Source organism: Mailhella massiliensis (assembly GCF_900155525.1).
In the GTDB taxonomy this organism is placed as follows: Bacteria; Desulfobacterota; Desulfovibrionia; order Desulfovibrionales; family Desulfovibrionaceae; genus Mailhella; species Mailhella massiliensis.
In genome coordinates this window covers 966,275-1,081,617 of record NZ_LT706952.1, presented here as the reverse complement: position 1 = coordinate 1,081,617, position 115,343 = coordinate 966,275, and the positions used below count along the sequence as shown (strand labels likewise).

Annotated in this window: 91 protein-coding genes, 1 tRNA gene, 1 pseudogene and 1 riboswitch (2 of these 94 running past the window's edge); of the genes and pseudogenes, 47 read left to right on the top strand and 46 right to left on the bottom strand. The window is 58.6% G+C overall.

The annotated features are described in order from the left end of the window. Positions 1-1,118: the 5' portion of a sigma-54-dependent Fis family transcriptional regulator gene (locus CZ345_RS15190; RefSeq protein ID WP_239446709.1), read on the bottom strand. Its footprint begins 808 nt before the window's first position; 1,118 of the gene's 1,926 nt are visible here — the first part of the coding sequence; its start codon is at positions 1,116-1,118; the stop codon falls past the left edge of the window. 599 nt (positions 1,119-1,717) lie between these two features. On the opposite strand from CZ345_RS15190, the gene CZ345_RS15185 reads away from it, so the two are divergent. From CZ345_RS15185 to CZ345_RS15150, 9 genes are all read left to right on the top strand, one after another. Next, the gene (locus CZ345_RS15185; protein WP_077073899.1) at positions 1,718-3,613 is read left to right on the top strand and encodes a TRAP transporter permease; all 1,896 of its coding nucleotides are present in this window, start codon (positions 1,718-1,720) and stop codon (positions 3,611-3,613) included. A gap of 11 nt (positions 3,614-3,624) precedes the next feature. Then, positions 3,625-4,602, top strand: a complete 978-nt coding sequence (locus tag CZ345_RS15180) for a TAXI family TRAP transporter solute-binding subunit (protein WP_077073898.1) — start codon at positions 3,625-3,627, stop codon at positions 4,600-4,602. Positions 4,603-4,691: 89 nt separating this feature from the next. After that, the gene (locus tag CZ345_RS15175) at positions 4,692-6,695 is read left to right on the top strand and encodes an oxidoreductase (protein ID WP_337957260.1); all 2,004 of its coding nucleotides are present in this window, start codon (positions 4,692-4,694) and stop codon (positions 6,693-6,695) included. 72 nt (positions 6,696-6,767) lie between these two features. Further along, positions 6,768-7,616, top strand: a complete 849-nt coding sequence (locus tag CZ345_RS15170) for an amidohydrolase family protein (protein WP_077073897.1) — start codon at positions 6,768-6,770, stop codon at positions 7,614-7,616. A gap of 89 nt (positions 7,617-7,705) precedes the next feature. Further along, a complete protein-coding gene (locus tag CZ345_RS17515) occupies positions 7,706-8,617 on the top strand; it encodes an NADH:flavin oxidoreductase (protein WP_239446707.1) in 912 nt (303 codons plus the stop codon). Next, positions 8,590-9,654: an FAD-dependent oxidoreductase gene (locus tag CZ345_RS17510; RefSeq protein WP_239446706.1), complete on the top strand. Its 1,065-nt coding sequence runs from the start codon at positions 8,590-8,592 to the stop codon at positions 9,652-9,654. The genes CZ345_RS17515 and CZ345_RS17510 overlap by 28 nt, the downstream gene beginning before the upstream one ends. Before the next feature lie 73 nt (positions 9,655-9,727). Continuing rightward, positions 9,728-10,912 (top strand): pyridoxal phosphate-dependent aminotransferase, encoded by a 1,185-nt coding sequence (locus tag CZ345_RS15160; protein WP_077073896.1) that lies wholly within the window; start codon positions 9,728-9,730, stop codon positions 10,910-10,912. Continuing rightward, positions 10,909-11,667: an HpcH/HpaI aldolase family protein gene (locus tag CZ345_RS15155; RefSeq protein WP_077073895.1), complete on the top strand. Its 759-nt coding sequence runs from the start codon at positions 10,909-10,911 to the stop codon at positions 11,665-11,667. The genes CZ345_RS15160 and CZ345_RS15155 overlap by 4 nt, the downstream gene beginning before the upstream one ends. A 163-nt stretch (positions 11,668-11,830) precedes the next feature. Next, positions 11,831-12,757, top strand: coding sequence for a DMT family transporter (locus CZ345_RS15150; protein WP_077073894.1), 927 nt, complete (start codon positions 11,831-11,833; stop codon positions 12,755-12,757). A gap of 95 nt (positions 12,758-12,852) precedes the next feature. On the opposite strand, the gene CZ345_RS15145 is transcribed toward CZ345_RS15150, so the two are convergent. From CZ345_RS15145 to CZ345_RS16375, 3 genes and pseudogenes are all read right to left on the bottom strand, one after another. After that, the gene (locus CZ345_RS15145; protein WP_077073893.1) at positions 12,853-14,619 is read right to left on the bottom strand and encodes a formate--tetrahydrofolate ligase; all 1,767 of its coding nucleotides are present in this window, start codon (positions 14,617-14,619) and stop codon (positions 12,853-12,855) included. A 163-nt stretch (positions 14,620-14,782) separates the two neighbouring features. Next, a pseudogene (locus CZ345_RS15140) lies at positions 14,783-14,998 on the bottom strand (transposase); the annotation flags it as partial. A gap of 12 nt (positions 14,999-15,010) precedes the next feature. After that, a protein-coding gene (locus tag CZ345_RS16375) for an IS5 family transposase (RefSeq protein ID WP_239446597.1) occupies positions 15,011-15,765 on the bottom strand; the annotation gives its coding sequence in 2 pieces (ribosomal slippage) (positions 15,011-15,432 and positions 15,432-15,765; 756 coding nt in all). A gap of 142 nt (positions 15,766-15,907) precedes the next feature. Here CZ345_RS16375 and CZ345_RS15125 point away from each other — a divergent pair. From CZ345_RS15125 to dctP, 3 genes are all read left to right on the top strand, one after another. Then, positions 15,908-16,774 carry an amidohydrolase family protein gene (locus CZ345_RS15125; RefSeq protein WP_077073891.1) on the top strand — a complete coding sequence of 289 codons (867 nt, stop codon included), beginning with the start codon at positions 15,908-15,910 and terminating at the stop codon, positions 16,772-16,774. A 235-nt stretch (positions 16,775-17,009) separates the two neighbouring features. Further along, positions 17,010-18,908 carry a TRAP transporter large permease gene (locus tag CZ345_RS15115; RefSeq protein ID WP_162274990.1) on the top strand — a complete coding sequence of 633 codons (1,899 nt, stop codon included), beginning with the start codon at positions 17,010-17,012 and terminating at the stop codon, positions 18,906-18,908. A gap of 45 nt (positions 18,909-18,953) precedes the next feature. Next, positions 18,954-20,003, top strand: coding sequence for a TRAP transporter substrate-binding protein DctP (dctP, locus tag CZ345_RS15110; protein ID WP_077073890.1), 1,050 nt, complete (start codon positions 18,954-18,956; stop codon positions 20,001-20,003). A gap of 174 nt (positions 20,004-20,177) precedes the next feature. On the opposite strand, the gene CZ345_RS15105 is transcribed toward dctP, so the two are convergent. After that, positions 20,178-21,110, bottom strand: a complete 933-nt coding sequence (locus CZ345_RS15105; protein ID WP_077073889.1) for a LysR family transcriptional regulator — start codon at positions 21,108-21,110, stop codon at positions 20,178-20,180. 169 nt (positions 21,111-21,279) lie between these two features. Here CZ345_RS15105 and CZ345_RS15100 point away from each other — a divergent pair, with 169 nt between their 5' ends. The 4 genes from CZ345_RS15100 to CZ345_RS15080 all read left to right on the top strand — a co-directional run bounded on the left by CZ345_RS15100 (position 21,280) and on the right by CZ345_RS15080 (position 25,765). Next, positions 21,280-23,280 (top strand): FAD-dependent oxidoreductase, encoded by a 2,001-nt coding sequence (locus CZ345_RS15100; protein WP_077073888.1) that lies wholly within the window; start codon positions 21,280-21,282, stop codon positions 23,278-23,280. 280 nt (positions 23,281-23,560) lie between these two features. Further along, positions 23,561-24,424 carry a VIT1/CCC1 transporter family protein gene (locus tag CZ345_RS15090; protein ID WP_077073886.1) on the top strand — a complete coding sequence of 288 codons (864 nt, stop codon included), beginning with the start codon at positions 23,561-23,563 and terminating at the stop codon, positions 24,422-24,424. Positions 24,425-24,806: 382 nt separating this feature from the next. Then, positions 24,807-25,073: a BTB/POZ domain-containing protein KCTD2 gene (locus CZ345_RS15085; RefSeq protein WP_077073885.1), complete on the top strand. Its 267-nt coding sequence runs from the start codon at positions 24,807-24,809 to the stop codon at positions 25,071-25,073. Positions 25,074-25,201: 128 nt separating this feature from the next. Continuing rightward, a complete protein-coding gene (locus CZ345_RS15080) occupies positions 25,202-25,765 on the top strand; it encodes a helix-turn-helix domain-containing protein (RefSeq protein ID WP_083717523.1) in 564 nt (187 codons plus the stop codon). Positions 25,766-25,886: 121 nt separating this feature from the next. Here the strand turns inward: CZ345_RS15080 and CZ345_RS15075 are convergent, their stop codons facing one another. Then, positions 25,887-27,128 carry a BPL-N domain-containing protein gene (locus tag CZ345_RS15075; RefSeq protein WP_077074137.1) on the bottom strand — a complete coding sequence of 414 codons (1,242 nt, stop codon included), beginning with the start codon at positions 27,126-27,128 and terminating at the stop codon, positions 25,887-25,889. A gap of 173 nt (positions 27,129-27,301) precedes the next feature. On the opposite strand from CZ345_RS15075, the gene CZ345_RS15070 reads away from it, so the two are divergent. Beyond that, entirely contained in the window at positions 27,302-29,953 is a 2,652-nt protein-coding gene (locus CZ345_RS15070) for a valine--tRNA ligase (RefSeq protein ID WP_077073883.1), read from the top strand. A 129-nt stretch (positions 29,954-30,082) separates the two neighbouring features. Here the strand turns inward: CZ345_RS15070 and CZ345_RS15065 are convergent, their stop codons facing one another. After that, on the bottom strand, positions 30,083-31,429 hold the full coding sequence (locus CZ345_RS15065; RefSeq protein WP_077073882.1) for an alanine/glycine:cation symporter family protein: 1,347 nt from the start codon (positions 31,427-31,429) through the stop codon (positions 30,083-30,085). 138 nt (positions 31,430-31,567) lie between these two features. Next, a riboswitch (glycine riboswitch) is annotated at positions 31,568-31,653 on the bottom strand. Positions 31,654-32,125: 472 nt separating this feature from the next. Here CZ345_RS15065 and CZ345_RS15055 point away from each other — a divergent pair. After that, positions 32,126-32,644 carry a rhodanese family protein gene (locus CZ345_RS15055; RefSeq protein ID WP_077073880.1) on the top strand — a complete coding sequence of 173 codons (519 nt, stop codon included), beginning with the start codon at positions 32,126-32,128 and terminating at the stop codon, positions 32,642-32,644. A 138-nt stretch (positions 32,645-32,782) separates the two neighbouring features. Here the strand turns inward: CZ345_RS15055 and lpdA are convergent, their stop codons facing one another. From lpdA to CZ345_RS15010, 9 genes are all read right to left on the bottom strand, one after another. Beyond that, positions 32,783-34,201, bottom strand: coding sequence for a dihydrolipoyl dehydrogenase (gene lpdA / locus CZ345_RS15050; RefSeq protein ID WP_077073879.1), 1,419 nt, complete (start codon positions 34,199-34,201; stop codon positions 32,783-32,785). 83 nt (positions 34,202-34,284) lie between these two features. After that, complete coding sequence (locus tag CZ345_RS15045) at positions 34,285-34,716, bottom strand: OsmC family protein (protein WP_077072098.1); 432 nt, start codon at positions 34,714-34,716, stop codon at positions 34,285-34,287. Positions 34,717-34,809: 93 nt separating this feature from the next. Further along, positions 34,810-35,415, bottom strand: coding sequence for a hypothetical protein (locus CZ345_RS15040; RefSeq protein WP_077073878.1), 606 nt, complete (start codon positions 35,413-35,415; stop codon positions 34,810-34,812). 10 nt (positions 35,416-35,425) lie between these two features. After that, positions 35,426-35,614, bottom strand: a complete 189-nt coding sequence (locus CZ345_RS15035; protein ID WP_162274989.1) for a hypothetical protein — start codon at positions 35,612-35,614, stop codon at positions 35,426-35,428. A 93-nt stretch (positions 35,615-35,707) separates the two neighbouring features. Beyond that, positions 35,708-36,946 (bottom strand): MFS transporter, encoded by a 1,239-nt coding sequence (locus CZ345_RS15030; RefSeq protein ID WP_077073876.1) that lies wholly within the window; start codon positions 36,944-36,946, stop codon positions 35,708-35,710. A gap of 10 nt (positions 36,947-36,956) precedes the next feature. Then, positions 36,957-38,465, bottom strand: a complete 1,509-nt coding sequence (locus tag CZ345_RS15025) for a tripartite tricarboxylate transporter permease (protein WP_077073875.1) — start codon at positions 38,463-38,465, stop codon at positions 36,957-36,959. Between the two features lie 24 nt (positions 38,466-38,489). After that, complete coding sequence (locus tag CZ345_RS15020) at positions 38,490-38,939, bottom strand: tripartite tricarboxylate transporter TctB family protein (protein ID WP_077073874.1); 450 nt, start codon at positions 38,937-38,939, stop codon at positions 38,490-38,492. 186 nt (positions 38,940-39,125) lie between these two features. After that, the gene (locus CZ345_RS15015) at positions 39,126-40,067 is read right to left on the bottom strand and encodes a tripartite tricarboxylate transporter substrate binding protein (RefSeq protein WP_162274988.1); all 942 of its coding nucleotides are present in this window, start codon (positions 40,065-40,067) and stop codon (positions 39,126-39,128) included. 59 nt (positions 40,068-40,126) lie between these two features. After that, complete coding sequence (locus tag CZ345_RS15010) at positions 40,127-42,091, bottom strand: alkaline phosphatase family protein (RefSeq protein ID WP_077073872.1); 1,965 nt, start codon at positions 42,089-42,091, stop codon at positions 40,127-40,129. A gap of 174 nt (positions 42,092-42,265) precedes the next feature. Between CZ345_RS15010 and CZ345_RS15005 the strand changes: the two genes are divergently transcribed. Continuing rightward, positions 42,266-43,846 (top strand): sigma-54 interaction domain-containing protein, encoded by a 1,581-nt coding sequence (locus CZ345_RS15005; protein WP_077073871.1) that lies wholly within the window; start codon positions 42,266-42,268, stop codon positions 43,844-43,846. A 144-nt stretch (positions 43,847-43,990) separates the two neighbouring features. Here the strand turns inward: CZ345_RS15005 and metK are convergent, their stop codons facing one another. Beyond that, a complete protein-coding gene (metK, locus tag CZ345_RS15000) occupies positions 43,991-45,166 on the bottom strand; it encodes a methionine adenosyltransferase (protein ID WP_077073870.1) in 1,176 nt (391 codons plus the stop codon). Positions 45,167-45,428: 262 nt separating this feature from the next. Here metK and CZ345_RS14995 point away from each other — a divergent pair, with 262 nt between their 5' ends. From CZ345_RS14995 to CZ345_RS14945, 12 genes are all read left to right on the top strand, one after another. Continuing rightward, positions 45,429-46,010: a hypothetical protein gene (locus CZ345_RS14995; RefSeq protein WP_077073869.1), complete on the top strand. Its 582-nt coding sequence runs from the start codon at positions 45,429-45,431 to the stop codon at positions 46,008-46,010. A gap of 152 nt (positions 46,011-46,162) precedes the next feature. Then, positions 46,163-47,743, top strand: a complete 1,581-nt coding sequence (gene murJ, locus CZ345_RS14990; RefSeq protein WP_077073868.1) for a murein biosynthesis integral membrane protein MurJ — start codon at positions 46,163-46,165, stop codon at positions 47,741-47,743. Positions 47,744-47,753: 10 nt separating this feature from the next. Further along, on the top strand, positions 47,754-48,614 hold the full coding sequence (ispH, locus tag CZ345_RS14985) for a 4-hydroxy-3-methylbut-2-enyl diphosphate reductase (RefSeq protein WP_077073867.1): 861 nt from the start codon (positions 47,754-47,756) through the stop codon (positions 48,612-48,614). Positions 48,615-48,765: 151 nt separating this feature from the next. Then, positions 48,766-49,542 (top strand): response regulator, encoded by a 777-nt coding sequence (locus CZ345_RS14980; RefSeq protein ID WP_077073866.1) that lies wholly within the window; start codon positions 48,766-48,768, stop codon positions 49,540-49,542. 2 nt (positions 49,543-49,544) lie between these two features. Next, positions 49,545-51,095 (top strand): ATP-binding protein, encoded by a 1,551-nt coding sequence (locus tag CZ345_RS14975; protein ID WP_077073865.1) that lies wholly within the window; start codon positions 49,545-49,547, stop codon positions 51,093-51,095. A gap of 12 nt (positions 51,096-51,107) precedes the next feature. Next, complete coding sequence (locus CZ345_RS16930) at positions 51,108-51,263, top strand: hypothetical protein (RefSeq protein ID WP_154674818.1); 156 nt, start codon at positions 51,108-51,110, stop codon at positions 51,261-51,263. A 692-nt stretch (positions 51,264-51,955) separates the two neighbouring features. Continuing rightward, positions 51,956-53,284: a trypsin-like peptidase domain-containing protein gene (locus tag CZ345_RS14970; RefSeq protein ID WP_077073864.1), complete on the top strand. Its 1,329-nt coding sequence runs from the start codon at positions 51,956-51,958 to the stop codon at positions 53,282-53,284. 70 nt (positions 53,285-53,354) lie between these two features. Further along, the gene (locus CZ345_RS14965) at positions 53,355-53,942 is read left to right on the top strand and encodes a YajG family lipoprotein (protein ID WP_077073863.1); all 588 of its coding nucleotides are present in this window, start codon (positions 53,355-53,357) and stop codon (positions 53,940-53,942) included. A 98-nt stretch (positions 53,943-54,040) separates the two neighbouring features. Continuing rightward, the gene (locus tag CZ345_RS14960) at positions 54,041-54,373 is read left to right on the top strand and encodes a hypothetical protein (protein WP_077073862.1); all 333 of its coding nucleotides are present in this window, start codon (positions 54,041-54,043) and stop codon (positions 54,371-54,373) included. 533 nt (positions 54,374-54,906) lie between these two features. Next, positions 54,907-56,112 (top strand): ammonium transporter, encoded by a 1,206-nt coding sequence (locus tag CZ345_RS14955; RefSeq protein WP_077074136.1) that lies wholly within the window; start codon positions 54,907-54,909, stop codon positions 56,110-56,112. A gap of 44 nt (positions 56,113-56,156) precedes the next feature. Further along, positions 56,157-56,495, top strand: coding sequence for a P-II family nitrogen regulator (locus tag CZ345_RS14950; protein ID WP_077073861.1), 339 nt, complete (start codon positions 56,157-56,159; stop codon positions 56,493-56,495). Between the two features lie 471 nt (positions 56,496-56,966). Further along, positions 56,967-57,452 (top strand): type III secretion system chaperone, encoded by a 486-nt coding sequence (locus CZ345_RS14945; protein ID WP_077073860.1) that lies wholly within the window; start codon positions 56,967-56,969, stop codon positions 57,450-57,452. Positions 57,453-57,732: 280 nt separating this feature from the next. Here the strand turns inward: CZ345_RS14945 and CZ345_RS14940 are convergent, their stop codons facing one another. From CZ345_RS14940 to CZ345_RS14915, 5 genes are all read right to left on the bottom strand, one after another. Beyond that, positions 57,733-58,191, bottom strand: coding sequence for a type III secretion system chaperone (locus CZ345_RS14940; RefSeq protein WP_077073859.1), 459 nt, complete (start codon positions 58,189-58,191; stop codon positions 57,733-57,735). Positions 58,192-58,215: 24 nt separating this feature from the next. Continuing rightward, the gene (locus CZ345_RS14935) at positions 58,216-62,538 is read right to left on the bottom strand and encodes a hypothetical protein (RefSeq protein ID WP_077073858.1); all 4,323 of its coding nucleotides are present in this window, start codon (positions 62,536-62,538) and stop codon (positions 58,216-58,218) included. 601 nt (positions 62,539-63,139) lie between these two features. After that, on the bottom strand, positions 63,140-64,795 hold the full coding sequence (locus CZ345_RS14925; RefSeq protein WP_077073856.1) for an FAD-binding protein: 1,656 nt from the start codon (positions 64,793-64,795) through the stop codon (positions 63,140-63,142). Continuing rightward, the gene (locus CZ345_RS14920; protein WP_077073855.1) at positions 64,792-66,720 is read right to left on the bottom strand and encodes a TRAP transporter permease; all 1,929 of its coding nucleotides are present in this window, start codon (positions 66,718-66,720) and stop codon (positions 64,792-64,794) included. Before CZ345_RS14920 ends, CZ345_RS14925 begins: the two co-directional genes overlap by 4 nt. A gap of 109 nt (positions 66,721-66,829) precedes the next feature. After that, positions 66,830-67,828, bottom strand: a complete 999-nt coding sequence (locus tag CZ345_RS14915) for a TAXI family TRAP transporter solute-binding subunit (protein ID WP_077073854.1) — start codon at positions 67,826-67,828, stop codon at positions 66,830-66,832. Positions 67,829-68,076: 248 nt separating this feature from the next. On the opposite strand from CZ345_RS14915, the gene CZ345_RS14910 reads away from it, so the two are divergent. The 3 genes from CZ345_RS14910 to CZ345_RS14900 all read left to right on the top strand — a co-directional run bounded on the left by CZ345_RS14910 (position 68,077) and on the right by CZ345_RS14900 (position 72,080). Beyond that, positions 68,077-69,036 carry a LysR family transcriptional regulator gene (locus CZ345_RS14910; protein ID WP_077073853.1) on the top strand — a complete coding sequence of 320 codons (960 nt, stop codon included), beginning with the start codon at positions 68,077-68,079 and terminating at the stop codon, positions 69,034-69,036. Positions 69,037-69,213: 177 nt separating this feature from the next. Further along, positions 69,214-70,620, top strand: a complete 1,407-nt coding sequence (trkA, locus tag CZ345_RS14905) for a Trk system potassium transporter TrkA (RefSeq protein ID WP_077073852.1) — start codon at positions 69,214-69,216, stop codon at positions 70,618-70,620. Beyond that, the gene (locus CZ345_RS14900; RefSeq protein WP_077074135.1) at positions 70,620-72,080 is read left to right on the top strand and encodes a TrkH family potassium uptake protein; all 1,461 of its coding nucleotides are present in this window, start codon (positions 70,620-70,622) and stop codon (positions 72,078-72,080) included. The genes trkA and CZ345_RS14900 overlap by 1 nt, the downstream gene beginning before the upstream one ends. 161 nt (positions 72,081-72,241) lie before the next feature. On the opposite strand, the gene CZ345_RS14895 is transcribed toward CZ345_RS14900, so the two are convergent. From CZ345_RS14895 to CZ345_RS14845, 11 genes are all read right to left on the bottom strand, one after another. Continuing rightward, positions 72,242-72,514 (bottom strand): hypothetical protein, encoded by a 273-nt coding sequence (locus tag CZ345_RS14895; RefSeq protein ID WP_144277386.1) that lies wholly within the window; start codon positions 72,512-72,514, stop codon positions 72,242-72,244. 318 nt (positions 72,515-72,832) lie between these two features. Then, positions 72,833-72,908, bottom strand: a tRNA-Val gene (locus CZ345_RS14890). Positions 72,909-72,986: 78 nt separating this feature from the next. Next, positions 72,987-74,135 (bottom strand): iron-containing alcohol dehydrogenase, encoded by a 1,149-nt coding sequence (locus CZ345_RS14885; RefSeq protein ID WP_077073850.1) that lies wholly within the window; start codon positions 74,133-74,135, stop codon positions 72,987-72,989. Between the two features lie 111 nt (positions 74,136-74,246). Further along, on the bottom strand, positions 74,247-75,170 hold the full coding sequence (locus CZ345_RS14880; protein WP_077073849.1) for a glycyl-radical enzyme activating protein: 924 nt from the start codon (positions 75,168-75,170) through the stop codon (positions 74,247-74,249). Positions 75,171-75,254: 84 nt separating this feature from the next. Continuing rightward, the gene (hpsG, locus tag CZ345_RS14875) at positions 75,255-77,747 is read right to left on the bottom strand and encodes a (2S)-3-sulfopropanediol dehydratase (protein ID WP_077073848.1); all 2,493 of its coding nucleotides are present in this window, start codon (positions 77,745-77,747) and stop codon (positions 75,255-75,257) included. Between the two features lie 94 nt (positions 77,748-77,841). Continuing rightward, positions 77,842-79,713 (bottom strand): TRAP transporter large permease, encoded by a 1,872-nt coding sequence (locus CZ345_RS14870; RefSeq protein WP_077073847.1) that lies wholly within the window; start codon positions 79,711-79,713, stop codon positions 77,842-77,844. Positions 79,714-79,884: 171 nt separating this feature from the next. Further along, positions 79,885-80,898, bottom strand: a complete 1,014-nt coding sequence (locus CZ345_RS14865) for a TRAP transporter substrate-binding protein (RefSeq protein ID WP_077073846.1) — start codon at positions 80,896-80,898, stop codon at positions 79,885-79,887. 145 nt (positions 80,899-81,043) lie between these two features. Continuing rightward, entirely contained in the window at positions 81,044-81,874 is an 831-nt protein-coding gene (locus CZ345_RS14860; protein WP_077073845.1) for an amidohydrolase family protein, read from the bottom strand. A 30-nt stretch (positions 81,875-81,904) separates the two neighbouring features. After that, positions 81,905-83,089, bottom strand: a complete 1,185-nt coding sequence (locus CZ345_RS14855; protein WP_077073844.1) for an aldehyde ferredoxin oxidoreductase N-terminal domain-containing protein — start codon at positions 83,087-83,089, stop codon at positions 81,905-81,907. Between the two features lie 194 nt (positions 83,090-83,283). Next, the gene (locus CZ345_RS14850; protein WP_077073843.1) at positions 83,284-85,242 is read right to left on the bottom strand and encodes a sigma-54-dependent Fis family transcriptional regulator; all 1,959 of its coding nucleotides are present in this window, start codon (positions 85,240-85,242) and stop codon (positions 83,284-83,286) included. 335 nt (positions 85,243-85,577) lie between these two features. After that, positions 85,578-85,973, bottom strand: coding sequence for a GlcG/HbpS family heme-binding protein (locus tag CZ345_RS14845; RefSeq protein ID WP_077073842.1), 396 nt, complete (start codon positions 85,971-85,973; stop codon positions 85,578-85,580). A 511-nt stretch (positions 85,974-86,484) separates the two neighbouring features. Between CZ345_RS14845 and hutW the strand changes: the two genes are divergently transcribed. The 10 genes from hutW to CZ345_RS14795 all read left to right on the top strand — a co-directional run bounded on the left by hutW (position 86,485) and on the right by CZ345_RS14795 (position 96,189). Continuing rightward, entirely contained in the window at positions 86,485-87,915 is a 1,431-nt protein-coding gene (hutW, locus tag CZ345_RS14840) for a heme anaerobic degradation radical SAM methyltransferase ChuW/HutW (protein ID WP_083717507.1), read from the top strand. A gap of 117 nt (positions 87,916-88,032) precedes the next feature. Further along, entirely contained in the window at positions 88,033-90,246 is a 2,214-nt protein-coding gene (locus CZ345_RS14835) for a TonB-dependent receptor plug domain-containing protein (RefSeq protein WP_077073841.1), read from the top strand. A gap of 84 nt (positions 90,247-90,330) precedes the next feature. Then, the gene (locus CZ345_RS14830) at positions 90,331-90,873 is read left to right on the top strand and encodes an MptD family putative ECF transporter S component (RefSeq protein ID WP_077073840.1); all 543 of its coding nucleotides are present in this window, start codon (positions 90,331-90,333) and stop codon (positions 90,871-90,873) included. A 28-nt stretch (positions 90,874-90,901) separates the two neighbouring features. Further along, positions 90,902-91,636, top strand: a complete 735-nt coding sequence (locus tag CZ345_RS14825) for an energy-coupling factor transporter transmembrane component T family protein (RefSeq protein WP_239446705.1) — start codon at positions 90,902-90,904, stop codon at positions 91,634-91,636. 24 nt (positions 91,637-91,660) lie between these two features. Next, entirely contained in the window at positions 91,661-93,157 is a 1,497-nt protein-coding gene (locus CZ345_RS14820) for an ABC transporter ATP-binding protein (RefSeq protein ID WP_077073838.1), read from the top strand. Next, positions 93,138-93,653: a heme utilization cystosolic carrier protein HutX gene (hutX, locus tag CZ345_RS14815; protein ID WP_083717505.1), complete on the top strand. Its 516-nt coding sequence runs from the start codon at positions 93,138-93,140 to the stop codon at positions 93,651-93,653. The genes CZ345_RS14820 and hutX overlap by 20 nt, the downstream gene beginning before the upstream one ends. Before the next feature lie 68 nt (positions 93,654-93,721). After that, on the top strand, positions 93,722-94,237 hold the full coding sequence (locus CZ345_RS14810; protein ID WP_077073837.1) for a flavodoxin family protein: 516 nt from the start codon (positions 93,722-93,724) through the stop codon (positions 94,235-94,237). A gap of 111 nt (positions 94,238-94,348) precedes the next feature. Beyond that, positions 94,349-94,978, top strand: coding sequence for a MotA/TolQ/ExbB proton channel family protein (locus tag CZ345_RS14805; RefSeq protein ID WP_077073836.1), 630 nt, complete (start codon positions 94,349-94,351; stop codon positions 94,976-94,978). Then, the gene (locus CZ345_RS14800; protein WP_077073835.1) at positions 94,971-95,363 is read left to right on the top strand and encodes an ExbD/TolR family protein; all 393 of its coding nucleotides are present in this window, start codon (positions 94,971-94,973) and stop codon (positions 95,361-95,363) included. Before CZ345_RS14805 ends, CZ345_RS14800 begins: the two co-directional genes overlap by 8 nt. A 58-nt stretch (positions 95,364-95,421) precedes the next feature. Then, on the top strand, positions 95,422-96,189 hold the full coding sequence (locus tag CZ345_RS14795; protein ID WP_144277383.1) for an energy transducer TonB: 768 nt from the start codon (positions 95,422-95,424) through the stop codon (positions 96,187-96,189). 116 nt (positions 96,190-96,305) lie between these two features. On the opposite strand, the gene CZ345_RS14790 is transcribed toward CZ345_RS14795, so the two are convergent. From CZ345_RS14790 to CZ345_RS14775, 4 genes are all read right to left on the bottom strand, one after another. Continuing rightward, on the bottom strand, positions 96,306-96,863 hold the full coding sequence (locus tag CZ345_RS14790; RefSeq protein WP_239446704.1) for a metal-dependent transcriptional regulator: 558 nt from the start codon (positions 96,861-96,863) through the stop codon (positions 96,306-96,308). 15 nt (positions 96,864-96,878) lie between these two features. Next, positions 96,879-98,285, bottom strand: coding sequence for an MATE family efflux transporter (locus CZ345_RS14785; protein WP_077073833.1), 1,407 nt, complete (start codon positions 98,283-98,285; stop codon positions 96,879-96,881). Positions 98,286-98,462: 177 nt separating this feature from the next. Next, positions 98,463-99,788, bottom strand: coding sequence for a replication-associated recombination protein A (locus CZ345_RS14780; protein ID WP_077073832.1), 1,326 nt, complete (start codon positions 99,786-99,788; stop codon positions 98,463-98,465). Positions 99,789-100,033: 245 nt separating this feature from the next. Continuing rightward, positions 100,034-100,270 carry a helix-turn-helix domain-containing protein gene (locus tag CZ345_RS14775; RefSeq protein ID WP_162274987.1) on the bottom strand — a complete coding sequence of 79 codons (237 nt, stop codon included), beginning with the start codon at positions 100,268-100,270 and terminating at the stop codon, positions 100,034-100,036. Positions 100,271-100,891: 621 nt separating this feature from the next. Here CZ345_RS14775 and CZ345_RS14770 point away from each other — a divergent pair. Then, a complete protein-coding gene (locus CZ345_RS14770; RefSeq protein ID WP_077073831.1) occupies positions 100,892-101,329 on the top strand; it encodes a hypothetical protein in 438 nt (145 codons plus the stop codon). A 253-nt stretch (positions 101,330-101,582) separates the two neighbouring features. Here the strand turns inward: CZ345_RS14770 and CZ345_RS14765 are convergent, their stop codons facing one another. The 8 genes from CZ345_RS14765 to CZ345_RS14725 all read right to left on the bottom strand — a co-directional run bounded on the left by CZ345_RS14765 (position 101,583) and on the right by CZ345_RS14725 (position 112,620). Then, on the bottom strand, positions 101,583-103,271 hold the full coding sequence (locus CZ345_RS14765; protein ID WP_077073830.1) for an L-lactate permease: 1,689 nt from the start codon (positions 103,269-103,271) through the stop codon (positions 101,583-101,585). A gap of 253 nt (positions 103,272-103,524) precedes the next feature. After that, complete coding sequence (gene ldhH / locus CZ345_RS14760; protein WP_077073829.1) at positions 103,525-105,675, bottom strand: L-lactate dehydrogenase (quinone) large subunit LdhH; 2,151 nt, start codon at positions 105,673-105,675, stop codon at positions 103,525-103,527. A gap of 3 nt (positions 105,676-105,678) precedes the next feature. Next, positions 105,679-106,305 (bottom strand): lactate utilization protein, encoded by a 627-nt coding sequence (locus CZ345_RS14755; protein ID WP_077073828.1) that lies wholly within the window; start codon positions 106,303-106,305, stop codon positions 105,679-105,681. Between the two features lie 82 nt (positions 106,306-106,387). Further along, a complete protein-coding gene (locus tag CZ345_RS14750; RefSeq protein WP_077073827.1) occupies positions 106,388-107,698 on the bottom strand; it encodes a (Fe-S)-binding protein in 1,311 nt (436 codons plus the stop codon). A gap of 2 nt (positions 107,699-107,700) precedes the next feature. Then, entirely contained in the window at positions 107,701-109,086 is a 1,386-nt protein-coding gene (locus tag CZ345_RS14745; protein WP_077073826.1) for an FAD-binding oxidoreductase, read from the bottom strand. 657 nt (positions 109,087-109,743) lie between these two features. Further along, positions 109,744-110,226 (bottom strand): hypothetical protein, encoded by a 483-nt coding sequence (locus CZ345_RS14735; protein ID WP_077074131.1) that lies wholly within the window; start codon positions 110,224-110,226, stop codon positions 109,744-109,746. Positions 110,227-110,655: 429 nt separating this feature from the next. Beyond that, complete coding sequence (locus CZ345_RS14730; RefSeq protein ID WP_077073824.1) at positions 110,656-111,012, bottom strand: cytochrome c3 family protein; 357 nt, start codon at positions 111,010-111,012, stop codon at positions 110,656-110,658. Between the two features lie 78 nt (positions 111,013-111,090). After that, positions 111,091-112,620 carry an FAD-dependent oxidoreductase gene (locus tag CZ345_RS14725; protein ID WP_077073823.1) on the bottom strand — a complete coding sequence of 510 codons (1,530 nt, stop codon included), beginning with the start codon at positions 112,618-112,620 and terminating at the stop codon, positions 111,091-111,093. 337 nt (positions 112,621-112,957) lie between these two features. On the opposite strand from CZ345_RS14725, the gene CZ345_RS14720 reads away from it, so the two are divergent. Next, a complete protein-coding gene (locus tag CZ345_RS14720; protein ID WP_162274986.1) occupies positions 112,958-113,590 on the top strand; it encodes a Crp/Fnr family transcriptional regulator in 633 nt (210 codons plus the stop codon). A gap of 37 nt (positions 113,591-113,627) precedes the next feature. After that, the gene (locus tag CZ345_RS14715) at positions 113,628-114,362 is read left to right on the top strand and encodes a Crp/Fnr family transcriptional regulator (protein WP_077073821.1); all 735 of its coding nucleotides are present in this window, start codon (positions 113,628-113,630) and stop codon (positions 114,360-114,362) included. Positions 114,363-114,459: 97 nt separating this feature from the next. Here the strand turns inward: CZ345_RS14715 and CZ345_RS14710 are convergent, their stop codons facing one another. After that, positions 114,460-115,343, bottom strand: partial view of an amidohydrolase gene (locus CZ345_RS14710; protein WP_077073820.1) — the 3' portion only. The gene runs 412 nt beyond the window's last position; only the last 884 of its 1,296 coding nucleotides appear in the window; its start codon lies off the right edge, out of view — the gene reads right to left on this strand; its stop codon occupies positions 114,460-114,462.

The following is a 115,343-nucleotide window of genomic DNA, read 5'->3' as shown; positions in this document are numbered from 1 at the left end:
AACAGTTCCTTGCCCGTGCCGGAATCTCCCAGAATGAGCGTGGTGATGTCGCTCTGCGCGGCGTTTTTCCCCATGCGTATGGCCTGCTGTATGGCCCTGGATTCCCCCAGAATACGGTCGAAGGTATACACGGCCTTCGCGCCTATGGCGCGGGAGGCCAGTTCCCGTATCTGTCGGTTCTCCTGAAGGGTGAGCACGCTTCCCCTGCCGGGAATGGGCGAAAAGGAAAGCAGACAGGAAATGCTTCGTATGCCGTTGAGAAAGGTGACTTCCCTGTGATGGAAGGGCGTGTTCTGGGCAAGTTCCGAGAACAGATTGTCCTGCGTATGGAAAATGCGGCGGAAGTTCTGTCCCTCCGGGGCGCTGGTGAGCTTGAGCAGGGAACAGGCCTTCCTGTTGATGGATTTGATGACGCCGTCGGCGTTCAGCACCACCACGCCTTCATCCAGCGCGTCCATGATGGCCACCTGCTCGCTGAGAAGATCGCTCAGGAATATCTGTTCCGTAATGGCGTGGGCCACGGCCTCCACCAGTCCGCTCGTCTGATAGTAGTGGTGGCTCTCACAGGGAATGGAGATGTTGAACACCCCGATGACGTTGGCCCTGTCGTCGTACACCGGCGCGGCGGAACAGTACCAGGCGTGTTCCTCCAGACTGTAGTGTTCCGCTCCCACAAGCTCCACGGAGGAGCCTTCGGCAAGGCAGGTGCCGATGCCGTTGGTACCGCAGACCTGTTCGGAAAGAATGTCGCCCACCACATGGGAAGGAGCGATGTCGTGGCGGTTCTGATAGCAGGAATACAGGACCACGCCGTTCTTGTCCGCCAGCGTGATGGTGCCGTTCAGCATGTCGATGGACTTGAACAGCCGGCTCATGATGGTGGAGGCGCTGTTGATGAATTCACTATTGTTTTCAAGAAGTTCCTGGAGCTGCTGGGGCGGGACGAACTCCCTTTTCTTATGATAGGGGTCCACATGGTACTGCCTTGAACGCACCCAGGAATCGTACACGCCCCTGCTGATGACGGAAAAGTCGACGTCCTTTCCCTGCTGAAAGGCTTCCCACTGCTTTTTTATGCTGTTTTTGTCAACCATGGAGGGAGGAAAGGTTTTGTTCACGGCAGGCACCCGGGAATGATCGCCGGAAAAATCCCGGCGGATGAGGGAGGGGAAAACGCTGGGGGAAGGCGGGGAATTTCCCTGATATTCTGGCAGAATACCGGAAGAGATGTATGATATCAATACATATTTGCCGGGATTTTTCCTGAAATGTTTTGTTTTGGGGCGAAATGGGAGCAGGTTTGCACATCTTTTCGAGAAGAAATTTTTTCCGATGTCCGGCAATTTGCGGAAACGGCGGAGAAAATGGAGTTGAACTTATCGGTATTTTTGTAAAAAATGGGAAAATTTTTTAGTGTATGAAAATCAAACATGTTGTATCGGACATGTTTGATTAGCGTGCATATCAGGAGCCGCAGGAGAAGCGGAAAAGGAGGCAGGATACCGGAATATCAGCCTGTTAGAGACAATGTGCTTAAAAGTACATTTTGGCATGATTTTTGCAAAAACGTAAACGGGTTTTCAGTACGTCGTTTTCGATGAGGTCATGAGAAAAAGGCGTGCGGCCCGGTTGAGCTGCTCCCCCTGCCCCGCAGTGTGGTGAGTAAAATCGTACCGCCCGGGGTCCATGCGGAAAGGCCGGGCTTGATGAGGAACGTATGATCTCACGAGAAACATTGAAACCCGTCGCCACGGTTCTGGCCATAGGGCTGGCCATTTTTCAGATTTATTTTACCGCCGGTTTCGGAGTGATGGATTCCCAGATGCTTCGTGTCATTCACCTTGGCACGGTGCTGACGCTGGTATTCATGTACTTCCCTCCGAAGAAGGTGGCGGAGGGGCAGAAGGAGAACCCCCTGTGGCTGCTGCTGGACCTTGTGCTCATCTGCGGGGCGTTCTGGTCGGCGTATTTTCTGGTTTCCGACATCGACTACTACCTTGAGCGCATCCGCTACATCGATCCCGTGACCGATGTGGAGGCCGTGGCCTCCACGGTGGCCGTGGTTCTGGTGCTGGAAGCCACCCGCCGCGTGGCGGGCGTGCCCCTTGTGGTGGTGTCCGGCTGCTTTCTGGCCTACGGCATGTGGGGCCAGTACCTGCCCGGCATACTGCGGCACGACGGCGTTTCCTACAAGATGCTCTGCGAGCAGCTCTACCTGGTGACGGAAGGCCTGTACGGCATTCCGCTTGCCGTGTCCTCCACCATGATCTTCGCCTTCGTCATGTTCGGCTGCTTTCTTCAGAACGCCGGACTGGGGCAGGTATTCCTCGATCTCGCCTGTGTGGCCACCCGCCGTTCCAAGGGCGGCCCGGCCAAGGTGTCCATCTTCGCTTCCGCGCTTTTCGGTTCCATTTCCGGTTCCGCCGTGGCCAACGTGTACAGCACCGGCACCTTCACCATTCCGCTCATGAAGCGTGTGGGCTACAGCCCCTCCTTTGCAGGCGCGGTGGAAGCTGTAGCCTCCACGGGCGGCCAGCTCATGCCTCCGGTCATGGGCGCAACGGCCTTCGTCATGGCCGACGTGACGGGCGCCGGTTACAACGCCGTGGCTGTGGCTGCGCTGCTGCCTTCCCTTCTGTACTATTTCTCTTTGTACATGATGATTCATTTCGAGGCCATCAGATATAATCTCGGTGTCATGCCAGAAGATGAAGTACCCGATGTGAAGAGCGTGTACAAGCGCTTGTATCACATTCTGCCCATCTTTGTTCTCATTTTCCTGCTTATTTCTGGGCGCAGTGTTATTTCCTCGGCCTATCTCGCCACCCTGTCGGTGCTGATCCTCGCATGCTTCAGCAAGTCCACCCAGTTTACGTTGCGCAAGCTCCTCGAAACGCTTGAAGCCTCTTCCAAGAGTGCGCTTATGATTTCCACATGCAGCGCCTGTGCCGGTATCATCGTCGCCATGGTCTCCATCACGGGCATCGGCTACAAATTCATCAGCCTTATCACTGACCTCGGCAGCATTAACATCCTGTTTCTGCTTGTACTGCTTATGGTTACCTGCTTTGTGCTCGGCATGGGGGTTCCTGCCACCCCGGCCTACATCATCGTGGCCACTCTCGGCGCTCCCGCCCTCATGAAGCTCGGCATCCCTACCCTGGCCGCCCACCTCTTCGTGCTCTACTACGCCATTCTTTCCGAGATCACACCTCCTGTGTGTCTATCGGCCTATGCAGGAGCTTCCATAGCAAAAGCAAACGCTATGGTCACAGGTCTCCGAGCCTTTCGGCTCGGGATTGTGGCGTACATCATTCCGTTCATGTTCGTGTTTGAACCGGCTCTGCTTCTTAACGGTTCCATTCCTGAAGTCGTCCAAGCTGTCATCACGGCCGTCATAGGTGTCATTTCTCTGGCAGGCGGCATGCAGGGCTATCTCTTGACGCTCTGTAAGCCTCTGGAACGTTTTCTTCTTATATCAGGCGGTATCTTGCTTTTGTATCCTGGGATTAAGACCGACCTGTGTGGTCTGATTTTCATCCTCGTAGTTTATGTTTTGCAGTATTTCCGTCGCAAGGCCGATAATGCTGCAGCGTATCCCCCCTTATCTTAAGGAGTATGTGTATGAACTGGATTCTTAAAAAAGTTCTGCTGACAGTAACGCTGATTGTTGCAGCATCGTTGTCTGCCCAGGCTTCGGAATCGCTCCGCATCGTTTCCGCCGCCAACCCCAGCGGTACCTGGTACATCGGGATGGGAGCCATAGGCAAGGTGTACACCACCATGAATCCCGGAACGGACGTGACCATGCTGCCCGGCGGCGGCGCGACCAATCCTCCGCGCGTGGCCTCCCGCGCCGCCGACCTCGGCGTTGCGGAAAACAGCATCCTGACGGCATTCAGGAACGGTACCGATCCCTATCGCGCCCCGGGTAAGGGACTTGCCACCATCATCAATCTTCAGGACCGCATCAACTACCAGATCGTGACGCCTGTTGATTCTCCCGTAAAGAGTCTCAGAGATCTTAAGACAATGAAGAACCTGACCATCGGCGTGGGGTCTACCGGCGGTTCTACCGATAAGATTTTCCGTCAGATTCTGAAGGAATATGGCATCACCTATGACGACATCCGATCCAACGGCGGTATGATTGTGACCAACAGCTTCGACGACATCGCCAACATGGTCAAGGACGGGCAGGTGGACGTGTTTGCGTGGATCGGACCCGGTGAAGCCTGGTTCATTGTGGATATTTCCGGTAGCACACCTCTTAAGTTCCTGTCAGTCGAACCTGAAATAGCCAATAGGGTTGCGGCCAATATGGGTATTCATGTCGGTACACTTCCGGCCAACTTTTATAAAGGGGCGGTCGGTGAGAACATAACCACTTTTTGGGACACCAATGTTATCTTCGTCCGTGACAATATGAGTGAAGACACGGCTTACAATCTGACCAAGGCCATCGTAGAAGGCAAGGAAGACATTGCCCGCGCCAACCCCTCCTGGGTGTCCATCGATCCCGCCATCGCTTGGAAGGACAACGTCTTCCCCCTGCATCCCGGTGCTGAAAAGTACTATCGCGAAAAGGGCTTTTTGAAGTAGACCGGAAGGTTGCGCGTGTTTTTACCCGGGGGCTCAGGCCCCCGGCCTTCCCTCCTGACGGGAAATTCCCGACAGGAGGAAGGGCCGGAATGTACGGGTATTCCGGTCTTCTTTTTTCCTTTTTTCCTATTATTGAGGGTAGTTCCATGAATGTCTCGCCTTTGTTTCAGCCCGTTGACATAGGGCCGCTTACACTGAAGAACCGTTTCGTCATGGCCCCTATGTCCGTTCATATGACGGAAGACGGCGGCGTGACGGACAAGGAGGTCGCCTTCATCGAAAGGCGTGCGGCCGGCGGCGTGGCGATGATCATCGTCGGTTCCGTATGCGTTCGCCCCGACGGGAATTTCGGCGGTCAGCTCTTCATTGAAAACGACGACCGCATCGCGGGTCTTCGCCGTCTCACCGAGGCCATGCACAGGCACGGCTGCCTTGCGGCCGCGCAGATTCATCACTCCGGGCGCGAAACCAACAGGCGCACGTCCGGCTATCAGCCCGTAGCCCCCTCGCCGTTCGAGCCCGAGGCCGTGGCCGGGTTCCAGGCCGAATACGACGTGCCTCACGTCATGAGCACCGAAGAAGTGCGGGAAATGGTGGAATGCTACGCCCAGGGCGTACGCCGCGCGAAGGAAGCCGGTTTCGACATGTGCGAACTGCACTGCGCCCACGGGTATCTCATCAGCTCCTTCATGTCGCCCCTGACCAACAGGCGCACGGACGAATACGGCGGCTCCTTCCTCGGGCGTATGCGCTTCGTGACGGAAATCATCCGCCGCAGCCGCGAACTCGTGGGAGACAAGTACCCCATTACCTGCCGCATCGTGGGCGACGAGCTGCGCGAAGGCGGCATAGACATGGCCCTTGCCGTGGAAATCGCCCGCTATCTGGAAAAACTCGGCGTGGCGGCTCTGAGCGTTTCGGCGGGCATGTTCCCCTTCGTGCGCACGGTTTCCAACATGTATCACCGGCACGGCGTCAATCTTTACCTTGCGGAAAACATCCGCGACGCGGTACATATTCCCGTTTTCGCCGCAGGCCAGCTGGACCGTCCGGAAATCCAGCTTTCCGTGCTGGAAAAGGGCAAGGCCGATGTGGTGTGCATAGGCCGGACCCTCATCGCCGACCCCGATTATCCCAACAAGCTGCGCGAGAACCGGGTGGACGACATCATCTGGTGCATCGCCTGCAACAAGGGCTGCCACGACCGTTCCTCCGGCGACCGCAGCGTGAAGTGCGCGCTCAACGTCATGACCGGGCGCGAGCAGGACGAACATTTTGCCCTGAAGGCGGCGGAAACGCCGCGCCGCGTCATGGTCATCGGCGGCGGCCCTGCGGGTATGCAGGCGGCGGCCGACGCCGCACGCCGCGGTCATACGGTTTCCCTGTGGGATGAGCGCGACAGGCTCGGCGGGCGTCTTCGTCTGGCGGCCGTTCCCCCGCACAAGGACCGCTACGGGGAAGCCTGCGACTATCTGGAAAGGGAAGTACGCAAGCTTCCCGTGGAAGTACGTCTCGCCCATACGGTAACCGTGGAGGACGTGAAGGCCTGGAAGCCCGACGCCGTGGTGCTCGCCACGGGCAGCGTCCCCTTCGTGCCTCCTGTGGAGGGGGTGAATCAGGATTTCGTGGTGCCTGTGGATGAAGTGCTGGAAGGAAAGGCCTGCGTGGGGCGCAGAGTCGCCGTCATCGGCGGCGGTTCCGTGGGCGCGGAAACCGCGCATCTTCTTCTGGAACAGCAGCAGCGCGAAGTCTACATTCTGGAAATGCGCGACGGCATCGGACTCGATCTGCCGCAGGATTCCCGTATCTGCCTGCTGCATATTTTCGGCGATTCCCTGGATATGCACTGCCTTGCCGGCAGCCGGGTGACCTCCGTCGGCGATCACTGCGTCCGCTTCGTCCGCAACGGCGCGGAAGAGGTGCTGGAAAACATCGACACCGTGGTCATGGCCGTGGGCGCACGCCCGAACCGGAGCCTTGCCGCCGCGCTGGAAGAGCTCGGCGTGCCGGTGCTCATCGTGGGCGACGCCGACGCTCCCAGCGACTATGTGAAGGCCATACGCCAGGGGGCGGAAGCCGGTCGTACGCTCTGATCCGGCACCGTGCGGAATTTTTCTTGCAACGCAAACGCGGCCTCTGCGGCCGCCCATGATTCAGGAGTCTTTATGAAAATCATCGACGCGCGCCTTCGTCCTCCGCTTAAGGACTATCTTCGCTGCAACCTTTACCGCGACCCGAAGAAAACCCAGGCCTGGAGCGACAACTTCCTCATGAAGCTTTCGCCCGCCGCCGAACAGCGCGATGCCGGGCTGCTGTATAAGGAAATGGACGAAGCGGGCGTGACGCTGGGCGTGATGACCGGCCGCCAGAGCCCCGACATGGGTCACGTTTCCAACGACGACCTCATGGCCATCGTGAAGGAACAGCCCGGCCGCTTCGTCGGCGTGGCCGGTGTGGACGGCAGCAATCCCGCCGCCGCCCTGGCGGAAATAGAGCGCACCGTGGTCAACGGCAATCTCCGCGGCGCGGGCATGGAACCCGGATGCGGCGACATCCCCATGTATGTGGACGATGCGCGCCTCTATCCCATCTATCAGTACTGCATGGAACACGGCATTCCCATGTTCCTCATGGGCGGGGGCGGCAACGGCCCGGACCTCTCCTTCAGCAACCCCGAGCATATCGACAGAGTGTGCCGCGATTTTCCGCACCTCACCATCGTGAACATGCACGGTTCCTATCCCTGGATTCCTCAGGTGCTGTTCAGCTGCATGTGCCATCCCAACATGTACCTTGCCCCCGACATGTACATGTACAACATGCCCGGCGTGCAGGATTACGTCGTGGCCGCCAACGGTTTTCTGAAGAACAGATTCCTGTTCGGCAGCGGCTATCCCTACATTCCGCTCAAGCAGGCGGTGGATCTCTTCCTGGAGATGCCGTTCCGTGAAGACGTGCTGCCCAACGTCCTGTACCGGAACATGGCCGGGGTCCTCGGGCTCGACATGGACTGATCCGACGGGGCCGTCCGAAGGGCGGCCCCCTTTTCCCTTCACCGCGCGCATTCGCCTGAGAGGCGCGCCTTTTCCAGACCGAGGTATCCATGCTGTTTTCGCCTGTCACCATCAACAAGACGGAATTCAAAAACCGCATCATCTTTCCGTCCATGCTGACGCGTTTTGCCGCCAGCGGTGGAGAAATGAGCGATCAGCTCATGAACTACCATGTCGCCCGCGCCCGCGGCGGCGTGGGGCTGAACATGCTTGAAGCGACCTGCGTTCATCCTTCGGGCATCTGCTTCGAAGCCGGGCTCAGCCTGTACGACGACCGTTACATCCGGGGACTTGCGAGGTTCGCATCCGCCATACATGCGGCCGGAGGCAAGGCGGGCGTACAGCTCAACCACGGCGGCCTGCACACCGTTCCCGCCGTTTCGGGCGGGCCGGTGCCGCTTGTTTCCTTTGTTCCCGGCATGACGCCGGCATCCGATTCCCGCGTGCTCGACGAGGAAGAGATTCATGAGCTTGTGGTCGCCTGGGGCGAAGCCGCAAGAAGAGCCGTGGAGGCCGGGTTCGACATCGTGGAAATACACGGCGCGCACGGCTATCTCATCGGGCAGTTCCTTTCTCCGCTGACCAACCGGCGTGAAGACGCCTACGGCGGGGATTTCGAACGCCGTATGCGCTTCCCTCTGGAAGTCATCCGTTCCGTCCGCAAGGCCGTGGGACCGGATTTCCCCGTCTCCTTCCGCTGCAGCGTGGAGGAATTTCTTCCCGGCGGCGTCACTCTGGATCTCGGCTGCCGCATAGCGAAGGAAATATGCGCGGCGGGCGTGGATCTTTTCAACGTGAGCAGCGGTACCTGCACCAATACCTGGTACATCGAGTCTCCTGCCGCGCTCCCCGCGGGATTCAACGGGGACCGTGCCCGCGCCGTGCGCAGCGTGGTGGGGCCGGACATGCGTCGCGCAGCGTGGTGGGGCCGGACATGCGTCTGGCCGTGGCCGCCCGCATAGGACGGCGCGATGTGGCGGAGGCTCTGCTCGCCCCCGGCGGCGTGGACATGGTGTGCATGGGCCGCGCCCTCATTGCCGACCCCGGACTTCCCCGCAAGCTGATGGAAGGCAGGGATGAAACCGTGCGCCCCTGCATCTACTGCTGCGAAGGCTGCTGCAAGCAGCCCCTCATGAGCTGCGCGCTCAATCCCGAAGTGGGCAGGGAAGGCTTTCCGAAGCCCGTCGCCGCGTCGAAAAAGAAGGTCGCCGTGGTGGGAAGCGGGCCTGCCGGCATGGAATTTGCCCGCACGGCATCTTCCCTCGGCCATGCCGTCACCCTTTACGAACAGCACGGCACGCTTTCCGGCAAGCTGACTCCGGCCTCTCTGCCTCCGGGCAAGTCCCTGATCGCCGATGCCGCGAAGTGGTTTGAAGGGAGCCTTGCCGCCTGCGGCGTGACCGTGAAGACCGGCGTGCGCGCCACGGCGGACATGCTGAAGGCCGAAGGGTACGATGTGGTGTTCGTGGCCACGGGCGGCAGCCCCATTTTCCCCGGCTTCCTGAAGGATGCCCCCCGGGAGGGAAAGGGCCGTCTGATACATGCCGAGGCCGTGCTTGAGGGCGCCGATGCCGGGCATCGCGTGCTGGTTCTCGGCGGCGGTCTCGTAGGCTGCGAATGCGCCGCGTTTCTGGCGGAAAAGGGCTGCGAGGTGAGCATTGTCGAACTTCGGGACGCCCTTGCCCCCGATATGGAAAAGCACGGCCGCTTCTTCCTGCTGGAAGAACTGAAGAAATGCGGCGTGAAGGCCCTGACGGACCATGCCCTTGCCGGAGTGTCCGCCGACGGCGTCGTCAGCGTGAAGGACGGCTACGGCAATGTGTTCGAACTGCCCGCCTTCGATTCCGTGGTGCTCGCCGTGGGCTACAACCCCGACAAGGAGCTGTGCGCGCAGCTTGCCCGGGAGGGGATGACCTTCCTTGCCGCGGGCGACTGCACGAAGACGGGCAAGATCTTCGATGCCGTGCACGACGCGTACGACGCCGCGCTGAGCCTCTGATCCCGACGGATGAATTCTGCAACGGCGGGACGGAGCGAGGGTTCCGTCCCGCCCGAATCATAAGGAAGTGCATATGTCTCTTATTCCCCAGGCACATAGAATGGAGCACGCTCCTCTTTCCAAGATCCGCGAGATCATCGCCTATGCGGGCAGCCTCGAAGCCGCGGGCAAACGCATCATTCATCTGGAAATAGGAGAGCCTGACGTCGACACTCCGCCCCACATCGTGGAAGCCTGCAAGAAGGCTCTGGACGAGGGCAAGGTGCATTACGGCCCGGTGACGGGCATTGCCGATCTGCGCGCGGCCGTGGCCCGCCGCTACAACCGGCTGTACGGCTCTGCCTACGAGGCCGACGAAGTCATGATCACGGTGGGTGTGGAGCAGGGCGTTTTCCTTGCCATGAACGCCTACCTCAACCCGGGCGACGAGATACTCGTGCCTGATCCCGGGTATCTCTGCTACTTCACGCTTCCCAACATCACGGGCGCGAAGGCCGTTTCCTACGAACTCAGGGAATCGGGCGATTTTCAGATCGAGGCCGAGGCCATGGAGGCCCTGGTTACGCCGAACACCAAGGCCATACTGCTCAATTCTCCCTCCAATCCCTGCGGTTCCGTGCTGAATGAGAAATCCCTCAGGGTCGTGGCCGACATCGCCCGCCGTCACAACCTGCTGGTGATTTCCGACGAGGTGTACGCCGACATGGTGTACGGCGGCAAGAAATACTGCAGCGCCGCCTCCCTGCCCGAGCTGAAGGAACGCCTCATCGTGCTGCACGGCTTCTCCAAGTATTTCGCCATGACCGGCTGGCGCATAGGCTACATGCTCTGCGACCGTTCCCTCATGGATCCCATGATGCGTCTGAACTTCTACAACCTTTCCTGCCCCTGCACGTTCATCCAGTATGCGGCGCTCACCGCGCTTCTGGAAGACGACGCGCCTTCCCGCGCCATGGTGGAAGAGTACGAGAAACGCAGAAACTACATGGTGGATGCGCTCAACACCCTGCCCGGCTGTTCCTGCCTGCGGCCCGACGGCGCGTTCTATATCTTCGTGAACATCACGGGAACGGGCATGAGCGGCGATGAATTCTGCCGCGTCATGATCGACGAGGCCGGCGTTTCCATGACTCCCGGTCATGTGTTCGGCCCCATGGGCAGGGATTTCGTGCGCGTGTCCTACGCCAATTCCATGGACAACCTCAAGCTCGCCGTCTCGCTCATGCGCGAGGTGCTGGAAAAGAGGGTGAAGGCATGAGCGCTTTCGATGAAAAACTGAACGCCGGGCAGGGAGTGGTCGGCACCTTCTGCCATCTGGGCGGGGCCATCGTGGCCGAGTGTCTCGGCCTTTCCGGGCTTGATTACGTCATCATCGATACGGAGCACGGTCCCTTTTCCGAGGAAAGCGCCGGAGAGATGATCCGCGCTCTGCAGCTGCACGGCGCGGAACCCTTCGTGCGCGTGCGCGACAGCTCCCGCGCGGCGGTGCTCCATGCCCTGGATCTGGGTGCGCGGGGCATCATCATTCCCGATGTGCGCTCGGTGGAGGAAGTGCGCGATCTCGTGCGCTACGCCAAGTACTTCCCCATGGGCGAACGCGGCTTCGCCTTTTCCCGCAGCGCGAAGTACGGTTTTTCGCCGGAGCTCAAGAACCTCGGCGGCTATTTTGAGACCGTGAACCGCCGCGCCCTGCTTATGCCTCAGTGCGAAACGGCGGGAGCGCTGGAACATATCGAAGAAATCGCGGCTCTGGAGGGCGTGGACGGCATTTTCGTGGGGCCGTACGATCTTTCCGTGGCGCTCGGCGCTCCGGCAAAGTTCTCCACCACCGAGTTCCGCGCAGCTCTTGAGAGAATACTTGCGGCCTGCCGCGAACACGGCAAGCTGGCCTTCATTTACGCCAACACCATGGCCGAAGCCAGGGACTGCTTCGCCCGCGGGTATCAGGGCGCGGCCGTAGGCACGGATACCGCGTTCCTGGTCAAGGCGGTGCGGGACATGCTGCAGTCCTGATCTGCGGCCCGGCGAAAGAACCAGGCGCGGTCGGTCCGCCCCACGCCATACTGCTCCGGCGTCGGGCGGGCCGTACCTACGGGCCCCGGACATTCCGCCGTATCGCGGAATCCGGGGCTTTTTTCCCTTCTGAAAGCCCGCACCTTCGTTCAAGGAGGACGCCATGCAGGGAAAACAGGTTTCCCGCCTCAAGGCCTGCCTTTGCCTCGCCTTGCTGTATCTTTCCTGGGGAGGAAGCTTTCTGGGCATGAAGTTCGCCCTTACCGGCTTTCCTCCCGTCGCGCAGAACGGCATACGCCTGTGCGGCGCAGGCCTTCTCATGCTCGCGCTGCTTCCCCTCACGAAGCACGGCCGCCCCACGGGTTTCATGGAAATTGTCCATTACTTCGTGCTGGCGTTTTTCGTCATGTTCATGAACAACGTATGTCAGGCCGTAGGGCAGCAGAGCGTGCCTTCCGGCATGACGGCGCTGCTCTACGGCGCCGTTCCTCTGTTCATGGTGCTGGGCGACTGGCTCGTGCTCAGGGGGCCGCGGCCGGGCAGAGGGCAGACCTTCGCCATAGGCGGGGCCATGCTGGGCATGGCTGTGCTTACCTTCTCGGGCGGGGCGGGCGTTGCCTGTCCGCTTTCCGGGATGCTCGTCATCCTGCTCGGCGTCGTGTGCTTTGTGGCGGGTTCCCTGTACGCAAAGCGTTTTCTGGCCGACGCGGGCATGTCGCTCTACGGAGGCATGGCGCTGACCATGCTGTTCGGGGGACTGCTTTCCCTGCCCGCCGCATGGCTCATGGGGGAGAGCTTCGATGTTTCCGGTTTCACGGCCGCTTCTCTGGGCGGCATGATGTTTCTCACGTTTTTCACCAGCGTGCTCGGTTACCTCTGCTATTACTGGCTGCTGGCGCATACGCGCGTCATGGTTGCGGTGTCTTTTGCCTATATCGATCCGGTCATCGCGGTGATTCTGGGCGCGCTGTTCGGGTCGGAGGCTCTTTCCCCGGGAGTGCTTGCCTCGTGCGTGCTCATCGTCGGTTCGGTGATGGGCGGGCTTTACGCAGGTTCTTCCGGGAAGCGGCGTTCCGTACGGGAGAGATGACGGCTCGCCGCGAAAAAAAGGGCGGGTGCGGCATACGCCGCGCCCGCCCTTCGCGTTGCGCCCGGCCCGAGCCGGGCGCATGAGCGATGAAAGCATCAGAAAATGCCGTGCACCTGACCGGTTTCGGTATCCACATCCACACGGCGGAATGCCGGGTTGGAACCGGTGCCGGGCATGAGCGATATCTTGCCGGAAACGGGAACCACCAGACCCGCGCCGCCGTAGAGCAGCACGTCGCGGATGTTCAGCTTCCAGCCGGAAGGTTCGCCCTTGAGATCGGGGTTGTCGGAAAGGGAGTACTGCGTCTTCACCATGCACACGCCGAGTTCCGCCGCATCGGGGCGGGCCTGCATTTCGGCAAGGCGGCTTTCCGCTTCGGCGCTGTAGTTCACGCCGTCGGCGCCGTACACTTCGCGGGCGATCTTTTCGATGCGTTCCTTGAAGGGCGCGTTCCAGTCGTAGAGCGGACGGAAGTCGGTCCTGTCGTTGCAGGCGTCCATGACGGCGTCGGCAAGTTCCAGCGCGCCCGCGCCGCCGTGTTCCCAGTGGGTGGAAACGGCCACTCTGGCGCCTTCCGCTTCGCAGATTTCACGGATGCGGGCGATTTCGGCCGGAGTATCGGTGACGAAGGCGTTGATGCACACCACGGGCGAGGTGCCGGACTTCTTGATGGTGCGGATATGGTGCAGCAGGTTGCAGCAGCCCTTTTCCACATAGCCCACGTTTTCCTGACGGTATTCTTCGGGCAGGGCGCGGCCGGGACGGGGCAGGGGAGCTCCGCCGTGGCTCTTCAGGGCGCGCACCGTGGCCACGAGCACCGCGGCGTCGGGGGCGAGTCCGCTGTAGTGGCACTTGAGGTTCCAGAATTTTTCATAGCCGATATCCGCGCCGAAGCCGGATTCGGTGACATGGTATTCGGAAAGCTTGAGACCGAGGCGGTCGGCGATGACGGAGCTCTGGCCGAGGGCGATGTTGGCAAACGGCCCGGCGTGCACGAACACGGGCTGGCCTTCGATGGTCTGGATGAGGTTGGGCTTGATGGCGTCCACCATCCAGGCGGCCATGGCGCCGGCGACCTGCAGGTCTTCCGTGGTCACGGGCTTGCCCGCGCGGTCGTAGGCCACGATGATGCGGCCGAGTCTTTCGCGCATGTCTTTAAGGTCGCGCGCCACGGAAAGAATGGCCATGACTTCGGAGGAGACGGAAATATCGAAGTGCGAGGTCATCATGAAGCCGTCGGACTTGCCGCCCATGCCGATGACCACGTTGCGCAGGGCCTGGCAGCAGAAGTCGATGACCCAGTTCATGCGGACGTTGGTGGGATCGATGTTCAGGCGTTCCTGACCGGAGAGGCGCAACAGCTTTTCGTCGTCGTAGTTGCGTTCGTGCTGCATACGGGAGGTGAGCGCCACCATGGCCAGGTTGTGGGCGTTGGTCACGGCGTTGATGTCGCCGGTGAAGCCCAGGGAATACTGCGTGAGGGGAATGCACTGGGAAAGGCCGCCGCCGGCCGCGGAACCCTTGGTGCCCATGGTGGGGCCGCCGGAAGGCTGACGAATGGCCGCGGAAACGCGTTTGCCGCGCTGCGCGAGGCCCTGCACGAGGCCGATGGTGGTGGTGGACTTGCCTTCGCCGAGCGGAGTGGGGGTGATGGCCGTCACGTCCACATATTTGCCGTTGGGGCGGCCTTCCAGACGGGAAAGCACGGACATGTAGTCCACCTTGCCCATGACGTGACCGTAGGGGAGCAGTTCCTTCTCTTCAAGGCCGAGCTCCCGGCCGATACGGTAAATGTCCTTCATACGGGTTTCCGCATCCTGTGCGATCTCCCAGTCCGCGTGCTGTTTGGGATCCAGTGCCATGTCCGTCTCCTTATGTTTGGGGTTCGCCTGTGGTTATACGGCCTGCGCTCTTTTATCTCAAGGGCTTTTTCCCCGCAGGGAGAGAAGGGTATCAAGAAAAAATTGACACCAGTATCAGACAGCGCCGTATTCTTTCTTGTTATTTTTTTAGGTTCAGGACTCATTAAATATAAAAGATGACAATGGCAGCGAGACAAATGGCCGAAAAGAACGTGTGTGCACAACGGTCATAACGCATGGCTATTCTGCGCCAATCCTTGAGTCGGCCAAACATGATTTCTATCTTGTGCCGCTGCTTATAAACCTCCTTGTCATAGACCACCGGAGTTTTTCGGCTGTGTCTGCCGGGAATGCACGGCGTGATTCCTTTACGGGNTAGGTTCAGGACTCATTAAATATAAAAGATGACAATGGCAGCGAGACAAATGGCCGAAAAGAACGTGTGTGCACAACGGTCATAACGCATGGCTATTCTGCGCCAATCCTTGAGTCGGCCAAACATGATTTCTATCTTGTGCCGCTGCTTATAAACCTCCTTGTCATAGACCACCGGAGTTTTTCGGCTGTGTCTGCCAGGAATGCACGGCGTGATTCCTTTACGGGACAAGGCATGACGAAACCAGTCGGCATCATAGCCTCTATCCGCCAGAAGCTCCCCGGCCTGCGGCAGAGTATCAAGCAGGACAGCAGCGCCTTTGTAATCGCTCACCTGACCGCCGGACAGATGGAAGGCCAACGGTTGACCGAAGGCATTGCAGACAGCGTGGAGTTTTGAATTCAGGCCGCCTTTTGTGCGTCCGATACATCGGGAAAGGCCCCTTTTTTCAGCAAACTTGCTGCTGTCCTGTGTGCCTTGAGATGTGTGGCATCAATCATCAAGCGTGTTGTGGAGCCGTTTTGCTCAACAAGCTCCGCAAAAATCCTGTTAAAGACACCCAATCGGCTCCAGCGGATAAAACGATTGTAGAGAGTTTTGTATGGTCCATACTCGCGCGGAGCATCTTTCCATTGCAGGCCGTGCTTGATGACATAGATAATGCCGCTGATGACACGTCTGTCATCGACTCTCGGAATGCCATGGGAACGTGGAAAGTAGCGTTTGATACGAGCAATCTGTTCATGAGAAAGATAAAAAAGTTCCTTCATGGCATCCTCCCTATGCCGACAATAAGAACTTCTTATCCTTTTGGCAAGTAATGAGTCCTGAGCCTAGCTAATGTCATATCAAATCTGGGTAGTGTTCGCAGTACATGTCACTTTCGTCTTCTATGGATTGCAGGACCGCGTTATGATTATTGATTTCCGTATCCGTCCGCCTTTCGGGGAATTTCTGTCCATGGGCCCCTTCGATGTCAGATCTTCGGGATTCGACCCGGAATATCCGGGCCAGATGTACGGTTATATTCCGCCCCGTTCGGTTCAGACCAGAGACATTTCCGTATTCATGGATGAAATGGACGCGGCGGGCATCGATTATGCGGTGGTGTCCGGCAGGGCTTCCACAAGTTCCAGCACCTTCAGCAAGGGCTACGTCAGCCCTGAAGTGGTGTATGAGCTGGTCAACCGTTACAGGGGACGGCTCTTCGGCGTGGCCGCTCTGGACGCCCTCGATCCGGCGGCGCCGAAGATCGCGGAACGCAGCGTCAGGGAACTGGGGATGCGCGGTATTTCCATCGAACCGGGCTGGTGTTCCGAACCCTGCTACTGCGACGACCCCCGGCTGGACCCCGTCTATGAAACGGCGGAGTCTCTGGGCGTGTTCGTCATGATCACCATGAGCTATCTGCTCGGCCCCGATCTCAGCTATTCCGACCCGTTGCGCCTTGAGCATGTGGTTTCCAGATACAGAAACACGCCGTTTCTCATTCCTCATGCCTGCTGGCCGCATTTCATTTCCATGGCGGCGGTATCCTTCAAGTATCCCAACCTGTACTGGGTGCCGGACTTCTTCTTCTATCTGCCGTTCATGCCGTCCGTCGACGTCATGCCCGCCTTCAACACCGCGTTGAAGAAGCAGGTTCTTTTTGCCAGCTCCTACCCCGTGCGCGGGCTTGAGGAAGCCGTACGGCGGTGGAAGGAAAAAGCCTGGGAGCCCGAAGCTCTGGAACTTTCCCTGAGCGGCAACGCCGCCCGTCTTCTGAATCTGAAGCCCTGACCTTCCGCGGAATGCGGAATGCGTCCCGTGCCGTATCCGCCCCTTGCGGAGCGGGTACCGGCATGGGGCAGAGGGCCACGGGGCGAGAGTCCTGCGGAAAGCCTCTCCGACGGACGAGGCGCGGTTCCGTTTCCTGCCCGGATTTTTCCGGCAGGCAGCGCCGGACAGCGCCGCAGGACATGCGTCTCCCCTTCTCTGATATATGTGCCGAACTTGTTACCGACAGGAGCCGCCTATGACAGCAGCAGAAACCAAGGCCGAAGGTCTTTTTGAACCTATGATGACGCTTATCCACAAGGTCGCCCTGGTCATCGGCGCGGTGTCTCTGGTGCTTCTTGCCGTGCCCGTCACCGTGGACGTGCTTCTTCGCTATGTGGGATCATATTTTCCCGGCGCCTATGAGATACAGGAACTCATGATGGGTTCTCTCGCCGTTTCCGGCATGATCGTCATTTCCTGCCGCGACCGGCATATTTCCATCGACTTTTTCTACCAGCATTTTTCACCGAAGGTGAAGGCCTTCCTCGACGGACTCTTTGAATTCATGGGACTGGTCTTCTTCTCCACCCTGGGCTGGGAGATTCTGGTGCTCGCTTTCGAGAAGACGGGCGGCGGGGAAGTCACGTCCATCCTGCATATTCCGCTGTTCATCCCCATGATGTTCTTCGGTTTCTGCATGGCCGTCTTCGCCCTCACCCTGCTCATCAAGACGCTGCGCTGCTTTACGGGCTTCGTCAGGGACGGCGTGGCCTGGTTCATTCCCGCCGTTTTCGCCGTCACCGTGTTCGTTGCGCTTCTTCCGTGGGTGCTGGAATACTTCGGCATCTTTCCTTCCCGCGCGCAGCTCGGCGTGTTCGGCATTCTCTTCTTCATGCTGGTGCTGTTCATAGGCTTTCCTCTGGGATACGCCATGGGTATTTCCGGCTTCATAGGACTCCTGTGCCTGAGGCCCGACGTCATCACCCATTTCAACACCCTGAGCATGACCTCCTACAACTCGGCCTTTTCCGCCACTCTCGCCGTGGTTCCGCTGTTCTGCCTCATGGGCGAACTTTCGCTGGTGTCCGGCATCAGCGCCGACATGTTCAAGGCCGCCCGCATCTGGATGGGGCGTACTCCCGCTTCCCTCGGCATCGCGAGCATCATCGGCTGCGCGGGGTTCGCCGCCATCTGCGGCGACTCTCTGGCCTGCGGCGTGACCATGGCCTCCGTGGCGCTGCCGGAAATGCGCCGTCACGGCTACAATCCCGCCTTCTCCTGCGCCACGCTGGCCTGCGGCGGCACGCTGGGCGTGCTCATTCCCCCGAGTCTGAGCTTCATCATCTACGCCATCGTGACGGAAACCTCCACCGGCAGACTCTTCATGGCGGGCGTCATTCCGGGCATCATTCTCTCTTCCCTGTTCATTCTCGTGCTGCTTGTCACCGCATACCGGCATCCTGAACTTCTGCCGCGCGGCGAACGTCACAGCATGAGGGAAAAGGTGTCCTCCCTGTCCGGCATTCTGCCCATCCTCTGCCTCATCGTCATCATCATGGGCGGCATTCTCGCCGGTTTCTTCAGCGCTACGGAAGCGGGCGCCATCGGTTCCGTGGCCGTGTGGATCTTCTCCCTCGCCGCCCGGCGCATCAGCTGGCAGCAGACCAGGGAATGCCTCATAAGCACGGTGTATATTGCGGGCAAGCTGCTGTTCATCCTCATGTGCGTGGCGCTTCTTGGCGTATTCATCGCCTACACCCGTCTCACCGTCACCCTGGCTCAGTACGCGGCCGGGCTGGAGGTCGACAGACACATCATTCTGCTCGTGATCATCGTCTTCTACATCATCATGGGCTGCATGATGAACGTGCTGCCCCTTCTTCTGCTCACTCTGCCCACCATCTTCCCCACCATACAGGCTCTTCAGTTCGACCCCGTGTGGTTCGGCGTCATCATCGTGCTGCTTACGGAAATGGCCGTCATCACGCCGCCTGTGGGCATCAACGTGTTCGGCATAAGTTCCATGGCCAAGGATATCCCCATGGGCGCCATATTCAGGGATGTATGGCTCTTCTTCCTCTGCATAGCCTTCCTCATCCTTCTGCTCACCATCTTCCCCGAGATAGCTCTCTGGCTGCCCAACAAGTTCTTCTGATTCTTCCTTCCCGGCGAAGGCAACCCATAAACAAGGACGGATACCATGAAAAGACCTCTGCTTCTTTCCCTGCTCGCGCTTTCTCTGCTGTGTCCCGCCGCATCTTCCGCTGCGGAGCGCACCTATGAACTCGCGTTCACCAGCGAGGGCTACCGTGAAAACCATGTGGTGTATCAGCAGGTCTGGGAACCCTGGATGCAGGAAGTGGAAAAGCGCAGCAACGGCCGCCTGAAGATCGTGTTCTACAGCCCCGGTTCCATCTGCACGTCCAAGGAAGTGCCGGATGCCGTGGTCAAGGGCCGCGTGGATATAGGCCACAGTCTCTTCGGCGCCAATCCCGGCCTGTACGGCTACTCCGACACCGGTGAAGCCAATGTGCCCGGCAACAGCAGCATGGCCGCCTCCATGGGCTTCTACAACTACGTTACGAAGAACGACTGGGTGAAGGCCGAGCTGGACAACAAGGAAATGAAGCTGCTCACCATCTGGAGCACAGGCCCCATGATGCTCACTTCCAGGACGCCCATCACCAAGGTCGACGATCTGAAGGGCAGAAAGATCAACTATCACATCTCCGGTGCGGACGAACTCATCACCACCTTCGGCGCGGTTCCCATCTTCGTCGCTCCGCCGGACATCTACATGAGCATTCAGCGCGGTCAGACCGATACGTCCCTCATGGCGCTCACCATTCTCAAGCCCTTCAAGCTCTATGAGGTGCTTACGGAAATTCTGAACTACCCCATCGCTCCCGGTTATCATTACATGGTCATGAACCGTTCCGTGTGGGAATCTCTGCCCGCCGATCTTCAGAAGATTCTGGAAGAGACCACCGGCGAGGCCATGTCCCGGGCCATCGCTACCGCCGTGGACGCGAGCATCAAGGATTCCGTGGACTATGTGCTTTCCAACGGAAAGTGCCGCATGAACGAAATGCCCGCCGAGGAACAGGCCAAGATGGCGAAGTTCCTGGAGCCGTTCCAGCAGAACTGGATCGCTTCCATGGAAAAGCGCGGTTTCACCCGCGCCAAGGAAGCCCTTGCCCTGTTTGAAAAGTGCATGGAGGAAGCCAACGCGCAGTACGGCGGCAAGTAAGGTGTTCTTTGCGCACGCGCCGGCCCCCGGCTTTGCGCGTGCGCTTCGGACCTGAGTTTATGGAAGCTCTTTTGCAGAGAAAAGGCCCCGTCGAAAGGCGGGGCCTTCTTCGTGTGCGGAAAGACTGGGAAAAGCGCCTGCACGCTGCGCATGGAGAGGAAGTCTCCGACGGCATCAAAGCGGGAGTTCTTCCTTTTTCAGCTGCTCCAGAAGATCTGCGATGCTTTCCTGTACGAGTTTTTCCGAGGAGCGCATGTCCCTGGGATAGATGAGCCAGATGCGGCCCGGCATGGGAAAATCCTCCACATCCTTGGCGCATACCTTCTGCGCCCAGCCGCCGGGAGCGAGCAGAACGCTGCGCGGCAGCACTGCGGCGGTGGAAACGTCCATGGAAATAAGCCGGAGCAGGTTTTCCTGTTCCGGGATATGAATGATGCCCGAAGGGGCGAAGTGCGGGCAGATGTCGCGGTAAACGAAGTACTGGTCGCGCTGTGGATTGAAGGCGAGGCGCAGTTCCGCAAGATCCTTCAGGGTGAGCATGGGACGTTCGGCGAACGGATGGGATTTGTTGATGATGACGGCGCACCCGTCTTCCGGGCCTTCCATGAAGGTCATGTCGTTCTGGGCGAGGCGCACGCGATAGGTGCTTTCCACCCTTTCGTTCACGCAGGTGATGAGGCCGAGCATACGCTGGTCGACCACGGTGTGAAATACCTGTTCCACAAACGATTCCAGAAGATTGAAGTAAATGTGGGGGTAGAGCTTCTTGACCTGAAGCACCACCTGCGGCACCAGCCAGCGCATGAGCGTGGTGGAGGCGCCGAGCTTGACCATGACGGTGTCTTTTTCCGGCTGACGGGGGGAAAGCTGGAGCCATTTGTGGATGGTGTCCCGTATGTCGCGGGCGTCCTGAAAAACGATTTCTCCGTTCTTGGTGGGCCTTACCCCCATGGGGGAGCGCTCAAGCAGGGCGTATCCCAGTTTTTTTTCCAGCGCGGCCACGCCTGCGCACAGCGCCTGCGGGCTGACGTCGAGTTTGCGCGCCGCTCTGTTCAGCGACCGGCACTCCACGGCCTGAACGAAATACTCAAGATAACGAAGCTGCATTCCCGCTCCTTGTGCATGAAGGCAGGTCCGCCCTGCGGCGGAAGGATCTGTTCAGTATCAAATAATTTTTTATACCACTATCATCCTGTGGTCAATAGATGGCGGAAAGGGAACTCCGTATAACGATGATACAAGCTGATCTTGAACGTATTATCCGAGGAGGAATCCCATGTCCAAGCCGCTGTATCTGGAAAAGTATCCCCACCTGTTTCAGCCTCTGACCGTAGGCAAAAAGAAGCTTGTCTATAAAAACCGCATCATGGTCGGCCCCATGCAGGTTTCCGGAGCCTATTCCACGGATGCCAACGGTACCATCAACGATTACGGCGTGGACTATTATACGGATCTTGCCCGCGGCGGCTTCGCCTCCTGCGCCGTTCCTGTGGAAGTGCCCAGCCACAGCGCGCATTTCGGCACCATCCGGCTGGATGAAAAGTCCAAGGGCTTCACGTTCATGCACATTCTTCAGCGTTCCGTTCACGCCTTCGGCATGAACACGGCCTGCGAAATCTATCATCCCGGCATCTGTGCTCTGGCCGGAACCTGCGACCTCATGGGGCCGAGTTCCTTCATGTACAACGGCCGCATGGTACGCGAAATGACGGAAGAGGACATGGAGGACGTGGCGAAGATGTACGTCACCGCCGCGGCCGACGCCAAGAGGGCCGGGTTCGACGCCATCATGCTGCATTACGGGCACGGCTGGCTGATGAACAACTTCCTCTCGCCTCTGAGCAATCACCGCACCGATGCCTACGGCGGTTCCGTGGAGAACCGCGTACGCTTCCCGCTCATGGTCATCAAGCGCATCCGCGAAGTCGTCGGCGACTCCATGGTCATTGAAATCCGCATGAACGGCAACGACAGGGCCGAAGGCGGCATCACCCCGGAAGACGCGGCGCAGCAGGCGCTCATCATGGAGGAATATGTGGACATGTTCCACGTTTCCTGCGGCACCCGTCTGGACGCCCATGCCCGCCCGAAGATGCACCCCACCTGCTTCGTGACTCCCGGCCACAACGTGGACGGTTCCGTCGCCCTCAAGAAGGCGGGCGTGAAGAAGCCCGTGGGCGTCATCGGCTCCGTGCATAGTCCCGAACTTGCGGAAAGCATTCTGGCCGAAGGCAAGGCCGACTACATTCTCATGGCCCGTCAGGCCATTGCCGACCCCGAATGGGTCAACAAGGTGCGCGCCGGACGCGAAAAGGATATCCGCCCCTGCATCCACTGCGATTTCTGCGTGGACGGCGGTCGCCGCAACGCCCTTACCACGAAAGTGACCATCCTGAACGACGCCACCTTCGACAACCGCTGTTCCGTGAACCCCCTGGTGGGACAGGGCAGTGCCCGTGTGCGTGCCTTCCGCTTCAACGGCCGCAAGCGCGTCGCCGTCATCGGCGGCGGCATCGCCGGTATGCAGGCCGCCATTTCCGCTGCGGACAAGGGGCACGACGTAACGCTGTTTGAAAAGCGCGCCTTCCTCGGTGGGCAGACGGCCATCTATCCCGAACATCTGTGGTTCAAGAAGGAAATTCTGGCTCTGCGGGAATACTTCATCCATCAGGTTCGTCAGCGCGAGGGCATCAAGATTCTTCTGGAGTCCGAAGTCACCGCGAACATGATCTCCGAGGCCAATTACGACGCCGTCATCGTGGCCGTGGGCGCGGAGCAGGCCGTTCCGCCCATTCCGGGCATCGACGGAAAGAACGTGGTCATGGCCTGGGACGTGTTCAGCAACGAGGACAAGATGGGCGAGAACATCGTCGTGGTCGGCGGCGGTTCCGTGGGCTGCGAACTGGGCATTTCCCTGGCGGAAAAGGGCAGAAAGGTCACCATTCTGGAAATGGGCCACTTCTTCGCTCCCAAGTCGGAAATCGCCGAACGCATGAGCCTTGAGGAACACATGGTGAAAAACGGCGTACAGGTGCATGTGGACTGCCTGTGCACGGAAATCACTCCCGAAGGCGTGGCCGGAAAGGACAAGGACGGCAGGGAAGTCTTCTTCAAGGCCGATACCGTCATCATTTCCGCCGGTTCCAGGCCTCTGGCCGAACTGCGCGATTCCTTCCGGGGGACGGCGTTCGATGTGATCAATGCCGGCGACTGCATGGGACCGGCCAACATCCGCAACGCCACCGATACCGGCTGGTGCGCGGGCAACGTCATCTGATTTCTGCCGTAAGGCCGTGCGAAGCGGACTCCGGCCGGAAGGATGCTCTTCCGGCCGGGGCGCGGAACTCCGCGGAAGCATATCGCACGGCGGAGAAGAAGGGGGAAGCGACGCTTCCCCCTCTTTTTTCCGGCAGAAGCGGGGAAAGCGATACTGCGGAAGCCCGCGTGGAATGTTCCGCAGCGGAGCGTGCGGCGGAGGCGCCTTTTCGAGGTTGCCAGCGGTGAGCGCTTGGCGTATCCCCCTGAAAAAGGCGTGATATACGCCGGGGGAGCGTGATATGAAGGAAAGTACGCTGCGCCTGCTGGAAGAGATGCAGGTCAATGAAAAAACGGACAGTGAAATCTATGCCATCCTTGCAGGGCGCGTCGGCGGTGAAAACGGCGAAGTGCTGCGCCGCATGGCCGCCGACGAGGAAAAGCACTGCGAGGTATGGGGCCGCTACACCGGCAGAAAGGCGGAAGCGAAGCGTTTCAAGGTGATGTTCTACTGTGTCATGAGCTGGATCTTCGGCCTGACCTTCGTCATCAATCTGCTGGAATCCGGGGAGGATCATGCGGGAAAGCGCTATGCCGGTCTCATCGAGGACGTGCCGGAGGCGCAGGGCATCATGGAGGAAGAGGAACGCCATGAACGGCGCCTTGCCGAAATGGTGGACGAGGAAAGGCTGAAGTACATAGGCAGCATGGTTCTCGGCCTCAACGACGCGCTGGTGGAACTTACCGGCGCGCTTGCGGGCTTCACCCTGGCTCTCGGCAGCAACGACACCGTGGGGCTTGCGGGCTTCATCACCGGCGTGTCTGCCACCTTGTCCATGGCGGCCTCGGAATATCTCGCCAAGAAGGCGGAACCCGGGGAGAAGCATCCCTTCAAGGCCGCCGTGTACACCGGCATAGCCTATATGATCACGGTGGCGCTGCTGCTTCTGCCCTATGTGGTCTTCACGTCGCCCTATGCGGCGCTGGCCTGCTGCCTGTTCAATGCGGCCTGCATCATCTGTCTGTTCACCTTCTTTGTTTCCGTGGTGCGGCGCGAGAGCTTCCGCCCGCAGTTCATGGAGATGCTTTCCATCAGTTTCGGCGTCGCCGCCGTTTCCTTCTTCATCGGCTGGGCGGCGAAAACCTGGATGGGCATAGACATGTGACGGACGTGAAATGAGTGCGCAAGGCGGGGCGAAGGCTCCGCCTTTTTTGCGTTAATCTCCTTTTTTCTTCCTTTGCAACCTGTTGTTTCCCGCAACCTGCGGTTGCCAAAAAACGGTAGCGAGGGAAAATATCTTATGCTAATTATCTGAAATCATGTATATGCACCCGATAGTTGCCGGAAAGGAAACTTCCGGTTGGTGGAGAATGCTTCACGATGGCGTTAATTTCTGGCCGTCATTCGGCGGCCTGGCGCCACGGGGCTTTTCCCGCGACTCCATGGAAGGGGAACTTTTCCTTCGGTGGCGGCCTGTCAGATGACGGGCCGGAAAGCCGGCCTGCCGCTCAAACCTGGCAGTGTGCCATAAAACCACAGGAGTTCCTATGAACAGGAAAATGTTGGCTTCGTGCGCGGCCCTGGCCCTTGTCCTTGGCTTCTCTTCTCTGGCCGAGGCCGGATGCAGCCCTGAAGAAGCCCAGCAGAAGGCCCTTGCCTTCTCCCAGGTCATTCAGGAAGAATCGCAGAAGAACCCGGAGAACTATGCGAAGATCATGCAGGAACTGCAGCCGGAACTGCTCCAGCTTCAGCAGAAGCAGGATCTCGACGCCCTGTGCGTTTTTTACGATAAGGCCATGGAACGCTTCAAATAGTGGAAGCAAGTCGTAATCATGGCGGCCGGGCGCGCCGTACCGGTCCCCCGGCGCGCGGCCGCCGTGCCTGAAAGGAAGGGCGGCGCAGGCCGCCTTTGCCCGGAAATGCTGTCAGCCCACGGAATCTTATGAGGAAAGATCTCCAGCTATACGGAAAAATACAGGCCAGGCGCAAAGCCCTGGGGATGTCGCAGGAAGAACTCGCCCAGCGCATGGGTGTTTCCCGGCAGTCCGTCACGAAATGGGAAACCGGCCTTTCCGCTCCCGATCTCGACCGCCTGGTGGAGCTGGCCGATACCCTCGGCGTGAGCCTTGATTTTCTGCTGCGGGATCAGGTCGAGCTTTCCGAGGTTCCCCCGGAAACGGGAGAGCTGCCTCCCGCGGAAATGCCTGCGGAGGAGAAGAGCGAACGGGAATCCGCGCCCTCCGCACCCATGAGCAGCACCGTGCGCCATATTGTGCTGGCCGCCGGGGTGCTTGTCTTTCTCATCGGGGCGGGCGGTCTTCTGACCATGTGGATTTATTCCGAGCTCTTTCCCGTGCAGCTCGTGGATGGAAGGGGCGGTGTGCATACCGGTCTGTGGGGCTATGTGCTCGCACGGGACGTGAAGGCCCTTTTCTGGGCCGCGCTTGCGGCCGTGGCTTCGGGAGCCGCGCTTCTCGGCTTCAGCCTGAGAAGCGGGAAACGCTGAAACCATGCTCCGCCTCCGGGCGTTGTTTTTTCGCCTTTCCCTTTTCCGGGAAAGGCTTTTTTTATACCGGGCGTTCCTTGCGGGAACGTCGTGTTCCGGCGCTGCGGTCGAAGACGGCTGCTTATGCTGCCGGGCAGGAGGAAGAGCATACCAGGTCTTCCAGCATGTCCAGAAGCTGTTCGCTGAGTCCTCCGCCGAACATGGGGGAGCCGAAGAGCGCGCTGCGCTGATCCACCAGAAGTTCACGCGGGAGCATACCCGGTGCGGAATCGGCCAGCGTGTCGGCCAGACGGCGGGCCAGAAGCCAGCTTCGGGCGCCCTGGGCGAACAGGGCGAAGGCTTTTTCAAAGTCGTTCCGCTTTTCCTTCCAGATGTGGATCCTGCACGTGTCGGGCGGGAGGCTGAGCGTGGTGGACAGGGCGGCGTTCAGGCTGTTGAACTGTGCTCCCGGCACGCCGGAGCGCCAGCCGAGGAGCCAGCGGTTGCGCGGAAAAAGCAGTCCCAGTTCCCCGGCCAGAGCAATGAGCTTCTGCAGCGTTGTCTTTGCGGAAAGAAGAACCGCATCCTCCCAGAGTACGGGCAGGGCGTCGAAGCTCAGCGCAGGCAGAGCGGTCATGGTGAGGGAGGAATCGCACCAGGAACGCAGAATATGCAGAAGCCACGCGCCGGCCTGTTCCGACCCGGGAAAGTCCGCGGGAGTTTCCAGATGGCTGTAGCTTAAAAGCCAGCTTCCTTTGCCGTAGTTTCCGGAAACGACGCAGGGGCGTCCGTCCAGCAGGGAAGGGCGCAGCGTGACGCCGTACATGGCGTTCCATTCCGCAAGAATGTCCGAGGGCATGGAGGCGTAGGGAAGATCGGCCACATAGAGGTCGGGCCCCGGGGCGCGGTAGCGTGCGAGCACTTCCACGCCGTCGGCGTTTTCCGGTTCGTTGAAGCGGCCGGGCCACCACACGGGCAGAAGTGCCGTTTTTCCGGCAAGGTCGGAGGGTACGAGGGGATGCCCCTCGGCAAGAGAGCAGGAGAAATGCCCGGAAACAAGGTGCTGCAGGCGGTCGGCCATGCCGTCGCGATTCCATGGGCAGAGGCCGAGAGAACCGGCCAGGGCAAGCCCTGCGCCGCCGCAGAAGCCCGCATAGTGGCCGCCTTTCTGCACGAAGCGCCGGACTTCCTCCATGCCTGCCGTTCCCAGAGCTTCCGCCTTGCGCCGCGCGGAACCTCCGGGCACCATGAGCATCTTGCCAGACAGACCGGTCTGGGCTATGTCTAACCCTTTGAGTACACGGAAGGGAATGCCCGTCGAACGAACGGCGTGCAGCAGCAGATATCCCCAGATGTGGGAGGCGTCCCAGAGTATGGCGATCATGTTTTCCTCCGTGTCTATGCATACGCACAAGCCGCCCGTTCGGCAAGGGAAGGAAGCCGGAAGAGGCATGACGGCATGCCTTGTCGCAAGATCCTCCGCAGCGGAGCGACCCCGTTTTCCGGCAGGACGCGCCCTCATCGAGCGGCGAATTGTTAAAACACTGGAGCCATTCAATGCTGTCCAAAGCCTACGAACCCCAGGAAGTGGAAGCTCACTGGCGTAAGCACTGGGAAGAAGCCAGGACTTTCACGCCCGACATGTCCGCCCCCGGCGATCCTTATTCCATCGTCATTCCTCCGCCCAACGTCACGGGTATCCTGCATATCGGTCATGCCCTGAACCAGACTCTTCAGGACATACTCTGCCGTCATGCCCGCCAGAAGGGTAAAAATGTTCTGTGGATTCCCGGCACCGACCATGCGGGCATCGCCACGCAGAACGTGGTGGAGCGCGCGCTCGCCAAGGAAGGCAAGAAGCGTCACGACGTGGGCCGCGAAGCGTTCATCGAGCGCGTGTGGGACTGGAAGAAGCAGTACGGCGGGCAGATTCTCGAGCAGATCAAGGAACTCGGTTCCTCCGTGGACTGGACGCGCGAAGCCTTCACCATGGACGACAATCTCGCCCGTGCCGTCCGCAAGGTTTTCGTGCAGCTCTACAACGAAGGGCTCATCTACAAGGGCAAGTACATCGTCAACTGGTGCCCCCGCTGCCATACCGCCCTTGCCGACGACGAAGTGGATCACGTCGACTCCAAGGGTTCGCTCTGGCATGTGCGTTATGATTTCGCCGACGGTTCCGGCTCCGTAACCATCGCCACCACCCGTCCCGAAACCATTCTCGGCGACTCCGCCGTGTGCGTGCATCCCGAGGACGAACGCTACGCCTCCCTGGTGGGCAAGAAGCTCATCGTGCCCGTGGTGAACCGCGAAGTGCCCCTCATCGCCGACCGCTATGTGGACCGCGAATTCGGCACAGGCTGCCTCAAGGTCACGCCCTGCCACGACCCCAACGACTGGAATCTCGGCCATGCCCACGGCCTGGAATTCATTCAGGTCATCGACGACAACGGCAACATGTGCATGAGCGATGTCTGCGGCCGCTACGCGGGCATGAGCCGCGAGGAATGCCGCAAGGCCATCGTGGAGGAACTGCGCGAAAACGGCCACCTCGTGAAGGAGGAACCGCTTGCCCACAGCGTGGGCTGCTGCTACCGCTGCAAGACGGTCATCGAACCCTATGTGTCCGATCAGTGGTTCGTGGCCATCAGCAAGATGGCTCCCGCCGCCCGTGCCGCCGTGCCGGACAAGATAAAGATTTATCCTGAAAGCTGGACCAAGACCTACTACAACTGGCTGGACAACATCCGCGACTGGTGCATCAGCCGTCAGATCTGGTGGGGACATCGCATTCCCGCCTGGACGTGCGCCGACTGCGGCGAGCTCATCGTGGCGGAGGAAGATCCCACCGTCTGCCCCAAGTGCGGAAGCAGGAAGCTGGAACAGGACCCCGACGTTCTGGATACCTGGTTCTCTTCCGCCCTGTGGCCCTTCTCCACCATGGGCTGGCCCGAAAAGACCGAAACGCTGAAGAAGTACTACCCCACCTCCGTGCTGGTGACGGCCTTCGACATCCTGTTCTTCTGGGTGGCCCGCATGATCATGATGGGGCAGCACTTCATGGGCGAAGTGCCCTTCCGCGAAGTGTACATTCATGCGCTGGTGCGCGATGCGCAGGGCCGCAAGATGTCCAAGTCTCTGGGCAACGGCATCAACCCTCAGGACATGATCCGCAAGTACGGCGCGGACTCTCTGCGCTTCACCCTGGCCGCCTTTGCCGCCATGGGCCGCGACATCCGCATGTCGGAAGAGCGCATCGAAGGCTACCGCCATTTCGTAAACAAGGTGTGGAACGCCTCGCGCTTCGCGCTCATGAATCTTCCCGAACAGGGCGAGCCTAAGGCCGTGGATCTCGGTTCGGTGAAGGGCCTGCACCACAAGTGGATTCTCACCCGTCTTGAGGAAATCAAGGTGGAAGAGGACGCCGCGCTGGAAAGCTACCGTTTCAACGACGCCGCCCAGTGTGTGTACAAGTTCCTGTGGAACGAATTCTGCGACTGGTATCTGGAACTCATCAAGGCCGACATGAAGGAAGAAGGCCCTGCAAAGGAAGAAGCCCAGTATGTGCTCTACACCGTGCTGCGTGAAACGCTCCTTCTGCTGCATCCCATGATTCCCTTCGTCACCGCCGAGGTGTGGGATTCCCTGCCCGGTCATGAAGGCACGGATATCGCCACGGAACTCTATCCTGCGGCCCGCCCCGAATGTGTGAAGAGCCGCGAGGCGGACGAGATGATCTTCCTGCAGGAAGCCATCAGCGCCATCCGTACCATCCGCGCCGAGCTCAACATCAAGCCTTCTTACAAGCTTTCCGTGGTGCTGCGTCCGGCAGGCGCGGAACAGGCAGCGCTCCTGGAAGCCAACCGCGGCTTCTTCGATCTGGCGCGTCTGGAATCGCTCACCATCGACAAGAACGCCCATGCGCCCAAGGCTTCGGCCAGCAACGTGGTGCGCGGCTGCGAGGTCATCGTACTGCTTACGGGCGCGGTGGACTTCCAGGCCGAGCTAGCCCGCCTCGAGAAGGAAATCGGCAAGGTGGACAAGGATCTCGTGGCCCTCAACGGCAAGCTTTCCAACGAGAACTTCGTCAAGCGCGCTCCTGCGGAACTCGTGGAGTCCGAAAAGGCCCGCCAGACGGAACTGATGGACAAGAAGGCCAAGATGCAGGCTCTTCAGATCCGCTTCAAGGAAGCCATGGAACAGGACTGATGAGAAAAACGTCGCGGACAGGCCCGGCCCCTGAGGCTTCAGGCTCAATCCCCGACGTTATATGAAACAAAAATGCGGCCCTCATCCTTCGGGATGGGGGCCGCGTTTTAGCGTATGCCGGTCAGAGGGCTATTCCTTTTTACTTTTCGCAATGGCGACGACCACGCCGGAGAGGGCCAGCAGGCCGATGAGGTTGGGCAGAACCATGAGGCCGTTGAACATGTCGGACATGTTCCACACGAGGTTCACCTTGAGGCCGGAACCGATCACGATGAACAGCACGACAATGGCGGCGTAGATTTTCACATACTTTGCGCCGAAGAGCGCCTTGACGTTGGCCTCGCCGAAGAAGTACCAGCCGATGATGGTGGAGAAGGCGAAGAAGAACAGGCAGATGGCGATGTAGATGTTGCCGAAGGAACCGAACACCGTGTCGAAGGCCGTCTGGGCGAGCTCCGTGCCGGTGATGCCCGAGTTCCATACGCCGGTGATCACGATGACGAGGGCCGTGCAGGTGAGCACTACGAAGGTATCGATGAACACGCCCATCATGGCCATCATGCCCTGGTCGTCGGGATGGGCCACCTTGGCCAGTGCGTGGGCATGGGGGGTGGAACCCATACCGGCTTCGTTGGAGAAGAGGCCGCGGGCCACGCCGTAGCGCATGGCTTCACGCACGGTGATGCCGAGAGCGCCGCCGCCCGCGGACTGGGGATCGAAGGCCATGACGAAGATGGTTTTGAACGCGCCGGGCAGGGCGGAAATGTTGGCGAAAATGATGATGAGACATCCGCCGACATAAAGCAGCGCCATGAGGGGCACGAGCTTTTCCATGACCCAGGCGATGCGCTTCGCGCCGCCGATGAAGATGGCGGCGGAAATGAGGGCCACAACCACGCCCACAAGCACGGGAGATATGCCGAAGGCCGTGCTGAAGGCCGCGCCTATGGAGTTGGACTGCACCATGTTGCCCATGAAGCCGAGGGCGAGAATGATGGCCACGGAGAAGAAGGCGGCGAGCGTCTTGCCGAACGTGCCCGTGAAGGCGGCGCGGATGTAGTAGGCGGGGCCGCCGACGGTTTCGCCGCGTTCGTTGGTGCTCTTGTACTTCTGGGCCAGCACGGCTTCCGCATAGTTGGTGGCCATGCCGAAGAAGGCGCTGAGCCACATCCAGAAGATGGCGCCCGGCCCGCCTGCGGCGATGGCGGTGGCCGCCCCGGCGATGTTGCCCGTGCCCACCTGTGCGGCAACGGCGGTGGCCAGAGCCTGGAAGGAGCTCATGCCGGTATGGTCGGCGCTTTCGCCGTTCAGGGAAATGTTGCTGAACAGGCGACGGAAGGCGTGAGGAAGCCTGCGAAGCTGGATGAAGCGCAGACGGACGGTATAGAAGATACCGGTACCGCAGAGAAGAAAGAGAAGAAGCCACCCCCACAGTACGCTGTTGACCGCGTCCACTATCTGACCGATGAATTCCATGTCACATTCCTTCGGGCGGCCGGAAAATCCTCGCGCTTTCGCCGCCCCGTTTCAGGGTACAAAAAAAGAGCAAATCCATGCGATTTGCTCCAGAGAAAACGCTTAGGGATACGGCGGCAGATAGTGTCGGTCGATACGTTCCTAAGCTCTGTCCTTTGGCCTGAGAGTTTCGGCTTTCGCCTTGCACCTTCGGCACCCAAACGGGATTCTCCAGAGCTCCCTCCGCTGTTAGTCGGCCCTGCAGCCTTCAAACAGTTTCTACGGGATCGTATGCTTCACCTGTTGAAGCGCAAAGGAATCTAGTACGCTTTTGTCGTAAATGTCAATCACTGGTCTATAAAAAATATAACAAGCTGTATTTAATATGTTTTTATATGTAGTCATTGAACAATAATGAAACATGAGGGCAAGGAGAGCGTTTCGGCAAAGAGAACGCGGCAATTTCGGGAGCGTCATTCAAAGAGGCGGGGGAGCGCAGGCCGGGCCAGGGCAGCTTATCTTCCGGAATGATAGGAACAGAGGAGGCGGCGTACGGCAGAAAAAGGGAAGACGGTATCGTGATGCCCGAGAGAGACAGGCCCTGCGCCGATGTTCAGGGAAAAGCCGGAGTGCCGCAGGAAAGCGGGGTAAAAAATTTTTCCCCTTGCGCGATGTTCCTTTTCCTGACACATTCTCGGGAAAAAGGAGGATTTCGCCATGCTGCCTACCATTTCTCCGCGCAACGCCTTCGATATGCTGCAAAAAGGGGAAGCCCGGCTCGTCGATATACGGGAAAGTTCCGAATATGCCGAAAATTTCATCCCCGAAGCCCGCCTCGTGCCGCTTTCCATTGCCGAAAACTATCCGCTCAAGGATGCGGACGCGCCTGAAAAACCCGTGATCTTCTTCTGCCGTTCCGGGAACCGGACGGACAAGAATGCCGATCTGCTTGCCCGTCTTGCCGGGGATACCCAGGCCTGGCAGATGGAAGGCGGTCTTTCCGGGTGGAAAAAGGAAGGCCTGCCCGTAAAGACGGGGCGCGCTCAGTTCCCGCTTTTCCGTCAGATACAGATAGGCGCGGGCGCTCTGGTGCTACTCGGCCTCCTGGGCGGCCTTGTCTGGTCCCCCATGGTGTGGCTTTCCGCCTTCGTGGGAGCGGGTCTCGTGTTTGCCGGTGTCACCGGTTTCTGCGGTCTCGGCCTTCTGCTCGCACGTATGCCGTGGAACAGACGCTGATGTGGGCCGTCATTGACGATACATGAGTTTAAAGGGCTTCACATGTTTTCATGCGGGCCCCAGAGTTTTATTTTTTTCTGCAAAAGCAGTATGAGAGGGTTGAAAGGCTGATACCGCCCTGAAATCCGGGCGTTCCTTTTATAGACTTATGCCTGCGGCGGCTTCCATCACGCCTTCGGCCAGCGTGGGGTGGGCGTGGATGGTGCGGGAGATGTCGGAAACCTTCGCTCCCATCTCAAGGGCGAGGGCGCATTCGGCAATGAGGTCCGTGGCATGGGCGCCGGCAAAGTGCGCGCCGAGGAGCCTGCCGCTTTCCTTGTCCGCCACCAGCTTGAACACGCCGGGCAGTTCGCCCATGGCCTGCGCCTTGCCCAGTTCCCGGAACTGGAATTCCGAGGTGACGACGTCGAAGCCCTTGGCCTTGGCCTGCGCTTCGGTAAGGCCCACGTCGCCGATTTCCGGCGAGCTGAAGATGCCGGAGGGAACCACGTCGTAATTGGGCTTTTCGCTCGCGCCGAAGATGTTGGCCACGGCCACATGCGCTTCGGCAGAGGCCATGTGCGCCAGCATGATGCGCGCGGGGCCGAGAATGTCGCCGATGGCGTAGATGCCGGGCACGGAGGTTTCGAGCTGGTCGTTCACGGTGATGTAGCCGCGCTTGTCGGTGGCGACTCCCGCTTCGGCAAGGCCGAGGCCGTCGGTCACGGGCACGCGGCCGATGGTCATGAAGATGCAGTCGGCCTCAAGGGTGACGGGCTTTTTGGCGGAGGCGGGCACAAGCTCGGGAGCGAGGAAGGGAGAGGGGCCGAGGTCGGCAAAGACCCTGCCGTCTTCCACCTTCGTGGCGTTCACGGTACGGGCGAGTTCCACCTTGATGCCTTTCTTCTTGGCTTCGCGCAGGAGGAGCCTGCTCATTTCCTCGTCCACGGAGGGCACGGGCAGAAGGCGGTTCTGCCCTTCCACGATGGTCACTTCGCTGCCGAAGGCGCGGAAGATGAAGGCCAGTTCCGTGCCGACCACGCCGCCGCCCACGATGATGAGGCGCGCGGGCACATGGTCGAGTTCCAGAGCTTCATTGCTGGAAAGAATATACCTGCCGTCCACGGGCAGGGAGGGGAGATTCAGCACGTTGGAGCCGGTGGCGATGATGACCCTGTCGCCTTCGATGTCCTGAACCGTGCCGTCGGCAAGGGTGGCCTGCACGAGGTTTGCGCTTACCACGCGGCCGCGGCCCATGACCACGTTGACCTTCAGCTTCCGGCAGGTCTTTTCGAGGCCCCCGCGCAGGGTTTCGGAAACCTTGCGCTTTCTGGCGATGACGGAGGGCATGTCCACGGAAGGGGCGCCTTCGCAGGAAATGCCGAATTCTCCGGCGCGGCGGATGGTTTCCAGCGCTTCTGCCGAGGATTTCAGGGTTTTGGTGGGAATGCAGCCGCAGTTGAGACAGGTGCCGCCGAGCCGGGTGGATTCCACGAGGGTGACGTCCGCACCGCGTTTTGCGGCGTTGAAGGCGGCCGTGTAGCCGCCGGGGCCTGCACCGATGACGGTGATGCGCATGGGGAACCTTTCCTTGTTTTTCTGCCGCGTCCCGGGAGCGCCGCGGAGAAGCGGCCTTTCACGGGATGCGGGCAGGGGAAAAATCAGTCGTCGTCGCAGACGGGATTGAGCTTGTATTCCATTTCTATGCCGTCATGGAGGGAACCGGTGACGAGGCAGCCGTTCTTCATGACGCGGGCCACGCGGTCGAAGGTGTCGAGGTCCTCTTCATCGATGCCCACGTTGGCGGTAATGGTGATCTTCAGAACGCGGCTCTGGCCCTTTTCGTTGGCGTCCACATCCATGAGGGCGGTGAGGTCGAGACTGTTGTATTTGAGGCCTCTGGCTTCCATGGCGGCGTTGAGGGCCGCGGCGTAGCAGTACAGAGCCGCGGAACCGAGAAGCTGCTTGGCCGTGCCGCCGCGCTGATCGGCGGGCACGTTGGTGTTGTCGATGACGATGTTGCCGAGGGCTGCGCCACCGGTTTCAATGGTGTGGACATCCCCGTTTCTGTGATAGGCGACGGTAAGCTGCATGGCTTTTTCCTTGCTGGCGGGCGGAAGGGGTAGGAAAGCGCCCGGAGTATGCGGCGCGTGCTCCGGGCGCCGGAGAGAGAAGAGAAGGCTCTTTTAGGCGCAGTCGTGCTTGTCCCAGGGCTTGCGGTTGTCACGCTCGATTTTAAGCATGAGTGCGTCGTTGGTATCCTTGAGTTTGGCGATTTCTCTGGCCTTGAAGTTCAATCCCTTGATAACGGCGTAAGCCGGAGCGGCTTCCACCTGAGCGGGAAGCGGCAGGTCTCCGAGCCATGCCAGCGTGGGGGCGATGGAGGCGGCGGGAAGGGGGGAGGTGAGCACGATGTTGCGTTCAATACCGAGGCCGTAGAACAGAGCCATGGTGGGAGTGACAATGACGAGAATCATCTTCGTGGATGCAATAGCGAAGGCCTTGTCGAGTTCGGCGAGAAGCGCGGATTCATCATCGAGTCCTTCTACCACGGAAAGCTCGCTGCCTGCGGCGATGGGTTCCACTACATAACCCGCATTTTTGGCGGCGTCGATCATACTTTCACCGGCGACCGCACCGGCGAGTGCCTCCATTTTTACATCGTTCACCACGGAAAGGGGAACGAGAGCGCCCTTGCGACGCATTTTTACGAGAAGTTCGGCTTCGCTGTTTTTCAGAACATTGTCGGAAACCTGGGAGAAAAGAATGAAGACATTTTTACCGGTGGCCATGAGTGACTCCTTATCGTGTTTTTTCCTGAAAAAGACGGGTGATTTCTTTTCCCTCGGCATCGAAAAAAATCCATGATGTGCCGAGTTGCCCTTTCTCGCGGCGGACGCGCAGAAGAAGCGTCTGCTGCCAATAATAGGCATCGTCTTTTTCCGGTGTCTTGTGGATTCTGAGTTTGCCCATGAGGACAATGGGTTCCATAAATTCTACGCCAACTCCTGCGGCGCGGGCCAGAGCGCAGAGCGTATCCTGAGTAAAGTGATAGATTTCTTCGCCTGTCATGGAAGGTAGGGGTTACAGGGTGTCTTTCATGAACAGCGTAGCCACAAGGGCGACAACGCTGCCTGCGGTGAGAAGCATGAATGCATCGGCATAGGCAGGGAGCGGGGCAAGTCCTGCGTTCAGGTCTGCGGTGAGAATGCTGCCGAACATCCCCTGGAGGACGGCCGCCGCTATGGGGGCGCTGCAGTTGAGAAAACCACAGGCGGAGGCCAGAGCGGAAGCGGGAACGCTCTCCTTCATCATAGTGAAGCTGATGGGCCCCATGCAGTTGGTAACCAGAGTAAACAGTATGCCGATGACGGTGAGTTCCAGGAAGGAAAAGGTGGTTTCCCTGTGGATGCAGATCCAGCCGAGCAGCAGAGCCTGTCCGAGAGCTGAGACCAGCAGAAAGACTCTGCGGGAATGAAGGACGTTGTCGGAAAGCCAGGGAAAAAGCAGCATGAACGGCAGGGGGATGCAGGACATAAGCAGAATGCTGAGTCCTGTGTTTTCCCTGCTGAGTTCGTTTGCCTGCATGAGGTAACTGCCCCACCAGGTGGTGACGACAACGAACATATTGCCGATGATGAACATGAACCAGATGAAAATGAGCCAGAAGTTCTTCATCCGTACAACCTGACGAAGACCAGCTTTAAGTGTACGGATGTTTTCCTGTATGGAAACGGTGCCTGAGGCTGAGGTGATGTCTTTGTCGTCGAGCAGAAGCCAGAGGGTCGAACCGAGAATCAGGGTGAAGATACCCACCATGAGCAGGGCCGCTCGCCATCCAACCAGTTCCGTGAGCATCACAAGGGGGCTGGATGCCATCATGGTGCCTATGATGCCGCAGCCCGTGAGAATGCTGCAGTACATGGCGTAACGGTTGGCAGGAACGGAGGCGGCAAGCACCTTGTAGGAAGGTACGTTGCTGGCGAGCGTGAGACCGAGTATGAAGCGGCACGCTACGGCGGAGACAAGACCGTCACAGAAGGTGAACAGAATACAGAACACGCCTGCGAAAATCTGGTACAACGCCAGAGTTCTGCGGCCACCCAGCACATCCGCGAGGAGCCCGGAAGGAATCTGCGTGACGGCGTAGCCCAGCATGGTGGCGGAGCTGATGAGACTGAAGGAAGCGGCGTCGAGACTGAAGGCTTTCATCAGATCAGGAGCCAGAACGGAAGGATACACCCGCTGGAAGAAGCTTAGTGCGTATCCTGTACTGAGCAGCGCCAGGATTCCGGGCAGAGGCAGTTTCATGATGGCGGCCATGAGAACCTCCCTAGGCGTTTTTGGAGGTCTTCAGCTTCTTGACGGCGCTCCAGCTGTTCCAGCACACGAAGGCTATGGTGCAGAGATTGAAGAACAGCGCTATGGGACTTGTGAACATGATGCTCATGTCGCCGTTGAAGGTGAGAAGTGTCTGCTGCAGGGAGATTTCAAAGGACTTGCCAAGGACAAAGCCTATGATGAAGGTGACGATGGAAAAATGCACAGCTCTCATCATGTATCCCACGAAGCCGAAAACTGCCATCACATACACTGCGAAGGGGTCGCTTTCCATGGCGTATGCTCCCATGAGGCAGATGAACAGTATGACGGGGTAGAGAACTTCCTTGGGTATGTCCAGCACTTTCACAAATACGCGGATACTGATCAGGCCGAGGATAAGTGTGGCTATGTTGCCGAGTATCATACTGCCGTATACGCCGTACACCGTGCGGCCATGTTCCTCGAACATGAGGGGGCCGGGCGTGATGCCGTGGACGATGAATGCGCCGACCAGCAGCGATGCCGCGACGGAACCGGGAATACCCAGCGTGAACAGGGGAATGAGAGCAGCGCCGACCACAGCGTTGTTTGCCGTTTCAGGGGCACATACCCCCTTGATGTCGCCCTGGCGGAACTTATCTCCGGGTTTGGCGGATTTTTCAGCGACTCCGTAGGAAAGGAAACAGGCCACTGTGGAGCCGAGTCCCGGACACGCACCGATACCGGATCCGATCAATGCAGAACGGATGAGCGTGGGAATGAGGGAAATCATTTCCCGAAGGGAAAGATCATTTTTGGGATCCTTATAATCCACTGAAAGCATGTCCTCAAACTTGCATTCCTTGTCGTCGCAGGCGGTGCACTGTCGGACAATTTCCGCTACAGCCAGCAGGCCGACGCCGAGAGTGGCGATAGGCAGACCCGATTCAAGCTGATAGATGCCGAAGTCGAAACGGGGCAGGCCGGCCACGGGTTCCATACCTATGCAGGCAACAAGAATACCGAGAGCTGCGGAAATAACGCCGTTGAAGAAGTTGTCGGCTTCGAGAGCTGCAATAAGGGTCATGGCGAGAATGAGTACGGAGAGAAGTTCCGCCGGTCCCATTTTAAGGGCATACTTGGCCACTGCTCCCGCTACGAGAATGACGAGACAGGTGGAGAAAAAGTCGCCGAATACGGAGGATATGAGGGCGGTTTTCATGGCTTTGAGGCCTTTGCCCTGTTTTGCCAGCGGATAGCCGTCGAAACATGTTGCAGCAGCCTCTGGAGCACCCGGTGTGTTCAGTAGAATGGCGGAGATGGAACCTCCGAAACAGCCGCCTTTGTTGATACCTACAAGGAAACCTATGGCACCGATGGTGGGCATGAAATAGGTGAGGGGAATGACCATGGCGATGGCTATGGGGCCGGAGAGGCCTGGGATGCATCCCACCACGATGCCGATGGATACGCCGAGAATGACGTAGAGTACGTTGATCCAGTTCAAAGAATCGCTGAACCCGGAAAGAATGATGTCCATAAGAGACTCCTTGCTGGATGGATCCTACATGCCGGGAAGAAGGACGGAGAGTCCTTTCCACAATGCCGCCCAGATGACGAGAAGGGTGGCTGCCGCTACGATGATGAGGCGTATAGGATTGCGCTCGCCGCACAGCAGGCAAAGCGTCAGCATGATGATGGCACCGCCGATGAAGTAACCGCAGAGCGACATGAGGGGCATAGCTGCCGCGAGTATGGCGACGAAACCCAGAAGATGTGCGAACATCCGGGGAGACAGAGGCGCTTCCTGTCCTTTGCCGTATCCGGTAAGAAAGACTTTAATAAGATTTATGGATGCGGATATGATGATGATCCATGCGAGAATATTGGGCAGCATGGAGGCCGGCATACCGTATCCGGGCCATTCAGGAGTCTGTGTCGGGATGATCCATACCAGCAGGATTATCCCGAACAGAATGGAAAACAGAGACGAGAGAATATGGGTGCGGTACATATGCGTTCCGTCGGTTTTTAGGGGTTGAAGCAGGGGCGTGCGGCCTGCTTGACTGCAAACTCTTCCGAGCTTGCGAACCGTAAGCGCAGTATGTGGGGGGCACTCCTTCTTGTTGATGTCCGCAGGACGAGCAGGGAAGGCCTTTCGAAGGGAGTGCCCCGCTTGCAGATATGTCGGAGATGACGGCTATTCCCAGAAGATTTTACAGAATTCCAGCTGATCAGCGATGATACGGGCTGTCTCCGCCGCATTGTGATATGCAGGGAAGAAGTGCAGCTTGTTGTCGACTATTTCGGAAAATTCAGGAGAGGTGATGATTTCTTCCAGGTCTTTTTCCAGCTGAACCTGGATATCCTTGGGAAATCCCTTGGGGATAACAATGACGCGGTAGGCGTCCATGGGGAGCTGGGCCTTGAACAGCTCCAGAGTGGTGGGTACGTCGGGGAAGTGGGGGGTGCGCTTTGTTGTGGTCATAGTGAGTGTCCGCACCTTGCCCGCTCTGTCCTGCTCATAGTGCAGTCCGCCGGAGTAGGCTATGTCCGTATGGCCGCCGATGACGGCAGTGACACCGGCGGAAGGTGACTGCATGGGCACCATGGAGACTTTCGCCCCTACTTCTTCGGCCAGAATTTCAAAGACCTTGCGGTCCATGGCCGTCTGGAACTGATAGGTGAGAGGACGGGGCATGGTTTTGCTTGCTTCGAGGGCCTCGCGCAGATCCTTCCACGTTTTATCGGGAGAGACGATGTAGGAAGCGTCTCCTTGGAAGATGGTGCAGAGAAAGACGAAGTCGGATGCTTTGAAACGTGAGCCGGGATCAAGGGAGTTGAATGTGAACATGGTGTCCGCACCCATCCCTATGGTGTAGCCGTCGGCCTTGGAATTTTTGAGGGTCATGGCAAAGGCGCCGAGTCCTCCGCCGGAAACATTGGTAGGAACGAAGGGTTTGCCGTATTTTTCCGAAAGTTTCTGTGCGATGACGCGGCCTACCATGTCAATAGAGGTTCCGGCACCAGATCCAAGAAGAAATTTTACAGGTTTTTCAGGCCATGCGGCATGGGAGGGGACGACAAAGCTTATGGAAGCAAGAAGCGTGACGGCGGCCAGGCATACAAAACGTTTAAACATATATCCTCCACAGATGTCATGTTGCGGGGGAGTATTCCCCCGCAACATAAGGTATCAGATCAGGATTTGACGGTATAGGCGTCGGGGTTTTCCAGTGCCTGGTAAAGAACGGAGCCTTCACAGTCCTTGGGATAGGGAAGGCCGAGCATGTAGCAGATGGTAGGAGCGATGTCGGCCAGCTGCACGCTTCTTTCCATCTGGTAGCCCTTCTTGAATCCTGGACCGTAGAAGACGGAGAGCGTGTGCAGATCGCCGATTCCCCAGGTATCTGTGGCGAAAAAAGCACCGTGCTGAGAGCCGTATTCGGGCCACAGCGTATAGATGACGTCGCCGCACTGGTCGCCGCCCATTCCGATGAGACGGGCAGTCTGCTTGGTCATGCAGCATGCTACGGGGTGTTTGCCCGTGTTGGGATCCACATAGGCGTACAGGGCGTCGATGATCTCGCGCTGCACCTTGTAGTAGTCTTCGTCCTCTACGATGCCGCCGGGGTATTTGCTTTTCAGGTTGACATACACATAGCAGGTACGTTGCGGGAAAGCCTTGGACTGTTCAATGATGGGTTCGGCATTGGCCTTGAGCATGGCTTCGGCCTGGGCTTTGCCGAGGTTTTTGATGGTAAGCTTCACCGCTTCGTTGGGTTCCTTGCTTTCGTCGACGGCAAGCAGGCCTGCGTCAATGAGGGGGACGGTGGGGGCAAAGGGGGCGCCGTCGGCTTTGGACCCGTGGTCGGACACGAGAATGATGAGTGTTTCGCCGTCGTCTGCGCATTCCAGCAGCTTGCCGAGCATGGCATCGGTGGAGCGGTACAGGCGGCGATGGAAGTCCCATGCGTGTTCGTGTGCCTCCTGGGAGGAGCAGGTGGCGGGATCAAGTTCGGTCATCAGGTAATGGTACACGGAGTCGGTAGGATGCGTGTGGAAGAAGCACAGCGACCAGTCGTTGTTTTCCATGAGCTTGACGAGCGTTTCGCCCAGCCACTTATTGTGCATTTCAATGAGCTGGGAGAACATTTCATCGTCGTACCAGCCCATCATGCGCAGAAGAAATCCGGCCTTGGTGGTGGGAACGGCTTCAATGTCGCGCAGAGGCGCAGCGGCTTCAGGAGGGAAGCACCACAGGTCGCCGTCGGTATTCAGCATCTGGGTGATATAGAAGTCGAAGTCGGAGCCGTCGTCGGAAAGATTGAGTATCTTGCCGAGGAAAGCAACTTCCTTGACGGAACCGTCCTCCAGTTCGATGTTGGTAAAGACGCGTCCAGACCATTCGTCGAGCTTCAGTGTGAAGAAAGCGTCGTTCATGTCCCGGGAGGGGGAGAGCGTCACCGTGTCGTAGCCGTTGTTGCCGAGTTCGCGTACAAGCCAGTACCAGGTAGGCTTTTTGATGCGGAAGGGGCTTTTTTCAAAGGTGAGCTCAAAGGGGAATTCCAAGGGGTCGTCGCCCATGTCGTCCACGTTCTTCCAGTCTTGCGCAGGCTGGAGTTCTCCCTGAATGCCGCCGGGATGGAAGCGGGAGGAGCAGATGAGGTCGTCGCAGAAAAGCTGACCGCCGGAGTAGGGCGCCCCCAGCTTCGCGGCAGTTTCGTTGTCCTGAATAGTACCGCAGGAAAGGCCGGAACCACCGAGGATGATGGAGTGTTTAAAGCGTTTGTTCAATCCGTAGGAGGTGGGCCAGTTCACTACGATGGAGGTCTTTCCCGCGCGTTCGGCCGCTTCCCAGATGGTTTCGGCCTTGATGCGTTCACCGCTGAAGTTCATTTCCGTATTGGCGGCGTTAGGAGAGGTGCCGGGAATATGTCGCCAGTAGTCGGTAATCTGATGAGTCACGGGATAACAGCCGGTGGCTATGGTGGCCCAGTTCGGCGGCGTGATGGTAGGCATGGGGCAGAGGCTGTTCAGGCTCTTTGTGCCCGCGTCGAATACTTTTTTGAAATTGGGGCAGATGCCTTCTTCGATATGCTGTTCAACCAGCTTACGTACACAGCCGTCGATGCCGACAAGCAAAACTCTTTTGGCTCGCTTCATGGGATTCTCCTTGAGTGCCCGGAATGGGAAACATTGTACTATCTTCCTTTTAGCAATAAGCGTGCCAAAATAAAAAACGTTTATTAACAATATATTATAAGATCCATACTTGACCTTGAAGAGAAAAATGGCATTATTTGATCGTCAAATATGAAGAAAAGGTCAAATAATGCCATGAAGACGTATCTCGTTTCTCCCGATGCCGCACCTCACCCCCAGTGTGGAAAGGTCAAGAGGCTTCTGAGGGAAGCCGCGGCCCACGGTTCCTCGCAGGAGGTGTTTCTTGAGCGGCTTTTCTCAGCTCTGAGTCAAGTCCTGGAATTCAATCACGTTCTTTGGGTTGAACCCTCGAGCTATACCTCACGAATATATAAGGTATGGCCTCCCTACAAGAAAAACATTCTGCTTTACTGGCAACAAAGCAAGGAGGCCGATGCGGTTCTTCTTGCCTCATATCATGAGACGATGGTGCGTATCTGTGGAAAGGACGATTACGGGGCCGTTACCGTTTCCGTACTGAAAAAATACATGCGTGAAGCCAGTACGGACGAGTTTTCCCTGCTTTTCGTGCGAGCGGTGATTCAGAAGCGCTTCATCGGCGTGATAGGACTTGTGGCCTTCCGCAAGGATGCCTTCGGAGAAGGTGACGTGGCTACCTGCTTCGAGTTGTCCGAAAGTTTCCGCTATGTATGGAACAGAATGGCCCCTCCGAACTGTGAGGTCGAGATACCTCCTCATGATGCCGATTTTTTCAGTCTGAACTATCTGCCGGGTATGCAGAATATCATGCGGATGTTGAGCAGAGTAAGCCGGGAAGAGATTCCGATACTTCTTCTGGGGGAAACGGGTACCGGAAAGGAAGGAATCGCCAACATGATCTATCGTGGTTCGGGCCGCTATCGTCGTCCCTTCATTAAGATCAACTGTGGCGGCATACCTTTTTCTCTTATGGAGTCCAAGCTTTTCGGCTATCAGAAAGGGGCGTTCACCGGGGCGGACAAGGACACGCCCGGCTGCTTTGAACTGGCCGACACGGGCACGCTTCTCTTGGACGAGCTTGGCGAGCTGCCCATGGCAGCTCAGGCGCATCTTTTACGCGTGCTTCAGGAAAGAGTGATCGAGCGGGTGGGGAGCAGCATTGAAATTCCTGTGAATGTGCGCATCATCGCCGCAACCAACAGAAATCTGGTGGATTTCGTGCGCAGAAAGCGATTCCGGCAGGATTTATTGTACCGCCTGAGTATTTTTCCCATCTATATTCCCGCTCTGCGCGAACGACCGGAGGATATCCCTGTTCTTCTGAATTTTTTTATTCTTCAGCAGGCTCGTCGGGTAGGATTCGTGGCGGCTCCCAAACTTGCACCTTCGGAAATGCGCCGTCTCTGTGCTTACCCGTGGCCGGGAAATATCCGAGAGATGCAGAATGCCGTTACACGGGCCATGCTCATCTGGAATGGGACAAGGGAAAGCTCTTTTACCATTGAGGTCGGGCGTGATCTTTTCGCAGGTATGTTCAGTGCGCCTCCCGTCAGAGAAGAACCTGTCGTTCTTTCTGCAGAAACGGGGCAGGCGTGTAGTTCATTACGCATGGAAGATGTGGAAAAAGCTCATATTCGTCGGGTTCTTCATATGACGGGCGGCCGCATTACGGGCAGAGGCGGCGCGGCTGAGCTGCTTGATATGAATCCCAGCACGCTGAGGGCAAGAATGCGTAAGCTGGGTATTTCAAGAATGTCCGGCGTAGTGGAGGAATAGATCAGAAGGTATGTTCTGGAAGGAGAAAATGGTGAACCGTCCTATTTCTGCCGGGGAGAGCATTGAAGGAAAAATGGAAAAAGCCCCGTCCATGTTTTAAAGGCCGGGGCTTTTTTAGGCTTATTGCTCTGGTATCGTTCCAGATCAGATCTTCGCGGCGGTGAGCAGATCAGCCACGGCGTCGCGTTTTTCCCAGGTGAATTCGGGAAGTTCGCGGCCGAAGTGACCGTAGCAGGAGGTCTTGCTGTAGATGGGGCGCTTGAGGTCGAGGCGCTTGCAGATGAAGTAGGGGCGCAGGTCGAACACTTCGCGCACGATTTGCGTGAGGCGTTCATCGGGCAGCTTGCCGGTATCGAAGGTATGCACCAGCACGGAAACGGGTTCCGCCACGCCGATGCAGTAGGCGATCTGCACTTCGCAGCGGTCCGCAAGACCGGCGGCCACGATGTTCTTGGCCACATAGCGGGCCATGTACGCGCCGGAACGGTCCACCTTGGAGGGGTCTTTGCCGGAGAAGGCGCCGCCGCCGTGGTTGCCCATTCCGCCGTAGGTGTCCTGAATGATCTTGCGGCCGGTGAGACCGCAGTCGCCCATGGGACCGCCGATGACGAAACGGCCCGTGGTGTTGATGAAGATTTCGCAGTTCTTCTCGTCGAAGTATCCGGTGGGTTCCAGAATGGGACGGATGACTTCCTTCTTCACGGCTTCCACGATGTCGTCATGGCTGACCTTGGGGGAATGCTGCGTGGAAACGACCACGTTGTTGATGCGCACGGGCTTGCCGTCGATGTATTCGAAGGAAACCTGCGTCTTTCCGTCGGGACGGAAGAAGTCCACGATGCCGTTCTTGCGTACGCGGGAAAGCTGGAGCGAGAGCTGATGCGCCCAGTAGATGGGCGCGGGCATGAGGGTGTCGGTTTCGTTGGAGGCAAAGCCGAACATCATGCCCTGGTCGCCGGCGCCCTGGTCTTCGGGATTCTCGCGGATGACGCCCTGGGCGATGTCCGGGGACTGCTTGTCGATGGAGGAGAGCACGGCGCAGGTCTGAGCGTCGAAGCCCATGTCGGAACCGATGTAGCCGATTTCCCGGATGGTGCGGCGCACGATGGAGGGCAGGTCGGCGTATCCCTTGGTGGTGATTTCACCGGCCACGATGGCCATGCCGGTGGTCACCAGCGTTTCACAGGCCACATGGGAATCGGGGTCCTGGGCCAGCAGGGCATCGAGCACGGCATCGGAAATCTGGTCGGCCACCTTGTCGGGATGACCTTCAGTGACGGATTCGGAGGTGAAAAGGTATCTGCCTTTAGAGGGGATCATGGTCTCTCCTTGAAGTTACGCTCGGAGGCTGCGGCGGGGCTGGACGCCTTGAGCTGGAAGCGCCCAGGGAGGGCATATCTTTATATCAAGTTATGGTAATATGCCGTTTCGGGGGATACTATACACAGGGCTGTGCAGACTGTCCAGCGCCTTGACGGGATAACAGGGGAAGGCTATCCCTGAAAGAAAAGGAAAACAGAAGGATGGCGCCTGGCATGGGCCGTAGGGTCCTTTTGCTTCACTGCCTGCCCGGGAGTTTGCCATGCAGCCTTTCTATCAGGGGAAAATCGACAATTTCTGCGCCATGTACGCGGTGCTCAATGCGCTTCAGGTACTTTTCAACATCGGGCCGCTTCAGGCGCGCAGGATTTTCAACCGCACCCTTTCCGCGCAGGCCGCGGACGCCGAGAATTTCCGCAGGATACTTGAGCACAAGACCGACTATCTGACCCTGGTGGATGATATGCTCGACGACGTGCGCAGGAATGAGTTTCCCTCCCTTCAGGTACGGGCTCCCTTTACGGCGGACGCCACCAGCGAGGAGGTGTGGGAAACGCTGCGTTCCTGTGCGTGTCCGCCCATGCCCCTTGTTTCGGTATTCCGTTTCCTGCGCATTGCTCCGCCCTCGGAAAAACCCTATGTGGATCACTGGACGGTGGGCCATTACATGGACATGGAAGGGCTGCATTTTCTCGACTGCAGTCTGGAGGCGGGGGCTCTTTTCTGCCTTCCGTATGCGAAGCTCACCGATGCGTGGCGTCCGCTCAGTCGCGAGTATGTGGTCATTCCGCCGGAAAGCGTGCGCATTCTCTCCCATGCCCGGTCCTTCGGGCTTCCGCTGTAGGGCGGGCTCCCTTCCGGTATTCTGCCGGGAAGAGGCGAGTGTACGATGGCGGCAGGTTGTGGCATGATGGCCGCATGGGAAGGCATGGTTTTTGCCGGAACATGCCGGGCCGTTTCCGGCGTAAGTTCTTAAAAAAAGGTTGATGGGCAGATATGGCGCTTACCTCACGGCAGAAAATGGGCGCGGCCGCCCTTATCATGGCGTTCAGCGTTCTCGTCTCGCGTTTCATGGGGCTTTTCCGCGACAAGATCATTTCCTGGCAGTTCGGCGCCGGGGGAGAGGCCGACATTTACTTTGCGGCCTTCGTGGTTCCCGATTTTCTGAATTATCTTCTGGCGGGGGGCTATGTCTCCATCACGCTTATTCCGCTGCTCTCCCGGCGATTTGAAGAGGATGAAGCCGACGCCTGGCGTTTTTTCGGCACGGTGTTCTGCTGGGCCACGCTGTCCATAGGCGTTCTTTCCGTTCTGGCATGGGCGGCCGCCCCGTCCCTGGCTCCGCTGGTGGCCCCGGGCTTTGATGCCGCTCAGTGCGAAAGGCTGACGTCCTTTCTGCGCATCGTGCTGCCGGCGCAGGTCTTTTTCCTGCCCGGAGCCTGCCTTTCCGCCATCCTTTACATACGTCATCAGTTCGCGGTGCCCGCGCTCATGCCTCTTCTGTACAACGGCTTCATCCTGCTTTTCGGCGTGGGGCTTCCGTATCTCGGCCTTGTCCGGGGCATGGAAGGCTTCTGCTGGGGCGTGCTCGCAGGGGCGGCCGTGGGGGCGTTTTTTCTCCCCTTCATCACGGTACGCGCGGGCGGATTCCGCTTTCTGCCCGGCCTTGCGCATCCTCTCATGAAGAAGTTTCTGCTCATGGCCCTGCCGCTCATGATAGGTCAGTCCGTGGTGGTGCTGGATGAGCAGTTCGTGCGTATTTTCGGAAGCCTTGCCGGAGAAGGGGCCGTGAGTCTGCTCAACTACGCGCGGCGCATCATGATGGTACCCGTGGGCGTGGTGGCCCAGGCGGCGGGAGTGGCATCGTTTCCCTTCCTCGCCTCGCTTGCGGCGCGCGGGGACAGGGAAGCCTTTCGCGACACTCTCAGCCGTACCATGAGAAACAGCATGATCGTGGCCATTCCCGTGACGGTATGGATGATCACCGCGTCCGGCCCTGTGCTGGGATTCATTTTCGAGGGCGGCAGCTTTTCCACCTCCCATACCATGGGGGCGGCCCCTCTTCTGCAGATCATGATGCTGGCCGTGCCCTTCTGGCTGCTGCAGCAGGTGACGGGGCGGGCCTTCTATGCCCTGCAGGATACCCTCACCCCCGCCGTGGTGGGTACGCTGGCCACGCTTCTGGCTGTTCCCGGCTACCTTGTATTCATTCCTCTTCTGGGGGCGCGGGGCGTGGCGCTCGTGACCACGTTCTGCATTGCCGTGTATGCCCTGGTGCTGCTGGTGATTGCCGAAAGGCGCTTTGCCGGGGGCGTTTTTGCCGGAATCTGGGGCCTTGCATGGCGCAATGCGCTCATGTCCATGCCCGGCTGCGGCATCATGCTTGCCGTGATGCATGACGGTTTCCGCCTGCTTGCCTCGCAGCATCCGCTGCTTCAGCAGTTCCTTGTGCTGCTGGTGGGCGGACTGCTGTTCGTGGCGTCCTGGCTGGTGCTGGCCTGGTTCTTCCACCGCGACTATTTTTATGTGGTGGCTTCTCCCTTCCTGCGGCGCGCAAGGCGCGTGAAGCAAAGCTGACGGAGGATTCATGAACGTCGTACGCGCAAGTCATGCCGGTTTCTGCATGGGCGTCGCCCTTGCCCTGCACAAGCTCGACACCATAGTGGAGGCCCGGCCCGGAGAAAGGGTGGCGACGCTGGGGGAAATCATCCACAACCCTCAGGTGCTGGAGGATTATGCCCGCAAGGGAGTGCGCTGCCTGCGTTCCGTGGCGGAGGCCGAGGCCGACATGTCGGTGCTCATCCGCGCCCACGGCATTCCCCGTGATGTGGAGGCGGAACTCCGCAGGCGCTGTGCAAGGGTGGAGGACGCCACCTGCCCCCGGGTGAAGAACGCCCAGCTCGCCATTGCCGAAGCCACGGCTTCGGGAAGGGAGCTTCTGCTTTACGGAGAGGCGGAACATCCCGAGGTGAGGGGACTCATTTCCTACGCGGCGGGAAGAAGCCGTATCTTTTCCTCCCTTGCGGAGCTGGATGAGCTGCTGAAGGGAACGCCCCCGGAGGGAAAGGCCGTGGTGCTTGCGGCCCAGACCACTCAGGACAGGCTGATTTTCGACGAAATGCACCGCCGCCTTGTGGAACGCCTGGGTTCTTCCCTCGTGGTGCTCGACACCATCTGCGACGCCACGCGCGAACGCCAGGAGGAAGCCGGAGAGGTTGCCGCGCGCGTGCAGGCCATGGTGGTGGCGGGAGGCAAGTCCAGCGGCAATACGCGCCGTCTTGCGGAACTTGCCAGAATGCGCGGCGTGCCCACGGTGCTTGTGGAAACGGCTGCGGAACTGAATGCGGCGGATTTTTCCGGCGTGCGTACCGTGGGACTGACCGCCGGGGCCTCCACCCCCCGCTACATCATCGACGAGGTGGAGGAAAGGCTGCGCAGCATGGAGTGACCGGGAAAAAACGGATTTTCTGCCGTGCGTGTTCCGGGAAGGCCGGGGCAAGGAGAAGCAAGTTTCCTGCAACATATTGTAACAGGAAAAAAGGTGCGTTCGGGCCCGCTCCCGGCTATAGTCGATTCAGACTCTCCCGGAGGTTATTGCCATGCCCGATACCGAACTTTCCCAGACTTCTTCTCTGTCTCTGCTGGTTGTCGACGACGATCAGGATATACGCGACCTTATGGCCGACTATCTGCGCCAGCACGGTTTTCTGGTGCGTGTGGCCGACGGCGGCAAGGCCATGTTCGAGAGCCTAGAGCAGGAGAAGCCCGATCTTGTCGTTCTCGACATCATGATGCCCGGAGAAGACGGGCTTTCCCTGTGCCGCAGGCTGCGCGCCACGGAGGGGCTTTCCTCCGTTCCCGTGATATTCCTTACCGCTCTCGGCGATACCGCCGACCGCGTGGTGGGGCTGGAGCTCGGCGCCGACGACTATGTGGTCAAGCCTTTCCAGCCGCGTGAGCTTCTGGCACGCATACGCGCCGTGCTGCGTCGTTCCGGCAGGGTGGCCGATGTTTCGGCCGAAGCCGGTCGCGCGGAAAAAGCCTATCACTTCAGCGGCTGGACGCTGGATGTCTCGGCCCGGCATCTCATTGCGCCCGGCGGGATGGTGGTGAACCTGAGCGGTGCGGAATACCGGCTGCTCACCATTTTTCTGGAACATCCGCAGAAGGTGCTCAGCCGCGATTTCATTCAGGATGAACTTCAGGGGCAGGAAACCGACCGCAGCCCCTTCGACCGCAGTCTCGACGTACAGGTCTGCCGTCTGCGCGCCCGCCTGCGCGATACCGGCGACGGAGACAAGGGGCGCGAGAACAAGCTCATCAAAACCGTGCGCGGTGACGGCTATGTGTTCACCAGCGCCATTACGGTGGAATGACCATGGCTGCGGGAAGCAGGAGCATCTCGTCGCAGGGCAGGGGGGCGCTTGCCCGCCTGCGCCGCTTTTTTTCGCGTTTGTCGCCCGATTCTCTGTTCGCGCGGCTCATTCTCATTTTTTCCGGCGGCTTCTTCGCCATGCTGCTGCTCACCACCATCTACGCAGGGGAATCCCGTCATTTCTACTTCATGCGCGGACTCATGGCCGACAGGGCGCGCCGCATGGCGGAGGTGGCGGCGCTTCTGGATTCCACGTCGGCGGAAATCCGCTTCGTGCTGCGCGAGCAGTTCAACAGCCGGGGCTTTTTCGTAAGCTTCACCTCTTCCTGTCCGGTGCTTACCGTGAAGGACGAGGACCTGCGCGAGGCTTCCGTGCTCATGGAATACATGCTGAACCTTTCTCTTGCCCGACTGTACGGCGACGGTATGCAGCAGCATCACGGCCGCAAGCACGGGGACAAGATGCGCGGCGACGAGGTGCCGCGCCGCGCGCTGCTTGCCGTGAGCGAACTCAATCTGCCGAGTCCCATGGAGTCCTTCGGGCAGTCGGTCTGCCAGTATTTTTCCAAGGCCAAGAGAAATCCCGGGCCTTCCGTCTATCAGGCCACGGCCGTGGTTCCTCTGCATGACGGCACATGGGTGGTCATTGAGGATTCCGCTCCCGGATATCCTCCCATGCCGTACTTTCCTTTTACGAGCATCATCGCCATTGAAATGTTTTTCGTGGCCATCAGCCTGCTGGCCTTCTATCTGTGCGTGAAGCCCCTGCGGCGGCTGGCCCGCGCCGCCGACCGCTTCGGACGCGATATCAGAACTCCGGCTCTGCCGGAAACGGGTCCCAGCGAAGTGCGGGAGGCTGCGCAGGCCTTCAACCGTATGCAGACGAGCATCCGCGAGTTTCTGGATGAGCGCGAACGTACGCTTGCGGCAGTATCGCACGATCTGCGCACCCCGCTTACCCGTATGCGCCTGCGTGTGGAACAGCTCGACGAAAGCCAGCGGGCCCCTCTGCAGAAGGATATAGGCGAACTTCAGCAGATCATGGATACCACCATCGACATCGCACGCAGCAAGAGTGAAAACGTGGCCATGGTGGACGTGATGTCGCTCATCGAGAGCCTTGTGGAAGACAGGCAGGACATGGGCATGGACATTCAGCTGGAAACGCGGCTTCAGGACCCCGAGGCGATGTTCTCCATCCGGCCGCTTGCGGCAAGACCGCTCAGCATGAAGCGCTGCCTTGCCAACCTTATGGATAACGCCCTGCGCTATGGGGGGCATGTGGTTGTGGACGTGGTGGATGGGGACGACATGCTCTCCGTCATCATTTCCGACAGCGGACCCGGCATAGCGGAGGCGGAACTGAAAAAGGTGTTTGAACCCTTCTACAGGGTGGAGCGTTCACGCAACCGCAGTACCGGCGGTACGGGACTCGGACTTTCCATAGCCCGGAGCATGGCCCGTATGCACGGCGGCGACGTGACGCTGGAAAACCGCCCTGAAGGAGGACTGCGCGCCACGGCCACCTTCCGGCGGACGAAGGACGCGAAATAAAAAGGAGATCCCATGTATCGTTTTTGTCTGATCGCCGTGTTGTGTACGGCCTTCGCTCTGGCGGGCTGCGGATGGCATCATCCCCATGGTCATCACGGAGGCCCCGGCTACAACGCCCCTTCGACCATGCCCCCGCCTCCCGCACACCCCGGACCGAGGTGGCGCTAGATTCCTGACGTCCGAGAGGCGCCGCCCCTCCGCAGAAGGGCTCTTCCGCAGAGGCGGCGCACGGGACGGACCTTGCGGAAAGGAAACGTACCTGTTGCGGAAAGGTGCGGCATGTGCCCGCCGAAGGGGGGGGGCCGAAGCAAGGTTCAGGGGAAAGTTTTTTGAGCGACGTTTATGCAGACCTTCTTTTCGTTGCGGCCTGCGCGCATCGGAAAATCTGACGTTCAGGAGGTTTTCATGAGAGTGTTCCCCGTCGTATTGAGCTGTCTGCTGCTGGTCGGCTGCGTTCCGCAGCCGTATGACGACCATCGGCCGCCTCCGCCGCGACCCGTCGTCCATCATGCGCCGCCTCCCCCTGTACATCGTCCGTCCGGACCGGAGGCAAGACCGCCTGCCCCCCGTCCGAAACCTGCCGTACAGCGCCCGGCTCCGCGTCCCGACGCCACGTTCGTACACCGGCCCTCCTCTCCGCCGAAGAGGCCCGAAGCTCCCCGGCCTGCGGCAAGACCGCGGCCGGATTCCCGCCCGGACGGCGCGTTCGTGCATCGGCGCTGAGGTATTCCGGTCTGATGTTTTCGTCCGCATGAAAAAGGAGAGGCAGAGGCTCAGGGCTTTTGTTTCTCCGTTCATGGCGGGATGGACAGTGCCCCTTCGTTCCTGTGAGCGGAGGGGCGTTCAACCATGGTGAATCTATGAAATTCCGTATTCTTTTCCTTGTCTGCGCGCTTCTTCTTCCCCTTTCCACCGAAGCCGCGACGGCACCCCGCGCCCTGACGGCGAGACAGCAGGCCAGAGTCACGCCTGCGGTCAGGGCCGTGGAGGCCGTGGCCCCCGCCGTCGTGAACATCACAAGCACGCTGGTGGAGCGGCGTTCCTCCCGCGAGCTGACGCCGTTCGACCTCTTTTTCGACATGCCCGGCCGTGATCTCCGCGGAGAGGCCATCGGCTCCGGCATCATCATCGACGGCCGTCGTTCTCTGGTCCTTACCAATGCGCATGTGGTGAACGGCGCTTCCGATATTTCCGTACGCCTTCTCGACGGGCGTTCCTTCTCCGCCGACGTGGTGGGTGCGGAACCGGATTTCGACATCGCCGTGCTCCGGCTCAAGGGCGCAAAGAATCTTCCCTCCGTCGCCATGGGCGATTCCACCGATCTCATGCCCGGGGAAAGCGTCATCGCCATCGGTAATCCCTACGGTTTTTCCCACACCGTGACCACGGGCGTCATTTCCGCGCTGGATCGTACCATAGAAGCCGAGGACGGCGTGTTCACCGACCTTATTCAGACGGATGCCGCCATCAATCCCGGCAACAGCGGGGGGCCGCTTCTCAATATTCTGGGCGAGCTTGTGGGCGTGAACACCGCCATTTACGACAAGGCGCAGGGCATAGGGTTCGCCATTCCCATCAGCAAGGCGCGTCGCGTGGTGGATGAGATTCTCGATCAGGGGCATGTCAGCACGCCGTGGCTTGCGCTCATCGGGCAGAACGTGGACCCGCGCACGGCGCGTTATCTGCGTCTGCCGGAGGCGGAAGGACTGCTGGTGACGGAGGTGTTCAAGGACGGCCCGGCGGAAAAGGCGGGCATACGGCCCGGCGATGTCATTCTGGAGCTGGGCGGCAACCGCGTTTCCGACCGCGACAAGTATCTTTCCCTCCTGCGCAACCATCAGCCCCATGCTCCGGTGACGCTGAAGATATGGCGCGACGGCAGGGAAAAGACCTTCAGCCTGAAGACGGCGGATTTCGACGACGGTACGGCCGAAAAACTGGCCCTGCGCCGCTGGGGCATGAAGGTGAAGGACGGCCGGAACGGCGTCGTGGTCACCGGCGTGCAGGAGCAGTCCCCGGCAGGGCGGCTCGGGCTGCAGAAGGGCGATGTCATTCCGGCGGTTTCCGGGCGGCCTACCCATACGCGCAGGGACTTTCTCGATTCGTTCCGCAGGGATTTTCTCAAGCGGCAGGTACTGCTTCAGGTGCTGCGGGGAAATCGTCTGTATCAGGTACGGATGGGGCTGTAGGGCGCGACGGCGCGTTGCGTCTTGCCCGCAAACGCGTTAGAATAGTCCATCCCTTTTTCAGGAGTAAGGTATGAACCATTTCCGTCGTCTTTCCCTGGCCTTCTGCGCGGTGCTGCTTTTCGCCGCGACGGTCCTTACCGGCTGCATGGCCCAGAACAATGTCCGCCTGCTGTACAATACCAGCGGCTCTTCCGTCCTGCCCGTATCCACGGCTCCGCGCGTGACCGTGGTGGTGTTTGAGGATCAGCGCGGCCGCATCGACATCGGCACCCGCAAGGACGGCAGTCCCTTCCAGCCCGGCTCCAGCGTGGCCGAATGGGTAAGTCAGTCTCTGGCCGACGAACTGGCCCGTCAGGGCGCGCAGGTTTCCGTGGCCTCTTCCATGGCCCAGGCTCAGGCCGGGCAGCCCGACTACATCGTGGGCGGCGTGGTGGAACGCGTGTGGCTTACGGAAAAGAGCCTCAGCACCTATAATGCCGTCATCCGCATCCAGACCCGTCTCTACAGTCAGAAGCAGGCTGCGGTGACCAAGAGCTTCGCCTCCCAGCAGGAAAAGACCGGTATTCCCGGTTCCGCTCTGCCCGAGGAAACGCTTTCCGGTACGCTGGCCGATGTGCTCGGCAATGCCGCCATGTCCATCATGGGGGCCATGCGCTAGTCTTTTTTTCTTTTCCTTACGCCGCGCGGAGCCGATCCGCGCGGCGTTTTTTTATCCGTTCCTCTTCCGTCGAGGCGGAGAGGAGCAGGGGAGACCTTATGAGACCGGTGATCGTCAAGGCCTACGGGGCGCTGAGTCCGGCCACGGAAGAAACCCTGAATGCCGTGCGGGCCGTGCTGGACGACTGGTATATTCCCGAGGCCGTGGAGCTTTCGGGCGATCTTCTGCGCATCAGCTACGAAGGGGATGTTTTCCCCGATGCGGAAGTGGTGGAAGCCGTCAGGCCCTTCCTCTGCGATGAGAGCGAAGGCAAGCTTGATATCCTTGATCTTGAGGCGTGGACGCTGCACCGCTACTTTTTTGCGTACGGCCGTCTGCGCGATCATACCGCCACGCTGGACAAGGCTCTGGAAGCCTGTTCCATGCACTGAGTCTGTCCAGAACAATATCGGCAGGCATGGGGATTCTGGCGGAGGTAGGCTTTTCGGAAAAGGAGCGTCCTGTCCGGGAAACGGCGTTTCAGCCTGCCGGGAAAACTATTTTCCGGGAATACTGATATCCGCGAGGGGAAAGCGTGCCTCGCAACACACGAAAGGGCCGGAGCCGGGAGCTTCGGCCCTTTCGTGTCGGGTGAGTCCTTCCCGGCCTGAGAAAGAGCCATGTACGGAGAAGCGTATTTTCCGGCGTCGGAAAAGAATATGGGCTGATGCGGAATGGGATCGTCTGCGGTGAATGAATAATACGAAAGTGTATCGCCCTGTTGGAGCGTGTGAAGCCGTTTTGGGAGAAATCGGAGCCCTTCCGGGAAAGATGAGGGAACAAGCGGTACGGAAATGTTCCGTGGAAAAGAAACGCTGTATATAAAATAAATAATATATTTCAGTATATTGAATCTCTTCTTCATGGTGGCACGGAATATGCAGAAGAAAGGACATCTGCGTTCACAGTGAAGGAGGATACGATGATGAATGCGGCCGATACGGGTTTTGTCCTGGTCAGCGCCATGCTTGTCATGCTCATGGTTCCGGCTCTGGCTTTGTTTTACGGGGGGCTTGTGGCCTCGCGCAATGTGCTTTCCACCACCATGCACAGTTTCGTGCTTCTCGGCGTGGGGGCGCTGCTCTGGCCTCTTGTGGGCTATACGCTGGCCTTCGGACCTGACGTGCACGGTCTTATAGGCGGTTTTGAGCATCTTTTTCTGAGGGGCGTGGGCATGGATCCTTCGGAAGGCAGCAGCATTCCTGCGCTGGCGTTCATGGCGTTTCAGTGCATGTTCGCCGCGCTGACGCCTGCTCTCATTTCAGGCGCGTACGCCGAACGCATCCATTTTCAGGCCATGCTGCTTTTTTCCACGCTGTGGCTGATTGTGGTTTACTGCCCCATGGCGCACTGGGTGTGGGGCGGGGGCTGGCTCATGAAGATGGGCGCGCTTGATTTTGCAGGCGGCGCCGTGGTGCACATGAGCTCCGGTTCCGCCGCCCTTGCCGCAGCCGTCGTTCTCGGGCGGCGTACCACCATGGGTCGCCGGGCCGGACTGCCCCACAATATTCCCATGACGGTGCTCGGCGCGGGGCTTCTGTGGTTCGGCTGGTTCGGCTTCAACGCGGGCAGCGCTCTTGCGGCGAACGGCCTTGCCGCCAACGCTCTGGTCACCACGCATCTTTCCGCAGGCTGCGCCATTCTCGGCTGGCTTGCGGTGGAACGCCTGCATACGGGGCATTTCACCGTTCTGGGCGCGGCGTCCGGCGCCGTGGCGGGCCTTGTGGTCATCACTCCTGCTGCCGGTTTCGTCGAACCCTGGGCGGCCGTAGTCATGGGACTTCTCGGCGGCGCGGTATGCTACGGCGGCATTTTTCTGAAGAGCGTGTTCCACTATGACGATGCGCTGGACGTGGTGGGGATACACGGCATAGGCGGTGTGCTGGGGGCGCTTCTTACGGGCGTATTTGCCAGTGCCTCCGTCAACGGGGTGGACGGACTTCTGTACGGCAATGTCCATCAGTTCTTCGTGCAGGCTGTGTCCGTGATAGCCACGACAGGGTTCTGCTTCCCCGTGAGCTTCCTGCTTCTCAAGCTCACCGACAGGATCGTGGGCCTGCGCGTTCCTCTGGAAAAGGAAGTGACGGGTCTCGATATTTCGGAACACTCCGAATCCGGCTACCAGTTCTAGTCAGCCCGGCTTGCTTGGAGTAAGGCCGGTAAAAGGAAAAAAAGATGAAGAAACTTCAGGTGATATTGAGGCTGGAAACCGTGGAAGACGTGAAGGAAGCTTTGAGCGCCATAGGTATAGGCGGCGCGACGCTCATGGAGGTGCGCGGCTTCGGCAGGCAGCGCGGTCATACGGAAATTTACCGCTCCCGGAAAATGGAGGTGGATTTCCGCTCCAAGATGATGCTGGAAATCGTCATGGAAGATGAAAAGGTGGACGACGCCGTGGAGGTCATTCTGAAACATGCCCGCACGGGCGCTGTGGGAGACGGCAAGATCTTCATTCTGCCGGTGGACAACGTCATACGCATCCGTACGGGAGAATCGGGGAAGGACGCGCTGTAGTTGCCCCGGGAAGAGAAGAACTTCAGGCACCGCCGCAGACGTACATTCGCGTATGGCTGCGGTGGTGTTTGCTTGCCAGTATTTTTTGTCGTTGCAATGCGGTCGGTTCTTTTCCCCGCGTACTTTCTCCATGGCGGCGTTCTGCCTCGCCGCCATGCCCGGGGGACCGCCGGCGGTTCACTCCGGGACTTATGGTGCGTCCCCTGCCGGGGAAAGAAGAACCGCAGGGTCGAAAGACCCGGAGAGGGAGTGCCCGTCACGGCGTTCCCTCTTTTTTTACCGTTTTCTGCCAGAGATGGGGCAGAGTTTTCCGTTTTGAGGGAGAGGCAAAGGGCCTTTCCGATGATTGAAAGGGGATTCTTTTCCGCTTATTTCAAGAGAGAGGACCGGTTACGCGTCGTTTTTCGACAGGTTCGCGGAACATGATCCGGTATGATTCTTGCAGAAAATGTCAGGGTAAGGAGGCAGAGTATGAGTCAGTACTTACCATATATTGATGCGCTCAACAGGGAAACGGGGCTGGATATCCGGCTTTCTTCTTCCGGCAGCGCGTATCTGGAGCTGGAAGACAGGGGAATACTGCTTCAGTGGCTGGAAGCGCAGAACATGTTCGTCATTTATGTGGAACTCGGTTCTCTTTCCGGCTGGCGGGACGAGCAGGTTCTGCGTCAGCTGCTTTCCGCCAACTTTCTTTTCCTCCAGAGCGGAGGAGGCGCGTTAAGTTATGACATTTCCGCCAACAGGGTTGGGCTGAATTATGCCGTGCCCGTGTACGGATTGTCGGCGGAGGATTTTCTCCGCAGACTCGATGCCGTTGTTCTTCTTGCGGAGCATTGGCAGGAGAAGCTGCGCGACATGGCCGCCGAACAGGAAAAGCTCGCCTTGCAGGCCATGACGGGGAATGAGGAAGCAGCCGATACGGGTACGTATGATGCCATGACCATGCTGAGAATATGAGGGGCTCCGAAGGAACGTACGTTTTCTTCCCGCTGCGTAGGGCTGCTCGGCAGTATCTCCCGGTAGTTTTGTGGAAATCTGCCGGGAGCGGGAGTGACTCCGCCCGGTGAGAAAATTTTTGCTCTACGAGCTGTTGCGGCGTAATAGGGCGGCGTTTTCCCGGAAGACATGAACGATAAGGGCCTTCCCTTTTGGGGGAAGGCCCTCTGTTTTTCTCAGAAGAGTCTGCACAAGCCTTGCAGGATGGCGGAAGAGCGTTAAACACGCTTTCTGTTGGACGTCATGCCCACAGCATATTGCCCATGAGAGGAGAAAGCTCCGTATTGCCGGAAGGTTCGGCAAGGCGCTCCTCCATCTCGTCAATGAGTTCCGTCGCATGTTCCGTAAAACGGTCGAGGACATTGGAAAGCCGTGCGGCACTGAGCGCGGTCACGTCGAGCACAAGGGAGAAGATGAGGGTGCGCGCAGGGGCGTACAGTCCTATGTGCCCTCCGCCTGTTTTTGCCCCGAGCAGGTTCTTTTCCAGCAGAAACTCATATATTTCCGATGCGGCGCCGGGAGAAAGCCTGCCGATGCTGCAGTAGAGCGCAACCTTGTCTTCCGCTTCCAGGTATTCCATTCCGATTTCCAGCCCCTTGATATTGATGAGCGACGTGCCGGAAGCACTGATGGACGCGGGGGGAAGTCCGGCTCCGGCAAGAGCCTCGGCAAGCATGGCATGCAGCGATTGAAGAGACATGGGTGTTATTCCTCTGTAGCGGTATTATGCGTCCTGGGGAAGCGGGATGTTCAGAACATTGCCGGACCTGATGCGGGCGAAGGTGTTGTTTCTTGCGTACTGGAACGCGACAAGCCCCGGCGACCAGTTCCGGGAAATATCGGACGGGGCGACATTGCGTATGCTTATGCGCGTGGGCGTGTAGGAATCGGAAGAAGCCAGCAGTTCGTGAGCCTTTTTCAGCGCGGCCTTGCGGGCGTCCTCGCCGTGGGCCATGCGCGCTTCCACAAAGAGCCTGCGGGTTTCGTCCAGTACGGCGGGCTTGAGTTCACGGTGCACGGTAAGGAGTGCCGTGGGCGGCATGCCGCGCAGGAGCCTTTCAAAGGAATCGGAAAAGGCCGCGTCCTGGGCGATGCGCTCCCTGATGGAGGAGGGCAGGAGCAGCGCCCGGGTGATGTCGTGCAGGGCTCTGTTTTTCAGCAGACCCGCCGCGCATTCCGTTTCCATGCACGTCGTGGGCATGATTCCCTGCGGGCCGGTATTGATCTTGAAGCGCTGTTCCATATCCAGGGAAACTGCTCCGGCAAGGGTCGCCTTGGGGCTGCCGATGTAGACGTTGCCGTGGGAAATTCCGGGGGAGGCGCTGGCCGCCAGCGTGACTTTCGTCTTGATGCCGAAGGTGGTGGTTTCGCCCGAGGCGTTCTGTTCCACCTGCTGCGATACGTCTCCTGCTGCGGAAACGGCAAAGGTGGCTGACCCCGAGGCCGCGAAACCGAGGGGAAGAAGCTGCTGGAACAGAGAGATCATGAGGCCGAGGGAAACGTCGCCGGAAACGGCGTCGCCGTCGATGAAGCGCACCTGCGAGGCGCACAGCCACAGGTCGGGATTATATGTTTCGCTTGAGTGTTCGTGCAGCCCGGAATCCGGCCTCATAAAGGCGTTGAGGAAGGCTTCGCAGTCTTTTTCGCTTTTAAAGGTGAGCGCAAGGCCGGTTTCGCCTTTGCCGCCCACATTGCCGCCCGGGATGAGGGTGAGCGGGGTGTGAGGTATGCCGATCTTCATGGTGGCGCCCAGCGAAGCCGCGAGTCCGCCCTTGAGTATGACCTGATAGCAGCCGCCGCCCACGTTGCTGACGCTCATGCTGCTGTTTGCCATGAGGCGCAGGCGCAGGGAAAGCGGGTGTGCCAGGCTGACCATGCTGATCAGCGATTTGGAAGAGGTGAAGGGCGTGAAGATGGCCCCCGTATCCATGACCAGACCACGGGATTTGTCGTACACGAAGCCGGAGCCGGGCATGGAGGCTTCGCGCATCAGGGCGCGTATGCCTTCGGCTCTGCGCCGTTCGTCGGGCAGCAGGGAGTGATTGATGAAGTGACGTGTCTGCTTCCAGGCGGAGAAGAGGCTCGCGCCGTTTTCACGCAGTTCCCTTTTCATGGTTTCCGCGCTTTCCTTTCCCGCGTAGGCAAGATCGCTCTTTTCCGCGTCAAGGCGAAGGATTTCTTCCTTCAGTGTTCCGTCGGCAGTGGTGAGTGCGGCCAGCGTGAGCTTCACGAGCTGCTGCGTCAGCACGGCATCTATGGGCATGCCCCAGGTCTTCAGCTGTTCATAAACGGCCAGCCTGGTCGGCACGTCGTTGATGGTGAATGCGGAAAGAGGCTGCTGGGATTCGGCAAAGACCTTGTACAGCCCGGCGGCGATGGTCTGCTGGAGTCTGCGTATGTTCTCCTTGCCGAACTGGGACTGCAGCTTTTTCATGCTGCGATCAATGCCCTTCTGGAGCTTGTCCAGCTCGGAGCGCTGATTTTTGATGCTCTTGAGGGTGAACTTCGCTTCCGTGGTACGGCGGCCGTCGATGTCGACCTTCTTCTCAAAGAAGGCGAGGGCCCGTGCACGCGGAACCATGCTGTTCAGCACCACGTCCAGCGTGGGCGTTTCCTTTCTGTGCCGGAGACTGGAAGCGAGGGTGAAGGGACTTATGCCCTTCAGGCTTTCCAGAAGTGTATCTATCCGGTTCTGAAGACGTGTCCGCTCTTCATCTGTGGCGGCATGTTCGAGCTGTTTTGCCAGCTGTTCGATATCGAGCACGGTATCGCAGGTTTTCATTCTGCCCGGGCGTCTGTGCGGCCAGGTGAAGTGAAGAAGCGCTCTGTCCTCCGTCATGGCTTTGACGAGGTCTTCCTTTGCCTTTGTCGAGGCGCGCAGGCGCACGCCTTCACCCGTATTCTCGGCAAGGGTCTGCATGGTCATGGCATGGGATTCGAAACGCTGCACGTCGTTCAGAAAGACCCGTCTTTTCTGCGTCTTTTCTTCCATGCGGAGCCTGACGTCGTCGGGGTCTTCGTTGCCTGAAAGTTTTTCATACAGGGCTCTCGTCTGCCTGCGCATGGCCTCGTCCACGGCTGCGCCGTTCAGGGTCATGCCGTCCGCCTGGAAGCGATCTTCCGGCCGGATGAGCCCGCTCAGGTTGACGATGTGATGATCGAGGGCGAGGCGCGCCATATATTCGGCGGAAGTGGCGTAGATGGCGTTTTCCCTGCGGCCGGCACTCAGCGATTCGGTCAGGCTTGCCTGCTCCCGTACCTTGCGCCCGGCATCGACAAGAGCCTGCTCGCCATGGAATCCCCGGACGAAATGGTCGCAGGCCTGCTGAATTTCGTGCATGCAGCGCTGCCTGACGGCGTCATCACCCAGGGCAAGCTGCAGTTTTTGGGCATAGGCGGCGACGTTCTTGTCCAGATGCAGGGAAATGCACCACATTTCCATGTCGGCCATGATGGTTTTCTGCTCATCCGTCAGCGGGAACAGTCCAGCCTCGGCCGCATTCTTCTGCAGAACGGCCACATGAGCGAGGTGATAGTTGAAGTCCGGCAGACCGACCTTTTTCGTGAGGGCATCCACAATGTCCGGCGTGAGCATGAAGGAACGGGCGGAGGCGGCGTTCATGCCTCCGAGAGTTCTTTCGAGCGCGTTCGTACGGCTGTTGCCCGAGGGGCCCTTTCCTTCCATGAGAATATTCATGAGATGGCGGCTCGCCACCGTGCATTCATGCTGAAGCCGTACTTCCGCATCGTATTCGGGTTCCGGCAGAAGCAGTTTTTTCAGGGCAAGAGCCTCGTCGGCGTATTCCGGGTAGGCTCCCTGAAACGCCATGTCCACATAGCGCAGCGTTTCGCTCCGCTGCGCCGGGCTCCGTCGTCCTTCCTGCGTATTCGTTGCGGCAGCCCCGGAAACAAGAGCGCTGATGAGCGCGTTTTTCTGTTCCGCGCTGGAAGCCCAGGAAAGACCTTTGTTCAGAATGTCGAACATGCGCGCCGGGTTTTCTCCCGCACGCAGGGAAAGTCTCGCCAGAGCGGCCAGGGAATCGCTGCTCAGCGGACTGCCGTTTTCCGCCTGAAGCAGACCGAGCTGACGGGTTACAGCGTCGACGACGGCGTCCTCCAGAACATCGAGATCCTTTCCCACGATGCCGATGCCCCTGTCTTTCAGCGCATCAAGCATCTGTTGCGGGTCGCCCTCCTCCAGCTTTCCGAGGGCATTCTTCAGTTCCATGCCGTTCTGCCAGAGCAGTTCACATTCGACAAGAGCTTCCAGCTTCCGGGCGGGAGAGCCTTCCTCTCCGTTTATCCGTTCCAGGGTGGCGAGGGCGGCTTCCAGATTCGTGCGGCATGTGATGCTGTTGGAAAGCTGTATCTGGTATTTCACAAGCTGCGCAAGTACGATCGTATGGGAAGAGTCTTCTGCCTCTTCTGCGGAGAAATTTTCGATGAGCGCGTCGACTCTCGCCTCTTCCTCCTGCATCTGGGCAAGAGTCATATCTTTGGAGCAGAGCATACCGGGCCTGAAGTCCTGCAGAATGTCGAACACCTCTTCGGAAACGGTGCGTTCGCGCACGGCAGGCCCTTCTTCCACCGGCTTTTCCGCCTGTGTCTTTTCCGCTGAAGAGACGTCTTCACTTCTGTTTACCTCATCAAGAGCCACGGAGCCGTTTTCTGCCATGGCGGAAGCGGTCCCGCAGAGCCTGGCCTGTTCCAGCATGTTTTCCATCTGTGCCGTGCGGGCTCTGCCCTGAAGCTGCCGCGACGCCTCGCGCATGGCGGGACCGTCGTCCTTCTCCAGCGCCGAGGCAAGGGCGCGCCCTGCAACGGTTTCACCGGTTTCCTCGTTGCGCCGGGCAAGCACTTCTTCGGAAAGATCCCTTTCCGGGATATGGGTCATTTCCCGTGCCCTGTCCATTTCGTCCGTCATGAGAGGGGCGTCAGAAAGCGCTTCCTGCGCCATTTTTTCTGCCGAGTGTTCCCGTACCTGAATGCTGGAGGAATCGTCCGTGACGGGGGAATGACTGCCGATGATGGATATGTTCTGACTCATGGATCGTCCTTTCCACAGGAGAAAACTTCCGCACATCTGCATGTGGCATTTGGGGTAGCCATGCCTTTTGAAGGCGGATCAACTTTCAGTTCAATAAAACATTACCTGAAGGTGATTTTTCAGAAAAAAGATATGTCAGGAGAGAGGAGAGTGCAATCGTTTTGATGAGCGAAAAAGTTTCGGACGGAGTCCCCAGAGAATATGAAAGGGTAAAGTAATAAAGGATAGGATCCGTTTTATTTTTAGATATGAAAAGCCAGCTTTTTCAATTTGGTTATGAAAAAGCTGGCAAGTACTACGTTGCCTTCAGTCGAAAGCAAACGACTCCGGCAGAAGGCGGATAGTTATTAGACAAGATGGGTGATGGGAAAAACAATGGAAACGGCTCCTGTGGGACAACCGATACGACAGCAGGCACAATGCCAGCATTCTTTGGGGTAGCGAACATACGGGGAACCGTCTTCCTTTTTGTCAAGAATGTATCCGGGACAGCGTTCTATGCATGTTCCGCAGCAGACACAACGTTCCTTATCAAATTTCGGAGGCATGGAGTTTTCCTTTTTTGCGTCAAATCGACGGCAACAGGGTCAGGAAAAAACGTTTATTCAAGCCAGAATACCTTGGGATGTCCATCGACTTTCTGGACAGCAAGAACCTTGTTCAGGGAGGGGTCGGGGTTCGGGTAATCTGTTCGCAGATAGACGGTATTTGCAGAGGTTTCCTTTCTTTCCAATGTACAGAGAGTTGCAAGACGACACATGGTCAGAAGGTCGAACGCTTCATGGATGCGCATGAGTTCATGCATGTTTTCGGCATACAGATCGTCTTTCAGAGCAGCGATGCGGTTGAGGCTGTCCAGAGCCTGAAGCATCCCTTTTTCATTGCGCACATACCCCATGTAGTAACTCATGACTTGTCGTATGGCAGATTCAAAAGGCTCATGAGTGGTGTCTCCGTCGGAGTAGAGTGGGCGCAGAACACGGGATCGTTCTTCCTCCAGTTCCTCCTGTGTTGCCTTGCCGGAAAAATTCTTCATATCTGCCGCGGCCTTTGCCGCGAATTGTCCTGCTGCATAACCGCCGCACATGGCACCAGAAAAGGCGTGGAATCCTGAACCGACGAAAAGTCCAGGAATGGTGCTTTCGAAGTTGGCGTCGCGATCGACCATGCCATCGAGGTTGAGTTCCCCTACTTCCACTTCCATGAGTTTTGTGGTGAAATCGACACCCTTTTGCGCTGCATAATCAGGGAAGGTAGCCTTGTCTCCGGGCATGAGATCATGCTCGAGGCAGTCACGGACGTCGTCGGGCAGATGACGCATATCCATGTAGAAAGGGGGGCCGTTGCCTATGATTTGCTCGCAGTAGGTGCCGCGGGAGAACAAATGGCGCGGTGCCTGTTCCGTCATAGGATGGTATCGTGTCATGAAGCGTTCGCCCTTGAAGTTCAGGGCATGAGCTCCCGAGCCGGTAATACCGTTCATACCCGGGCTGCCGAAGCTTTTGGGAAGAACCGATGAGGTCTGGCGTACGTCAAGCAGGGTGATTCGGGCTCCCGCCTCATAGGGAAGCACATACTGTGAACCAGTAATGTAGGGAGGCAGCTGGGAGTTGTAGGGGTTGGTCGTAGAGTTGAAGGTGACACGTTCCACTCGTGGCCCGAGTGCCATGACCGCTGTTTTTGCGGTGATGTTGTGGAAGGTACCGTCCAGAACATTGTATCCCATGGCTCCGGCAAAGCGTCCATTTTTGATGATGAGCTTGGTAACCATGATGCGGTCGAGAACAGCAATACCCATGGCACGGATTTTTTTCGCTATGAGGGGTTTCATGTATTGACCGTGATGGATAAGTATCCACCAGTGACCGGGCTGTCCGAATCCTTGGGTCCGCATAAAGGAGCCATCGGGGTTTCTGCGGAATTCGATACCTGCTTCAGCAAGGAAGTCCAGCATGTGCGGCATGGACTGTCCCCAAGCCCGTACAGTTTCAGGATGAAGGCCGCTGCCGGGTTTGTCGTAGAAGCGCACCAGATCTTCGACGGAGTCGTAAGGTTCGTCGGAATTGAGTACGGCCATGAAGTGGTCGTTGCCTCCACCGATGCAGCCGCAGCTTTCCAGCAGGCCCTTGTCTACGATCATGGCGTGCAGGCCGGCTTCATGAGCTGCTAGGGCGGCTGCACAACCACTGGCTCCGCCACCGAGTACGAGAACATCAGTTTCATGTGAAATAATGTCCCTGTTCAATAAGTCAGTCATATATCCTCCTTGGCTTTTCTATTTGGTAACGTGTTCTTTCCTCTGCAATAAATGGCGTATTCTCGTAAGAGATACATGGAAGCAATAATGCAGCATGTGGCAATAGTATAGGGAGAACGAATAAATAGAGTCATAGTCATGGATAGGGATATGAACAGTGAAACGCATCTTTCTGCTAATGGAAGACGTCGTAGGAAGAATCCTGTCGTACCCATGCATAAAAATATTACTGCTATGATGGTCCAGAAAAAGGCCATAAAAGTAGTAGCAATGCCGTTGCCTTGTCCGATCATCAGCTCCGGCGAGAAAATGGTCAGAAAAGGAATGAGAAAACCTACGCAGCCGACTTTTGCAGACTCCATAGCGGTTTTCATGTAGTCTGTTTCAGCAATACCCGCTGCGGGAATGGCGGCGGTGGCGATGGGCGGTGTAATGGCAGAGAATGCCGCAAAGATGAAAACGAACATATGTGCAGCGAAAGCGGGAATTCCGAGATTTGACAGTGTGGGCACGCCCACCATGGCCACCATGAGGTAGGCGGCCAACGTCGGTACCCCCATGCCGAGCAGAATGCAGACTCCAGCGGTAATGAACAGGGCCAGAAGCAGGCTGCCGTCGCAGAACATGGCAATAATACCGGGTACCCGGATGCCGAGAGATGTTTTAGTAATGGTAGTGACGATGGGACCGAGTACGGCACAGGTTACGGCTATCTTGGCACCTGTCACAGCTCCTTCACGGCAGGCTGGAATCAAAGCTCCGGGCATATCCTTCAACTTGCCTTTATAAAACAGTAGGGTAGCGTTGATGGCGAGCAGGATGAGCATGGCCCAAAAAATGGTGAACATGGGAGAGAAGCCGAGAACGAGCATGGCGATGATGAGGGAAAGAGGGCCGAGGAACAGAGGTGCTTCGAGAAGAAATTCCCGCGTGGTAAAGGTGCCTGCGCTCATCCTGTCTGCGCGGATACCCAAGCGTTTTGCCTGCAGCTGCGCGTAGAGCCCAACAGAGAAAAAATAAAGCAGAGCGGGCAGAAAGGCGGCAGCCATGACGTCGGCATAAGGGCGGTGCGCCATTTCCGCCAGAACAAAGGCCGTGGCTCCCATGACGGGCGGCATGATCTGACCGCCGGTGGAAGCGGCTGCTTCGATGGCTCCAGCCTGTTCAGGCCTGTACCCGGCCTGTTTCATAAGAGGAATGGTGAAAACGCCAGTTGTTGCTACATTAGCCATGGCGCTTCCGGTAATGGATCCCACTAGGGCACTGGAGACGACAGCGGAAATGGCAGGTCCGCCCGCAAGTCTTCGCCCAACGATGAGACCGATGCGGTTGAAGAAGCCGGATGCCCCTGTCGCCCCGAGAAAAGAACCGAAGACGACGAAGAGAAAAATATAGTTAGCGCTGACGGAAAGCGTTGTCCCGTATAGCCCCCCTGAAAAGCCCATAACATAGGAAGTGATAAGCTCGGGGTAGGTGATTTCCGGGGCGGCAAGAGGACCGCTTATGAAATGCCCGAATATTCCGTAGGAAATGAAGAGCAGAGCCACCAGGGGAAAAATGATGCCGAATGCACGCCGACATGCTTCAATGGAAAGAATAAGCAGAAGGCTTCCGACAATCAGGTCTTGTCCGGTTAAAGCTCCGATCGGTCCTCGCAACATTTCCAGATCGTCGTATTCCACGAATATGTAGGTCGTAGCATAGAGGGCGAGCAACGCGAGCAGAGCGGCAAGAGCTTTTCCCACCCAAGATGGTGCCTTCTTCATGGACCAGAGGAACACGAGCATCATGGCCAGCATAAGGTGTAGATTTTGATGCTTTATCGGGGGGAGACAGATGAGCTGGGTATAAGCCATCTGATAGATGATCATGCCGATGGCCAGCAGAGTGACTGCGGCCATAAGCAGGCGGTTTAGGCGTTCCATACATATCTCCGTGTTGACTGTGTTGTGCGGAATTTCCGAATGTCATCGGATTTTCCACGTTATGCGGTACAGGATGCTTCGGGAATTTCCCGAATCCTGTTCGTATGCGTCAGCGCAGTCCTTTTTCACGGTAGTAACGGAGAGCCCCGGGATGAAGCTGGTCATCTGTCAGAAAGTTTTTGTCAGGTACGGTGATTTCAAGGGACATGTTTCTGCCTACAGGAGAAATTTTTGCGATGTCTTCCTGGTTTTCGCACAGAATTTTTGTGATGGCATAGGCGAGGTCTTCGGACATGTCGGTAAAAGCCATGATTCCAATGCGCTCCTCCCAAGCGGTAACGTCGCGGTCGGGAACATTTTCACTGATGGCTCCTCGGGGAATGACGACGGGAATATATGGCAGACCGTTTTCCCGAGCGGCAGTCTTAATGCAGGCTTCGTCAATATTCAGAAAATAAGGGACTCCTTTCGATGCGACGAGTTCGGCATATATGGATAGTGGAGTCCATGGTCCAGAAGGGTTCGTAGAAACTCCCAAGGCGGCTGCGTCTATAGTACCGTCCATAAGGGCGCTTTGCAGGGATCCCCAGTTCATATAAGATGGCGTAGTATTTGAAATATCACCGATTCCCTTGCTGATGATGCTCCAGTGATCCATACCGCAGACTGAAGGACGAACGGACATCCCGATGCGTCTGCCTTTGAGATCTGCAAGACTCTTGATGTCGGGTTCATAGGTGATGAGTGTCTGAACATTTCTTGTCGCAAAGCCGAGCACTTTAAGGTTGGGGTAGGCTTTGGGGAAAGGTGGCTTGCCCTGCGTTGCCATACGGAATGTGAGTGCACCGTAGGCCATAAGCATCTTGTCTGGTCTGGCAGAACCCTTGATGACGGAAGCTGATGCACCACTGGTTTCAACGGGAAGAAGCTCATAACGTGGTGCCACCTGCTTGAGAATTTCGGATACAGCAAAGCTTAACTGGTAGGTAACGGAACCGAATGCTCCTGCGCAGATTTCATACTTTTCTGCAGCATGAGAATTGCCGGGCATCCAAAGCGCAGTAGTCATGACCATACAGGCGGCTGTACGAAGCATTCGGGTCAACATGGAATCCTCCTTTGATGGGATTATCCGACGGCTGTATGCCGAACGGGGTATGATATTTTTATGTTTATAAGTCCCTTATCCCGGAAGCAAGTCAGATATTTTGAAAGAAGGTTAAAAATAATAAGTCTTGACAAATAGAGTAATTAATATAAAATATAAATTTATATTTTTATTAAAAATCATATGTTATTTTCGTTTGGTACTAGGGCAAAAGGTATACTAATAGTCTTCCCGGGAGTAGTGAACGAATGATCTCTGAAATTAGTGGAGATTTTTTGCAATGGCTTCGAGGGTTTTATCAGGTTGCCATAACGGGAAGTGTTACCCGGGCTGCGGCAATCATGCATAGAACGCCATCATCCATAACGTATCAGATTCAGTCGTTGGAGCAGGCTCTGGGCAACAGTCTCATAACCAGGAGTGGAAACCGTTTGATACTGACGTCGGCAGGGAGGGAGCTGCTGAAATGGGCAATCCGTACCTTTGATGTTGTCAGTGCGCTGCAGGGAGAGCTTGCATGTACGGATGGAGTCTTGAGAGGCGTACTTTCGGTTGCGGGAATGCGTCCAGTTTTTCAAATGTTTCCTTTTTTGAATACGCTCCGGGATTTTTTACAGACCTATCCCAAGGTTCGCGTGGAGCTTTTTCCCGGTGATCCTGATAAGCTGATCAGGGATCTGGAAATGGGAATGTATGATTTTGCCGTGTTGGGAGTTCTTTCTCCTCCTTCAACATGCGTATTTCAGTCTTTTTTCACTTCACCACATATGTTGATTGTTGCCCGAGAGCATGATTTTGTTCTGGATGACGAGCCTACACGGGAACAATTGGCGGAAGTACCATATATTGAGTTCGTTCGTCCGCATCTGGATAAGGATGATGCTCCCCGCGTCTTTTTTCCCGATGTTGAGATGTTATTTCCCAAGCGTGCAAATTTACGTTGCAGTAATCGACAGACGATTATGGAGTATGTGGCTGCGGGATGTGGTGCGGCCGTTGTCGATGTTTGGAGCCTGCTTTCAACTCCGCAGGCAATATCCCGCGTACAAGCCTACAGTTTGGAGCATTATCTTCCCCAGCTACAGTACGGACTACTCATGAGGAAGACAACGGAACTTACTCCTCCAGGTAAAGAGTTTGTCCGTCGACTGGAACACAACATGAAGAATCTTGAATTATGCTCAGATAGTAAAAATATGATTAAATAAATACTATTTATAGTTATTTATATTATTGATATGAATATTAATCGTTGTTAAAATAATTTTGTTGTATGTAATATATATAAATATTGTATGTTTTTGATGGATAAGTTGAAAAATATGATTATAATGGTATTCTGAGACATATAAGTTTTGGCCTTATCATCTCCATCGGGAGCAGTCATGTTTTTCAAAGGAACCACCAGGCCTTCCTCCGGGCGGATCGTCATCATCGGTGCGGGGGAAGTAGGTTTTCATACCGCGAGAAGGCTTGCCGAGGAACATCGGCAGGTCATTGTCATCGATCAGGATGAAGAGCAGCTTCACAACATTCAGGAAGCGCTGGACGTACAGACTCTGGAGGGCTTCGGCGCAAGCCCGCAGGTGCTGCGCGAGGCGGAGATAGACAAGGCGGAGCTTGTCCTTGCGGTGACGAATTCCGATGAAGTGAACATCATGGCCTGCATGTTTGCCAGAGAACTGGCTCCCCGCGCCATCAGGGTGGCGCGCGTGCGCAAGCCTGATTATCATCTTCTTCCGGGCTTTCTGGAAAACAAGCTGGAAATAAGCCTTCTGGTGGACCCGGAAGAGGAAATCGTCAACACCATTTCCCGGCTTATCACCATGCCCGGCGCCGTGGAGTATCATGAGTTCGCCGACCGGCGCATACGCATGACGGGCATGAAGGTGGACAGGGGGCCGCTTATTGATCTTCCGCTCTTCCGTTTCCGCGAGGTGATGCAGGAAGAGCGCGTCATGATCGGCGCCATATACCGCGACGACAGGCTTATTGTTCCTTCCGGCTCCGATGTCATCCGTCACGGAGACGTGGTTCATTTCATTTACGAACCCGCCGCGCTTCCGGCGATACTGCGCGCGCTGGAACAGAGGCGCCGTCCCGTGCGCAGCGTGTGCGTCTACGGCGCGGGGCGCATCGGCGTGGCGCTGGCGCGGCTTCTGGAAACGATGGGCGTCCGTGTGTGCATGATCGTCAACGACGCGGGCGCATGCGAAAAGCTTTCCCGGGATCTGCATGCCACGCTGATTCTGCACGGCGACGCCAGAGACAGAAGCCTTCTTGAGGAAGAAAAAATAGGCGAGATGGACGCCTTCGTCGCCGTTGCCGAAAATGAGGAGGCCAATATTCTTTCCTGCATGCTGGCCAAAAAGCTCGGCGCTCCCCTTGCCGTGGCCAGCATCAACAAGGCCGAATACCTGACGCTGGCGGAAACCGTGGGCATCGATCATGTCGTGAGCCCCCGCATCGCCACCGTCAACAGCATTCTTCACTACATCAGGCATGGAAACGTACTCGCCTCGGTATCGGTGAGCAACGAATCCGCGGAAACCATGGAAATTTTCGTGGAGGGCGAATCCGCTCTCTGCGGACGGAAGCTGCGCGACATCTGCCTGCCGAAGGGCGTGCTTTTTCTGGCCATCGTGCACGGAACGACGGTGTTCATTCCCCGCGGCGATACCGTCATTGCGGATGGCGACAGGGTGCTGCTTCTGGCGGAAAAACATCGTATCGCCGAGCTGGAAAGAATTCTCGGAGAAAACGCTTCCTGCGAATGCGGGGCCACGTTCTGATGACGTTCTGGAATATTCTTTATCTTGTCGGCATCATGACGGCCTGCGTGGGCGTCATGCAGCTTTTGCCCCTCGTTCTGTCCTTCGGGTATGGCGACGGAGAGACGGCGCGCCTCGCCCTTTCCTGTGCGGGAACCGTGCTTTCCGGCCTTTTCATGGTGTATGCGGGCAGGAAGAAACGCCGCAATCTTCTCAGCAACAGCGAGGCCTTGGGTTGTGTGGGCCTGTGCTGGATAGTCGCCACATGTGCGGGGGCGCTGCCTTTTATCTGTACGGGCGTCATGCATCCCGTGGATGCCTGGTTTGAATCCGTTTCAGGATTCACCACCACGGGCTCCACCGTGCTTTCCGATATCGAGGCTCTCCCGCAGAGCCTGCTTTTCTGGCGCAGTCTCAGCCAGTGGTGCGGCGGCATGGGCATCATTGTTCTTTCTCTGGCCGTGCTTCCGCATCTCGGGGTGGGCGGCATGCAGCTTTACCGGGCCGAAGTGCCCGGCCCCACGCCCGACAAGCTGGCGCCCCGCATGCAGGATACCGCCAAGATTCTGTGGGGCGGCTACTGCGTGCTTACCTTCGTCATGGTGCTGTGCCTGCTTTGTGCAGGGATGAATCTGCTCGATGCCGTGAACCATGCCTTCACCACTCTCGCCACGGGCGGCTTTTCCACGAAAAACGCCTCTGCTGCGGCGTTTTCTCCGGTGGTGCAGTGGATCATCATTGCCTTCATGTTCCTTGCGGGCATCAATTTCACGCTGCATTTCCGCTTTATCACGGGTACATGGAACGCCTACGGCAGAAGCGAGGAGTGCCGCTTCTTCGTGCTGCTCTGCGCTCTTCTTATTGTTCTTACTGCGGGCTATCTGTACGGGAGCGGAGCCTTTGCCGTGCAGTCTGCGGCCGATATCGAAAGGCTGATACGGGGAGCGGCGTTCCAGATAGTTTCGCTTATTACAAGCACGGGCTTCGTCAGCGAGAACTACAGCCTCTGGCCCATCGGCATCACGCCTCTTTTTCTGTTTGCCATTTTCGTCGGCGGCTGCGTGGGGTCCACGGCGGGCGGTTTCAAGATCATGCGCATCATGGTGCTCGGCAAGGTGCTGCGCCGGGAGTTCTTTCTCATGCTGCACCCCCGGGGTGTTTCATCCATCCGTTTTCAGGACAGGCCCCTTTCGGAAAAGATCATTGCGGGTACCGGGGTGTTCTTCATCACCTATCTGCTCGTGCTTTTTGTATGCACGAGCGTACTGCTTTTTTACCGCATCGATTTTCTGACGGGTTTTTCCGCCGTGCTTACCTGCCTTTCCAACGCCGGACCGGGCTTCGGCTGCGTAGGAGCAGTGGACAACTTCGGCTGGATGCCGGAAGGTGTCAAGGTGCTGCTTTCTTTCTGTATGCTTGCAGGGCGACTGGAATTTTACGCGCTGCTCATTCTGCTGCACCCTTCGCTCTGGAAAAAGTAGCGCTTCGGCTGGTTTCTTTTCCGTAAAGAGGCAGGGCCAGATGAGGCCGTGTTCCGGGCGTATTCCGGTAAAAGTCACGGCGGATTCCGTGGCACGGCGCTGCTCTTCCGCGCTGTGCGCCTTTCTCTGTCCGCCGGGCATGGCCTCTGGTCTGCCTGCCTTCAGAGATACATCCGGGGACACTCCGAGGGGCAGGGTTTTCCGCTTTCCGGCAAAGCGACAGGAGAGTCCCGGTATTTTCCGCCTTGCAGGTTCAGCCCGCCGCCGTCGGCTTCCTTGTCCACCTTCTCCCCTTTCCGGGCGCGACCGAACAGCGCTTTTCCCCTGGAATCTGTCAACGGCATGGAAACTTCCTGTTGGTATCTCGACTTTTCATTCCCGGCAGACGGGAACAGATACCAACAAAAGTACCAACAAAAAATGGCGTCGTCCATGTACTGCCGCGGTTCACGCCGGTTCATGCCAGGCGAACGAAAAAGAAAAAAGAAAGTCCCCGCAGACGGTTACAGACTGCGGGGAACTTCTATGGATTTTTGGGGCAGGGCCGGGCCGTGTCAGTCAGTGCCATGGCTGCCCCCTGTAGTGCCATTTCCGATAGTGCCATCGGAAAAAAGAGGAATGTGTCACTAAAAATGGCACCTTTTCAGTGACATGTATAGCGACATCATGGGAGGTCATGAAGCGGAGAAAAAGAAAAAAGTAAAGCCTCACAAGGCGTTTGAAGCTTTATGAGGCTTTAAGATGTGTTTTCCTGGTGGGCGGTAAGGGACTCGAACCCCTGACAGTCGGTGTGTAAGACCGATACTCTACCAACTGAGCTAACCGCCCCTGCCGTTTTTCTAGGGGAAGAGAGGATTCCTGTCAAGAAGTGCATTCCCGACCGGTGAAAAACGGCCGGGAACGGACTCAGAACATTTTTTCCAGCAGCGGGCGCATGTTTTCCTTCGTCACGGGAACGGGGCACAGAGTGGCGAGGGGCTCATGAGCCACGGCGTCGGCAAGCGCGTCGAGTTCGGCATCGCCCGGCTTTTTCACGCCCAGTTCGGTCAGGCCGAGTCCGGCGCAGAAGTCCCTGTAGGCTCTTGCGGTTCTCTGACCTATCTGTTCCGGGCTTTCGCTTCCGTAGAAGGCGGCTCCCAGCAGCATACCCACCTTTTTGACTTTTTCAGGGCAGGTTGAGGCCATGAACTCCAGCGTGGGCGGCAGGCTGAAGGCGCAGGCCCTGCCGTGGGGGATGTGATAGGTTGCGCCGATGATATGGGCGATGGAGTGTCCCACATGGGCGGAGGCGCAGGCCAGCATCCAGCCGCCGAGACTTGCACAGCAGAGCATACGTTCCCGGGCTTCCTTGTCGCTACCCTGCCGTACGGCACGGGGCAGGAAGGCGGCAACGTCTTCCATGATTTTTTCACAGATCATGTCCGTCATGGACGAGGCAAGGACGGACATATACGATTCGCAGGCATGGGAAAATACGTCGAGCCCCGTGATGAGGGTGAGCATGGGAGGCATACCGGCGGTGAGTTCGGGGTCGAGAATCGCATATTCGCTCATGCCTTCCACCGCAAGGATGGGAGCCTTGATGCCCCGCTCGGTATCGGAAATGATGAGTCCGTTGGAAAGTTCGCTGCCCGTGCCGGAAGTGGTGGGGATGACGATGAGTCCGTGCGCGGGGGTCATTTTTCTGGCCGGGTCCGCATAGTCGAGAATATGCCCTTCATTGAAGCGCAGGATGTTGATGCCTTTGGCCGTATCGATGGAGCTTCCGCCCCCCGCGGCGATGACGCAGTCGCAGCCCGCGGAACGGCAGAGAGCTGCGCCCTCGTCCACCAGAAAGGCGGGCGGGTCGGGCTGCACTTTGTCGTACAGCGTACAGGAGAGACCCTCGGCAGCGAGGATGTCCTGAATTTTTCCGGCAAGGCCCATGCGGACTATGCCTTCATCACAGACAAGAAAGGCGTGGCGGTATCCGGCTTCCTTCATGAGAGAGCCGAGCTGACGGACGGCTCCGTTTTCTTCCAGTATTTTTACGTTCTGAAGCAGGGAAAAGTGCATGATTTTCTCCTTTTGAGGTGAAGAGCCTTCGCTTCGGCCCGTGCTCGGGGCGTGCAGGGAGAGCACCGCGTTCCGGGGAAGGCGGTGGAGGAAGATGGCAGCGAAAGGGATTCAGGATGCAGAAACGGGAGAAGCGGGCATGACGGAGGCCGCCAGAGCCTGAAGTCTTTTGAACCCGGCGTCATCCAGAACAGCGTCGCCCATGGGGTATTCCTTACCGAGAAAACGGTATTTGGATTCGCCCATCTTGTGATAGGCGAGCAGCTCGTAGGCCTGAACGCCCGTTTCCCTGGCAAAGGCGGCGATGTCGGCAATGGCCTTTTCCGTGTCGTTGACGCCGGGGATCACCGGAGTACGTACATGGATGGTCAGGTCGGGGAATGCCTGCCGTGCAGCCCTGATGTTGTCGAGAATGCGTCTGTTGGACTGTCCGGTGAAGCGCCGATGCGTTTCTTCATCAAGCGTCTTGATGTCGACGAGAAGGTAATTGAGCAGCCCCGCCGCCTCCAGAAAGATTTCTTCGGGACAGAAGGCGCAGCTTTCCATGGCACGGTGAATGTGCCGCTCCTTTGCTTCCCGCAGCAGAGCAAGAGCGAAGCGCGGCTGGAAGAGGGGTTCTCCGCCGGAAAGGGTGAGTCCTCCGCCGGAGCGGGCGTAGAAGAGCGAATCCTTTTCCACATCGTCGAGAATGTCCTTCACCCGGCTTTCTCCTCCGTAGAGGAACATGGCGTCCGCAGGGCAGGCACGTACGCAGGCCTGACAGCCCGTGCAAAGCTCATGCTTTTTGGAAATGCCCTGAGCCGAGAGGGAGAGCGCCTTCTGCGGACAGGCCTGCACGCAGGAACGGCAGCCGATGCACAGCGTATCGTTCCAGGCGATGTCCGGGGCGATGTGCTGTGATTCGGGGTTGCTGCACCAGCGGCAGCGCAGCGGGCACCCCTTGAGAAAGACGATGGTGCGAATGCCCGGGCCGTCGTGCACCGAGTATTTCTGAACATTGAAGACGACGCCTTTTTCCATGGCATCTGCGTACATGGATCATCTCCGGGAAAGAGGGGAAGGCGGTCGCCCGCCCCGGCGGGGGAACGGGACGGGCGGCCTTTTCGAGGACTGCGCAGGTCAGATGCTGGTCTGTTCCGTGCGGCTGATGAGGTCGTTCTGCAGATCGCGGGACAGTTCCGTGAAGTAGGCGCTGTAGCCCGCGATGCGGATGATGAGGTTGCGGTAACGCTTGGGGTCCTCCTGCGCGGCGAGCAGCGTTTCACGGTTGATGACGTTGAACTGCAGATGCCAGAGCTTGAGGTCGCAGAACACGCGGATGAAGCTCACCAGTTTTTCCGTGCCGGAATCGCCTTCCAGGCACTTGGGAGAGAACTTGATGTTCAGAAGGCGGGCGGCGCGTTCGTTGTAGTCCCAGTTCTTGGTGTTGTAGTTGGAAATGATGGACTGCGTGGGACCGTTGAGGTCCGCCCCCTGCGCGGGGGAGGAGCCGTCGGAGAAGGGCATCCAGGCCTTGCGGCCGCAGGGCAGAGCGCCCACTTCCTTGCCGTGGGGCACGTTGGCCGTGACGGACACGGTACGGATGTCGATGTGCAGCCCGGTTTCCGGCGCATACTTGTGGCAGTATTCCTGCGTTGCACGGTCCACGGCGAGTCCGATGGAGTCGGCGTACATGTCGTTGTTGCCGAAACGCGGTGCACGGGTCAGGCGCAGGCGCAGGGCTTCGTGACCTTCAAAGTCGTCGTCCAGAGCGCGGATGAGTTCGTCCATGGTGACGGTTTTGTCTTCATACACGCACTTTTTCACGGCGCTCAGCGAGTCCACCAGCGTGGCGAAACCGATGATGTCCACGAAACCGAGGTCGATGCCGCCGGGGATTTTCTCATCGGTATGCAGATCCATGCAGGAGGCCATGCAAAGGTCATGCAGGCAGGAGGCCAGAGGTCCGGCGAAGTGGCGGGCGCGGGTATGATGGATGACGCACTGTTCCACATAGGAGGCGGCGAGAAGGTGTTCCTGCTGCCTGAGGTAGGCCTGCCAGAATTCCTCCCAGCCGGAGAAGGAACGCGGATCGCCGGTTTCCAGACCGATGACCTCGTCGCCGTATTTCTTCATGCGGCCGTTGCGGAGCACCATTTCCAGCGCAGCCCCGAGGTTCACCTGTCCGCAGGAACTCGTCATGGTGTCGCGGTTGGGCATACGTATTTCGGCGCAGCCGGAAGCCGTGTAGTCGAAGATGTCGCCCAGAGGCGCGCCCTTGGCCAGATGGAGAGGAATGATTTCCTCATCGTTGAAGAGCTTGGGATAGCCCTGGCCAACCTTGATGGTTTCCGCGATCTCCCACAGAAAGCGCTGGGGAGAACGGGAGTGGATGCGCGTGGCAAGGTCGGGGTAGGGCATGGGGGAAGACTGCCGCGACTTGAGAATGAGGTAGGAAAGCTCGTTGGTGGCGTCCTTGCCGTCGCGGGTCTGTCCACCGATGGTCACGGCTTCCCAGTGGGCGTAGCCTTCCTGCGTGGCGAGGCCGCCGGGAGAAAGGGAAATGTCGGTGAACTGGGCCATGCCCACCCACATGCAGTCGAGCATTTCCAGCACTTCGTCGTCGGTAATGGTTCCGGCCTCCACGTCCTGCTTGTAGAGACGGTAGAAGTACTGGTCCATGCGGCCGTTGGAAATGATGGTGCCGGTACGCTGTTCCAGGCGGGAGAACATCTGGGCGAACCACTGGGCCTGCACGGCTTCACGGAAGTTGCGGGCCGGAAATTCCGGCACATGGGAGCAGCGTTCGGCAATGTCCAGAAGTTCCTGCCTGCGGACGGGGTCCTTTTCGGTTTCGGCCATGGAGCGGGCCAGCTCCGCATGTCGGTGCGCCCACAGGACGATGGCGTCGCAGGTGATGATCACGGCTTCCAGGAAGGGGCGCTTCTTCAGCGTGTCCATGGGGCTGAGGGGATCGAGGGCGGCGAGCTTTTCCTCGGCCTCGGCCTTGATGCTCGCAAATCCCCGGTCGATGACCTTGGCGTAGTCGAGCACCCACTGCTGGCTGGAGCGGTAGGAGGCGTTTTCGCTGACCACGAAACGGGTCTTGATGCCGAGCTCGTCGTTGTAGGCGAGGCGGTGCACTTCCGGCGGCAGGGAACGGTTGAGATCTTCATGGAAGGTTTTTCCCTTCCAGTAAGGGGTGATCTCGTTGCGGACTATGGCCGCCACTTCGGGGGAAACGCTGATGGGAGCGGCGGTTTTCGCTTCGGCCAGGGCATCGAGGGCGTCGGCCATGAAATCGCCGTCCAGTTCCGGGTACAGAATGCCGTAGCGGCCCGTGGTGCCGCAGCGTCCGGCCAGAAGCTGGCGGTCGTCGATATGTACGGGAATGTTTCTGGCGATGTTCATGAGGGCCTTGGCCCAGCGCAGATTCAGGGGCTGACCTTCGGTTTCCTTCATGGACTGGGTGAAGAGCAGGGCGCGGTCCGCGTCGATGATGGGAGCCATGCCGTCGAAGGTTTCCAGAATGTCGAAAAGTCTCTGATGCTTTGCGCGGTTGGGATTGTCCTTGCCCGCGGCCTTGTCCTGAAGAATTTTTTCCTGAGTGGAAAGAGCGCAGCAACAGCTCATGGAAAACTCCTGTGAAGAAGCGGAGAGCCTCCGCTGTTGGGAAGAAGATGCGCGGGACGCAGGGGATGCCCCGCGCATCATGCCGGAGAGAGAGTTACATCATGCGGTTCGGGAGGAACAGGGAGATGGAAGGAACATAGGTAAGAACGAAGAGCACCGCAATCATGAGAATGATCATGGGAATGGCCGCCTTGGCGATGGCCTCCACCTTCAGCCCGCTGGTAGCGCTGGCCACGAAGAGGTTGGAGCCCACAGGGGGCGTGACAAAGCCGATGGCGAGGTTCACGGTCATGATAAGGCCGAAGTGGATAAGATCCACGCCGAGCTTCGTCGCGATGGGGGCGAGGATGGGGGTGAGGATGATGGTGGCTGCGGCAGGTTCCATGAGCGCGCCCACGACCAGCAGGAAGAGGTTGATGAGCAGCAGTACAAGATACTTGTCGTTGGTGACGGAGAGAATGGCCTTGGCGATGCTTTCCGGCACCTGTTCAAGGGCGAGCAGGTAGCCGAAGCTGCTGGCCATGGCGATGAGGAAGATGATGACGGCGCTGGTGGTGCAGCATTCGATGCAGACGCTGAAGAAGTTGTGACGGTTGATGCCCTTGTACACGAAGATGCCGACGAGAAGGCCGTAACTTGCGCTGATGGCCGCGGCTTCGGTGGGAGTCATGATTCCGCCGTAGATGCCGCCGAGGATGATGACGGGCACCATGAGCGCCCATTTGGCTTCCCATATGGCTTGGAGGATCTGCTTTTTCGTGAGCTTTTCGGGATTGCCTCTCCAGTTATTTTTTTTGCTGAGGTAGTAGCTCCAGCCCATGAGCACGGCGCCCACGAGAATGCCGGGAATGATGCCGCTTAAAAAGAGCTTGCCGATGGAGGCCTTGGCGATGACGCCGTACACCACCATGGGGTTGCTCGGCGGAATCATGACGCCGATGGAGCCTGCGCAGGCCACGAGAGCGGCGGCGAAGCGCTTGTCGTAGCCGCGTTCCACCATGGCCGGAATGGTGATGGCTCCGATGGCGGCCACGGTGGCCGGGCCGGAACCGCAGATGGCGGCGAAGAACATACATGTGAGTACGGTGGCAAGGGCCATGCCGCCCACGGCCTTGCCTACAAGAATGTCGGCCAGGTTGATGAGCTGCTTGGAAAGGCCGCCCATGCCCATGAACACGCCGGCGGCCACAAAGAAGAAGATGGACATGATGGTGAAGGAATCAAGCGCGGAGAAGCATGTGGATGCCTGCGTGGAAATGTGCAGAAATTCCGAATTGTACAGGGCGGCCATGGCGGAGAAGCCGAGGGTGACGGCGATGGGCACGCCGAGCATGAGGCAGACGAACATGGTGCAGCCGAGCACGGTGACGATTTCCAGTTCCCACTGGAAAATGATGGGCGTGGCGAGCAGCAGACCGGCGGCAATGGCGATGGCGGAATCGAGAAGGCCCGTTTTACGGATCTGCCGGATGAGATTCTGGATAAGGCGTATGCTCATGAGCGCGAAGCTGATGGGCAGAACAACATAGGGGTAGAAATAGGAAACGCCCATGGCCGGGGAGAACTGCGGCTTATCCAGCTGAAGCATGGAAAGGTTGTAGCAGAGGTAGGCCAGAACGCAGGTGAAGACGAGGAACAGTCCTTCATCCAGCACCCAGAGCATGTTCTGGATGCGCTTGGGCATGGCATCGAAGAACAGCGAGATGTTGATATTGGCGCGAGCCTTGATGAGCAGCGGCACGGAAAGGTAGGAAAGCCAGATGAAGCACCACACGGCAAGTTCTTCCACTTCCGCCGTGGAACCGGCAATGCCCAGTATGTTCGTGGCGATGTGGCGGAACAGTACCTGATAGGTGATGAGGGCTATGGACATCAGAAGGGCGATGACCAGAAAAGGTTTTTCAAAGTTTTCGTCAAGCCAGTGCAGGATGCCGCCCTGGTTTGGTGCAAGCTTGTTGTCGACCATGAAACTCCTCCCGGAGCATTGCGTTATGTTTGTTTATTGCGGCCGGGCCGCGTCCACTCTGCGGCGCGTACCCATTTCAGCAAAGCCCCGAACCTGGGGAGTAGAGTCTGGCTTTCTGAATTGCCGTACGAGGAAAAGAGGCCCGGAGTGTTCACGCTCCGGGCCGGGGAATTACTTCTGGGCGTCCTGGAGCAGCTGCACCATCTTGGGATCGAGCTGCGGGCCGAACTCATCCCACACGACCTTGAACTTTTCCTTGAGGGCGGCCTTCTGGGCGTCGTCGAGGAAGTTCACCTTCACGCCGTTCTGGTTGCAGTATTCGAGGCCTTCCTTTTCCAGCTGGTCGAGCAGCGTCCATTCCCATTCCTGGGCTTCCTTGGCGGATTCCATGACGGCCTGCTGGATGTCGGCGGGCAGGGAGTCGTAGAACTTCTTGCTCATGCAGCCGATGTGGATGGGGAAGTTGTGCTGGGTCACATACATGTACTTGAGGATTTCGGCGCGGCCGAAGCTCTTCATGGAGAGGAAGGAAAGCAGTTCGCCTTCCACGGTGCCCTGCTGAAGGGCCTGATACACGGCGTCGAAGGCCAGAGCGGTGGGGTTCATGCCCACGGCCTTGCAGTTGGCGATGTCGATGGGGGAGGGAGTGGAGCGGATTTTCACCCCCTTGAGGTCTTCCACGCTCTTCACGTCTTTCGAGGTGAAGGCCCAGGAGCGCATGGCCGTGGCGTTGAACATGAAGGGATACAGATCCACGGTGGCGAGCTGTTCCACCAGATACTTGTTCAGATCGCCGTAGGCGAGGGCCTGCATGTAGGGAATCATCTTTTCAGGATCGCACATGTAGGGCATGTCGAAGGCCAGGGCGCTCTTGTGGAAGCTGGAGAGAATGTTGGTGGCGATGGAGGCCACTTCCAGGTTGCCCTGCTGCACGGCTTCGCCGGCAACACGGTCGGAACCGAGCACGGCGTTGGGGTAGATTCTCACCACCACGCGGCCGTTGGTCTTCTTTTCCAGAAGTTCCTTGAACTTCTCATAGCCCATGGTGAATTCGTTGCCTTCCGAACCGGTGTGGGAGATGCGGATAAGGATCTTTTTCTCCTTGGCTTCGCTCTGCTGGGGCATGGCGGCGCCGAAAGCGGCGATGAGGCCGAAGACCAGGCAACCTTTCAGGAACTTGTTCATAGATTCCTCCGTTAGAATGTTTTGCGGGACGGGTCTCATCCGAACATGACGCACGGCATGACCCCATGACGTGTGCTTCCGGCGCTGCGGCCGGTTCTGGATGCGTAGTTCTCACGCCCGGTGAATGCCGGGCGGGGTTAGCGGATCAGAGTCCGAGAATCTTCGCCGCGTTTTTGTACATGACGCATTCTCTCGCCTCCTGCGTGAAGGGCAGGGAGTCGTAGAGCTTCAGCGTATCGGCGATGTGGTCGAAGGGGTGGGCGCTTGCAAACAGCACCTTGTTCATGAGCTGGCGGTTCGCCGCATGGACGTACTGCTCCACGTTGAAGAGCATGGTGCAGGCGGAGAAGTCGAGATAGACGTTCTGATGGCGCGTGGCCACGCCCACCATTTCCATGATCCAGGGATAGGCTCCGTGACTGACGATGATGGTCAGTTCGGGAAAATCGGAGGCCACGCGGTCGATGAGCCAGGGGGCGTGATGCTCCAGCACCACGTGGGGCATACCGCAGGAGCAGCCCGTGGTGATGGCCACGGGAATGTTTTCTTCGCAGCAGGCGGCGTAGAAGGGGTAGTAGAGGGCGCTGTTGACGGCCACGCCGGACATGGCCGGATCGATGGAGGCGCCCTTCACGCCGTATTCCTTCACCGCACGACGGAAGGCGCGCAGCGCATCCATGCGCAGCAGCGGATCGATGCCGTAGAAGCCGGTGAAGAAGTCGGGATACTTCTGGATGCTTTCCAGCATACCGGGATTGGTGGAGGCGGTATTCACGCTGGAGGCGATGTCGCGCCCGGTGACCACGGCGTGCACCACGTCGAGATCGCGCAGCATGGCCACTTCCTCATCCAGTGTTCTGGCAGGGCGGGCGGCAAAGTTCGTGGCCGCACTGAAGGCCTGATAGAGAGGATTGGTGAGAATGCCCTGAAGCGTTTCGCGCGTAGCCGGGCGGAAACGCATGTCGATGATGCTCATAAAGGCTCCTTGCCGTCCGTGAAGGGCGGGTTATTCGTTTTCCGCAGGCTGAAGGCCGGCCCAGTCGTTGAACGCCCTTTCCCTGCTGATGGTTTCCGCGCCCATGCGCAGAAGCGAGTCTCTGCTCCACTCGCCCCCGTAGACGGCGCGGGCGAGATCCGCCATGAGCGTCAGCGTCCGTTCCTGTTCTTCAGGAGGCAGGGCGTTTCGGCACAGACCCATGCTGTCGAAGGCGGCTCCGGCCTGCTCGAAGGCGGCGTCCTCTCCGGGGAAGACAGCATCTGCAGCATCCGTTCTCTCACGACAGCGTTCCATGAGGCGGCGGCGCAGCGCATCTTCATCGGCAAGGGAGAGTTCGCCGAATTCCGGGGAAAGACCGTCCGGGAAAAGGCCGAGATCGGTGCATACTCTTTCCAGACAGGGCGGCGGGGTGCTTTCCATGCAGGCCCGGCAGAGGCTGACCTGACCGTAGGGAGTATGTTCCAGATCGTTGTGGACTCTTGCACAGCGGAGCAGGCATGCCGTGTCGCGGCAGATGCTGTCCGCCCGGCCGCCTGCCGTTTTCTGCGGAAGAAGAGGCGCTCCGCCGCGCAGAACGATGGCCCGCAATCCTTTGGCGGCCATGACGGCGCTCAGGCCCAGGCCGGGGATATTCTTCAATATATTGTCGGAAGAACCGGAAACGAGCAGGGAAGCTTCGGGGCTCCCCACGGCGGCGGCATGTCCCCACGACATGATGCAGGCGTTGCCGCCGAAATGCCGGTGCAGGCCCTCGTTGAGGGCATAGCTGCCGAGCTCTTCATAAGATCCGGGAAGCAGTTCGCTTACGGGCTGCAGTTCGACGCGTCCCCTGTCCATGACGAGAACGTACTGTTTTTCCGTGGAGGGGCGGCCCTCGATGATGGCGAGGCGCATGTTCATGGAAGCCATGATCCGCGAGGCGCGGCTCATGAAGCGGAGTATCTGCATCTGCCCGGTGGAAGCGCTTTTCGCGCCGAGGAAAACTTCATCGAAGCAGGAAAGGGGGCAGCCTGCGAACATGCCCGAGGCGAGCACCAGCACGTTGCCGGGGCTGAGCGGATCGGCGCCCGGGTTCATCTCCGTATAGAGAACCTGGCTTATCAGCCCACGGCCGCCGAGCATCCATCGTTCCCTGGGGAGGTCGAAAACCCGGACGTTGCCGGTGGACATGTTGATGCGGGCGTAACGATACATGGACTGCTTCCTGTCTTTGAGAGTTGTCTCCTTAAAAGCAAGAAGCGTGCCAAAGTGAAAAAGTTTACGAAAGCATGATAATCCGGCAGGTTAGAAATATGTATCGCATGCCGGGGGGAGTGTCTCTTCGTCTCTTGGAGAGACATGTATCAGATAACATGTATCTCCAAGAGACATGAGGGGCGGAAAAAGGGCTATTTGTTCCGCCACATGTCGGGCGTCATGCCCATCTGCTTGACTTTGCGGTACAGAACGCAGCGGGCTATGCCCAGTTCCTGGGCGGCAAGACGCATGTTGCCCCGCGTCTGCCGGAGCATTTCCATGATGGTTTCCATTTCCTGCGCCTTCAGCAGATTGTTCCGGGATGCGGGCTGGGAATAGGATACCGGAGCTTCCAGAGAACGGCTCTGGAGAATATGGGCCGGAAGGTCGGAAACCTGAATGAGCGGCGAGGCGGAAATGTTGATGGTACGTTCTATCACGTTTTCCAGTTCGCGGACGTTGCCCGGCCATGAGTAGAGGGACAGGGCTTCCAGCGCTTCTTCGGTGAAGCCTGCGCCGGGCCTGCCCAGAGCGCGGGAGAACTTGTCGAGGAAGAAGGCGGAAAGCAGGCGTATATCCGTTTTGCGGTCGCGCAGCGGCGGAATGGTGATGGTGAGCACGTTGAGGCGGTAGTACAGATCGTTGCGGAAGGTTTTCTGACGCACGGCCTCCTCAAGATCGCGGTTGGTGGCGGCCAGCACGCGGATGTCGATGTGTTTTGCCGTGGTGCCGCCTACGCGGACGACCTCGTTTTCCTGCAGAAGGCGCAGCAGGCTTGCCTGAGCATCCAGAGGAAGTTCGCCTATCTCGTCGAGAAACACGGTGCCGCCGTCGGCCAGTTCGAACTTGCCGGGTTTGCCCTGCTTTCTGGCTCCGGTGAAGGCGCCGTCCTCATAGCCGAAAAGCTCGCTTTCCAGCAGCGTTCTGGGAATGGCACCGCAGTTCACCACCACGAAGGGACCTCCGCTTCGGGCGCTGGCGTTGTGAATGGACTGGGCGAAGAGTTCCTTGCCCGTACCCGATTCCCCCAGTACGAGTGTGGTGATGTCGCTTTGAGAGGCCCGTCGCGCAAGGCGTATCACTTCGCGTATGGCGGTGGAATCGCCCACGATGTTTTCAAAGGAATAGGCCGCGCCGGAACTCATCATGCGCGTGGCGTATTCGCGCATACGTTTGATGCTGCGCAGGGTGATGATGGAGCCTCCGTCTTCGATGGGAGCGCAGGAAACGGCGTACTGAAAAGCTCCGTGCGCCAGCTTGAGTGTGGTTTCCCTGTCGTTGATGCGTCTTCGTGCGGCGAGCATACCGTCGAGTCCTTCGCCGGAGAGGATGATTTCGCCAAGGTGCGCGCCCACGGGGTAACCGCTGCCGGTGGACGTTCCTGTTCCGAGCATGGCCCTGGCCCTGTTGTTCATGGCCCGGATGCGTCCTTCTCCGTCCAGAATGAGCACGCCTTCATCCAGAAACTCCAGCATGGCGTTCTGCTCCTTCAGAAGGAGACGGAGTCTGAGCTGTTCCGAAACGGCATAGGCCGCGGCCTCCACCATGCCTATGGTGTGCAGATGATGGTTTTCCACGTTGATGGAAATGTTGAGTATCCCCACCAGCGTGTTTTCGTTGTAGATGGGAGAGCTGCAGCAGCTCCATTCCGTGGCGTTGCCGTAGTAGTGCTCCGCGCCTATGATTTCAATGGCTCGCTGTTCCACGAGCCCCGTGCCTATGCCGTTGGTGCCGGAGTGTTCTTCCGTGGCAAAAAGCCCTTTCTGGAATACGGAGAGGGCGTTGATGTCCTCTTCATGGCCGACGATGTGCAGGATGAGTCCCGAGCTGTCGGCCAGCCCGATGACGCTGTGGGCTGCGCTGATGGAGGAGAAGAGTTTTTCCATGATGGGAACCGAGCTTTCCAGAAGTTCGTGGTTCCGCTTCAGGGCATCGGCCAGAAACTCGGGAGAAACGGGTTTTTCTATTCTGCGCCTGTCGGAACAGGCGCGGCAGCGTTCCCAGGAAGCGAGAATGAAGGGTCTCACCTGGGAGCGGTCGATGGGTTCGTATTTTTTAAAGGCTTCCCGAAGTGCCAGCAGGTTGTTGCAGGTAGGGTTTTCGCCGGACATATGTTCCTCCGTAAGACGAATGAGAGCGGATGAATACAGGGGTTATACACGCTCTTGAAGACAGCGCCCGGTTCGGCACGGATGAAGCGGGGAACGGCGCACACGCCGTTCCCGTTCTTGCAGATGCCGTTGACGCCGGAAGTTTTCCGCGGTCATCGTTCCCGGCGGACGCCGTTTCCTGCAGAAATGATGCAGACATCCGGGGTGGAATCTCACCTGGACATGTGTGATGCAAAACGGAACGGATTTCAATGAAATAGCTTGTTATGCCTGTGGGTTGAACTTTTTTTCATGCAAAGCTTCCGAGTGGGCGGAATGCTCCGCGCAAAGGTTCCTCAGGAAATGAGCATTGCCGCAAGATGCCGGGCGAGGGATTCGTCCTCTTCCGGGCGTCGTCCCGATACGGCGACGCCGCCCAGGATTTTTCCGTTTTCATCGCGCAGCGGCACGCCGCCCTGTACGGAAGTCATGAGTCCGTCGCCGAAGTCGGCAAGGGAGAGCTTTTCGCGCACCAGCCGTTCATGAAAGTCCGCCGTGCTCTGGCCCATGCGGGCGGCGGTATAGGCCTTGGCCCGTGCCATGGTGAAGGAACGGGAGGAGGAACCGTCCATCTGCGTATAGCCGAGGATGAAGCCGTGTTCGTCGGCTACGCAGGCGCATACGGGAGCGCCCGGCCCCGCCAGATGCGAAAGCTGCTGAAACGCGGAAAGAATGGAAGACTGTCGTATCATGGAAAACTCCTTGTCGCAGTACAGAGGTCGCGGCAGGAAAGCAGCCTTGGCGGCTGCGGGAATGCCTGCGCTGTAGGGGGAAAAGAAATGTGATAAAAAACACATGCAAAAGCCGTGCCATGAAAAATATACTATCATAAAAACGGGAAGAAGGCTGTGAAAAAGTCGGAACTGTATATTTTTTATACATGTATTAACGATACATGTATATGAATGATACATGACTGTGCCGCGGAGCGGAGAGTCTGCGGATTGTTGCATCCGTTTTCCGGCATATTTCGCCGTGGACGGCGTTTTCGACGGAAGCGGAAGTTCACCGGTTTCGGGGATTTTTTCCGGCGACTCTTTCTTCCCTCGCCCTGCCCGGATGCCGCCTGCGGCGGAATATGCACAGTGATCGACCTGAAAAGGTATTTTTAAGTTGACAATGAATTTCAATTTCCATATTACTCGAAAAAAAGTTTGAGCCGTATAACTTTTGTACGCCTCGCGAAAACTCAAAGAGGAACACATGAACGCCGCCAGAGAACAGATTCGGGAAGAGCGGATAGATTCCGAAGATATGCGCATGAACGGCATGGCCTTTACCGCTTCCGGGAAAGAGGGGGAGGCCTGGAGCCTGACAAAGTATTTCGCAAGGGAAGGGGTGGATCCGCTTTCCCGTGCCTTCGACGGGAAGATTGCGGTTCACCCCGGAGTGGGAGGGAACATGGTGGCTCCTTCCGATGTTGAGGGGAGCCTTGAGAAGCTTCTGGACGTCCCCCGCAGGGGAGACAGCGTGGCCTATATTCATGTGCCCTTCTGCGAAACGCACTGCCTGTACTGCGGTTTCTATAATCAGGGCTACAGCCGGGAAGAAAGCGCCCGCTATACGGATACACTCATCAGAGAACTCCGCCTGTGGGAAAAAAGACGCGCCCAGAACGAGGGGCCCGTCCATGCCGTGTATTTCGGCGGAGGCACGCCCACTGCGCTGGAGGCGGAAGACCTGGAACGTCTGCTGAAGGCCGTGCGCACGCATCTGCCGCTTGCCAACGACTGCGAGATGACGGTGGAGGGGCGGCTGCACAACTTCGGCCCGGAAAAGATGGAAGCCTGCTTTGCGGGAGGCGCCAACCGTTTTTCCCTGGGCGTACAGAGTTTCAGCACGAAGATACGCCGCACCATGGGTCGCCTTGCCTCGCAGGAAGAGGTGCTGCGCCGGCTGGAACTTCTGAAGAGCTACAATCAGGCCGCCGTGATTGTGGATCTCATTTTCGGTTTTCCCATGCAGAGCATGGACGTGTGGATGGACGACATCGCCGTCGCCTGTTCCGCGGAGCTGGACGGCATGGACTGCTACCAGCTCAACGTCTACGGGCAGACGCCCCTCGGCAGAGCCATCAGTGAGGGGCGGCTTCCCGCCTCCGCCGATGTTCCCATGCAGTCGGCCATGTTCGCCGCCGCGGTGAAGGAGCTTGAGAGGCGCTTTTACCGCCGCCTTTCTCTGACGCACTGGGCGCGCACCAGCCGCGAACGCAATCTGTACAATCTCAAGGTGAAGGGCAGCGCGAACTGCCTTGCCTTCGGCCCCGGTGCGGGCGGCAATCTCGCAGGCTGGTTCTACCTCAATCAGAGCAGCTATCAGACCTGGCAGGACATGGTGAACGCGGGCCGCAAGCCCGTCATGATGCTTACGCGGCCCGATCCTCATTTTTACTTTTTCCGCGCCGTGGCCGCGGCCATGGAACAGGGCTGGGTGGATCTGGCCGGGCTGGAACGGCGTTTTCAGGTAGAGGTGGTCGCCTCGCTTGCGCCTCTGCTGGAACAGTGGACGCGCGCCGGGCTTGTGGAAATGCGCGAAGGCGCGATGGTGCTCACGCTTGCGGGCCAGTTCTGGCAGGTGAATCTTTCCCAGCTTCTGCAGGATTTTCTGAAGCATACGCTGGATGAGCATAAGTAATGAACGGCGGCCCTTCCGGGAGGGCAGGGAAGGGTCGCCGCACAAGGTGCGACAAGGGGCGCGCCTTGCATATACGTCCGTTTCCCGAGGGGAAACGCCAACGAGAGGGATTGGATGATGAAAATGAAATCGACGACGTGGGCCGCGTCTTTCGCTGTTCTGGCCTGCGCGCTGTCCGGGGTTCCGTATGCCCATGCGGAAGACGCCGTGAAGGCGGGGGACGTGTACGTCACCGCCACCAGAGTGGAAAAGGAGCTGCAGCAGGTTCCCATGAGCGTGACCGTGATGACGGCCGAGGATGTGCGGCGTTCCGGCGCTCGTACCGTGGGCGAACTTCTGGAGGACGTGCCCGGCGTACAGATACAGAACGACGGTTCCCAGGGCCTCAAGCGCATATCCATCCGCGGTGAGGACGCCTTCCGTACGCTGGTGCTCATCGACGGGCAGAAGATTTCCGAGCACAAGTCCATGTCCGGTTCGCCCATGCTCATCGACGCCTCGCGTATCGAACGCATCGAAGTCATCAAGGGCCCGGCTTCCGTGCTTTACGGTTCCGACGCCATCGGCGGCGTGGTGAACATCATCACGAAAAAGGGTGGAGAGAAGCCCGTGGAAGGCGAGATCTGGACGGGCTACAGCGGTGCGTCCCGGGGTTTTTCCGAAGGCATGGCCGTGCGCGGCAATCTCGACGGTCTCAAGTACAGCCTTTCCGGCTCCCATTCCGATCAGGGAGACATCCATACGCCCGAAGGGGAGCTCGACAATACGAATTTCCGTCAGACCGACGCCTCGGCCTTCCTGAGCTACGACTTTTCCGAACACTTCACCATGGGCGCGGGCCTGGACTATTATAAGGGTTCCTTCAACTCCACGGCCATGAGCAACAATACGGACGGGAACCGCTTCTTCGTCAAGGTGCCCAAGTGGGCGCGCACCAAGTACTACATGTTCGCGGAAGGCCGGGACATAAGCGAGTATCTCGCCCGTGTTCGCTTCGACGCCTATTATCAGAAGAACGAAAAGGACATGCAGAACTATGTGGGCCAGGCCGTACATACCGGAGAGTCGTACTCCTACAACGGCATGCCCGTCACCATGAAGGGCGAGGGGCACGTCATCATGGACAACTACGCCCACAACATCATCCGCAGCAGGGGCGTTTCCCTCCAGACCGACTGGCAGCTCGGCGCGGATAACTACCTTGTTGCAGGCTATGAGCTGAACTACGACAGGCTCGATTCCGAAGGCCGTACCGACATGGATATGTTCCTGCCCTTCGGCAGCCCCACCATGGGGATGATAGGCAGATACGGCACCACCAAGTTCTACGACGGCAGCCAGCTCAATCAGTCGCTGTTCGCCTCCATGGAAAGCCAGCTTCCCGGAAATCTGGCCCTTACCTACGGCGTGCGCTGGATCCATGTGCGCACGGAACTGACCCGCGGCGATGAATACAGGACCGGCTATGCGGGCATGGGCATGATGATGGGCGACAAGGTGGTGGAAATGGCCATGTCGCACTACAACGGCGAGCGTTCCGGCGGCGCCGCCCTCGGCGACAGTTCCGAATCCCGTCCCGTGTTCAACGTGGGCCTCGTGTGGACGGGGATAGAAGACCTTGCTCTTCGCGCAAGCTGGGCGCAGGGCTTCCGCGTGCCGAACCTTACGGAAAAGTACATAGGCACGGCCATGGGCGGCGGCACCATTTACGGCAACCCGAACCTCGATCCCGAAACCTCCAACAACTTTGAAGTGGGCGCGCGCTACAATCACGGCGATCTGAATTTCGATCTGGCCTTCTTCTACTCCCTTGCCGACGATTACATCGCCTCCGTGCTCGTACCCGGCAGCAGCAGCGTCTACACCTACACCAATGTGGCCGACGCCAGAACTTTCGGTTCCGAACTGTCGGCAAGCTACCGTTTCGCCACGGCCTGGGGCGATTTCACCCCCTATGCCACGCTTACCTGGATGCGCCGTCAGTACGACGACGGCAACGGCTGGAAGACCTATGATACCGCCACGCCCGAATGGGTGAGCCGTTACGGCGTGCGCTATGCCAGAGCTCTTACCGAAACCGTGGATTTCCGTGCCGACGTGTACGGCCGCAGCCAGTCCGAAACCGTGTACCGTTCCGCCTCCGGCGCAAGCGACTACGATCTCGGCGGCTTCACCACGGCCAACATCGCGCTGGGCTTCGATTTCGGCAAGGAAAAGCGCTTCTCCGTGCTTACGGAAGTGCTGAACATTTTCGACAAGCGCTATCAGTATAATACGGCCATTCTTGAGCCCGGCCTCCACGCCAACGTGAAGCTGAGCTACAAGTTCTGAGAAAAGGTACGGCCGGGGCTGTCCCGGCCGTGTTCCCGCCGTGCCCGGCACGGCGGGATGTTTTCCTGACGAGAAGGAAGAACCATGACGCGATTTCTTTCCTGCTGGAGCGCCCGGGAACTGGTGGTCATCGGCGTGTTCGCCGCGGCTTCCAAGGTCGCCACGCTTCTGGTGGCGCTCGCAGGCGGGGGCATGAACCCCATAAGTCTCATGGGCAAGAACCTTGTTTTCACCACGCTTCTGGTGGTCATGCTGTGCAAGGTTCACAGACCGGGCACGCTTTTGCTCTTCACCGTCATCAACATCATCGTGAGCATGCTGCTGCTCGGCGCGAGCGTCACGCTCCTGCCGCCCATGCTCGTTGCCGCACTTGCGGCGGAAGCGGCCATGTGGCCGGGCCGTACGGCGGGCGGGGCCAGAAACGCGGTCATCGGCGCGGCGGTGTTCGACATCGTGAGCAAGGTGCTTTCCCTCGGCGTGTCGTGGCTGTTCCTGCGTGAAAACCCGGCCATGATGGTCATGGCGGTGCCTTTTGTGGCCATAGGCTACCTGGGCTCCGTGGGGGGACTTTTTTCCGGTGTACGGGCGGTAAGGGAGCTGCGCCATGCAGGCATCATTCATCAGTAGGCCCTGGGAAGGCAAAGGCGGGAAAGCGGTGGAAAGATCTGCGTTCGACGTGCGTTCCCGCATGTTCGTCACCCTGCTCAGTTCGGCGGTCACCATCGCCGTATCCTCCTTTGAGGGGCAGATGGTGCTATTTACGGTTTCCTTTCTCTATGCGCTTTCCCTGCGCCGCCTTCGCGCGCTGTTTATCGCATACGCGGTGCTGGGCGTCATGGCGGGCATCGCAACGCTCTTCACCTTCGGCATATCCTCTCTCATGCCGGCCATGCCCTTTTCCTTCAGGGGGCTTGCCGTGCCGTTTCTGCGCGGAGCCGTCATGCTGAACGTAGTGCTGCCCCTTGCGCTCACCTGCCGCATACAGGAACTGCTTACGGCGCTGAAAAGTCTGCGTCTGCCTTTCTGCATCTATATTCCCGGCGCGGTGATGATACGCTTCATTCCCACCTTCATGAACGACATCCGCCAGGTGGCAGAAACATTGAAGATTCGCGGCTACAATCTCGGTTTCGGGGAAATGTGCCGCCATCCGTTCATGATGCTGCGCCTTCTGTTTGCTCCGCTTCTGTTCCGTTCGCTGAGAACATCGGAGGAACTGGGCATTGCGGCGGAACTCAAGGGACTGGAGGCGGGCGGGCGCTTCGTGCCTTTCCGGGCGGGAGCATGGACGCGGCGCGATACCGTGCTTGTGGTACTGGCCGTGGCCGCTGCGGCGCTCGCCCTGTACTGCCATGCCGTATGGGGCGGCGAAAGCATGGGCATGCGCTGATGAAGGCCTGTGCCGGGAGAACACATGATACGCTTTGAAAACGTCACCTATACCTACCCCTTTTCCGATGCCTGCGCCGTGAAGGACATCAATCTGCATGTGCGACCCGGCGAGCTGGTGCTGGTTTCCGGCGAGAGCGGCTGCGGCAAGACCACGCTCATGCGCCTTGCCGACGGTCTCTGCCCCGGCTACTTCCGGGGAACATTGAAGGGGCGCGTGCTCATCGACGGCAGGGATACCTCCGCCATGCCGCTCAAGGATATTTCCCGCATGGTGGGCACGCTGTTTCAGGACCCGGAGCAGCAGTTCTTCGCCCTGGGGGTGGAGGACGAGCTTGCCTTCGTGCATGAATGGAGGGGCCTAGCCGCGGAGGAAACGCGGGAGAAGGTACGCCGCGCTGCGGATTCCTTCGGGCTTTCCCCCGTACTTCATCATTCCATTCATGAGCTTTCCGAGGGGCAGAAGCAGAAGGTGGGGCTTGCCTCCATTCTTTCGCAGGAGCCGCGCGCTCTGGTGCTCGACGAGCCTACGGCCAACCTCGACCCGGAAGCCACTGTGGAATTGGCCTGCCGTCTGCGAGCCCTGAAGGAAAGCGGCATGGCCATCCTGGTGGTGGATCACCGGCTGTACTGGCTGGAAGGCGTGGCCGACCGCGTGCTCGTCATGAAGAAGGGCGAGATATGCGCCATGGGGAATTATGCTCTTCTGGAAGACGAGGGGCTGCGTGCAGCCTGCGGCCTGCGCGACTGCCATGTGGAGGACGTGCGTCGCCTTCTGCCGGAGAACAGGCCCACGCACAAAGGGGAGAACGGAAGCGGCGAACGCGGCCTTCGTGTGGAAGAACTCTCTTTCGCCTACAAGGGGCAGGCGGATCTGTTTCATCAAGTCTCCTTTTCTCTTCGGCCCGGCGTGACGGCCCTCATCGGGGAGAACGGCGCGGGCAAGACCACGCTGGCCCGCCTGCTCACCGGGCTGAACCGGGCGAGGGAGGGGAGGTTTTTCATCGACGGCGCCGGTATTGCCCCGGAGGCGCTTCTCGGCCGCGTGGGCATCGTGCTGCAGAACGCCGATCATCAGCTGCACATGAAAACCGTGACGCAGGAACTGGAAGTCTGTCTGGAGCTGGCCCGCCGTCTGAGTGATGCCAAAGGGCTCTGCGGGGAAGAGGCTTTTTCCGTGGAGAGGCTTCTGGACATGTTCGGCCTTTCCCCCCTTGCGGGAAGACACCCGCAGTCGCTGTCCGGCGGAGAGAAGCAGCGCCTCGTCATTGCCTGCGCTTTTGCCAAGAAACCGGATGTCCTCATTCTGGACGAACCCACCAGCGGGCTGGACGGCGGCAACATGCTGCGCATAGCCCGGGCGCTGGAGCTTCTTGCCGAAAGGGGAGCCTGCGTGCTGGTGATTACCCATGATCTTGAACTTATGAAGCTTTCCTGTACGCGAGCACTGCGTCTGCCCCTGGCAAAGGGCGTCGGGGAGAGCGAAAAAAAGGAGATGCCCCATGAACGGTTCCTGCAATGACGTTTCTCTTTCTCAGGCGGTGAGTGCCGCCCTCATGCAGAAGAAGCCCTGGATGCTGTCTTCTCTTGCCCGGGAATTCCATGTTTCGGAAAAGGAGGTGGCCCGGGCTCTGCCCGGAGAGATGTGCGCCTTCACCGGCGGGGAAAACTTCACGCGGGTGTGGGAGGCCCTCGGCACATGGGAGAAGGCCACCTTCATCGTACAGCACGAAGGTCACGTCCTGGAAGTAAAGTGCCGTATTCCCGCGGGCAGGCCGGGACACGGCTATTACAACCTCATGGGAGATGAGGCTCTCGGCGGTCATATCAAGGCCGACGCCATAACGGATATCGCCTTCCTTTCCATGCCCTTCATGGGGCTGGAAAGTCATTCCGTGCAGTTCTTCAATGCGGAAGGCAGGGTGGTCTTCTCCATCTATGCCGGGCGCGAGAATCACGTCGTCATTGCCTCGGTGAAGGAATCCTTCCTGAAGCTCAGAAAAGACCTTGCCGCCTGAAGCGGCAGAGTTCCGCCTTTATGATGACGGCTCATTAATCACCATTTTTTTATTCCAGGAGATGATGCATGAAAACACTTGTTGTGTACTCCTCCCTTACCGGCAATACGAAGAAAGTGGCGCAGGCCGTATCCTCCGTTCTGCCCGAATGCGACATGTTCCCCGTGGAAGAGGCCCCCTCCTCGGTGGAAGGGTATGATCTGGTGGCTCTGGGCTACTGGGTGGACAAGGGCATGCCCGACGGCAGATCCCGCGCCTGGCTGGAAGGAATACGGAACGCGCGTCTGGCCTTTTTCGGCACGCTGGGGGCGTGGCCCGATTCCGACCATGCGAAAGAATGCATGAAAAAGGGCGAGGCGCTGGCCCTTGAGCCTGCCCGGGGCAACAGCGTATGCGGTTCCTGGCTCTGCCAGGGCAGAATCGATCCCAAGGTGCTGGAAGTCATGGCGAGAATGGCGGGCAACGTGCATCCCATGACGCCGGAGCGCAAGGCCCGCATCGAGGAGGCGGCCAGGCACCCCGATGACGGGGACTGCCGCCGCGCGCAGGAATTTTTCCGCAATATTCTGGATTCGCTGAAGTAACGGTTCCGCGCCGGGAGTCGTTCCGGCGCGGGAGCGGGTTTCGTTTTCATGGCCTTTTACCCATGTTCCCCCTGAAGGCAGGGCGGGCGCTGAGCATGGAGGGAGATGTTGATGAACTGGTCGGAAATATACGCGACCATAGGACCGGCGGGCGTGGTGCTGGCGCTGGTCGCCTGCGCGGGGGTGTACCTTGCGCTGAAGAGCTATGTGTTTCTTTTTCTTGTCTGGCGGGATTTCCGCAGGACCTTCCCTGAGCTGGAGAGGGAGGATGCCGCCGGTGAGTGCATGGACTATCAGGGGGATAACCCTCTCATCTGCATCGTGCGCGACATAGTGCAGACGCATTCGAGCCATTCGGAGGATATCCGCGCCGAGATAGCCTATCTGTTCCACCGCAATTTCGAACAGCTCACGCGGGAAATCTGCTATCTCCGGCTCATTTCCGTTCTTTCGCCCCTTCTGGGGCTGCTCGGCACCATTCTCGGCATGGTGACGGTGTTTCAGACCATAGGGGAGAACGCCGCTCCCGATACGGCCATGCTGGCAAACGGTATATGGGAGGCGCTCATCACCACCATCATGGGGCTTTGCGTGGCCATACCCGCGCTCATGGTCTACTATTTTCTCATGCTGCGCTTCAAGGGCTTCCATATAGAAGTGGTGGAATACAGTTACCGCGCTCTGGAATTCTGCCAGAGAAGAAAGAGCGGCGGCAGGCAGGGAGAAGACGACGATGTTTAATTTCGGTCTGGAAGAGGAACCGAGCATAGACCTTACTCCGCTCATCGACACCATTTTCATGCTGCTCATCTTCTTCATCATGACGACGACCTTCAGCAGGCCTGTGCTCGACATTATTCTTCCCGCATCCAGCGAGTCGGAAGCCTCTGCGGAAAAGCGCGAACAGGTCATTTCCATCAAGGCCGACGGGAGTCTCCATTATGAAGGAAGAAGGATAGACAAGTCGGAAGTGGATGCCATTCTTGCGGAAAGGCCGGAAGCGCTGCTCAACCTGTATGTGGACCAGAAGGCTCCTTTTGAAGCCTTCGTGGAAGTGGTGGATATAGCCAAAGTCAGAAAGGGGGGCCGCTTTGTCATCAGCACTCAGCCGGGCGCAGACAGGTAGCCTGACCTGCCCCATCCGTATGCTTTACGGCACGGAGGAACGGCGCCGGAGCAGAAACATGGCGGCTTTCGGCATGTTCGGCATGATGAGTCTGCTGATGGGGGCGGCTTTTCTTCTTCTTGCAGAGCGTACGCTCACGCTGCCTGCCGTCGAGGCCCGCAGGGTGTTCATGGTACAGGCGCATTTTAGAAGCGCACCGCCGTCGAAGGCGGAACAGCCGGAAATGAAGAAGATTCTGGCGCAGGAGTCGGATTTTCTCATTCCCGAAGAGCCCGAACCCGTGGTGGAAAAGCAGCCGGAACCTCAGGCGGTGAAGAAGCCCGAACCGAAACCGGAGCCGGAGATTGCAAAGCCCGTCAGGCCGAAGCCCGAGGTAAAACCCGCCCCGAAGCCGAAAGCAAAAAAAGTCCCCCGGCCCATACCGAAGACGGAGCAGGCGCTTCCCGCACGACCTGTGAAGGAGGCGGAAAAAACTTCCGCCGTTTCCGGCGGAACGGGTGCTTCCGTGCCTGCCGCGGCAGGTACGGAAAAGGTTGAGAACAACCGCAGAAGCGAGGTGCTCGCGGCCATTCTTCAGGTGGTGGAAAAGCATAAGCGCTATCCGAGGCAGGGGCGGCGCAGCGGTGCGGAAGGTACCTGCACGCTCATGGTGCAGGTCGGAGCCGACGGGCGCGTCGCCTCCTGTACTCTGGCCGGGCCTTCGGGCCGCGCCGTGCTCGATGCTGCGGCAAAACGCCTTGGAGAAAAGCTGCTGGGGCTGGATGTGGGGTCTTCCGGCAGCATCAGGGTGCTCATTCCCGTGCATTACCGGCTGACGGACCGTTGACGTACCGGAGTTACGTTTTTTCGGAAGGAGCGAAAGGAAAAGGCCGCGTATGGGCGCGGCCTTTTTCGTGTACGGAGAAAGCGTCATCGGCGGGCGCAGGAAGGCGCAGGGGATGCTCAGCGGTACTTGCGGGCAAGTTCCCGCACTTCGTCCTGATTGTCGAGAGAACCCATGTTCTGGAAGGTTTTTTCCATGGTGCCTATGAGGGCCTTGCGTTCCTTCTGATAGTCCTGCTGCCAGTTTTTCCAGAAGTCCCGGGTACGCAGGTACAGCACGAACTGCCCCCAGCGGCGGATGACGTGGGGCGGCACCACATGTTCCAGCTCACATGCCACGGCGTCGGCCTGATGTTCGTCCAGTTGAAGCACATGAAGGAAGAATTCCCGGAAGATGATGTGCCTGTGGGCGATGTCGCGGCCTATGGTACGTCCCTGTTCCGTCAGATGGATGAGGCTGTAGGGCTCGTATTCCACAAAGCCCATGGACTTGAGAACCTTGAGTGTGCTCGTCACGGTGGAGCGGCTTACCCCGGCGGCGTCGGCGATGGAGCTTGCGCGTGCCGCGCCTTCTTTTGCCTCTTCCAGAAAGATGATTTCAAGGTAGTTTTCCAGCGCAGGGGAAAGGGCCTTCCTTTCCGCGCGGTCATCCCGTTCTTCGGGGAGATGTTCCATCATGATGCCTCCGGGCTTTCACGCAGTGTGCCGTTTTCGCAGGCCATATTCAAGCCATTTCTTCCCGCGGAAAAGTTTCAGAGTCCAGAGAAAGGCTGCCATCTGTCCGGCAAAGCCCGCGGCGTATACGCCGAAGGCTCCCATGTTCAGCCCTATGCCGAGGGTCAGCGCCAGAGGAATGCCCACCGCCCAGCAGGTGACGGCTCCCACACGGCAGGAAAGAACGGTGGCGCCTGCTCCGGAAAACAGGCCGTTGAGTACGCCCGTCATGCCGACGAAGGGACCGGACAGGCAGGCAAAACACAGAAAGAGCGAAGCCTGCTCCAGCACGTTTGCATCGCCGGAGAAAAATCCGGCGGCGGGAGCACGCAGAAGCCAGAGCAGCAGCGAGGGCGGTATGAGGACGAGCGCCGTGGTCACGGCCATCCTGCGGCCGAAGTCGTGCAGCTCCTCGCGCCTTCCTCCGCCCAGAAGATAACCGGAGAAGATGACCATGGACATGTTGAATGCTCCCAGGGGAAACATGAGAAGGGAGTGTACGCGATTGCCCACGCTCATGCCCGCAAGGATGTTCGTGCTCTCAGGCAGAAGGCCTATGATGGCGAGGGTGACGAGGCTCCCCGTCTGCGTGATGATGTGTCCCGCGGCTGCGGGCATGCCCACCTTGAAGAGATAGGGCATGGCTCGCCTGTTCCATTTCCAGGGGGCGAAGGCGGCGCGGCGCAGAATACCGTAACGGCGCGCAAGGATGAGATTTCCGGCAAGACCGGCCAGCGCGCTTGCAAAGGTGGTCCATGCTATGCCCGCCGCTCCGAATGCGGGCAGACCGAAGAAGCCCAGACCGAAGCCGAGATCGCCCAGCATGTTGACGGATGCCATGAGGCAAAGCGTCATCAGCGGCAGCAGTACCTTTTTATAGGCCCGGAAAATGGAATTCACCATGATGAGCACATAGTAAAAGGGAAGCTGGCAGCAGTAGGCGGTGAAAAACACGGAAAGCGCCGGGCGAAGTTCGCCGGAAACGCGCATGGCCGAGAAGATGAGAGGCTCGCCAAGCAGGGCGAGGCCTGCCACCGCCGTGCCCATGGATGCGGAGAGCGTGATGATGAGCCCGGCGTAGCGGTTGGCGCGCACGGCAAGCCCCGCTCCCAGAGACTGACTCACCGTGGCCATGCAGCCGCTGGCAATAAGGGAGGTGATGAGCATGAGCAGCGCGAAGATCTGTGTTACCACTCCCGTAGCTGCCTGTACGTCCGTTCCGAGCCTGCCCGCAGCCCATACGTCGGTCATGGAAATGACCAGATGGCAGAGCATGAGTCCCATCTGCGGCAGCGTGAGCCGGAAGATTTCGCCGCGTGAGGGCAGAGCGCCGGAAGGCGGACGGGACGGAGCGGAGCTGCCGGAAGTGGGGGGAGTAGCGCTCATGCAGGTGACCTGTACGGAAGAAGATAAGGTTTTTCCACCGTAGAGTGAAATATGATATTTGTCAAATAAAGTTATAAGAGTAAAACTTTATATGTGTTATTTGTTGCCCGTTTTCCTCATGATACGGAGAGGCCCGCTGCCGGGAAAGACCGCAGAAGGTATGCGCGCATGAGGTTTTCAGGATTTTTCCTCATGTTCTTTTTTCCATGCCCTTATCTGTTCCAGTCTGTTTTTGACGCGGCTCTCCAGCCCCTGTTCCGTAGGGTGGTAGTAGGTTCTGCCGAGCAGGGAATCGGGCAGGCAGTGCATGGCCGTCAGCCGCTCTTCGGTATCGTGGGCGAACTGATAGCCCTTGCCGTAGTCGAGTTCCTTCATCAGTCTGGTGGGAGCGTTGCGGAGGGCCAGAGGTACGGGGTCATCCAGCATGGAAAGGGCGTCTTTGCGGGCGCAGGCGTAGGCTCTGTCGACGCTGTTGGACTTGGGCGCGACGGAAAGGTAGATCACGGCCTGCGCGAGATGTACGCTGCATTCGGGCATACCGAGAAAATGGCAGGCCTGCCATGCGTCTATGGCCACGCCGAGAGCGTGGGGATCGGCAAGCCCCACGTCTTCGGAGGCGAAGCGCGTGATGCGGCGCGCCACATACAGCGGGTCTTCTCCCGCTTCCAGCATACGGGCCAGCCAGTAGACCGCCGCATCCGGGTCGGAATTGCGCATGGACTTGTGCAGCGCGGAAATGAGGTTGTAGTGCTCTTCCCCCTTTTTGTCGTACAGAAGCGATTTGCGGGCCGTGCACTGTTCCAGCGTGTTTCTGCTGATGAAGGTCCGATTTTCCCCGGTCTCCGCGTTGAGGGCCGCCATTTCCAGCGTGGTGAGGGCGGAGCGGGCGTCGCCGTTGGAAAAATGGGCCATCTGTTCAAGGACGCCTTCTTCCACCTCGATGTGCTGTTCGCCGAGGCCTCGCGGATCGGTCAGTGCGCGGGAAAGCAGCGCCGTAATATCTTCGGGGGAAAGGGGCTGAAGAACGAAAACCTTGCAGCGGGAAAGCAGCGCGCCGTTTACCTCAAAGGACGGGTTTTCCGTGGTCGCACCGATGAGGATGATGCTGCCTTTTTCCACAAAGGGCAGAAAGGCATCCTGCTGGGCCTTGTTGAAGCGGTGTATCTCATCCACGAAGACAATGGTGCGGCTGCCGTACTGGAGGTTTTTCTCCGCCTGCTGCATGACGGCGCGTATTTCTTTGATACCGCTGGTCACGGCGGAAAAGTCGATGAACGAGGATTTCGTGCGTCCGGCGATGATGCGCGCAAGCGTGGTTTTGCCTACGCCCGGAGGCCCCCAGAAAATCATGGAGGAAAGCCTGTCGGACTCGATGAGGTTCCGCAGCACCCTGCCCTCGGCAAGCAGATGCCGCTGTCCGAAGAATTCTTCCAGCGTGCGCGGCCTCAGCCTTGCGGCCAGAGGCTGTGTGTCTTTCTGATGGAAAAGGGAATGCTGTTCCATATCCGCCTCCCGGCATGATGCGCCATTCTATCGCTATCCGCGCCGGGAGAAAAGTGATCTGGCCGGAGGGAAGACGCACTTACGGAATGCGATGCATACAAGGACGTCCTGCAGCAATGCCGAAGGAAAGAACCAGCGGTTCTCTTCTGCCCTCCTCGGATCAAGGAAGAGAATACAGTATCGGCCATGAGCGATAAGGAAGGTTCACGCTCCGTGGGAACGGACGGTGCTGCGGCATGGAGGGACTAGGATCGCCATTCGTCAAGAAGTGATATAAGTTCGGTCAGCGATATGTCTAATCCCTTAGCCAGCTTTTCCAAAGTGGACAGCGTAGGCGAGGAGGGGGCTTTTCCTTCCAGTTTTTGCAGATATTTATAGTCAAGTCCTGCTCGCTGGGCGAGTTCTTCCTGCGTCAGACGCTTGTCACGACGCAACTGCTTCAGCGTTTTGGCAAAGGCAAGATCAATACTGGACATTGACATGTAATACTGGTCAATGGCAAAACATAAACACCGCATATATACGGTGTTTATGGGCGGGATATTTTTAGACCCTCAAAGTCTTCGGCCAGTACCATTCTGGTTGCGCTGGGGCGTCGTCCTCCCCTTGGTATCGAGTGCTCGCTGATTTTTTAGGTGTTTTTTGTAGTTGAGGAGATTTTTCAGTAGAAGAAATATCGAAAAAGTACGCATTATGAAGAAAATGTACTGTGAAAATGTATTTTTATAAAATGTAATAAAATGTTGCAGAAACGCCGTTCTGCGTTGCCATGAATTTATAATAATTCATAATATGGTATGTAAACTGGTATGATATTTGTCGTAAATGATTATGTGTCAAATTTTTATATGATATATGGATCGATATATAAATGTTATAATATAAAAACAAAAAGTTTATAATTTGAATGAATTTATTTTATATAAAATATAATTTTTTATAAGATGATTTTTCATTCGTATATCAATACGTCGATTTTTTATGATGCGTAAATAGTAGTAAGAAAATAATGTTGGAATAAATTTTGACACAATATTTTTTGACTCATATTTTTGTGCTGGTACAGACTCTATGATAAATCATTTTTCTTATGGTGAAGTATTATGCTGTTCAGAAACAAGGATATGACATGGAAGTCGGTGTCGGATTTTACGCTGGAAAAATGTAATGAAAGCTTGATGGATAGTTTTATAGAAGATATTGATCTGGATGAAATCATCCCCAGAGAAAAAGAGCTCTCATCCGCGGTGAGAGCGGAGATCTCCTCAATTAATTACGCAAAACTGTTTGTCGACTACTTCTGTAAAGCCATCGAAAATTCTATAAAAAATATCTGCAGCGACAGCAGAACGGATATTCTGTATCTGTTCAGAAACGATTCTGCCGTGCTGAAGAAGCTGTACACCTGTTATACCCATACGTATCATGCCCTGATGGAGAGGGGGGGCCGGGAGAAAAAGGCCCCGGGAATAGCCTGTCTCGGCATGGAGGACTTTTCCCGGGTCATCGATGTCCTGATCAGCTATCGTCTTTTGAGGTAAACGGTTTTCGGCAGGACTTGCAGGCTGCGCAAGGTCCGGGCTCATGGGGACTGTGCTCCGAAGGGATGAGGAAGGGCTTTGTTTTTGGCTGAGGCCGCTTTTTTTTCGTTCTTTTTCCCGTACTTTTCTCTGACGGCGAAAGTCCCGGTGCGTCCCGAGTCCCGGCAGTTTCCGAAGCTGTGCCGGGAGCTGTCTCATCCGGGACAAAAAAGGCCGCCCCGGAGGGCGGCCTTCATGGCGGGGAAAAGAAGCCTTACATGAGGATGAAGGCCACGATGCCCACGGAGATGCCGTAGAGGATGAACGGGCTGACCGTACGGCGCAGGATATCGCCTTCCTTGCCGATGAGGCCGAGCACGGCGCAGGCGGCCACGATGTTGTGGATGCAGATCATGTTGCCCATGGCGCCGCCGGCGCCCTGAGCCGCCACGATGATGAAGTGCTGGGGCACGGTGTAGCCGAGGGTTCTGGCCATATCCCACTGGAAGTTGGCGAAAAGCATGTCGGACACGGTGTTGGAACCGGTGATGAAGGCGCCGAGGCCGCCGACATAGGAGGCCAGAGCGGGCCACGCGCTGCCGGCGAGGTCGGCCAGGCACTGGGCGAGGGCCATGGGCATGGAAACGTGGTTGGTGGCTTCGCTCACGCCCGTACCCTTGAAGATGGACACCAGCGCCACGGCGGCGAGCAGGGAGATGGTGGGGGCCTTCATCTTGACAAAAGCGGTGGACCAGGCCTTGCTGACCTTGTTGGTGCCGATTTCGTCGTCACGCAGCATACCGTGCAGGAAGATGGTGATGATGGAAACCAGAATGAAGGGCACCGTGCCGGGCAGGTTCATGAGGGCGATGTACGCGCCCACGCCTTCCTGACCGAGAATGTTGGAAGCGCCGATGTTGAACATGGGGTCGGTGACGATGGGCTTCAGATGGAAGGCGGGCACGCGGGTCACCACGAGGATGAGACCGCAGAGCACATAGGGCAGCCACGCCATGACCTGGCTCATGTGTTCCTTGTATTCCGTCACGTCGGAAGGCTTGATTTCACCGATCCAGTCGGGGTCCCACTTGTCGCTGGAATCAAAGTCCCAGGTTCCCTCGGGCACGCAGATGCCCTTCTGGGTAAGCTTCACGAGCACGCCGAGGCCGATGATGCCGCCGAGCAGGGAAGGCAGTTCGGGACCGACGGTCCAGGCGAGGATGAGGTAGGGCACGCCGAAGCACACGGAGGCGAGCAGGCAGTACTTCCACGCGGCGAAGCCTTCAGCCCAGGACTTGTTCTTGCCGTAGAAGCGCGTCATGAAGCCCAGGAGGAAGATGGGCAGGATGAAGAGCATGGGCAGGTGCATGAGGGTGACGTATTCGCCGATGGTCTTGTACACGACGGCGGGATCGCCGACGTTGAGGGCGCTCATGGCGAGGGATTCAATGGACTTGAAGCCCTGAAGGACGGGGGTGCCCACGGCGCCGAAGGTAACGGGAATACTGTTGAAGGCAAGGCAGATGACCGCGGCGCAGAGGGGAGGGAAGCCGAGGCCGAGCAGCAGAGGGGCGGCAAGAGCGGCGGGGGTGCCGAAGCCGGCCGCGCCTTCAATGAAGGCGGCGAACATGAAGCCGATGATGATGGTCTGCACGCGCCGGTCGGGGCTGATTTTCTTCATGCCGGCCTGAATGGTTTCCATGGCTCCGCTGTAGGTGAGCGTGTAGTAGATGAGCAGAGCGCCGAAAACGATGATGAGCACGCCCGCTGCGGTGATGAAGCCTTCAAGCGTGAGGGCGATCACGCGGATGAGCGGAAGCTGCCATACGATGATGGCGAGAATCGCGCCCGTGGCCCAGGCCAGCGGCATGGCACGCATGGACGACCAGCGCAGGCCGGCCATGAGAATCAGCGCCACGAGAAGCGGTGCGACGGCAAAAAGTGCCAGCAGTTCAATGTTCATATAACTCTCCTCTGACTGTAAGAAGGTAGACGGGCATAGGGAGAAGAAGGAACATGCCTCCCTGTCGGAGTCTGCCGGGCTCCGCCGGGGATGGGCGCGTGTTGCGTGCGCCCGGGCCTGCCGCCCGGTCGTGTGGCCCGGCAGGGCGGCGGAAGAGGTTCTTATCCGGCCGGGCCGGAAAAGTTTTTTACGGGGGGCGTTTTGTACGGAGGGAAGACGCACCCGCGGAGCGCCTCCCCTCCGGTGTTTCAGATTATTTCATGTTGCGGGCGAGCAGTTCGGACATGTGCTCGACCTTGATGGGGGAATCGTTGGCCGTGGCCACGCCGCGGATCTGCATGACGCAGCCGGGGCAGTCCGTCACGATGGTGGCGGCGCCGGTGGCTTCGCTGTTCTTCAGCTTCTTCCTGCCGATTTCGGCGGAAAGTTCGGGGAACTTCACCGAGAAGGTGCCGCCGAAGCCGCAGCACACGTCTTCTTCAGCCGCAGGCGTGTAGTCCGCCACCATGTTCAGCAGCGCGCGGGGTTCTTCGGTGATGCCCATGTTCCGCATGTGGCAGGGAGAATGGTAGGTGACCTTTTCGTTCGACTTGACGAAATCGTCGGCCCTGAGGCCCAGCTTGTTGTACACGAAGGAGGTGAAGTCCATGATCTTCGAAGCGAAGATGCCGGCACGATACCTGTCTTCGGTGTCCTTCAGCAGGTCGGGATAACCGTGCTTCAGATGACCGGCGCAGGAGGCGCAGAGGGTGAGGATGGCGTCGTACTTGCCGGGTTCGAAGGCGTTCACGTTCTGCGAGCTGACCTGGAGGCTGGTTTCGCGCTGTCCCATCATTTCCAGAGGCAGGCCGCAGCAGGTCTGCTTGAGCGGGAACTCCACATGCACGCCGTGCCTGTTGAGCACGCGCACGGCGGCCACGAGCTGTTCGGGGTAGATGAAGTCCTGGGCGCAGCCGGAGAAGATGGCCACGCGGAACTTCGGCTGCGCAGGATTGTTCACCACCTTCTCAAAGAGCTGGCGGAAGGACTTGGGCGCGAGCGCGGGAAGCTGCCTGAAGCTCTGGTCGCCGCCCATGAGCACGGCGGGAAGGTGGCGGATGAAGCGGCCGCCCTTCACCGTGAGGGGCTTCTGCGAGAACTTGATGAACTTCAGCAGGCTGTGGAAGCGGTCGCGGTCCTTCATGACCATGCTCATCACGGAACCGGCGGCATTGTTGCCTTCGCTCTTCACGATGCGGGAGCGGATTTCACGGGTGATGCGCGGCAGGTCGATGCCGGCGGAGCACACGTTCTTGCAGGCTTCGCAGCCGATGCAGTTCTGCACCAGGGCACGGGCCTTGTCCGCGCCGTGATAGAGGTAGGTGAGGGCGAGACCCACGGCGCCGATGTACACATAGCCCATCTTGTGGCCGCCGATGAGGCGGTACACGGGGCAGACGTTGGCGCAGGCGCCGCAGCGCACGCAGCGCAGGATGTCCTTGAAGGCGGGGTCCTGGGCGATCTTGAGGCGGCCGTTGTCAAGGAAGACGATGTGCATTTCCTTGCGTCCGTCGGGATCGGTGGCGCATTCGTTGGCGCCCGCAATCCAGGTGATGTAGGAGGTGATGGCCTGGGCGGTGGCGTTTCTCGGCAGCACCTGCAGCACCTTCAGCGCGTCGGCCACGGTGGGAATGAGCTTTTCAAGACCGGCGAGAACCACATGCACTCTGGGCATGGTGGTCACGAGGCGCAGGTTGCCTTCGTTGGTCACGGTACCGATGAGACCGGCTTCCGCCACGGCGAAGTTCGCGCCGGAAATGCCCATGTCGGCGTTCACATATTCGCTGCGCAGCTCCTTGCGGGCCACCTTCACGAGCTTCTGGATGTCTTCCCTGTCCTGCTGAACCTTGGTCACGTCGGTGAACAGGTCCGCCACCTGATAGCGGGAAAGGTGGATGGCGGGCATGACCATGTGGGAGGGACCTTCATGACGCAGCTGGATGATCCATTCGCCGAGGTCGGTTTCCACCACGCGGAAGCCTTCCTTTTCCAGCGCGCCGTTGAGGTGGATTTCCTCCGCCGTCATGGACTTGGACTTGATGATGTTCTTGCAGTTGTTTTCCTTGGCGATCTTGGCGATGATGCGGTTGGCTTCGGCGCCGGTGGAGGCGAGGTGCACATGCACGCCGCGCTTTTCCGCTTCGGCCTTGAACTGTTCGAACAGTTCCATCATGTGCTGGGCGGCGTTGTCCTTGATGTCGGCCACTTCGCTGACGAGACCGTCCACGTCCATGCCGTCGAAGATGCGGACGCGGTTGGCCTTGTATTCAACGGCGAACTTGTCCAGCGTGGCGCGGAGGAACTTGTCGTCCAGCGCTTCCTGGATCTGCCCGTGGTATTCCTTCATGTTCTTGACGTCGGCCATCTTTTAGTCCTCCAGCAGCACGATATGAAGTTCGAGGGGACCGTGCACGCCGAGAGCGCCCACGCGTTCGATATCGGCCGTACGGCTGGGGCCGGTGATGAAGGCCGTATAGGATGCTCCGCCTCTGTTGAGCAGGTCGAGCATGATGTCGTTGGCGTCCTCCAGCTTGTTGATCAGGGTGGATTTGCGCACCAGCATGACGGACACTTCGGCCACCATGGTGCCGATGCGCACTTCTTCGCTGTTGGAGTTCACGATGCACGTCACCGTGTCGGCCACCAGGGCTTCGGCCCAGGTGATGCTGGTGTCGAAGCCGCCCATGTGGTCGCGCAGACCGGAACGCAGCAGCGTGATGTCGGTACCCGCGGTCTTTTCTTCCAGAACGGCATATTCTTCATCGGAAAGTCCGGGGGCCGCAATGAAGCGGTCGAGCATGGTGGGGAAGCCGTTTTCGCTGGCAGGGCCGTACTGCTTGCCTTCTTCGGGCAGCAGGGCTTCGCAGTGGCGCTTTTTTTCGGTGACGTCCACGGCGTACTGCATGGCATCCGCGAAATCCTTCGCTTCATAGAAGGAAGCGGGAATCGAGGGAGCCTTGGCTTTCACCACTTCAACAAGTTGATCCTGGGTCATTGTTACTCCTTGGCATTGTTCCGCGAATGACGCGGTGGGAAGCGGGGGAAGGCCCGGCAGAGCGGGCCTTCCCCTCACAATATCAGTCGGGCAGCGTTTCCGCGTAGATTTCGATGGGATGCTTGACGACGACGTCGTCCTTGTTCTGCGAGAGCATGTCGGAAATCTGAAGCATACACGCAGGGCATCCCGTGGCTACGGCGGCGGCGCCGGTACGGACGATGTTTTCGCGTTTGCGCAGGCCGATCTGCCTGGACAGGTCGTAATGGAACAGGGTGAAGCTGCCGCCGCAGCCGCAGCAGCGGTCGGCCTCCGCCATTTCCACCAGCTCGTAGTTGGGGTTCTGGCGGATGAGCTTGCGGGGCTGTTCCCATACGCCGAGACTCTTCTTCAGGTGGCAGGAATCATGGAAGGTCACGCGGGTGACTTCGCCGGGGCGGCGCATCCCCTTGTCCATGGTGTCCACATGCAGAACGTCGATGAGGAAGGCGTTGATGTCCATCACGCGGGAAGCCACCGAAGCGATGGTCTTCTGATGTTCGGGCGAGAATTCCTTCGCAAAGTGCGGCCACCATTCCTTCAGCGTCGCGGTGCAGGAACCGCAGGGCGTGAGAATGTACTGTATGCCGCCGCCGGTGAATTCGCGGCCGATGACGTCGAGGTTCTTCCTCGTTTCCAGCACGAAACCGGTGCGGTCGCCGGAGGCGAGAGCGGGAATGCCGCAGCAGGTGAGGGCCGAAGGCATGACCACGCCCACGCCGTGATGTTTGAGCACCTTGAGGCACGCCTCGCCGAGCTGGGTATAGTACTTGTCGGCCATGCAGCCTGCAAAGAAGAGCACCTTGATGCCGATCTGCCCTTCGGTGTGCAGATCCCCGTACTTCGCGTGCAGCGACTTGGCGGGAAGCTTCGCGATGTGGCGCGAACCGATGAGCTTCTTGAACAGCGGCATGTCATAGGTCTTCGCGCCCTTCTGTCGCATGACGAGCCCCTGGAAGGGCGCGGCGGTGCGCATCATGGCGCTGAAAAGCTGCGGATGCGTGAGCAGTTCGCGGAAGACGAACTTCTTTATGGGGTTCAGGCCGCGGTAGTCCACCAGAGCCTGCCGCGCTTCCATGAAGATTTCCAGAATGGAAACGCCGGAAGGGCAGTTGGCCTGGCAGGAGCCGCACAGAAGGCAGCGGTTCAGCTTTTCCTCTACGGCGTCGGCGTCCTCGATAAGCTTGTGGGCAAGGTTGTCGAGCAGCGCCAGCTTGCCGCGGCTCACGTCCGATTCCTTATAGGTGACGCCGAACACCGGGCAGACGGCCTGGCACAGGCCGCAGCGCATACAGTCGGCCAGCCGGTCGTCCAGCTTCATCAGTGTCTGTGCAAGACGGGAGATGTCGCTCATGGTCAGATCCCCGTGATTTTGCAGGCGTTGAACAGGCCCTTGGGGTCGATGGCGCGGCGCATACGCTGGGAGAAGAGAATGGTGCCCTTGCTGGTTTCCTTTTCCATCCACTTGGCCTTGGCGGTGCCTATGCCGTGTTCGCCGGAGAGCGTGCCGCCCAGCTTGAGGGCGACGTCGAAGATTTCGTCCACAGCGGCTTCCACGCGGGAGAATTCTTCCTTGTCGCGCTTGTCGCAGAGAATGGTGGGATGCAGGTTGCCGTCGCCCGCATGGCCGAAGGTGCCCATATCCACCTTGTACTTGGCCGCGATTTCATTGAGGCTTTTAATCATGGCCGGAATCTTGGAGCGGGGAACCGTGGCGTCTTCCAGCACGCAGGTGGGACGGGCGCGGGCAAGCGCGGGCAGGGCGTTGCGGCGTGCGGCCCACAGCTTGTTCTTTTCTTCCGCGTCCTTGGGAATGTGGATGCCCGTGGCGTTGCACTTCTTGAGCACTTCCTCCACGATGGCGGCTTCGTCCGCCACCTGGCCGGGGTGGCCGTCCACTTCAATGAGCAGCATGGCCGCGGCGTCCACGGGAAGGCCGATCTTCTGGTCGGCTTCCACATACTTCAGCGTGGCCTGGTCGAGCAGTTCCAGCGTGCAGGGCACCACATGGGCGGCGATCATGGCGGCCACGGCGTCGGCGGCATCCTGCACGTCGGCAAATTCGGCCGTGATGGCGCGGGAGGCGCGGGGCGGAGGAACCAGCTTGAGTATGGCCTTGCTGATGACGCCCATGGTGCCTTCGGAACCGACCATGAGGCCCGCGAGATTGAAGCCGGTCACGCACTTGACCGTGCGGGAGCCGGTTTTCACGAGGTTGCCTTCATAGTCGTAGAATTCCAGACCCATGACGTAGTCCTTGGTCACGCCGTACTTGAGGCCGCGCAGACCGCCGGCGTTCTCGGCGATGTTGCCTGCCAGGGTGGATACGGACATGGAGCCGGGATCGGGCGGATAGAAGAGGCCCTTGGCTTCCACGGCGGCGGCGAACTGGGCCGTCACCACGCCGGGCTGCACCACGGCGTACAGGTCTTCGGTGTTGATTTCGAGAATTTTCTGCAGGCTGTTGGTCAGGATGACGGCGCTTTCCACCGTATCCGGCACCGTACCGCCGGAGAGGTTGGAACCCGCGCCGCGCACGGTGATGGCCAGCCCGGCCTCATAACAGAGGCGAATGGCCTCTCCTATCTGCTCCGTCTGGGTGGGACGAAGAACCAGCGCCGGAACCTTGGCTGGAAGCACGGCGCTGTCGTAGGAGTAGCACTGCCTGTCGGCTTCGCTGGTGAACACGTTTTCGGAACCCAGCAGAGCACTCAGTTCTTTGATTAAATTAGGACTGATCATGACATCCCCTCCCCGAAGGGTTATAAAAGTCAGGAAAATGCATACAATTTTTACGGTAATAAAATAAAGGTAAAACCACAATCAATGCAAGCGGTTTTTCCTGAAATGCCGGAACTTTTACCAATAGTTCTTTTTTTCGCAAGAAGAAAAAAACGCAGATGCAAGGTAGCTTGTTGATATTACAGGCAATAACATAGGCCTCAGGTAGGAAAACGTCCTGCGGAACAGGCGATATGTTTTTCAGAGGCGTTCCGCACGGTATTTTCTGCGCGGAAGCGGGCCTTTGTGAAAAACCTTCACGGACGGACGGAAACGTATTGCCGCCGCTTTTTCCTCCTTTTCATGAGGAAAAGCCGTGTTGCGGAGGGAAAACGGCGTTTTTTCTTCTCCGCCATGGTCGGGCGGAGCTCTGTAGCATCCGTCGAAGGACGAAAGCGGGGCTTCAGAGAGAAAGCGTGCTTCCCGGAAAGGAACAAGATGCGGAAAAACGCGGAGGGAGAAACGGAATGCGGCCTGCATCCTCCGTCCGTCGAACGGCACTTCGACGGAATTTCTGTTTCTGTCTTCGCGGACCGACCTGCGAAAAGGCGAAAAAAACGGGACCGTATGGCGCGATCCCGGATTCTTGCTACGGCAGGCGGGGTTCTTCCGCCGTTTTCAGTAGGAAGAGGGGAAAAGCCGGGCGTCGACGGGCTTGAGGTTGTTGTTCAGCAGTTCTCTGCCCTTTGCCGTATCCGAACCGACGATGGTGACGACGCAGCCGAGCCTGCCGTTGGAGCTGAAGTAACTCACGCCCCCGGTCTGAGACCTGGAGAATTCTCCCACATAGGAATCACCCGAGGGGCGGGGTTCGGAAACGGTGAAGCCGCCCGCCTTCATGTTGGCGAACGTCTGGGCGGCGAGTTCCTTGGCGGGCAGGGGCACGGGGGTGACGGCAATGCTCACCGCCGACTGTTCGGCAGGGTTCTGCACAATGACCATCAGTCCGCCTTCGGGAACCTGCGGCGACCGGGGCTGTATCCATCCTTCAGGAAGGTTGAGAGTGAAGTAGTCCGTTTTCACCTCTGCACCGGGCGCCATGGTGGCGCAGACAAGGACGGCCGCGAACGCTGCGGTCAGGAACGTCAGAAATCTTTTCATGGCCTTCTCCCTGGAAAAATCTTTGCCCGCATGGCGGCACCGTACCGTGCGCGGAGGCAGCGGCACAGCCTGCATGCCTCGGGAACGATGCGGGGGGAAATTCTTTTAAGGAGCATGGCGGGCTTTGGTAATGAAGTCAATATATGCTTACATTCGCGTATGATACGATGATGCGGAGAAACGTGCCGCAGAAGCTGCCCGTCGTTTGTCATGTCCTGCCGCAACAGAACCTTTCTGTTTCTTGTCCGCTGCCGCAGGCGCGGCCCGAAGCGCGGCGGACTGGTCCTGCGGGAGAGACCGTGACGGTACGGCGCAGGCCGGAACCATGCGCCCCGCATACAGGAAAAAGACGCCGCCGGATATCTTCCGGCGGCGTCCGTAATGGGAGCACGGGCCGAGTCGGCGCCGTGCCGTACAGAGGGGGGGAGGCTACTTGAGCTGTACGCCTTCAAAGTTTTTCACATGGCAGTACTGCGTGGCGCAGGAAATCTCCGAAGCCTTGTGTTCCTTGTGGCAGGTGTAGCAGTCCACGGTATCGCCCCAGTGGGGAGAGTAGTGGGGATTGCGCTTGTAGTCCGACGTCTTCTTGATGAGTTCGGACATGGGACCGTGGCAGGTCAGACATGCCTCATTGGCGGGGGGCACCTTGTTTTCGGTGTCGCCGTGGCAGGTCTGGCAGGAAAGGCTGGCGTGATGCGGCTTATGGGTCACATTCTGTTCCGCCCGGGCGACATTCGCCGCCAGCAGGAGCGATGCGGCCAGGATCAGCGCGATGTTTTTCGTCATAACGGACTCCTTGGGTGCGGAGGATGGGCTTCACCTCCGCGCAATCGTTGTCTCCGGCCCTCTTGGAGGGGCGTCGTCTCAGGCCTTCATGGTCCGTGCGCGTTCGGCCACCTGTTCGCCGGTGATGATGCCGAAGCTTGCGCAGTCGGGAAGCGAACATGCGGTAAGACGCGTTACCCCGAAGACGCCCGCCGAGGCCTCGCCCGCAACGTAGAGCCCGGGAATGGGCTCGTCGTCCAGCGCGCTCAGCGCTTCACCTTTGGTATTGATGAGCACGCCGCCCTGCGTATAGGAAAGGTCGGGTTCGATGGTGCAGGCCGCGAACGGAGGCTTGGTAAGCGGCACGGCCTTGGCATCTGCGATGTTCTTGCCGAATTCCTTGTCCACACCGGCTTCGATGTCTCTGTTGTAGCGGTCAAGGCTTTCCTTCAGCACGGCAAGGTCGAGTCCTTCCTTTTGGGCCAGCTCTTCCAGAGAATCGTAGGGACGCAGCGCGCCGGAGAACAGCAGTCTTTCGCGGCGCTTGAGGTCGAAGAAGGAGTCCATGGCCGTCTTGTCGTAAATGCCGAGCGGGATGCAGCGGTGCTTCTGCATGTACAGGAGCATGTTCACGGCCAGATCCGTGCGAGGCATGCCTTCGTTGATGAAACGTCTGCTCGTCTTGGGGTCGATGACCATACCCATCTTGAGGTCTTCGGAGGCGATGTAGAACCCGTAGCGGCCGAGCGTGGTGTGCACGCTGCGCGCGCCTATGGCAAGGGCGGCGCGCAGGGCGCCCGCCGTGTTGCCCACATGGCAGCGCGTGGCCATTTCCTCGCCCTGCAGCGGAGCTTCCGCGGAACGGAAGGGCAGGTCGCGGGAATAGCCGCCCGTGGCCAGAATGACGCCGTAGCGCGCGCCGTAACGCCTGGGTACGCCGCCGGTATTTTCCTTGTCCTCATTCTTGGAGCCGGTGATGAAGTCGTAGCGTTCGCGCACGGTGATGCCGCAGACTTCGCCCTTTTCATTCATGACGAAGTTGTCGAACTTGACGCGGGTGCGGATTTCACCGCCGTATTTTTTTCCGAAGCTTTCCCACAGAGGAATCATCACGCTGGTGCCGAAGCTTTCCACGCCCTGATGCACGCGGGGCGCGGAATGGCCGCCGAGCAGGATGGTCTTTTCATTGAACTTTGCGCCGTTTTCAATGAGAAAATCGATGGCTCTGCCGGAGTTGCGGGCCACGGTGAGGGTCAGGTCCTGATGGTTCAGCCCGCCGCAGGCCGCGCTGATGTCGGCGGCAAAGGCTTCGGGAGAGTCTTTGACGCCCTGCTTTTTCGTGAGCATGGAACCCACGGCGCCGAAGTCGCCGGTGGCGATGGCCGAGTTGCCGCCGAGATAGCTCATCTTTTCGATGACGACCACGTTCTTGCAGCCGTTCTTTCTGGCGGAAAGTGCGGCGCACATGCCCGCCAGGCCCGAACCGATGACAATGACGTCAAACACTTCATCCCACTGCGGTTCCTTCTTCGCGGAAGAGGCGTGGGCCACGCTTCCCATATGCGCCAGCGTCATGCTTACCGCGCTCCCGGCCAGAAACGCACGACGAGACAGATACCGTTTTGTCATAGGTTTTCCCTCCTGCAGGAAGTTCCATTCTTGAGGATATTTTCACATAGCACGGAATTCGGTCTGCAAAAAACAGCAGAAGTCAATTTTTACGCAGCTTTTATTTTTTTTTGAGTCCGGCCTTTATTTTCCCCATGGACTATGGCATATCCCCGTGAAACGACCGTCGTCGGATGCACCGTTTCAGAAAAGGGATGCATTGCGCCGCATGGCGTGGACGATAACGGCCGGATTTTCTTTTTTTACCGGACAGGGTGGAAATGTTGCTATGGTGGAGGCGGCGCACATGCAGCAGAGCGGCCAGGAGAAAGGCACCTTTTTTTTCCGGACGAACTTCATGCATACGGTCTATGTGGAAAGGCTGAACAGGCCGTGGAAGTCGCTCATGGAGACGGGAAAAAGGGAAGCGGTGAAGGCCTCGGCGCGGAATCCCGTGGATATTGTACCGGAAAGAAACGAGCTGCTTTTCCTTCATTCGGGCATGGTCAGGCTGTATGATGCCTCCGCGCGGAGCAACGGCCGGATCATGCTGCTGATGGGGCCCCAGTGCCTGCTGCATTTCGCCTTTTTTGAACAGGGGGAAGCCGCCTTTCCCTGCAGAATCAGCGCGGAAAAGCCGGTCTGTCTGTACCGGCTGAGGTGCGACGACATGCCGCAGGCCGAGTTTGTCCGGCGTCACCCGGAGCTGTTCGTCAACGCCGTACATTCTCTTGCCAGACTCAATCTTCTTTTTCTGTATCGGGCGCACGCCTTTTCCTTCAGCTCTGCGGGCGCGCGTCTGTGCCGTCTTCTGCTTTCCTTCGAGGCGCAGTCGCCCCCTCCGCTGACCCAGAAGGATATGGCGGCGCTCATCGGCGTCACGCAGGAAACGCTGTGTCGCCTGCTTTTTCCCTGCGGGAGAGGGGTATCGTCGGCAAACGTGAAAACGGGCGCATTCCCCTGCTCGACATTGACCGGCTCTGCGCCCTGAGCCGCATGGAAACGACGCTGCTGCCCAAGGAGAAAACATGTCCGCCGCTTCTTCCGCCCCGGAACGCAGTCTGGAACAGTTGAATGCGCCATGGCTTGCCGCCGTATGTCTCGGCGAGAAGGAACAGTATCTTCCGCACGACTGCCTGCGCGTGGAAGGATGCCGTTTTTTTCATCTCATTCTCAGCGGGCGCATCGCCATGCAGTGCCTGAACGCGGCAGGCAGGGAATGGACCATGTTCGAGGCCGGACCGCTCTGTCTCGTCAATGAGCTGCCGGCCGTTTCCCAGGTGAACAACCATGTGTCCTACCGCTGTCTGGAACAGGTGCAGAGCGTGCGCTTCGAATATTCCCTGCTGTCCGACCCTGAATTTTACAGGGAATATCCCGAGCTGGTGCTGAACCTTATGGCGACCATACGCCGCAAGCTGTTCTTTTTTTCCGACTATGCCAGCGACGCCGTGGAGGGCTTTGCCCTTGAGCGCATATGCCGCCTGCTGGTGCGGATGACGGACGGCAGGGCGGGAACCTTCTGCTCGGGGCAGGGACAGAAGGAACTGGCCGTGCAGGCCGGGCTTCACCCCAGTTCCGTTTCAAGAATCATACGGCAGTTGCGGGAACGGAACATTGTGGGGGCCTTCACCCGGCGCAGGCTGGAAATTCTGCAGCCGGAAGCGCTGGCGATGCTGGCCGGGCTTCGCGGGAAAGGCTCCCCGCAGGGTCATACCGGGGTGGCAGACGAGGAAGAGAGCCTTTCCCCGCCCCGGCCGTGAAAGGCGAAGAGCTGGGACTCCGTTGCGGTGAGGCGGAGCCTTCGCAGGGGAAGAAAGGGAAGGTTTTTCTGTTTTGCCGGTCCGTGCGCTTTCCGGTTCAGCGTCTGTCCAGCGCGATCACGAGTCTTGTCAGAAGTTCCACCGAGGGCAGAAGCATGTCTTCATGAAAATCGAAGTCCGGGGCGTGGTGGCCTGCGGCAAGGTCGCTCCCCAGCATGAGATAGACGGCGTCGCCTCCCTGTTTCTGCACGGCGGCCATGTGCACGCAGGCATCGTCGGAACCGAAGCCGGGGGCGCTGTCGCGGATGAGTTCCTGCCGGAACCAGGGAACGGCTCCGGCGATTTCACGGACAAGATGCGTGAGAGCGTCGTCGCTTCCTGCTCCGTCAGAGCCGCCCATGATGCGGATGTCGCAGCGCTGTTCGTACATGGCGGCCGTGTGTTCGATGATGGAGCGGCAGTGCTCGAACATGTATTCATTGACGGCGGTGCTGGCTCCGCGCGTTTCGCACACCATGCGGGCCGATGAGGGAATGGTGTTGCGGCCGCTTCCCGCCTCGAGCCTGCCTACGGTCACGCGGGAATCGCCTTCTCCGTGCCGGGGCAGGGCGTGCATGTTGAGTGCGGCGCTTGCGGCGGCGAGAAGGGAGTTGGCGCCCTTGTGCGGTTCGGCCCCGGCATGGGCGGCGCGTCCGGTGAAGGTCACGTCGAATTTGGTGGTGGCCAGAAAGCCCTGCGCCCCGCATACGAGGCTGTGGTCGCAGTCCGCCCACATGCCGATATGGGCGGCCACCATATGCCGCGCGCCGTCGAGCAGCCCGGCCGCCGCCATGGCTCTCGCCCCACGGCAGCCTTCTTCTCCGGGCTGGAAGAGCAGGCGCACATTGTGCGTAAGGCACTCGCGCAGACGTACCAGCTCATGGGCGAGGCCCAGCCCCAGGGCGATGTGTCCGTCATGCCCGCAGGCATGGCAGATGCCTT

Coding starts and splice junctions, on each gene's coding strand:
- CZ345_RS15185 (WP_077073899.1), top strand. CDS start 1,718: ATGATCTCACGAGAAACATTGAAACCCGTCGCCACGGTTCTGGCCATA.
- CZ345_RS15180 (WP_077073898.1), top strand. CDS start 3,625: ATGAACTGGATTCTTAAAAAAGTTCTGCTGACAGTAACGCTGATTGTT.
- CZ345_RS15175 (WP_337957260.1), top strand. CDS start 4,692: ATGTACGGGTATTCCGGTCTTCTTTTTTCCTTTTTTCCTATTATTGAG.
- CZ345_RS15170 (WP_077073897.1), top strand. CDS start 6,768: ATGAAAATCATCGACGCGCGCCTTCGTCCTCCGCTTAAGGACTATCTT.
- CZ345_RS17515 (WP_239446707.1), top strand. CDS start 7,706: ATGCTGTTTTCGCCTGTCACCATCAACAAGACGGAATTCAAAAACCGC.
- CZ345_RS17510 (WP_239446706.1), top strand. CDS start 8,590: ATGCGTCTGGCCGTGGCCGCCCGCATAGGACGGCGCGATGTGGCGGAG.
- CZ345_RS15160 (WP_077073896.1), top strand. CDS start 9,728: ATGTCTCTTATTCCCCAGGCACATAGAATGGAGCACGCTCCTCTTTCC.
- CZ345_RS15155 (WP_077073895.1), top strand. CDS start 10,909: ATGAGCGCTTTCGATGAAAAACTGAACGCCGGGCAGGGAGTGGTCGGC.
- CZ345_RS15150 (WP_077073894.1), top strand. CDS start 11,831: ATGCAGGGAAAACAGGTTTCCCGCCTCAAGGCCTGCCTTTGCCTCGCC.
- CZ345_RS15145 (WP_077073893.1), bottom strand. CDS start 14,619: ATGGCACTGGATCCCAAACAGCACGCGGACTGGGAGATCGCACAGGAT.
- CZ345_RS15125 (WP_077073891.1), top strand. CDS start 15,908: ATGATTATTGATTTCCGTATCCGTCCGCCTTTCGGGGAATTTCTGTCC.
- CZ345_RS15115 (WP_162274990.1), top strand. CDS start 17,010: ATGACAGCAGCAGAAACCAAGGCCGAAGGTCTTTTTGAACCTATGATG.
- dctP (WP_077073890.1), top strand. CDS start 18,954: ATGAAAAGACCTCTGCTTCTTTCCCTGCTCGCGCTTTCTCTGCTGTGT.
- CZ345_RS15105 (WP_077073889.1), bottom strand. CDS start 21,110: ATGCAGCTTCGTTATCTTGAGTATTTCGTTCAGGCCGTGGAGTGCCGG.
- CZ345_RS15100 (WP_077073888.1), top strand. CDS start 21,280: ATGTCCAAGCCGCTGTATCTGGAAAAGTATCCCCACCTGTTTCAGCCT.
- CZ345_RS15090 (WP_077073886.1), top strand. CDS start 23,561: ATGAAGGAAAGTACGCTGCGCCTGCTGGAAGAGATGCAGGTCAATGAA.
- CZ345_RS15085 (WP_077073885.1), top strand. CDS start 24,807: ATGAACAGGAAAATGTTGGCTTCGTGCGCGGCCCTGGCCCTTGTCCTT.
- CZ345_RS15080 (WP_083717523.1), top strand. CDS start 25,202: ATGAGGAAAGATCTCCAGCTATACGGAAAAATACAGGCCAGGCGCAAA.
- CZ345_RS15075 (WP_077074137.1), bottom strand. CDS start 27,128: ATGATCGCCATACTCTGGGACGCCTCCCACATCTGGGGATATCTGCTG.
- CZ345_RS15070 (WP_077073883.1), top strand. CDS start 27,302: ATGCTGTCCAAAGCCTACGAACCCCAGGAAGTGGAAGCTCACTGGCGT.
- CZ345_RS15065 (WP_077073882.1), bottom strand. CDS start 31,429: ATGGAATTCATCGGTCAGATAGTGGACGCGGTCAACAGCGTACTGTGG.
- CZ345_RS15055 (WP_077073880.1), top strand. CDS start 32,126: ATGCTGCCTACCATTTCTCCGCGCAACGCCTTCGATATGCTGCAAAAA.
- lpdA (WP_077073879.1), bottom strand. CDS start 34,201: ATGCGCATCACCGTCATCGGTGCAGGCCCCGGCGGCTACACGGCCGCC.
- CZ345_RS15045 (WP_077072098.1), bottom strand. CDS start 34,716: ATGCAGCTTACCGTCGCCTATCACAGAAACGGGGATGTCCACACCATT.
- CZ345_RS15040 (WP_077073878.1), bottom strand. CDS start 35,415: ATGGCCACCGGTAAAAATGTCTTCATTCTTTTCTCCCAGGTTTCCGAC.
- CZ345_RS15035 (WP_162274989.1), bottom strand. CDS start 35,614: ATGGAACCCATTGTCCTCATGGGCAAACTCAGAATCCACAAGACACCG.
- CZ345_RS15030 (WP_077073876.1), bottom strand. CDS start 36,946: ATGGCCGCCATCATGAAACTGCCTCTGCCCGGAATCCTGGCGCTGCTC.
- CZ345_RS15025 (WP_077073875.1), bottom strand. CDS start 38,465: ATGGACATCATTCTTTCCGGGTTCAGCGATTCTTTGAACTGGATCAAC.
- CZ345_RS15020 (WP_077073874.1), bottom strand. CDS start 38,939: ATGTACCGCACCCATATTCTCTCGTCTCTGTTTTCCATTCTGTTCGGG.
- CZ345_RS15015 (WP_162274988.1), bottom strand. CDS start 40,067: ATGTTTAAACGTTTTGTATGCCTGGCCGCCGTCACGCTTCTTGCTTCC.
- CZ345_RS15010 (WP_077073872.1), bottom strand. CDS start 42,091: ATGAAGCGAGCCAAAAGAGTTTTGCTTGTCGGCATCGACGGCTGTGTA.
- CZ345_RS15005 (WP_077073871.1), top strand. CDS start 42,266: ATGAAGACGTATCTCGTTTCTCCCGATGCCGCACCTCACCCCCAGTGT.
- metK (WP_077073870.1), bottom strand. CDS start 45,166: ATGATCCCCTCTAAAGGCAGATACCTTTTCACCTCCGAATCCGTCACT.
- CZ345_RS14995 (WP_077073869.1), top strand. CDS start 45,429: ATGCAGCCTTTCTATCAGGGGAAAATCGACAATTTCTGCGCCATGTAC.
- murJ (WP_077073868.1), top strand. CDS start 46,163: ATGGCGCTTACCTCACGGCAGAAAATGGGCGCGGCCGCCCTTATCATG.
- ispH (WP_077073867.1), top strand. CDS start 47,754: ATGAACGTCGTACGCGCAAGTCATGCCGGTTTCTGCATGGGCGTCGCC.
- CZ345_RS14980 (WP_077073866.1), top strand. CDS start 48,766: ATGCCCGATACCGAACTTTCCCAGACTTCTTCTCTGTCTCTGCTGGTT.
- CZ345_RS14975 (WP_077073865.1), top strand. CDS start 49,545: ATGGCTGCGGGAAGCAGGAGCATCTCGTCGCAGGGCAGGGGGGCGCTT.
- CZ345_RS16930 (WP_154674818.1), top strand. CDS start 51,108: ATGTATCGTTTTTGTCTGATCGCCGTGTTGTGTACGGCCTTCGCTCTG.
- CZ345_RS14970 (WP_077073864.1), top strand. CDS start 51,956: ATGAAATTCCGTATTCTTTTCCTTGTCTGCGCGCTTCTTCTTCCCCTT.
- CZ345_RS14965 (WP_077073863.1), top strand. CDS start 53,355: ATGAACCATTTCCGTCGTCTTTCCCTGGCCTTCTGCGCGGTGCTGCTT.
- CZ345_RS14960 (WP_077073862.1), top strand. CDS start 54,041: ATGAGACCGGTGATCGTCAAGGCCTACGGGGCGCTGAGTCCGGCCACG.
- CZ345_RS14955 (WP_077074136.1), top strand. CDS start 54,907: ATGAATGCGGCCGATACGGGTTTTGTCCTGGTCAGCGCCATGCTTGTC.
- CZ345_RS14950 (WP_077073861.1), top strand. CDS start 56,157: ATGAAGAAACTTCAGGTGATATTGAGGCTGGAAACCGTGGAAGACGTG.
- CZ345_RS14945 (WP_077073860.1), top strand. CDS start 56,967: ATGAGTCAGTACTTACCATATATTGATGCGCTCAACAGGGAAACGGGG.
- CZ345_RS14940 (WP_077073859.1), bottom strand. CDS start 58,191: ATGTCTCTTCAATCGCTGCATGCCATGCTTGCCGAGGCTCTTGCCGGA.
- CZ345_RS14935 (WP_077073858.1), bottom strand. CDS start 62,538: ATGAGTCAGAACATATCCATCATCGGCAGTCATTCCCCCGTCACGGAC.
- CZ345_RS14925 (WP_077073856.1), bottom strand. CDS start 64,795: ATGACTGACTTATTGAACAGGGACATTATTTCACATGAAACTGATGTT.
- CZ345_RS14920 (WP_077073855.1), bottom strand. CDS start 66,720: ATGGAACGCCTAAACCGCCTGCTTATGGCCGCAGTCACTCTGCTGGCC.
- CZ345_RS14915 (WP_077073854.1), bottom strand. CDS start 67,828: ATGTTGACCCGAATGCTTCGTACAGCCGCCTGTATGGTCATGACTACT.
- CZ345_RS14910 (WP_077073853.1), top strand. CDS start 68,077: ATGATCTCTGAAATTAGTGGAGATTTTTTGCAATGGCTTCGAGGGTTT.
- trkA (WP_077073852.1), top strand. CDS start 69,214: ATGTTTTTCAAAGGAACCACCAGGCCTTCCTCCGGGCGGATCGTCATC.
- CZ345_RS14900 (WP_077074135.1), top strand. CDS start 70,620: ATGACGTTCTGGAATATTCTTTATCTTGTCGGCATCATGACGGCCTGC.
- CZ345_RS14895 (WP_144277386.1), bottom strand. CDS start 72,514: ATGGACGACGCCATTTTTTGTTGGTACTTTTGTTGGTATCTGTTCCCG.
- CZ345_RS14885 (WP_077073850.1), bottom strand. CDS start 74,135: ATGCACTTTTCCCTGCTTCAGAACGTAAAAATACTGGAAGAAAACGGA.
- CZ345_RS14880 (WP_077073849.1), bottom strand. CDS start 75,170: ATGTACGCAGATGCCATGGAAAAAGGCGTCGTCTTCAATGTTCAGAAA.
- hpsG (WP_077073848.1), bottom strand. CDS start 77,747: ATGAGCTGTTGCTGCGCTCTTTCCACTCAGGAAAAAATTCTTCAGGAC.
- CZ345_RS14870 (WP_077073847.1), bottom strand. CDS start 79,713: ATGGTCGACAACAAGCTTGCACCAAACCAGGGCGGCATCCTGCACTGG.
- CZ345_RS14865 (WP_077073846.1), bottom strand. CDS start 80,898: ATGAACAAGTTCCTGAAAGGTTGCCTGGTCTTCGGCCTCATCGCCGCT.
- CZ345_RS14860 (WP_077073845.1), bottom strand. CDS start 81,874: ATGAGCATCATCGACATGCGTTTCCGCCCGGCTACGCGCGAAACGCTT.
- CZ345_RS14855 (WP_077073844.1), bottom strand. CDS start 83,089: ATGTATCGTTACGCCCGCATCAACATGTCCACCGGCAACGTCCGGGTT.
- CZ345_RS14850 (WP_077073843.1), bottom strand. CDS start 85,242: ATGTCCGGCGAAAACCCTACCTGCAACAACCTGCTGGCACTTCGGGAA.
- CZ345_RS14845 (WP_077073842.1), bottom strand. CDS start 85,973: ATGATACGACAGTCTTCCATTCTTTCCGCGTTTCAGCAGCTTTCGCAT.
- hutW (WP_083717507.1), top strand. CDS start 86,485: ATGAACGCCGCCAGAGAACAGATTCGGGAAGAGCGGATAGATTCCGAA.
- CZ345_RS14835 (WP_077073841.1), top strand. CDS start 88,033: ATGAAAATGAAATCGACGACGTGGGCCGCGTCTTTCGCTGTTCTGGCC.
- CZ345_RS14830 (WP_077073840.1), top strand. CDS start 90,331: ATGACGCGATTTCTTTCCTGCTGGAGCGCCCGGGAACTGGTGGTCATC.
- CZ345_RS14820 (WP_077073838.1), top strand. CDS start 91,661: ATGATACGCTTTGAAAACGTCACCTATACCTACCCCTTTTCCGATGCC.
- hutX (WP_083717505.1), top strand. CDS start 93,138: ATGAACGGTTCCTGCAATGACGTTTCTCTTTCTCAGGCGGTGAGTGCC.
- CZ345_RS14810 (WP_077073837.1), top strand. CDS start 93,722: ATGAAAACACTTGTTGTGTACTCCTCCCTTACCGGCAATACGAAGAAA.
- CZ345_RS14805 (WP_077073836.1), top strand. CDS start 94,349: ATGAACTGGTCGGAAATATACGCGACCATAGGACCGGCGGGCGTGGTG.
- CZ345_RS14800 (WP_077073835.1), top strand. CDS start 94,971: ATGTTTAATTTCGGTCTGGAAGAGGAACCGAGCATAGACCTTACTCCG.
- CZ345_RS14795 (WP_144277383.1), top strand. CDS start 95,422: ATGGCGGCTTTCGGCATGTTCGGCATGATGAGTCTGCTGATGGGGGCG.
- CZ345_RS14790 (WP_239446704.1), bottom strand. CDS start 96,863: ATGATGGAACATCTCCCCGAAGAACGGGATGACCGCGCGGAAAGGAAG.
- CZ345_RS14785 (WP_077073833.1), bottom strand. CDS start 98,285: ATGAGCGCTACTCCCCCCACTTCCGGCAGCTCCGCTCCGTCCCGTCCG.
- CZ345_RS14780 (WP_077073832.1), bottom strand. CDS start 99,788: ATGGAACAGCATTCCCTTTTCCATCAGAAAGACACACAGCCTCTGGCC.
- CZ345_RS14775 (WP_162274987.1), bottom strand. CDS start 100,270: ATGTCAATGTCCAGTATTGATCTTGCCTTTGCCAAAACGCTGAAGCAG.
- CZ345_RS14770 (WP_077073831.1), top strand. CDS start 100,892: ATGCTGTTCAGAAACAAGGATATGACATGGAAGTCGGTGTCGGATTTT.
- CZ345_RS14765 (WP_077073830.1), bottom strand. CDS start 103,271: ATGAACATTGAACTGCTGGCACTTTTTGCCGTCGCACCGCTTCTCGTG.
- ldhH (WP_077073829.1), bottom strand. CDS start 105,675: ATGGCCGACGTCAAGAACATGAAGGAATACCACGGGCAGATCCAGGAA.
- CZ345_RS14755 (WP_077073828.1), bottom strand. CDS start 106,305: ATGACCCAGGATCAACTTGTTGAAGTGGTGAAAGCCAAGGCTCCCTCG.
- CZ345_RS14750 (WP_077073827.1), bottom strand. CDS start 107,698: ATGAGCGACATCTCCCGTCTTGCACAGACACTGATGAAGCTGGACGAC.
- CZ345_RS14745 (WP_077073826.1), bottom strand. CDS start 109,086: ATGATCAGTCCTAATTTAATCAAAGAACTGAGTGCTCTGCTGGGTTCC.
- CZ345_RS14735 (WP_077074131.1), bottom strand. CDS start 110,226: ATGAAAAGATTTCTGACGTTCCTGACCGCAGCGTTCGCGGCCGTCCTT.
- CZ345_RS14730 (WP_077073824.1), bottom strand. CDS start 111,012: ATGACGAAAAACATCGCGCTGATCCTGGCCGCATCGCTCCTGCTGGCG.
- CZ345_RS14725 (WP_077073823.1), bottom strand. CDS start 112,620: ATGACAAAACGGTATCTGTCTCGTCGTGCGTTTCTGGCCGGGAGCGCG.
- CZ345_RS14720 (WP_162274986.1), top strand. CDS start 112,958: ATGCATACGGTCTATGTGGAAAGGCTGAACAGGCCGTGGAAGTCGCTC.
- CZ345_RS14715 (WP_077073821.1), top strand. CDS start 113,628: ATGTCCGCCGCTTCTTCCGCCCCGGAACGCAGTCTGGAACAGTTGAAT.